Origin of the sequence: Hymenobacter perfusus (assembly GCF_003944765.1) — a bacterium.
Lineage (GTDB): Bacteria > Bacteroidota > Bacteroidia > Cytophagales > Hymenobacteraceae > Hymenobacter > Hymenobacter perfusus.
On record NZ_RWIU01000002.1, the window covers coordinates 455,905 to 571,247 of the forward strand.

At 60.9% G+C, this 115,343-nt stretch carries 100 protein-coding genes (3 of these 100 cut by a window edge); 44 read left to right on the top strand and 56 right to left on the bottom strand.

Features of this window, described 5'->3' with window-relative positions; genetic code table 11:
* Together EI293_RS08070 and gyrB are read left to right on the top strand one after the other, a co-directional pair.
* Window positions 1–502, top strand: partial view of a VPS10 domain-containing protein gene (locus EI293_RS08070; protein ID WP_125436625.1) — the 3' end only. Its footprint begins 833 nt before the window's first position; only the last 502 of its 1,335 coding nucleotides appear in the window; the start codon falls outside the window, past its left edge; it ends in the stop codon at window positions 500–502.
* Between the two features lie 158 nt (window positions 503–660).
* Window positions 661–2,643: a DNA topoisomerase (ATP-hydrolyzing) subunit B gene (gyrB, locus tag EI293_RS08075; RefSeq protein WP_125436626.1), complete on the top strand. Its 1,983-nt coding sequence runs from the start codon at window positions 661–663 to the stop codon at window positions 2,641–2,643.
* 415 nt (window positions 2,644–3,058) lie between these two features.
* On the opposite strand, the gene EI293_RS08080 is transcribed toward gyrB, so the two are convergent.
* The 3 genes from EI293_RS08080 to EI293_RS08090 all read right to left on the bottom strand — a co-directional run bounded on the left by EI293_RS08080 (window position 3,059) and on the right by EI293_RS08090 (window position 5,864).
* A complete protein-coding gene (locus tag EI293_RS08080) occupies window positions 3,059–3,964 on the bottom strand; it encodes a helix-turn-helix transcriptional regulator (protein ID WP_125436627.1) in 906 nt (301 codons plus the stop codon).
* Window positions 3,964–5,001: a restriction endonuclease gene (locus tag EI293_RS08085; protein WP_125436628.1), complete on the bottom strand. Its 1,038-nt coding sequence runs from the start codon at window positions 4,999–5,001 to the stop codon at window positions 3,964–3,966. Before EI293_RS08085 ends, EI293_RS08080 begins: the two co-directional genes overlap by 1 nt.
* Before the next feature lie 107 nt (window positions 5,002–5,108).
* A complete protein-coding gene (locus EI293_RS08090) occupies window positions 5,109–5,864 on the bottom strand; it encodes a DNA translocase FtsK (RefSeq protein ID WP_125436629.1) in 756 nt (251 codons plus the stop codon).
* 210 nt (window positions 5,865–6,074) lie between these two features.
* Between EI293_RS08090 and ppk1 the strand changes: the two genes are divergently transcribed.
* Window positions 6,075–8,369, top strand: coding sequence for a polyphosphate kinase 1 (ppk1, locus tag EI293_RS08095; RefSeq protein WP_125436630.1), 2,295 nt, complete (start codon window positions 6,075–6,077; stop codon window positions 8,367–8,369).
* Window positions 8,370–8,478: 109 nt separating this feature from the next.
* Here ppk1 and EI293_RS08100 read toward each other — a convergent pair whose 3' ends face one another.
* From EI293_RS08100 to topA, 6 genes are all read right to left on the bottom strand, one after another.
* Window positions 8,479–9,483, bottom strand: a complete 1,005-nt coding sequence (locus tag EI293_RS08100; protein WP_211339529.1) for a Ppx/GppA phosphatase family protein — start codon at window positions 9,481–9,483, stop codon at window positions 8,479–8,481.
* A 125-nt stretch (window positions 9,484–9,608) separates the two neighbouring features.
* Complete coding sequence (locus tag EI293_RS08105; protein ID WP_125436631.1) at window positions 9,609–13,331, bottom strand: hypothetical protein; 3,723 nt, start codon at window positions 13,329–13,331, stop codon at window positions 9,609–9,611.
* A gap of 73 nt (window positions 13,332–13,404) precedes the next feature.
* Window positions 13,405–13,956: a metal-dependent hydrolase gene (locus tag EI293_RS08110; RefSeq protein WP_125436632.1), complete on the bottom strand. Its 552-nt coding sequence runs from the start codon at window positions 13,954–13,956 to the stop codon at window positions 13,405–13,407.
* A gap of 135 nt (window positions 13,957–14,091) precedes the next feature.
* Entirely contained in the window at window positions 14,092–14,796 is a 705-nt protein-coding gene (locus EI293_RS08115; RefSeq protein ID WP_125436633.1) for an SIR2 family NAD-dependent protein deacylase, read from the bottom strand.
* A gap of 38 nt (window positions 14,797–14,834) precedes the next feature.
* On the bottom strand, window positions 14,835–15,743 hold the full coding sequence (locus EI293_RS08120) for a DUF4846 domain-containing protein (protein ID WP_125436634.1): 909 nt from the start codon (window positions 15,741–15,743) through the stop codon (window positions 14,835–14,837).
* A 152-nt stretch (window positions 15,744–15,895) separates the two neighbouring features.
* Window positions 15,896–18,394, bottom strand: coding sequence for a type I DNA topoisomerase (gene topA, locus EI293_RS08125; protein WP_125436635.1), 2,499 nt, complete (start codon window positions 18,392–18,394; stop codon window positions 15,896–15,898).
* A 331-nt stretch (window positions 18,395–18,725) separates the two neighbouring features.
* Between topA and EI293_RS08130 the strand changes: the two genes are divergently transcribed.
* From EI293_RS08130 to EI293_RS08165, 8 genes are all read left to right on the top strand, one after another.
* Window positions 18,726–23,078, top strand: coding sequence for a HAMP domain-containing protein (locus tag EI293_RS08130; protein ID WP_170170302.1), 4,353 nt, complete (start codon window positions 18,726–18,728; stop codon window positions 23,076–23,078).
* Window positions 23,079–23,143: 65 nt separating this feature from the next.
* Window positions 23,144–23,671 (top strand): chemotaxis protein CheW, encoded by a 528-nt coding sequence (locus tag EI293_RS08135; protein ID WP_125436636.1) that lies wholly within the window; start codon window positions 23,144–23,146, stop codon window positions 23,669–23,671.
* Window positions 23,672–23,722: 51 nt separating this feature from the next.
* Window positions 23,723–24,106 carry a response regulator gene (locus tag EI293_RS08140; RefSeq protein ID WP_125436637.1) on the top strand — a complete coding sequence of 128 codons (384 nt, stop codon included), beginning with the start codon at window positions 23,723–23,725 and terminating at the stop codon, window positions 24,104–24,106.
* 59 nt (window positions 24,107–24,165) lie between these two features.
* Window positions 24,166–25,254: a chemotaxis protein CheB gene (locus tag EI293_RS08145; RefSeq protein ID WP_125436638.1), complete on the top strand. Its 1,089-nt coding sequence runs from the start codon at window positions 24,166–24,168 to the stop codon at window positions 25,252–25,254.
* Complete coding sequence (locus tag EI293_RS08150) at window positions 25,251–26,882, top strand: chemotaxis protein CheA (protein WP_125436639.1); 1,632 nt, start codon at window positions 25,251–25,253, stop codon at window positions 26,880–26,882. Before EI293_RS08145 ends, EI293_RS08150 begins: the two co-directional genes overlap by 4 nt.
* A gap of 60 nt (window positions 26,883–26,942) precedes the next feature.
* Window positions 26,943–27,581 carry a chemotaxis protein CheC gene (locus EI293_RS08155; RefSeq protein ID WP_246010579.1) on the top strand — a complete coding sequence of 213 codons (639 nt, stop codon included), beginning with the start codon at window positions 26,943–26,945 and terminating at the stop codon, window positions 27,579–27,581.
* 152 nt (window positions 27,582–27,733) lie between these two features.
* A complete protein-coding gene (gene speB / locus EI293_RS08160) occupies window positions 27,734–28,825 on the top strand; it encodes an agmatinase (RefSeq protein WP_125436640.1) in 1,092 nt (363 codons plus the stop codon).
* A gap of 156 nt (window positions 28,826–28,981) precedes the next feature.
* Entirely contained in the window at window positions 28,982–29,317 is a 336-nt protein-coding gene (locus EI293_RS08165) for a phage holin family protein (protein WP_125436641.1), read from the top strand.
* A 76-nt stretch (window positions 29,318–29,393) separates the two neighbouring features.
* Here the strand turns inward: EI293_RS08165 and EI293_RS08170 are convergent, their stop codons facing one another.
* Window positions 29,394–30,098, bottom strand: a complete 705-nt coding sequence (locus EI293_RS08170) for a DUF4349 domain-containing protein (protein ID WP_125436642.1) — start codon at window positions 30,096–30,098, stop codon at window positions 29,394–29,396.
* Between the two features lie 168 nt (window positions 30,099–30,266).
* On the opposite strand from EI293_RS08170, the gene EI293_RS08175 reads away from it, so the two are divergent.
* The gene (locus tag EI293_RS08175) at window positions 30,267–30,809 is read left to right on the top strand and encodes a GAF domain-containing protein (RefSeq protein ID WP_125436643.1); all 543 of its coding nucleotides are present in this window, start codon (window positions 30,267–30,269) and stop codon (window positions 30,807–30,809) included.
* Here the strand turns inward: EI293_RS08175 and EI293_RS08180 are convergent.
* From EI293_RS08180 to EI293_RS22625, 5 genes are all read right to left on the bottom strand, one after another.
* The gene (locus EI293_RS08180) at window positions 30,806–31,555 is read right to left on the bottom strand and encodes a DUF4349 domain-containing protein (RefSeq protein ID WP_170170303.1); all 750 of its coding nucleotides are present in this window, start codon (window positions 31,553–31,555) and stop codon (window positions 30,806–30,808) included. The two genes, EI293_RS08175 and EI293_RS08180, sit on opposite strands and share 4 nt — an antisense overlap.
* Before the next feature lie 270 nt (window positions 31,556–31,825).
* Window positions 31,826–33,130 (bottom strand): UDP-N-acetylglucosamine 1-carboxyvinyltransferase, encoded by a 1,305-nt coding sequence (gene murA / locus EI293_RS08185; RefSeq protein ID WP_125436645.1) that lies wholly within the window; start codon window positions 33,128–33,130, stop codon window positions 31,826–31,828.
* Window positions 33,131–33,250: 120 nt separating this feature from the next.
* Window positions 33,251–33,988 (bottom strand): DUF4290 domain-containing protein, encoded by a 738-nt coding sequence (locus EI293_RS08190; protein WP_125436646.1) that lies wholly within the window; start codon window positions 33,986–33,988, stop codon window positions 33,251–33,253.
* 209 nt (window positions 33,989–34,197) lie between these two features.
* Window positions 34,198–36,459 (bottom strand): ATP-dependent helicase, encoded by a 2,262-nt coding sequence (locus tag EI293_RS08195; RefSeq protein WP_125436647.1) that lies wholly within the window; start codon window positions 36,457–36,459, stop codon window positions 34,198–34,200.
* 6 nt (window positions 36,460–36,465) lie between these two features.
* Window positions 36,466–37,065, bottom strand: coding sequence for a DUF6438 domain-containing protein (locus EI293_RS22625; protein WP_394343396.1), 600 nt, complete (start codon window positions 37,063–37,065; stop codon window positions 36,466–36,468).
* An 84-nt stretch (window positions 37,066–37,149) separates the two neighbouring features.
* Here EI293_RS22625 and EI293_RS08200 point away from each other — a divergent pair, with 84 nt between their 5' ends.
* Window positions 37,150–38,301, top strand: coding sequence for a glycosyltransferase family 4 protein (locus tag EI293_RS08200; protein WP_170170304.1), 1,152 nt, complete (start codon window positions 37,150–37,152; stop codon window positions 38,299–38,301).
* Window positions 38,302–38,421: 120 nt separating this feature from the next.
* Complete coding sequence (locus tag EI293_RS08205) at window positions 38,422–39,000, top strand: DUF3109 family protein (protein ID WP_125436649.1); 579 nt, start codon at window positions 38,422–38,424, stop codon at window positions 38,998–39,000.
* Window positions 39,001–39,253: 253 nt separating this feature from the next.
* Here EI293_RS08205 and EI293_RS08210 read toward each other — a convergent pair whose 3' ends face one another.
* From EI293_RS08210 to EI293_RS08260, 11 genes are all read right to left on the bottom strand, one after another.
* Window positions 39,254–41,065: an alpha-amylase gene (locus EI293_RS08210; protein ID WP_125436650.1), complete on the bottom strand. Its 1,812-nt coding sequence runs from the start codon at window positions 41,063–41,065 to the stop codon at window positions 39,254–39,256.
* A gap of 318 nt (window positions 41,066–41,383) precedes the next feature.
* Complete coding sequence (gene accC, locus EI293_RS08215; protein ID WP_125436651.1) at window positions 41,384–42,730, bottom strand: acetyl-CoA carboxylase biotin carboxylase subunit; 1,347 nt, start codon at window positions 42,728–42,730, stop codon at window positions 41,384–41,386.
* A gap of 109 nt (window positions 42,731–42,839) precedes the next feature.
* Window positions 42,840–43,331, bottom strand: a complete 492-nt coding sequence (accB, locus tag EI293_RS08220; RefSeq protein ID WP_125437145.1) for an acetyl-CoA carboxylase biotin carboxyl carrier protein — start codon at window positions 43,329–43,331, stop codon at window positions 42,840–42,842.
* Window positions 43,332–43,359: 28 nt separating this feature from the next.
* Window positions 43,360–43,923 carry an elongation factor P gene (efp, locus tag EI293_RS08225; protein WP_125436652.1) on the bottom strand — a complete coding sequence of 188 codons (564 nt, stop codon included), beginning with the start codon at window positions 43,921–43,923 and terminating at the stop codon, window positions 43,360–43,362.
* A gap of 209 nt (window positions 43,924–44,132) precedes the next feature.
* Entirely contained in the window at window positions 44,133–45,146 is a 1,014-nt protein-coding gene (locus tag EI293_RS08230) for a beta-ketoacyl-ACP synthase III (RefSeq protein WP_125436653.1), read from the bottom strand.
* 69 nt (window positions 45,147–45,215) lie between these two features.
* The gene (gene plsX / locus EI293_RS08235) at window positions 45,216–46,157 is read right to left on the bottom strand and encodes a phosphate acyltransferase PlsX (protein ID WP_125436654.1); all 942 of its coding nucleotides are present in this window, start codon (window positions 46,155–46,157) and stop codon (window positions 45,216–45,218) included.
* A 140-nt stretch (window positions 46,158–46,297) separates the two neighbouring features.
* Entirely contained in the window at window positions 46,298–46,522 is a 225-nt protein-coding gene (rpmF, locus tag EI293_RS08240; RefSeq protein ID WP_125436655.1) for a 50S ribosomal protein L32, read from the bottom strand.
* Between the two features lie 57 nt (window positions 46,523–46,579).
* On the bottom strand, window positions 46,580–47,113 hold the full coding sequence (locus EI293_RS08245) for a YceD family protein (protein WP_125436656.1): 534 nt from the start codon (window positions 47,111–47,113) through the stop codon (window positions 46,580–46,582).
* A gap of 77 nt (window positions 47,114–47,190) precedes the next feature.
* Complete coding sequence (locus EI293_RS08250) at window positions 47,191–47,559, bottom strand: helix-turn-helix domain-containing protein (RefSeq protein ID WP_125436657.1); 369 nt, start codon at window positions 47,557–47,559, stop codon at window positions 47,191–47,193.
* A gap of 301 nt (window positions 47,560–47,860) precedes the next feature.
* Entirely contained in the window at window positions 47,861–48,913 is a 1,053-nt protein-coding gene (gene pdxA / locus EI293_RS08255) for a 4-hydroxythreonine-4-phosphate dehydrogenase PdxA (protein WP_125436658.1), read from the bottom strand.
* A gap of 182 nt (window positions 48,914–49,095) precedes the next feature.
* Entirely contained in the window at window positions 49,096–50,544 is a 1,449-nt protein-coding gene (locus tag EI293_RS08260; RefSeq protein ID WP_125436659.1) for a leucyl aminopeptidase family protein, read from the bottom strand.
* 247 nt (window positions 50,545–50,791) lie between these two features.
* Here EI293_RS08260 and rsmA point away from each other — a divergent pair, with 247 nt between their 5' ends.
* The 4 genes from rsmA to EI293_RS22565 all read left to right on the top strand — a co-directional run bounded on the left by rsmA (window position 50,792) and on the right by EI293_RS22565 (window position 54,257).
* Window positions 50,792–51,580 (top strand): 16S rRNA (adenine(1518)-N(6)/adenine(1519)-N(6))-dimethyltransferase RsmA, encoded by a 789-nt coding sequence (gene rsmA / locus EI293_RS08265; protein ID WP_125436660.1) that lies wholly within the window; start codon window positions 50,792–50,794, stop codon window positions 51,578–51,580.
* A 72-nt stretch (window positions 51,581–51,652) separates the two neighbouring features.
* Window positions 51,653–52,591 carry an NAD(P)-dependent oxidoreductase gene (locus EI293_RS08270; protein ID WP_125436661.1) on the top strand — a complete coding sequence of 313 codons (939 nt, stop codon included), beginning with the start codon at window positions 51,653–51,655 and terminating at the stop codon, window positions 52,589–52,591.
* 132 nt (window positions 52,592–52,723) lie between these two features.
* Window positions 52,724–53,197: a transcription elongation factor GreA gene (gene greA / locus EI293_RS08275; protein ID WP_044002423.1), complete on the top strand. Its 474-nt coding sequence runs from the start codon at window positions 52,724–52,726 to the stop codon at window positions 53,195–53,197.
* A gap of 157 nt (window positions 53,198–53,354) precedes the next feature.
* Window positions 53,355–54,257, top strand: coding sequence for a nuclease A inhibitor family protein (locus tag EI293_RS22565; protein ID WP_170170305.1), 903 nt, complete (start codon window positions 53,355–53,357; stop codon window positions 54,255–54,257).
* A gap of 171 nt (window positions 54,258–54,428) precedes the next feature.
* On the opposite strand, the gene EI293_RS08285 is transcribed toward EI293_RS22565, so the two are convergent.
* From EI293_RS08285 to EI293_RS08305, 5 genes are all read right to left on the bottom strand, one after another.
* Entirely contained in the window at window positions 54,429–55,514 is a 1,086-nt protein-coding gene (locus EI293_RS08285) for an AI-2E family transporter (protein WP_125436662.1), read from the bottom strand.
* Between the two features lie 131 nt (window positions 55,515–55,645).
* Window positions 55,646–56,809: an MFS transporter gene (locus EI293_RS08290; protein WP_125436663.1), complete on the bottom strand. Its 1,164-nt coding sequence runs from the start codon at window positions 56,807–56,809 to the stop codon at window positions 55,646–55,648.
* Between the two features lie 260 nt (window positions 56,810–57,069).
* Complete coding sequence (locus EI293_RS08295) at window positions 57,070–58,536, bottom strand: DNA/RNA non-specific endonuclease (RefSeq protein WP_170170306.1); 1,467 nt, start codon at window positions 58,534–58,536, stop codon at window positions 57,070–57,072.
* Between the two features lie 150 nt (window positions 58,537–58,686).
* Complete coding sequence (locus tag EI293_RS08300; protein ID WP_125436665.1) at window positions 58,687–59,229, bottom strand: hypothetical protein; 543 nt, start codon at window positions 59,227–59,229, stop codon at window positions 58,687–58,689.
* A 110-nt stretch (window positions 59,230–59,339) separates the two neighbouring features.
* Window positions 59,340–60,521: a lactonase family protein gene (locus tag EI293_RS08305; RefSeq protein ID WP_125436666.1), complete on the bottom strand. Its 1,182-nt coding sequence runs from the start codon at window positions 60,519–60,521 to the stop codon at window positions 59,340–59,342.
* 235 nt (window positions 60,522–60,756) lie between these two features.
* Here EI293_RS08305 and EI293_RS08310 point away from each other — a divergent pair, with 235 nt between their 5' ends.
* The 3 genes from EI293_RS08310 (at window position 60,757) to EI293_RS08320 (ending at window position 63,845) form a co-directional block, all read left to right on the top strand.
* The gene (locus EI293_RS08310; RefSeq protein WP_125436667.1) at window positions 60,757–62,529 is read left to right on the top strand and encodes a DUF885 domain-containing protein; all 1,773 of its coding nucleotides are present in this window, start codon (window positions 60,757–60,759) and stop codon (window positions 62,527–62,529) included.
* A 66-nt stretch (window positions 62,530–62,595) separates the two neighbouring features.
* Window positions 62,596–63,006 (top strand): thioredoxin family protein, encoded by a 411-nt coding sequence (locus EI293_RS08315; RefSeq protein ID WP_125436668.1) that lies wholly within the window; start codon window positions 62,596–62,598, stop codon window positions 63,004–63,006.
* 77 nt (window positions 63,007–63,083) lie between these two features.
* A complete protein-coding gene (locus EI293_RS08320; RefSeq protein ID WP_170170307.1) occupies window positions 63,084–63,845 on the top strand; it encodes a YdcF family protein in 762 nt (253 codons plus the stop codon).
* A gap of 73 nt (window positions 63,846–63,918) precedes the next feature.
* Here the strand turns inward: EI293_RS08320 and EI293_RS08325 are convergent, their stop codons facing one another.
* Window positions 63,919–64,704, bottom strand: a complete 786-nt coding sequence (locus tag EI293_RS08325; protein ID WP_125436670.1) for an oxygenase MpaB family protein — start codon at window positions 64,702–64,704, stop codon at window positions 63,919–63,921.
* Window positions 64,705–64,887: 183 nt separating this feature from the next.
* A complete protein-coding gene (locus EI293_RS08330) occupies window positions 64,888–66,288 on the bottom strand; it encodes an NAD-dependent succinate-semialdehyde dehydrogenase (RefSeq protein WP_125436671.1) in 1,401 nt (466 codons plus the stop codon).
* Between the two features lie 237 nt (window positions 66,289–66,525).
* Here EI293_RS08330 and EI293_RS08335 point away from each other — a divergent pair, with 237 nt between their 5' ends.
* The 6 genes from EI293_RS08335 to EI293_RS08360 all read left to right on the top strand — a co-directional run bounded on the left by EI293_RS08335 (window position 66,526) and on the right by EI293_RS08360 (window position 71,092).
* Entirely contained in the window at window positions 66,526–67,083 is a 558-nt protein-coding gene (locus tag EI293_RS08335) for an RNA polymerase sigma factor (RefSeq protein WP_246010580.1), read from the top strand.
* Between the two features lie 2 nt (window positions 67,084–67,085).
* Complete coding sequence (locus tag EI293_RS08340) at window positions 67,086–67,985, top strand: anti-sigma factor (protein ID WP_125436673.1); 900 nt, start codon at window positions 67,086–67,088, stop codon at window positions 67,983–67,985.
* Between the two features lie 121 nt (window positions 67,986–68,106).
* Window positions 68,107–68,655 carry a heme NO-binding domain-containing protein gene (locus EI293_RS08345; protein WP_170170308.1) on the top strand — a complete coding sequence of 183 codons (549 nt, stop codon included), beginning with the start codon at window positions 68,107–68,109 and terminating at the stop codon, window positions 68,653–68,655.
* Between the two features lie 93 nt (window positions 68,656–68,748).
* A complete protein-coding gene (locus EI293_RS08350) occupies window positions 68,749–69,261 on the top strand; it encodes a rhodanese-like domain-containing protein (protein ID WP_170170309.1) in 513 nt (170 codons plus the stop codon).
* Window positions 69,262–69,454: 193 nt separating this feature from the next.
* The gene (locus EI293_RS08355; protein ID WP_125436676.1) at window positions 69,455–70,063 is read left to right on the top strand and encodes a TIGR04282 family arsenosugar biosynthesis glycosyltransferase; all 609 of its coding nucleotides are present in this window, start codon (window positions 69,455–69,457) and stop codon (window positions 70,061–70,063) included.
* 48 nt (window positions 70,064–70,111) lie between these two features.
* Window positions 70,112–71,092 carry a hypothetical protein gene (locus EI293_RS08360; RefSeq protein WP_125436677.1) on the top strand — a complete coding sequence of 327 codons (981 nt, stop codon included), beginning with the start codon at window positions 70,112–70,114 and terminating at the stop codon, window positions 71,090–71,092.
* On the opposite strand, the gene EI293_RS08365 is transcribed toward EI293_RS08360, so the two are convergent.
* The 3 genes from EI293_RS08365 to EI293_RS08375 form a co-directional block, all read right to left on the bottom strand.
* Window positions 71,064–72,437 carry a glycosyltransferase 87 family protein gene (locus EI293_RS08365; RefSeq protein WP_125436678.1) on the bottom strand — a complete coding sequence of 458 codons (1,374 nt, stop codon included), beginning with the start codon at window positions 72,435–72,437 and terminating at the stop codon, window positions 71,064–71,066. The genes EI293_RS08360 and EI293_RS08365 overlap by 29 nt on opposite strands.
* A 128-nt stretch (window positions 72,438–72,565) precedes the next feature.
* Window positions 72,566–74,056: a glycosyltransferase gene (locus EI293_RS08370; protein WP_125436679.1), complete on the bottom strand. Its 1,491-nt coding sequence runs from the start codon at window positions 74,054–74,056 to the stop codon at window positions 72,566–72,568.
* A 136-nt stretch (window positions 74,057–74,192) separates the two neighbouring features.
* Window positions 74,193–74,906, bottom strand: coding sequence for a glycosyltransferase family 2 protein (locus EI293_RS08375; protein WP_125436680.1), 714 nt, complete (start codon window positions 74,904–74,906; stop codon window positions 74,193–74,195).
* A gap of 189 nt (window positions 74,907–75,095) precedes the next feature.
* Here EI293_RS08375 and EI293_RS08380 point away from each other — a divergent pair, with 189 nt between their 5' ends.
* Window positions 75,096–75,809, top strand: a complete 714-nt coding sequence (locus EI293_RS08380; protein ID WP_125436681.1) for a GAF domain-containing protein — start codon at window positions 75,096–75,098, stop codon at window positions 75,807–75,809.
* A 29-nt stretch (window positions 75,810–75,838) separates the two neighbouring features.
* Entirely contained in the window at window positions 75,839–76,408 is a 570-nt protein-coding gene (locus EI293_RS08385) for a hypothetical protein (protein ID WP_125436682.1), read from the top strand.
* A 42-nt stretch (window positions 76,409–76,450) separates the two neighbouring features.
* On the opposite strand, the gene EI293_RS08390 is transcribed toward EI293_RS08385, so the two are convergent.
* The 4 genes from EI293_RS08390 to EI293_RS08405 form a co-directional block, all read right to left on the bottom strand.
* Window positions 76,451–77,617, bottom strand: a complete 1,167-nt coding sequence (locus EI293_RS08390) for a formylglycine-generating enzyme family protein (RefSeq protein ID WP_125436683.1) — start codon at window positions 77,615–77,617, stop codon at window positions 76,451–76,453.
* A gap of 17 nt (window positions 77,618–77,634) precedes the next feature.
* Entirely contained in the window at window positions 77,635–79,050 is a 1,416-nt protein-coding gene (locus EI293_RS08395) for a 4Fe-4S binding protein (RefSeq protein WP_246010581.1), read from the bottom strand.
* 254 nt (window positions 79,051–79,304) lie between these two features.
* Window positions 79,305–79,529 (bottom strand): hypothetical protein, encoded by a 225-nt coding sequence (locus EI293_RS08400; RefSeq protein ID WP_125436684.1) that lies wholly within the window; start codon window positions 79,527–79,529, stop codon window positions 79,305–79,307.
* Between the two features lie 37 nt (window positions 79,530–79,566).
* Window positions 79,567–80,892, bottom strand: a complete 1,326-nt coding sequence (locus EI293_RS08405; RefSeq protein ID WP_125436685.1) for an NAD(P)/FAD-dependent oxidoreductase — start codon at window positions 80,890–80,892, stop codon at window positions 79,567–79,569.
* 139 nt (window positions 80,893–81,031) lie between these two features.
* Here EI293_RS08405 and EI293_RS08410 point away from each other — a divergent pair, with 139 nt between their 5' ends.
* Together EI293_RS08410 and EI293_RS08415 are read left to right on the top strand one after the other, a co-directional pair.
* The gene (locus EI293_RS08410; RefSeq protein ID WP_125436686.1) at window positions 81,032–81,421 is read left to right on the top strand and encodes a hypothetical protein; all 390 of its coding nucleotides are present in this window, start codon (window positions 81,032–81,034) and stop codon (window positions 81,419–81,421) included.
* A 275-nt stretch (window positions 81,422–81,696) separates the two neighbouring features.
* The gene (locus tag EI293_RS08415; protein WP_125436687.1) at window positions 81,697–82,398 is read left to right on the top strand and encodes a carboxypeptidase-like regulatory domain-containing protein; all 702 of its coding nucleotides are present in this window, start codon (window positions 81,697–81,699) and stop codon (window positions 82,396–82,398) included.
* Window positions 82,399–82,501: 103 nt separating this feature from the next.
* Here the strand turns inward: EI293_RS08415 and EI293_RS08420 are convergent, their stop codons facing one another.
* On the bottom strand, window positions 82,502–83,971 hold the full coding sequence (locus EI293_RS08420; RefSeq protein WP_125436688.1) for an APC family permease: 1,470 nt from the start codon (window positions 83,969–83,971) through the stop codon (window positions 82,502–82,504).
* 128 nt (window positions 83,972–84,099) lie between these two features.
* Here EI293_RS08420 and EI293_RS08425 point away from each other — a divergent pair, with 128 nt between their 5' ends.
* Entirely contained in the window at window positions 84,100–86,826 is a 2,727-nt protein-coding gene (locus tag EI293_RS08425; protein ID WP_125436689.1) for a hypothetical protein, read from the top strand.
* A 194-nt stretch (window positions 86,827–87,020) separates the two neighbouring features.
* Here EI293_RS08425 and corA read toward each other — a convergent pair whose 3' ends face one another.
* Window positions 87,021–88,229, bottom strand: coding sequence for a magnesium/cobalt transporter CorA (gene corA / locus EI293_RS08430; RefSeq protein WP_125436690.1), 1,209 nt, complete (start codon window positions 88,227–88,229; stop codon window positions 87,021–87,023).
* Between the two features lie 193 nt (window positions 88,230–88,422).
* On the opposite strand from corA, the gene EI293_RS08435 reads away from it, so the two are divergent.
* The 3 genes from EI293_RS08435 (at window position 88,423) to EI293_RS08445 (ending at window position 91,832) form a co-directional block, all read left to right on the top strand.
* Window positions 88,423–89,400, top strand: a complete 978-nt coding sequence (locus EI293_RS08435) for a hypothetical protein (protein WP_125436691.1) — start codon at window positions 88,423–88,425, stop codon at window positions 89,398–89,400.
* A 157-nt stretch (window positions 89,401–89,557) separates the two neighbouring features.
* Window positions 89,558–90,838: an MATE family efflux transporter gene (locus EI293_RS22075; protein ID WP_170170310.1), complete on the top strand. Its 1,281-nt coding sequence runs from the start codon at window positions 89,558–89,560 to the stop codon at window positions 90,836–90,838.
* A gap of 73 nt (window positions 90,839–90,911) precedes the next feature.
* Window positions 90,912–91,832 carry a glycosyltransferase gene (locus EI293_RS08445; RefSeq protein ID WP_125436692.1) on the top strand — a complete coding sequence of 307 codons (921 nt, stop codon included), beginning with the start codon at window positions 90,912–90,914 and terminating at the stop codon, window positions 91,830–91,832.
* A 54-nt stretch (window positions 91,833–91,886) separates the two neighbouring features.
* On the opposite strand, the gene EI293_RS08450 is transcribed toward EI293_RS08445, so the two are convergent.
* Window positions 91,887–93,557, bottom strand: coding sequence for an ArnT family glycosyltransferase (locus EI293_RS08450; protein WP_170170311.1), 1,671 nt, complete (start codon window positions 93,555–93,557; stop codon window positions 91,887–91,889).
* Window positions 93,558–93,685: 128 nt separating this feature from the next.
* Between EI293_RS08450 and EI293_RS08455 the strand changes: the two genes are divergently transcribed.
* Together EI293_RS08455 and EI293_RS08460 are read left to right on the top strand one after the other, a co-directional pair.
* Window positions 93,686–95,341 (top strand): hypothetical protein, encoded by a 1,656-nt coding sequence (locus EI293_RS08455; RefSeq protein ID WP_125436694.1) that lies wholly within the window; start codon window positions 93,686–93,688, stop codon window positions 95,339–95,341.
* Between the two features lie 106 nt (window positions 95,342–95,447).
* Window positions 95,448–96,428 (top strand): acyl-ACP desaturase, encoded by a 981-nt coding sequence (locus tag EI293_RS08460; RefSeq protein ID WP_125436695.1) that lies wholly within the window; start codon window positions 95,448–95,450, stop codon window positions 96,426–96,428.
* Between the two features lie 173 nt (window positions 96,429–96,601).
* Here the strand turns inward: EI293_RS08460 and EI293_RS08465 are convergent, their stop codons facing one another.
* Window positions 96,602–97,213 carry a hypothetical protein gene (locus EI293_RS08465; RefSeq protein ID WP_125436696.1) on the bottom strand — a complete coding sequence of 204 codons (612 nt, stop codon included), beginning with the start codon at window positions 97,211–97,213 and terminating at the stop codon, window positions 96,602–96,604.
* Window positions 97,214–97,441: 228 nt separating this feature from the next.
* A complete protein-coding gene (locus EI293_RS08470; protein ID WP_125436697.1) occupies window positions 97,442–97,723 on the bottom strand; it encodes a DUF427 domain-containing protein in 282 nt (93 codons plus the stop codon).
* 134 nt (window positions 97,724–97,857) lie between these two features.
* Between EI293_RS08470 and EI293_RS08475 the strand changes: the two genes are divergently transcribed.
* Window positions 97,858–98,964 (top strand): vWA domain-containing protein, encoded by a 1,107-nt coding sequence (locus tag EI293_RS08475; RefSeq protein WP_125436698.1) that lies wholly within the window; start codon window positions 97,858–97,860, stop codon window positions 98,962–98,964.
* Between the two features lie 153 nt (window positions 98,965–99,117).
* On the top strand, window positions 99,118–100,674 hold the full coding sequence (locus EI293_RS08480; RefSeq protein WP_125436699.1) for a sigma 54-interacting transcriptional regulator: 1,557 nt from the start codon (window positions 99,118–99,120) through the stop codon (window positions 100,672–100,674).
* 88 nt (window positions 100,675–100,762) lie between these two features.
* On the opposite strand, the gene EI293_RS08485 is transcribed toward EI293_RS08480, so the two are convergent.
* On the bottom strand, window positions 100,763–101,224 hold the full coding sequence (locus EI293_RS08485; protein WP_125437149.1) for a peptidylprolyl isomerase: 462 nt from the start codon (window positions 101,222–101,224) through the stop codon (window positions 100,763–100,765).
* Between the two features lie 238 nt (window positions 101,225–101,462).
* On the opposite strand from EI293_RS08485, the gene EI293_RS08490 reads away from it, so the two are divergent.
* Window positions 101,463–102,107, top strand: a complete 645-nt coding sequence (locus EI293_RS08490; protein WP_125436700.1) for a fasciclin domain-containing protein — start codon at window positions 101,463–101,465, stop codon at window positions 102,105–102,107.
* A 104-nt stretch (window positions 102,108–102,211) separates the two neighbouring features.
* Here EI293_RS08490 and EI293_RS08495 read toward each other — a convergent pair whose 3' ends face one another.
* The 7 genes from EI293_RS08495 to EI293_RS08525 form a co-directional block, all read right to left on the bottom strand.
* Window positions 102,212–103,096: an NAD(P)-dependent oxidoreductase gene (locus EI293_RS08495; protein WP_125436701.1), complete on the bottom strand. Its 885-nt coding sequence runs from the start codon at window positions 103,094–103,096 to the stop codon at window positions 102,212–102,214.
* Window positions 103,097–103,234: 138 nt separating this feature from the next.
* Window positions 103,235–104,158: a ribosome small subunit-dependent GTPase A gene (rsgA, locus tag EI293_RS08500; protein ID WP_044002374.1), complete on the bottom strand. Its 924-nt coding sequence runs from the start codon at window positions 104,156–104,158 to the stop codon at window positions 103,235–103,237.
* Window positions 104,159–104,269: 111 nt separating this feature from the next.
* A complete protein-coding gene (locus EI293_RS08505; protein WP_125436702.1) occupies window positions 104,270–105,517 on the bottom strand; it encodes a 3-deoxy-D-manno-octulosonic acid transferase in 1,248 nt (415 codons plus the stop codon).
* Between the two features lie 10 nt (window positions 105,518–105,527).
* A complete protein-coding gene (locus EI293_RS08510) occupies window positions 105,528–106,019 on the bottom strand; it encodes a GNAT family N-acetyltransferase (RefSeq protein ID WP_125436703.1) in 492 nt (163 codons plus the stop codon).
* 86 nt (window positions 106,020–106,105) lie between these two features.
* Window positions 106,106–106,744: a peroxiredoxin gene (locus EI293_RS08515; RefSeq protein WP_125436704.1), complete on the bottom strand. Its 639-nt coding sequence runs from the start codon at window positions 106,742–106,744 to the stop codon at window positions 106,106–106,108.
* A gap of 70 nt (window positions 106,745–106,814) precedes the next feature.
* Complete coding sequence (locus tag EI293_RS08520; RefSeq protein ID WP_125436705.1) at window positions 106,815–107,360, bottom strand: Fur family transcriptional regulator; 546 nt, start codon at window positions 107,358–107,360, stop codon at window positions 106,815–106,817.
* Between the two features lie 82 nt (window positions 107,361–107,442).
* Window positions 107,443–108,726 (bottom strand): aspartate kinase, encoded by a 1,284-nt coding sequence (locus tag EI293_RS08525; protein WP_125436706.1) that lies wholly within the window; start codon window positions 108,724–108,726, stop codon window positions 107,443–107,445.
* Window positions 108,727–108,875: 149 nt separating this feature from the next.
* Here EI293_RS08525 and fbp point away from each other — a divergent pair, with 149 nt between their 5' ends.
* Window positions 108,876–109,904 carry a class 1 fructose-bisphosphatase gene (gene fbp, locus EI293_RS08530; protein ID WP_125436707.1) on the top strand — a complete coding sequence of 343 codons (1,029 nt, stop codon included), beginning with the start codon at window positions 108,876–108,878 and terminating at the stop codon, window positions 109,902–109,904.
* A 106-nt stretch (window positions 109,905–110,010) separates the two neighbouring features.
* Here fbp and EI293_RS08535 read toward each other — a convergent pair whose 3' ends face one another.
* From EI293_RS08535 to yihA, 3 genes are all read right to left on the bottom strand, one after another.
* Window positions 110,011–110,613, bottom strand: a complete 603-nt coding sequence (locus EI293_RS08535) for a DUF5606 family protein (protein WP_125436708.1) — start codon at window positions 110,611–110,613, stop codon at window positions 110,011–110,013.
* 31 nt (window positions 110,614–110,644) lie between these two features.
* Window positions 110,645–111,115: an energy transducer TonB gene (locus EI293_RS08540; RefSeq protein WP_125436709.1), complete on the bottom strand. Its 471-nt coding sequence runs from the start codon at window positions 111,113–111,115 to the stop codon at window positions 110,645–110,647.
* Between the two features lie 75 nt (window positions 111,116–111,190).
* Window positions 111,191–111,808: a ribosome biogenesis GTP-binding protein YihA/YsxC gene (gene yihA / locus EI293_RS08545; protein ID WP_125436710.1), complete on the bottom strand. Its 618-nt coding sequence runs from the start codon at window positions 111,806–111,808 to the stop codon at window positions 111,191–111,193.
* Window positions 111,809–112,255: 447 nt separating this feature from the next.
* Between yihA and EI293_RS08550 the strand changes: the two genes are divergently transcribed.
* Window positions 112,256–114,523, top strand: coding sequence for an OmpA family protein (locus EI293_RS08550; RefSeq protein ID WP_246010582.1), 2,268 nt, complete (start codon window positions 112,256–112,258; stop codon window positions 114,521–114,523).
* 129 nt (window positions 114,524–114,652) lie between these two features.
* Window positions 114,653–115,343 carry the 5' portion of a bifunctional demethylmenaquinone methyltransferase/2-methoxy-6-polyprenyl-1,4-benzoquinol methylase UbiE gene (ubiE, locus tag EI293_RS08555; protein WP_125436711.1) on the top strand. Its footprint extends 38 nt past the window's final position, so 691 of the gene's 729 nt are visible here — the first part of the coding sequence; it begins with the start codon at window positions 114,653–114,655; its stop codon lies beyond the right edge, outside the window.
* Window positions 115,330–115,343 carry the start of a type IX secretion/gliding motility protein PorT/SprT gene (gene porT, locus EI293_RS08560; RefSeq protein ID WP_125436712.1) on the top strand. The gene runs 841 nt beyond the window's last position, so 14 of the gene's 855 nt are visible here — the first part of the coding sequence; its start codon is at window positions 115,330–115,332; the stop codon falls past the right edge of the window. Before ubiE ends, porT begins: the two co-directional genes overlap by 52 nt.

Sequence of the window (115,343 nt, forward strand, 5' to 3'; positions counted from 1 at the left end):
TAACGTGCCCGGGACCGGCAACTACCTGTCCGTAGGAATTAACCTGGGCAATGGCGACTCCGGCTCCTCGTACAGCCGCGACAATGGCCAGACCTGGACCAGCATCGAAACCACTATCAATCATCTGTTTGTGGACGCTGCCAGCCCAACGGCCGTCTGGAGTGGTGCTGTGAATGCCAGTACCGGGGCTGGAGCCGGAGTAAATAAACTCACCAGCACCGTACTGCCTACCCGCACCGCCACGATGGTGCTGGGGGCTAGTGTGACTCCCAACCCCAGCATCGACGGCTTATTCCGGGTACAATGGCTCCCGGCCACGCACGCCGGAACTGTTAAGCTTACCGTTTCGGATGCGCTGGGCCGGCAGGTACAGCATCGTACCCTGGAGGCCAGCCGCGCTACCGAAATCACGTTGGATCTGAGCCAGCAGAAAGCCGGGCTGTACCAAGTGAAACTGGAGTCGGCGGCGGGCGTGAGCCAGTTACGGGCGCAGGTGCTGTAACCGGCTGCTTAAGCTCCTGAAAGGCCGTTGTTTCGGGTGCGGAGCAACGGCTTTTTTATGCCGGTGCAGAAGCCCCGAATCGGCCTTGCGGCTGGCAAAAACCGGATTTTTTCGGTATCTTTGTCGATACCTAATTCAGGTTGAATTAACTGCCTCACATGAGTGAAACACAAGAGATAATCGGAACCTCGGACTACTCCGCGGATAGCATTCAGGTGCTCGAAGGGCTCGAAGCGGTGCGCAAGCGGCCCTCCATGTACATCGGCGACACCGGCGCGAAAGGGTTGCACCACCTGGTGTGGGAGGTAGTCGATAACTCCATTGATGAAGCCCTGGCCGGTCAGTGCGACCGGATTGAAGTAACCATCCACCCCGGCAACGCCGTATCGGTGCAGGATAACGGCCGCGGTATTCCCGTCGGCATCAACCAGAAGTTCGGCAAATCGGCCCTGGAAATTGCCCTGACCGTGCTCCACGCCGGCGGTAAATTCGATAAGAACAGTTACAAGACCTCCGGCGGTCTGCATGGCGTGGGCGTCAGCTGCGTGAATGCGCTCAGCACCCACACCCACGTCACGGTAAAGCGCGACGGCCACATCTACGAGCAGGAGTACGTCATTGGCGTGCCCCAGTACGATGTGCGCAAGGTGGGCGACACCACGGAGCGCGGCACCCTGGTGCGGTTCCAGCCCGACGCGACTATCTTCGACGAAACGCTCATCTACTCCTATGAGCGCATTGCCACGCGCCTGCGGGAGCTGTCCTACCTCAACCGGGGCATCCGCATCATCCTCACCGACCTGCGCACGCCCGAAGACGGCGGTGAGCCCCAGCAGAGCGAGTTCTACTCGCAGGGCGGGGTGGCCGAGTATGTGCAGTACCTCGATAACAGCCGCACCGTGCTCATGCACAAGCCGGTGTACGTGGCCACGGAGCGCGGCATTCCGGTGGAAGTGGCCTTCCAGTACAACGACTCGTTCCAGGAGCACATTTACTCCTACGTCAACAACATCAATACCCACGAGGGCGGCACGCACGTCTCGGGTTTCCGGGCCGCCATTACCCGCGTGTTGAAGTCCTACGCCGAGAAATCGGGCGAAGTGGCCAAAGCCAAGGTGGAAATCCAGGGTGACGATTTCCGGGAAGGTCTCACGGCCGTTATTTCGGTGAAAGTGGCCGAGCCCAAGTTTGAGGGTCAGACCAAAGGCAAGCTGGGCAACTCCGAGGTAAACGGTGCGGTGAATACCGTGGTAGGCGAAATCCTGAACCAGTACTTGGAGGAAAACCCCAAGGAAGCCCGCGTCATTATCGACAAGGTGATTCTGGCCGCCAAGGCCCGTATTGCCGCCAAAAAGGCCCGCGAGATGGTGCAGCGCAAAACCGTGCTCGGCTCCAACTCCCTGCCCGGCAAGCTGGCCGACTGCTCCGAATCGGACCCCGAAATCTGCGAAATCTACCTCGTGGAAGGGGACTCGGCCGGTGGCACCGCCAAGCAGGGCCGCAACCGCGCCTTTCAGGCCATTCTGCCGTTGCGGGGTAAAATCCTGAACGTGGAGAAGGCCCAGGAGCACCGCATCTTGGAAAACGAAGAAATCCGGAACATGATTACGGCTTTGGGCGTGACCTTTGGGATGCCTGCCGACCCGGAAACGGGCGCGGAAGCCGATGCCCGGGCCCTCAACATTGCCAAGCTGCGCTACCACAAGGTCATCATCATGACCGACGCCGACATCGACGGCTCGCACATCCGCACGCTGATTCTGACGTTCTTCTTCCGCTACATGCGCGAGCTGGTGGACCGGGGCTACATTTACATTGCTCTGCCGCCGCTCTACCTCGTGAAGCGGGGCAAGGAGGAGCGCTACTGCTGGACCGAAGAGGAGCGCGCGCAAGCCCAGGAAGACCTCGGCCGCGGCAAGCCCGAAACGGTAAACGTGCAGCGCTACAAAGGCTTAGGCGAGATGAACGCCGAGCAGCTCTGGAGCACCACTATGCAGCCCACTACCCGTTCCCTAAAGCAGGTAACCGTTGACTCGGCCGCCGAAGCCGACCACCTGTTCTCCATGCTCATGGGCGACGAAGTAGCCCCCCGCCGCGACTTCATCGAGAAAAACGCCAAATACGCCAAGCTGGACGTCTGAACCGCAGATTATGCGGATTTAAGGATTGCACGGATTTTGGTGACGATTCTTCAAACAAAAAGCGCCGTCCTGGCCAGGACGGCGCTTTTTGTTTGAACGAAGTAGAGACGCGTATTCGCGTCTCATCGTTGCTGATATTGAACGGTTGCCACAGAACGGCGCGGCTGCTTCAACGTGCCGGAACGCCCCGGTCCGGCGGCTGAAAGCCGTCGGGCCGGTTGTCGTCAGCTGATGTTGCGCCGCTTCGGGGTTATGGTAGTGAATCCACAGGCAGTGTGCATGGGATGTAGAGACGTGACCCTTTGCGTCTCGTCGTCCGCGCTGTTCTACCGATTGTCGTTCAACGAGGAGACACGAAGGGTCGCGTCTGTACAGCGTTCAGGCAACCGCTGTACAGACGCTGTTAACCCAATCCTCATGCTCCTGCCGCCGCCTGATGCGCTTGTTGCAGCCATTCGCGCAGGCTGGTGGGGGCCAGAACTTCCACTTCGGGGCCGTAGCTGAGGAGTTCCATACGCAGGTCGTGGGTGTCGTACACGGTCAGGCTGAGGCGGATTCCCTCCTCGGTGGCCGACACCAGCTGCTGGGACGCGTGCAGCGGATAGCTCAGCGCGTAGCGGCCCTGCACCAACTCAAAACTCAGCAGAATCGGCTGCGGCGGCTCGTCGTCGGTGGGCCGCGTAATGCCGAAGCAGTTGGTAAAATAGGCGGCCGCATCGAAGTCGGCGGGCGGAGTGAACAGGCGCGGGGTGGGCGTGAGGTGCTGCACCCGATCCAGGCCGAAACAGGCGAGCCGGCCGCTGCCTTCCATCACGCCCAGCACGTACCACCGCCCCCGAAACTCGCGCAGTAGCAGCGGCCCGATGGTACGCCGCTGCGGTTCGGCTTCCCAGTGCTTCTGATAGTCCAGCTCCACCACCCACCCCGCCTGGGCCGCCCGCAGCAACGGCCGCAGATACTCCAGCCCCAGCGGCCGGCGCGGCTCCGGCTGCACGAATGCCGCGCCGGCCGCCGGCAGCCGCAGAAACTCCTGCAGCTCGAAGGCTTCCAGCAGCTGGTTCTGGCTGTTGGTGAGCGGCTCCGCGTGGTCGAGGTAGTAGCCCCGGCCGCGCCGGTTGCGGATGGTTACGCCGAAGTTCTCGGCAATGGATGGCCGGTCCCGCTCAGACGTGCGCCGCGAGTAGCCGTCCTGCAAATCGCCCACCGTGGTCTGCTCCAGCAGGTACCGTTGCAGTTCCGCAAACGGCACTAACTGCCCGCTCGCCCGTTGTAGCCGCTGCACAAGATGAAACTGCCGCAGCAGGTGCGCGTGGATGGGCATTATTTGTTAAATGTATTATCTAAACCGCTAATGCCAGCTTCCAATAGCATTTCTACAAATTGTTTGCCGTTAATAAGCCGTACATCATTCTCTTTTGAGTAAACAACACATTCCTTAGAATATGTGTCAGCTGTTGAAATAACCCAGCACAATTTAGAGTATTCATCTACCGCACTACTACGACTTTCTTTGTAAGCAGTTATTTGTTCGGAAGCCCAGACAGAAGTTTCACCACCATGCAGTTTCGCCTGAACATAAATAATGGTCTTAATAGCTTCAAAGGTAGCTACGACATCTGCATCTCCTTCCTTCCCTGCCTCGTTTTTAGCAGGAATAAATACATCAGAAGCTCCCACTCGTTCAAAATACCACTTGATTAGCTTCTCTAGCTTATCTGGGTTTAAATTTTGTCTAATTGTATCTAGAACGATAGGTACTGTTTGCTCTGTAATTTGCGCATGTAAATTAATAGGCCTGTTATCTGAAAATGCAGATATTGCTCTTTCAATACTTGACTTTATATCCGTAATCCATGCATTGGTAGTTCTGATCTTCATCCTTGCTGTTAAGGCACGATCAGCAAATTTTTCACGCGAAATTCCTAATTCGATTGGCTTTACATTCCAGAAAAAACCTAAATCAATAGCTTCTTCAGAATCAATTTTATGTAACAAAGTGTCAGGCCCTAAAACAATCGGATTTTCTTGCCAATCTTTCAAATTCTCATTGCGAACTTGAGCAATAGGTTGAGGCTGACCTTCCAGTTCATAGACTGAGAAAGTATCCCACATAGGGACTACTACCAAATCGTCTGCTTTCATCTCATGTATGAAACGCCAGATATTGTGTCGGTTACGAGGCCGCACACCCCAATGCTCATCACACGCCTCATCTACGATGTTCCAACCATTATGTAACACATTATCTATGAACTCTTGACTAGAAAAGTCAGAAAATCCTATAGATAACATATTGCGACTAAGTAGCGGATGAGCAATTTCCGCATGCCACGAGATACGGTGTAACCAGATGTTCATAGGTTTTTTTGAATGTATGTGAAAAGAAAATGCAGTCTAACGAAGTAGAGAGGTTTCTACAAAGAAAAGCCTGGGAGAAAAAAGTGGCTGTCTAAGTAAACGAGCAATTAGTTGATTACCACCCCATATCCGCCATCCTCCCGTCGCCGGATAACACCCGCCTTCACCAATTCCTCCAGCAGCCGGCTAGTGCGGTTGTAGCCCAGGCCCAACTGGCGTTGCAGCAAGCTACTGCTGACCGTCTGGTGGGCCGTAATCAGACGCACGGCGGCGGGAAAGATTTCCTCCGGCCGGAGTGCCGGGCAGGGTAGCCGTTGCGGCAGGAGCGGTAGGGGCAGGAGCGGCGGGCCGTAGCTGAGCAGCAGGTGCAGCCGGAGCTGCGCGGGTAAGTTGGGCCGTAATCCGTGACCAAACACCACCTCCGTGCGGGAGTCGCCTGCGGTTTGCTGAATGTGCTCGGTAATGGCCGTCAGCTCATCCATTTCCAGCTCGGCCGTCGGGTGGCTTTCGATGATGAGTAGTACGTGCCGTGCCGGGGTGGTGGGCGCAGGCCCCAGCAGCCATTGTCCGGCGTCAGCCAGCGCGGCCTGGGCCAGCCGCAACGCCGGGCCGTTGCCGGAGGCCTGGGCCCGGCCCAGGCGCAGGCTGGAGTACGGCAGTAGCGCCGCGCGGAAATCGTCGATGTCTAGGTTCACATCGGCGGTTACCGCCAGCACCCGGCAGCAGTCGGTGAGCCGGGCGAGTAGCGCGGGGCGGGTTTGGCGGTGAGCGGCCGGAGGACGGAAGCCGGCGCGCTGTTCCCATTCAGCTAACAGGGCGGTGGCCAGCTGGGCGGGCGAGGTGGGCGGGTCAGGCGAGGTCATGCGGTGGCGGGTTAAGGAGTGGAACGGCGCAAACCTCGCTCCTCAATGCGCCAATCCACGTCGTTTTCGACGGCTCCGGTATTTTCTTTTCCGGTTGGGTTCTACCTGAACCGCCGCTAGCCGTTAACTTGCCACACGGCAAGACGCTCCACGTAAATCGTTCACGAAATCCGTGTAATCCGCGAGAAATCCGCGTCAATCCGTGATCCTATGAAACTCTTCAAATCGGCCGACCTCATTCGGAAAAGCAAATACATCAGCCGCGACCTGAGCTGGCTGCGCTTCAATTACCGCGTGCTCGACCAAGCCCGGGACGCCAGCCGCTCGCTCTTCGACCGGCTCCGGTTCATGGCCATTACCAGCAGCAACCTCGACGAGTTCTTCATGATTCGGGTGGGCTCGCTCTATAATTACCTCGATTACGGTAAGGAGCGCATCGACTACTCGGGGCTGCGCGAAATGCCGTTCCGGCGCAAGCTGCTTGATTTTGCCCACCGGTTCGTCAACGACCAGTCGTTGACCTACCTCAACGACCTGAAGCCACTGTTTGAGAAAAACGGCTTCAACGTGCTCAAAATGAGCGAGCTGACTGAGCTGGAGCTGAAGAAGGCCGACGGCTACTTCAAAAATACAGTGTTCCCGCTGCTCACCCCGATGGTGTACGACAGCTACCACGGCTTCCCGCTGATGATGAACCAGATGCTCATCTTCGGGGTGGTCACGCGGGCCGGGGGGGGGTTGGATGCCGAGGCGGAGCGCGGCCAGGAGCGCCTCACCTTCGTGCAGATTCCCCAGAATCTGTCGCGCTTCTTCGAGCTTACCCGCAAGGATAAGGTCATGTTCGTGCCCATCGAGGAGATTGTGCGGGTGAACCTGCCCAAGCTGTTCCGCAACGTCGAAATCGTGTCGGCCGACATGTTCCGCATCACCCGCAACGGCGACTTCACGCTGGAGGAGTCGGACGACATCGACGTGGATTTTATCAAGGAAATTCAGCTGGGCCTGAAGACGCGTAAGAAGGGCCGCGTGGTGCGTCTGGAAGTGGAGCCCAACGCCTCGGCTTTGCTGATGCAGGTGCTGAAGGATCGGTGGAATATTGATAACGGCAACGTGTTCGTTATCAACTCGATAATTGACCTGAAAGGCCTGCTCCAGATTCTCAAACACCCCAACTTCCGGGGCAAGGGGGCCAAGCAGCCGGCCCCGGTGGCGCCGCTCAGCCTGCCGGAAGGGGCCGAGGATAATCTCTTCGAGTACCTCAAGCACCACGATGTGCTGCTGCACCACCCGTACAACAACATTGACCCGATGGTGCGGCTGCTGGAACAGGCCGCCGAGGACCCGCACGTGCTGGGTATCAAGCAGACGATTTACCGCCTGGCCGAGGACTCGCGCGTGACGGCGGCACTGCTGAAAGCGGCGGAGAACGGCAAGCACGTTTCGGTGCTGTTTGAGGTGAAGGCGCGCTTTGATGAGGAGCGCAACATTCGGGAGGGTGCCAAACTGGAAAAGGCCGGCTGCTTCGTCATTTATGGGGTGAGCAAGTACAAGACGCACACCAAGATGATGATGATCATCCGCAAGGAAGGCGAAAAGGTGACGCGCTACGTGCATATCGGCTCGGGCAACTACAACGAGCAGACCTCGCGCATCTACACCGACGTGAGCATGCTCACCACCAACGACGTGTACGGCCACGACGTATCGGAATTTTTCAACGTGATTACCGGCCACTCGCAGCCCGACGACTACGAGTACCTGATTACGGCCCCCAAAGACATGCGTCAGCAGCTGATTTCCCTGATTCGGGAGGAGGTGCGCAATGCCAAGAAGGGCCTGCCCAGCGGTATCGTAATGAAGATGAACTCCCTGGAAGACAAGGAGATGATTGACGAGTTCTATAAGGCCAGCAAGGCCGGCGTGCCCATCCGCTTCATCGTGCGGGGCATCTGCTGCCTGCGGCCGGGCCGGGTGGGGCTGAGCGAGAACATCGAGGTGCGCAGCATCGTGGGCGACTACCTGGAACACTCCCGCCTGTTCTACTTCCACCAGGCCGGCAACCCCAAAATGTACGCCGGCTCCGCCGACCTGATGGTACGCAGCTTCGATAGGCGCATTGAGGCACTGTTCCTGATTGTGAATCCGCAGCTCAAGCGCGAGGCCATCAACATCCTCTACTTCAACCTGCGCGACAACCAGAACACGTACGTTATGCGCGAGGATGGGGCCTATGTGCAGCGGCACCCGGCCGCCGAGGAGCCGGCTTTCAACGTGCACAAGGAGTTCTACCGCAAAAACTTCACGCTGGTGGGCGAAACGGCCCTCTACGATGAGTGGCTATCCTGCGCCGCCATCCGCGAGGGCGCTTCCACCGACGTCATTGAAGCCGCTCCCTCCGTACCGGTTGATGACCAGCCCAACGCCCACGAGGCGGAACCCGACTTGGAAAGCACGATAATCGACGCCATCGAGCACAATCCCGAAACGGAAGCGGATCTGGCGTAGTCAACAGATTCAGAACGTGTACCCCGAAGCTGTGCTTCGGCTTGCGTAGGAAAGTGTTCAGCCTTTCACGTGAGCCGAAGCACAGCTTCGGGGTACAACTTCTTACAGGCTATTCCACTTCCGTGGGGCGGCTTTGCACTGTGGGTTTGGGGCAGCCGGGTTTGTGGTCGTCGGCGGCGCGGAACTCATCGAAGTGGTCTTCGAACAGCGCCTGCAACATGCCATCCTTGAGGCCCACATCGGGCACGAGCATCTGGTGCACATTGGCCCATTCCATGGCCGAGAGGTAGATGTGGCCGGCGGGCACGATAACATCGGCGCGGTCGGGGTTGAGCAGGGCCACGTTCACGCGCTGCTCCATCGTCATGCCCGTGAGTTGGTCGAGGATGGTGGCGATGCGCTTGCGGGTCACAGCTTTGTCGGCAGCCTTGTCGGGCGCCGTCTGGGCCATGCTGTAGAGCTTGTTGATGTTGCCACCGGTACCAATTGCGCGGGAAACGTGGTAGCGGCGGGCGTTTTCGCTCACCCATTCCTCCATGCGCTGCCAGGTTTCGCGCATGGCCTCGGTGCTCATGCCGGCTTCTTCCTGCTGCATGCGCCGGATGCTGCCCACCTCAAACGACTGCGAAGCCACCTTGCGGCGGTTGTGGTAGATGTTGAACTCGGTGCTGCCGCCACCCACATCAATGTGCAGGTAGTGCTTCTTGTCTTCGAGCAGGTTCTCAATCACCCGGTTGATGTAGGCGGCCTCGTCCTGCCCGTCAATCACCTGCACCGTCAGACCCAGTTCCTGCTGAATGCGGGCGGCCACCGCCGGGCCGTTCTGGGCTGTGCGCATGGCTGAGGTGGCGCAGATGAGAAAGTGGTTCGGGGCCACGTCGTGCACCTCCATCAACAGCTTCAGGGCGTGTAGAAACTTGATGAATTTGGCCTGTTTTTTCTCCGAAATCTGCCCGGTAGCAAACACGTCCTCACCCAGCCGCAATGGGTAGCGCACGTACTCCACCCGCTTAAGCCGGTACCGGTCACCATAGTGCAGCACCGCCGAAATCTGGCAGCGCACCGCGTTGGATCCAATGTCGATGGCGGCCAGTTTCAGAAGCGGATATTCCATGCAGCAAGTTGTGAGACGAGAGTAAACAGCGCAAATATAGCCTTTCAGGTCAGCTAGGGCGCAAAAAACGCAAAACGGCGGGCTGCTTCCGAAAAAGCGGCCCGCCGTAAGCAGTTGATGACGGCTTAATTATCAATCCGGAAGCCCAGGCCGAACTGAATCAGCCCGTTTTCCACCGATTTCTGGTAGGAAACCGACAGGGCCAGCTGGTCGGATACGGGGGCAATGTAGAAGCCGGCCCCGTAGCCCTCGTGCCAGCCCCCGGGTGAGGAGCCCTTGTAGTACACCCGGCCCCGGTCGTAGAAGCCGAACACGCCATAGGAGAAGGGTAGGAAGGAAGTTTGTACGCGGCCCAGCGCCAGGCGCAGCTCGGTGTTCAGGTACAGGCTGGCGTCGCCGGTGAAGCGGGTGCGGTAGTAGCCGCGCAGGCCCTCACGCAGGCCCAGGTTGGCGAATTTGTAGAAGGGAATGTCGTCGTCGTTGCCGTAGTTCTTGGCCCCGCCGCCCTTCACTACCAACGTGACCGGAATGCCCAGGCGGGCCGTGCCGTAGTACTCGGCGAAGCCCTGGGTAAGGCCGAAGTTGCCCTTGTTGCCGTTGAGCTGATGATACGTATCGTGCTGAGCCCGCAGGCGTACCCCGCGCCGGGCAAAGCTCTGCCGGTCCCGCAGATCCACGTCGAGCAGCGCATTCAGGCCGATGAGGCGCTGGAAGTCGGTGTTGGGCACCTGGCCTTCGGGCACCGGAATGCCGCCGCTTTCCAGCTGCCCCAGGTAGCTGGCGCGGGCGTAGCTGGAGGTGTACTGCTCGTAGCTGGGCCCAATGCGGAACAGGCTGCGCTGCCAGAACACCCGCTCCGTGAAGCCGGCCAGCGTGAAGCCCTTGTATCGGGCCTTGTAGAACTTGTCGTCGTAGCGGTCCTGGTCAAGGTCGGTGTTGTTACCCAGGCCGAAGAAGTTGTAGAAGGGGAAGAAGTTGCCGTACTCGGTGCGGGCGCCCACGTCCCACTTGCCAAACGCGTAGCGGTGCCGCGAAGCCAGCGACACCTGGAAGTTGCCGCCGCTGGAGCCGCGCACGTCAAACGAGTACAGGTTCTTGAAGCCCGGCTTGCGGAAACCCTGGCGTACGAAATCCACGCCTGCACCCACTCCAATGCCGTCGTTGGCATTCACGATGACGGTGGCGCGGGGCTTGTAGGAGTTGAATTCGAACTGCTCCCGGTCGTAGAGGTTCACGTCGGGGCGTGTGGAGGTGCGGTTGTCCGACTCCGAACCCAGCTTCAGGTTGGTATCGGGCACGTCGTACACCTTGGTAAGGGTGCGCAGGCCGCTCACGCGGGAGTCGTCGGAAATCCGGTCTTTCCCGTCGCCGCCGATGATGCGCACCAGCACGCTGTTTTTTGCCGTGCCGGTTACCGTGAATACGTCCTTGCCATCGAGGCCATAAAGGCTCACCTCCTCAGTTTCCTTGGGCGAGAAGGTGCGGTCGAACAGGGCCGGGCCATTGGGCTCGTCGCCTTCCTTGGCCTTGTCAAACAGCTGCACCCGCACGCGGCCGTCGGCCTGGCGGTCTACCCGGAATACCTCAGCTTTGTTGGAACCCACCACGTCCACGCGTTTGGCCAGCAGCAGGTAATATTCATCCAATGCCGCTGGCAGCTCCTTGATGCGGGCTTTCAGCTTGCGGTTCAGCTCGTCGGTTGACAGGTTTTTCAGTTCCGGGGGCAGTGTGCCGGTGGCCTCGTCGATGGCAGTGGGTGTGAGGCGCTCCTGCAGGTAGCGGGCAATGTCCTGCCACTGCTCCCGGTTCAGGCTTTGCAGCAGAAACCTATCCAAGTGACGGGCGGGCCAGTTCAGGCTTTTCATGTCGCCGAACTCGGCCTGGAATCCTTCAATGCTGGGCACGGCCCATTCCCGGTTAGCCAGGTAGGTGAGGGCCCCGTTCCAGAGGGTGAACGACTGGTCCCGGTCGCGCGGAATGGGTTTGTACACGGTTTTCTTGCCGTCTTTGAAGCCCGCCCACTTCCAGTTGTCCTCGTGCTTGCCGAAGTCGGCCACCAGCATATCAAACGCCCGCGCCCGGCCCAGGGCCACGGCGTCGATGCGGTTGTCGTTGTCCTTGTAGAGCTGGCGGAAGAAGCTGAAGGAGCGGCGTACTTCATCGGCCCCGCCGAAGCCGGGTAGGTTGGGTTTGGGGTCCACGGGCCGGTCTTCCAGCGTGCCGAACAAACCGGCAAACTGCTCCCGGTAGGGGCCGAGCTGGTTGTTATCGGGCAGCACGAACAGGCGGGGGCGGGCGTGCAGAATGTCGGTTTTATCCAACAACGAGCCCGTTACCAGCGCCGAGTAGGGGTGAGCCGTGGGCGTGATGTCGCGCAGCACGTTGGCGGCAAACGACTGGCGCAGCTCGGGCGGCAGAATCCGGGTTACGTCCTTATCCACCGAGCGGAAAACGTATTCCGAGGAGTCGGCGGCAATGAGTTTGAGGGAAGTGGTCTGGCGGCCGCCACCGGGTCCGAAGGGGCGCAGGCCGCCTTTTTCGGTAGCTAAATTAAGGGTGCGCACCTGTACCGGCTGCGTCCAGGAAGTGCGGTAGAGCTTGCCCAGCCAGAACCGGGAGCCACCGGTGCCCGCGTACTGCTTGCCGGCGGCCAGCGCTTGGGTGGCTTCAAACGGCACATCGGCCTTCACTTCCGCCACGCCTTTGGGGGCCGACGGACACTCGGGAATAAACGAGTTAACCGGCACGCCCGCCTGCTCCGGCCCGCAGGCCGAGCGGAACAAAGTGGCCGCGTAAGCCTCCCGGGCTGAGGTGCCGCTATCGAATGTGTAAAACGCCGTTTTTACGGTGCCGTCGGCGTAGTAGTCCAGGCGGGAAAAGCCCTCTTCGGCTTCATTGAATTGCGACTTGGCGTTGACCCCCACGTGCTGTTTCTGAGCGAAGGAGCCCGAAACCAAGTGGTAGCTACCCTGCTGCTCGGTGAGCTGGAGGCTGAAGTCGTGGGCAGCAGCATACACGGCCCCGGGATGGTCGCGCAGGGTGTTTAGCATTTCCTTCTGGAACTGCTGGTAGGCGGGGTTGGCCAGGTCGCGGGGGGAGCCCACGTTCTGGCGGTAGGCCGCGTACACGGTGCCGGCCACGGGCGGCAGCAGGTGGCGGCTCAGGGGCATGTGCCCGCCGTACACGCCGTTGCTGATGACCGGCTGATGGCCCACCAGCAGCACGTTGCGGCCCTTGGTTTCATCCAGTACATCCTGCAGCTGCTCCCGAAACTCCTCCACCGTCATGGTTTTGCAGTCGGTATCGGGCGCTTCCGGGCGGTCGAAGGGGTGCGTCCACCAAGGCGAGTTGATGGCCACTAAGCGTACCAGCGGAGCCACATCTACCACTTCGGGGCCGGGGCAGCCACCAGTGGGCAGGAAGGCATTCTGGCCGGGGAGTTTGTCTTCGATGTACTTTTCGAGGCGGCGCACCCGCTTCAACCCGTCGGGGCCGGAGTTGGCCCAGTCCTTATCACCGGGCAGGAAGTAGATTTTGCCGTTGGGCAGGCCTTTTACCAAGGCAATTAACGCATCGGCGCGGGCCGTCTGGCCGGCCTGGCTGGAATCTTTGGCCGAGCCCAGACCTTCATTGCTTACGATGTCGCCGAGGTGAACCACGGTAAACGGGCCGGTTTGCTGCTCCAGGGTGCGGCGCAGGGCCTGGAGGTGGCCGGCAGGCAGTTCGGCGGTGGCCGTATTACCCAGCAAAAAAACCGTGTGTGCCGGCGCGGCCGACTGGGCAAAAACCGGGACTGAAGCTGCCAGGCCCAGACCAGCCAGCAGCATGCGCGAGTAACGAAATGACATAGAAGGGGAGTGTAGAAGCCTCTTCTACGGAAAAGCGGCGGTTCAGATTTAATGTTACCTTAATTTCCCAGGCTTACCGAAGCTCCGCAGTACGCCGACCTGCCAGGAGGCGCTGGACTAGCAGCAGAATGGCACAGGGCAGCAGCACCCATTGTATCTCGCTGCGCAGTACCCGGGCGGCCCATTCGCCCACAAATTTCTTCACCCCAATGGGCGACACCGCAATGGGCCGCAGCCCGAAGAAGTACCGCTCCGTATCGAACGGGCTGAAAAATGCCACGCCCTCGCCGCCGGTGGTCATGGCATCGAGCACGCCGTGAGAGGCCGTGGCCAGCAGCAACAGTAGCCACAGCCGGCCTAGGGGCGGCGCGCCCGCCGGCCGTCGCCAGGCCGTGAGCAGCGTCAGGCCCGATGCTACCACGGCCGCCGCCAGCAAAGAGTGCGACAGGCCCCGATGCCCCCACAAACTGGCGTACGGCACGTGAAACTTGAAGCCGATAACGTCGGCATCGGGCAGAAAGGCGCAGGCAGCGGCCAGCAGCCAGTAAGGCCAGTAGCGCCGCTCTGGGAGCAGCAGCTTCCCCAGCGTAGCGCCCAACGCGCAATGTCCAACTATGGAAGCCAAGGCGGAAAATTGAGTTTGGTGAAGGGTTGTAGAGACGCGATACTTCGCGTCTGGGCGTAAGCAGAGGTTGTGATACTGCCAAAAAAAGGATGTGCAGTGGCGCCGTTCTAGGGGTAGATACGAAGTGTCGCGTCTCTACATTTCGTCAGATGACTGCGCCCGCAGCTCGGCGGCTACTTGCGCTACGCCAATAGTGGCGGGCTCGGTGACGAAATGCTGATTGGGGCGGGAGCTGACGGGCGGGCGGCTAGGGTCGATGATGTAGATGGGGGTGCCGCGCCGCACGTAATCCACGAGGCCGGCGGCTGGGTACACCTGCAGAGACGTGCCCACCACCAGAAACACGTCGGCGGTGGCGGCCTCGTGGGCGGCCAGCTCCATGAGTGGCACGGCCTCGCCAAACCACACAATGTTGGGACGCAGCTGGTGGCCCTTCTCGCAGAGCTGGCCCAGCTCAATCCGGTCCGACTCCAGCGGGTACACCAGTTCCTCGTGGCGGGAGCTGCGGCTCTCAAGCAGTTGCCCGTGCAGGTGAATCACGCGCGAAGAACCGGCCCGCTCGTGCAGGTCGTCCACGTTCTGCGTCACGATGACCACCTCGAAATCTCGCTCCAACTCGGCCAGTGCCAAGTGGCCGGCGTTGGGCCGGGCGGCCCGGGCAGCTCCCCGCCGCTGGTTGTAAAACTCTAGTACCAGGGCCGGGTTGGCGGCCCAGCCCTCGGGCGTGGCCACGTCCTCAATGCGGTGATTTTCCCACAGTCCGTCTGAGGCCCGGAAGGTAGCCAGCCCGCTTTCCGCCGAAATTCCGGCCCCGGTCAGGGCCACCAGTTTCTTTTTCATGCAAGTATGGAGTTGGAAGAATCCTGCGAGACTCGAAACTACTCAAACCGGCCCAGCTCATCACGCCGGAACGTCCATTCCGGGGTGTTTACCTGGGCGGCCTGCGGGTCGAGCAGAAACCAAGCCCCGAGGCCCGTATCATCCCACCCGTTGGTGAGAACGTGCATCTGCTGGGCGGGCATATAGCTCTGGGCCAGCAGCGCCAGCCGGCGGCCGGAGCCAGGCTGCACCGCTACATCGAGCACCAGCACCGCGTGGCCCGGCGAGCCACCCCGGATGAGCACGTCGCCGGGCTGCACCTGGGCCAGGGGCATAGGTATCAGCTCTTTGCTGAGCGACAACGTGCCGGCATAGGTGAAAATCTGGTCGAGGTAGCGGCGGAAGACGGCGTGCGTGGGGGCTTCGGCCGGGCGCGGGGCCGGCTGCACCGCATTACCGGTCACCTTAAAGCCCATGCCCGAATACCAGTCCTGAAACCGGATGTCGTCGCCGCTGGTGAGGTGGAAATGCACCTGATTGGGCTGCTGGCTGAACTGATACTCAGCCCGCAGCCGGATAACGGCATCGGCGCACTGCTGCAGGTCGCGGGAGCCCACATCAAGGTCGAACACAGCGGCATGCACGTCCTGCCGTTCCTTGGGCCGGCCGTTGTAGAGCTGCACGGGCGTACCTGCCGGCAGCAGAGGCAGGTGGCGCAGCCAGTGCCCGAACGAGCCCTGCTGCACGGCCACGCGCTGGTAGCCCCGGGGCGCAGCAAACCGGGCTGCTACCGTCTGGCGAGGGTTGTAGCGGCCGGCCGGCAGCCATTTATAGTCCGTGGCACGGCCGGGCATTTCGGCCTGAGCCGGAGCGGTAGGTGGGGGCGTAGTGGACGCTTCAGCGGAGTCGGCGGGGGAGGGCGAGCAGCTGAGCAGCCCGGCCGCCAAAGCCAGAACGGCGTGTTTCATAAGTGGAATAAGCAAACCGGATAGAGCCGCAATAACGGGTTTTTTAGGTGCTGTATTTCATGCGGCCGGTACAAAAAAAGCCTCCCCGGGAAGGAGAGGCTTTCTTGGTTATTGCGAACCGAAATCCGGCTCAAAAATTCAATCCGGCGCGTTTACTTGGCCTTTGGGGCCGCCTTAGGCGTGGCCTTTTTGGCGGCCGTGGTACCGGTTGCTTTCTTGGCCGCCGGTTTCTTAGCAGCGGCTTTCTTGGCGGCTGGTTTTTTGGCCGGCGTATCGGCTTTTTCCGTCTTCTCGGCGGGGGCGGCTTTCTTGGCGAAGCGGCCACCCTTGGCTGGTTTGTCGGGCGTGGCTTCGGCCAGCTCCAGGCAGCGTTCCAGCGTGAGGTCGGCGGGTTCCTCGCCCTTCGGAATCTTCACGTTCTTCTTACCCGCCACGATGTATGGTCCGAAACGGCCGTTAAGAACCTGAATATCGGGGTTTTCGGCAAACGACTTGATGAGGCGCTCCGCGTCGGTTTTGCGCTTGGTTTCAATCAGGTCCACGCCTTCCTGGGCCGTGATGGTGTGCGGGTCCTGCTCCTTGGTGAGGGAGTAGAACTTGCTGTCGTGGCGGATGTAGGGGCCGAACCGACCCAGCGCGGCCGTCATGTCTTTGTCCTCGAACGAGCCCACGATGCGCGGCAGCTTGAATAGCTCCAGGGCTTCTTCCAGGGTGATGTTCTCGATGAACTGGCCCTTGCGGAGGCTAGCGTACACAGCTTTTTCGCCCTCAGGCGCGCCTTCCAGCGGCTCAATCTGCACGTACGGCCCGAAGCGGCCCAGGCGGGCCGTCAGCTTCTGGCCGGTTTCAGGATGCAGCCCGATTTCGCGGTTGCTGCCCAGCGTGTTGCGCTCAATGTTCTGGCCCCGCTCCACAGTTTCGTGGAAGGTGCCATAGAAGCCGGCCAACATATCGGTCCATACTTCCTGGCCGTCGGCAATCCGGTCAAACTCGTCCTCCACCTTGGCCGTGAACTGGTAGTCCACGATTACCGGGAAGTGCTCCACCAGAAAGTCGTTGACCACCATGGCCGTATCGGTGGGAAACAGCTTGGCTTTATCGGCCCCGTAGGTTTCGGTTTTGACCTCGGTTTTCACCGCGTCGCCATCGAGCGTGAGTACGTGAAACTTACGTTCCTTGCCTTCGCGGGAGTCTTTTTCCACGTAGCCGCGCTTCTGAATGGTGCTGATGGTGGGGGCGTAGGTGGAAGGCCGGCCAATGCCCATTTCCTCCAGCTTTTTCACCAAGGAAGCTTCCGTGTAGCGGGCGGCCGGCGAGGCAAACCGCTCCGTGGCGCGCAGCACCTGCAAGGGCAGCTCCTGGCCCACATTCAGAGGCGGCAGCCCCCGCGAAAACGATGATTCGGCGGCTTCATCCTGTTCCTCCTCGTCCTTGCTTTCAGCATAGGCTTTCAGGAAACCCTCGAAGGTGATGACCTCGCCGGTTGCCGTGAGCGTAACGCCGGGCTGGGTACTGATGCCGATGGTAGCTACCGTGCGCTCAATCACCGCGTCGGCCATCTGGGAGCCCATGGCCCGCTTCCGGATCAGGTCGTAAAGGCGCTGCTCCTGGGAGTCAGAACCGGCTTTGAGCAAGGCGAAGTCCGTGGGGCGGATGGCTTCGTGGGCCTCCTGGGCCGAAGCCGACTTGGTTTTGTATACCCGCGTCTGAGCGTATTCAGGGCCGTAGGCACGGCTGATTTCCTCCTGCGCTGCCGCCAGCGCGTCCTGCGAGAGGTTCACCGAGTCGGTCCGCATGTAGGAGATTTTACCGGCCTCGTACAGCTTCTGGGCCACGCTCATCGTCTGGGCCACCGAGAAGCCCAGCTTGCGCGAGGCCTCTTGCTGCAACGTGGAAGTGGTAAACGGCGGCGCGGGGCTGCGCTTGCCGGGTTTTTTCTCCAGGTTCTCGATGCGGTAGGTTGCCCCTACGCACCGAGCCAGGAAAGCCTCGGCTTCCTCGCGGGTCTTGTAGCGGGTGGGCAATTCGGCCTCCAGCACCGCGCCCCGGCCGGCATCGAAGCGGGCCACTACGCGGTAGGCAGAAGACGTTTTATGCTGGTTGATTTCCCGTTCGCGCTCCACCACCAGGCGTACGGCTACGCTCTGCACGCGGCCCGCCGAAAGGCCGGCCTTCACCTTTTTCCACAGCACCGGGCTCAGCTCAAAGCCCACCAGCCGGTCGAGTACGCGGCGGGCCTGCTGGGCATTCACCAGGTTCAGGTCGATTTCCCGGGGGTTCTCAATGGCCGTGAGGATGGCGTTCTTGGTGATTTCGCGGAACACGATGCGGCGCGTTTTGTCGCCGCCGGTTAGGTTCAGGGTTTCGGCCAGGTGCCAGCTGATGGCCTCGCCCTCCCGGTCATCGTCACTCGCCAGCCATACCACTTCCGCTTCCTTGGCCAGCTTTTTCAACTGGCTGATCAGCTCGCGCTTATCGGCCGAAACGACGTAGGTGGGCTTAAACCCATTGGCGACGTCAATGGCGTTGTTGTCCTTGGGCAGGTCGCGCACGTGGCCGAACGACGACTTCACCACAAAGTCCTTACCCAGGTAGCCTTCGATGGTTTTGGCCTTGGCCGGGGATTCGACGATGACTAGATTTTTGACCATAGGGGTGGGATACACTGAGCTTGTTTCGATAGGAAACGGGCGGGGCAGTGCAAAAGTTGAATTTTGCCGCAAAGATGCTGGAATAATCCGGCCTTGTTGCGGCCGGCCCCAAATATCCAGGGCCGACTCCTTATATATACGAGTGGTTGGCCAACGCGGCGTAGCGGCAAGCCGTTCAGTTTCCGGAAGTTATTTGCAGTGTTCAAGTTTTTGGGCCCGATAGTGGCAAAGCGGGCTTATCTGCTACCTTTGTCTGTTCCGGAACCCTATCCCTGGAGGTTCCGTTTGTGCACCGCCTTCTCCTCCGCAGGCCCCGCCCCAAACCCCGTGTATGGCTTCAGCTAAGACGCCCAAAACCACCCTCCCGGCCTCGGCCGCTTCCGTTACTTCTGAGGTAGCCTCGGCTACGCCCGCAACGGTTGCCCCCAAAGGCAGTGCCACCCGGTCCAGCGGTAACCACACCCGCAAGAGTGGTACTACCACCAATGGCCGCTACGATACGCAGGACCCCGACTACATCAACGACCAGCTGAACCGGGTGCTCTATGCCCTCGACGCTTTCAAAAAAGGCGACGTATCGGTGCGGCTGACCAAACAGAACGACGACATCTTTGCCGAAATAGCCGAGGCCTACAACTCCATGGTGGAGATGATTGGCGGGGTAGGCGGCGAGGTGTCGCGCATCTCGAAGGTAGCCGGGGTGGAGGGCAACCTCAAAGCCCGCGCCTCCGGGGAAAACGCCGCCGGCTTCTGGCGCGACATGATCAACAACATCAACGGGCTGGTGGATAGCATTGCCGTGCCGGTGTTGGAGGTAGGCAAGGTGCTCAAGAACATTAGCAAAGGCAATCTGGACGAAACCTTCCAGATTCCGGTGTCGGGCGACTTCAAGGTGATGGCCGAAACCATCAACAAGACCATCGACAACCTCAACCTGTTTGCCGGCGAAGTAACCCGCGTGGCCCAGGAAGTAGGCACCGAAGGCAAACTGGGCGGCCAGGCATCCGTGCCCAACGTGGGCGGCATCTGGAAAGACCTGACCGACAACGTGAACTACATGGCCTCGAACCTGACGAGTCAGGTACGGGACATTGCCAACGTGGCCACCGCCGTAGCCAAAGGCGACCTGACCCAGAAAATCACCGTCGATGTGAAAGGGGAGCTGCTGCAACTCAAGCAGAACCTGAACCAGATGGTGGACTCACTCAACCTGTTCGCCGGCGAGGTAACCCGCGTGGCCCAGGAAGTGGGTACCGAAGGCAAGCTGGGCGGCCAGGCCTCCGTGCCCAACGTGGGCGGCGTGTGGAAACAGCTGACCGACAACGTAAATACGATGGCCTCGAACCTGACGCTTCAGGTACGGGACATTGCCAACGTAGCCACCGCCGTAGCTAAAGGCGACCTGACGCAGAAAATCACCGTCGATGTAAAAGGGGAGCTGCTGCAACTCAAGCAGAACCTGAACCAGATGGTGGACTCGCTCAACCTGTTCGCCGGCGAGGTAACCCGCGTGGCCCAGGAAGTAGGTACCGAAGGCCGCCTCGGCGGCCAGGCCATCGTGCCCAACGTGGCCGGGGTGTGGAAAGAGCTGACGGACAACGTAAACTACATGGCCTCGAACCTGACTTTGCAGGTACGGGACATTGCCAACGTAGCCACCGCCGTAGCTAAGGGCGACTTGAGCCAGAAGATTACCGTCGATGTGAAAGGGGAGCTGCTACAGTTGAAGCAGAACCTGAACCAGATGGTGGACTCGCTCAACCTGTTCGCTGGCGAGGTAACCCGCGTGGCACTGGAAGTGGGTACCGAAGGCAAGCTGGGCGGCCAAGCTTCCGTACCGAACGTGGCCGGCGTGTGGAAAGACCTCACCGACAACGTGAACTACATGGCCTCGAACCTGACCTCTCAGGTACGGGACATTGCCAACGTAGCCACCGCCGTAGCCCGCGGCGACCTGAGCCAGAAGATGACCGTGGATGTGAAGGGCGAAATCCTGGAGCTAAAGAACATCCTCAATCAGATGGTGGACTCGCTCAACATCTTCGGTGACGAAGTAACCCGCGTAGCCCGCGAGGTAGGTACCGAAGGCCGCCTCGGCGGTCAGGCCTCGGTGCCCCGCGTTGGCGGTACCTGGAAAGAGTTGACGGATAACGTAAACACGATGGCCTCGAACCTGACTTCTCAGGTACGGGACATTGCCAACGTGGCTACCGCCGTAGCCAAAGGCGACCTGACTCAGAAGATGACGGTGGATGTAAAAGGCGAGATTCTCGACCTGAAAAACATCCTCAATCAGATGGTGGACTCGCTCAATATCTTCGCCGGCGAAGTAACCCGTGTGGCCCGCGAAGTGGGTACGGAAGGTATCCTCGGCGGTCAGGCCAACGTGCCCAGCGTGTCGGGTACCTGGAAAGACCTCACAGATAACGTAAACACGATGGCCTCGAACCTGACTTCTCAGGTGCGGGACATTGCCAACGTGGCTACCGCCGTAGCCCGCGGCGACCTAAGCCAGAAGGTAACGGTAAACGTGCGCGGCGAGCTGCTGCAGCTGAAGGAAAACCTCAACCAGATGGTGGACTCGCTGAACACGTTCGGCGACGAAGTAACCCGCGTAGCCCGCGAAGTAGGCACGGAAGGCCGCCTCGGCGGTCAGGCCGTGGTACCCAACGTGCGCGGCACCTGGAAGGACCTCACCGACAACGTAAACTTCATGGCCGCCTCGCTCACCAGCCAGGTGCGCGACATTGCCAACGTAACCTCCGCTGTAGCCCGCGGCGACCTGAGCCAGAAAGTATCCGTTGATGTCAAAGGCGAGCTGCTCGACCTCAAGGACAACATCAACCAGATGGTGGACTCGCTCAACGTATTTGCCGGCGAAGTAACCCGCGTAGCGCAGGAAGTAGGTACCGAAGGCCGCCTCGGCGGCCAGGCCAACGTGCCCAACGTTTCGGGTGTGTGGAAGGACCTCACCGACAACGTAAACACGATGGCCGCCAACCTCACCACGCAGGTGCGGGGCATTGTGAAAGTAGTAACCGCCGTTTCGCAGGGTGACCTGACCCAGAAGCTGACCCTCGACGCCAAAGGCGAGGTGGCTGAACTTGCCGAAACCATCAACCGCATGGTGGACGACCTGAACCGCCTCGCGGTGGAAGTTAGCCGCGTAGCTAAAGTGGCCGGGGTGGAAGGCAAGCTGACCGAGCGCGCCACGGTAACCGACGTGTCGGGCTCGTGGAAGGAGCTGGTGGATACGCTTAACGCCCTCATCGAATCCATCGCCTCGCCGGTGCTGGAGGTGAGCCGCGTGGTACGAGCCATTTCGGAAGGCGACCTGCAACAGCAGGTGGAAATCGAAACCACCGGCGACATTCGCGCCATGGCCGATGCCCTCAACATTGCCGTGGATAACCTCAACGAGCTGCTGGGCGAAATCAACGAGTCGTCGCAGATTGTGGGCGAGTCGTCGGAGGAAATGGTGGTGAAAGGGCAGGAGATGAGCCGGGTAACCGTCGACGTGGCCCTGGCCATGCAGCAGATGGCCGAAGGCGCGCAGAACCAGGCCCTCAAAACCGACCAGGCCTTCAAGCTGATTGAAGAAATCATGCAGGCCACCAAGGAAACAGCCGGGAAGGCCGATGTCGGCATCAAGGCGGCTATCCTGGGTGAGCAGACTTCCCAGCTCGGTCTGAAAACCGTGGCCGAGGTGGTGAAAAACATGGAGGAAATCAGCAACGCCGCCGCCCAGACCTCCAAAACCATCGAAGTGCTCAGCACGCGGTCCGGGGAAATCAGCAAGTCGCTGGGTGTGATTACCGACATTGCCTCCCAGACCAATCTGCTGGCTCTGAACGCCGCCATCGAAGCCGCCCGGGCCGGGGAAGCTGGCCGGGGTTTCGCGGTAGTAGCCGAGGAAATCCGTAAGCTGGCTGAGGGCTCCCGCAAGTCGGCCAGCGAAATTGCCACGCTGGTAGAGGACGTGCGGAAGGATACCACCTCCGCTGCCTCCGCTATCAGCACCATGGAAGGCCGGGTACTGAAAGGCAAGAATGCCACCTTCGAGGCCAGCTCGGCCTTCAAGAACATTGCCACTAGCTCGGGCGAAACCCTGCGCACCTCTCGCGACATTCTCACGGCTACTGAGGTCCAGAAAACTTCTATCGGCGACGTGGTGAAGTACGTGGAAGAAGTGGTAGCCATTGCCGAGCAGACGGCCTCGGGTACGCAGCAGGTAGCCAGCACCGCCAAGCAGCTCTCCTCCAGCATGCAGGAGCTGACCACCAGCAGTCAGAAGCTTACCGACATTGCCGACGACCTGCAGTTGGGCCTCTCGGCCTTCCAGCTGATGGAAGACCTAGAGCCCGAACCCGAGCCGGAACCGGAGCCAATCCGTCGGCGGCCCCTGACCCGCCGCGCCAGCGCCCAGCCGGCAGTGGTCCCTGCCGCTCCGGTCCGCGCTGCCCGCCGCTCATCGGCCGCGCCGGTAGTGGCCGATGAGCCCGCCGCGCCAAACCGTCGGGCCAGTGCCCGCCGCGCCGCCGTGTTGACCGCCACCGAAGCACCAGCCAACGCAACGGCCACCCGGAAAGCGGGTGCTCGTCGCGCGGCAAAGGTGGAAGTGGCTGTGGCTCCGGCTGAAACGCCGGCTCCCAAGGCGCGGGCCCCGAAGCGCAAAGCCAAATAAGTTTTCACTTTCCCTGATCCACTGCGTGGCCCCCGGCCGCGCAGTGGGTTGCTATTCCCTCAGGCATGCCTGAATCTGAAAAAAGTGCCAAACAGGACCCCATTATTCAGCTGATTGTATTTCGGCTGGGTGAGGAGGAGTACGGTATCCGCATCGAGCAGGTGAAGGAGGTGACCATCACCCCGGAAATTGCCCGCATGCCCAAAACGCCGCCCTTTGTGAAAGGCATTGCCAACCTGCGCGGTGACATTATTGCGGTAATTGATTTGGAGGAGCGGTTCCGGTTGCGGTCCGCCGGCCAGGAAATGCCGGCCGTTTCGTACACCATGGCCATTGAGGCCAAGGAGTACACCATCGGCATCATGGTGCGCGAGGTGCCCCAGCCGCTATCTATTGCGCAGTCCATCATCGAAAAAGCCCCGGAGTTCATCCAGGACATCAACATTCACGACAAATACATTGAGGGCATTGCCAAAATCGACAGCCGCATTATTGTAGTGCTCGATATGCTCAAGCTGCTCACCCCGTCCGAAATCATGCAGCTACAGCCGAAAGGGGAATCTTCCCCCGCCGGTAGCCGTACACAAGCATAGCCTGACTGGACCGTTCAGCTTATTTCCCTCATTCCGCTTTTTACCCTTCTCATGAAAAACCGCATCCTCATCGTCGACGACTCCTTTTACATGCGTACGATGCTCAAGAATATGCTCACCGACGCCGGCTATGAGGTGGTAGGCGAGGCAGCCAACGGTCAGCAGGCCCTGGAAATGGCCGCTGCCACCCGCCCCGATTTGATTACCCTCGATGTGATTCTGCCCGATAACACGGGCTTGGATGTGCTCAAAGGAATCCGCCTGGATCAGCCCGACGTGAAGGTGGTGATGTGCTCGGCCGTGGGCCAGGAAGTAATTGTAAATGAGGCCCTGGAAAGTGGTGCCACAGCCTATATCGTGAAGCCCTTCTCGGAAGAAAAGGTGCTGGAAATTGTGGGTAGCGCCCTGCAGGAAGCTGCTTCCGATCAGGCCTAACTTGACTTTCCAGGGTCCGGTCTGAGCCGGACTCTCTGCTTCCGTGTAGCCGTTTTATCGTGTCTGCTTCCACACCTTCTTTTACTGTTCTGCTTGGCAACCTGCCCACTTCGGTGCGGGCCGGGTTAGTTCGGCTGCTCCTGCCCGGTTCCGATATGGAGTTGGTAGGACCGGCCGCGTCTACTGCTGAGCTACCCACGCTGGCCCGGCGTCTGCGGCCCGCAGTGGTGATGGTGGCGGAAGACCAGTTGCTAGGGTTGGAGCAACTGCGGCGGCATTATCCGGTGCCGGTACTGCTCTATAGCTCGCAGGCTCCATTACCCGGCATGTTGCGGGAAGCAGCGCGGCTGGGCGTATACGATTACGTTATGCCGGCCCCGATAACCGGGCTGGAACTGGCTGAGTGGCATCGGGTACTTAAGCGCAAACTCCGGGCCTCACAGCCTAAGCCAGTAGTTCCGGACGCCTCTGTGCCGCTCATGACTGAGCGAATTCATACGATGCCGCTGCCCCCGCGTGGCATTGTGGTAATTGGCGGGTCCACGGGAGGCGCCCCTGCCGTAGAGGAAGTACTCCGTAATCTGCCCGCTGGTTTCCCTTGGGCCATTCTGATAGCAGTACATTTACCGGTACATTTTACCGAGTCGTTGGTAGAACGGCTGCGGCGCGCTACGGTGCTGCCGGTAATGGCTGCCACCAGCGGAACCCGACTGGAGGCTGGACAAATAGTGGTTGCTCCCGGCGGCCATAACCTGATAGTTCGGCCTATTACTGACAGCCCTTGGCTTGGTTGGCAAACTGATTTCGTAAGCGAGGCTGGCCTGGACGTGCCTTCTGTAGATATTCTTATGCAGTCGGCAGCTCGTTTAGCGGGTCGTAATGTGTTGGGAGTGGTGCTCACTGGCCTGGGGCAGGATGGCACGGCCGGGGCCCGTAGTATTCGGCAGCAGGGGGGCACGGTAGTCGTGCAGGATGAGGCATCTTCCGCCGTTTTTGGCATGCCCAAAGCTGTCATTCAGGCGGGGTTGGCCAATGATGTGTTGCCGTTGCCAGCGGTGGCCGACTACATTATACGTCATGCGCAGCCCCTCATGGTGGGACTAGCCGGGCGGTATTCTTCCCGTATTCAACCCGTACCGGCCCGATGAAATCACGCGAGCAGGAATACCGGGAGATTTTCATGTCTGAGGCGTTGGAATACTACGACGCCATGAGCCGGCATATCAGTGAGCTGGAGCGCAGTCCCACCGATGAGTCGGCCCTTAATGAGCTGTTCCGGCTCATGCACAACCTCAAGTCCAATGCCCGGGCCATGGGTTACACTCCCATCGGGGAGGTGGCCCACCACATGGAAACCATCTTCGGGCTGATTCGGGACAAGGAAAAAGCCTTCACCGGCTCAGTAGTACCAGTGCTCTTCAAGGGAATTGATACCATTGGGGAGATGGTGCGGGCGGTGGGAGCCAATGAGGATTTGCCCGACGTGGTCCACCTGACGGCTAACCTCGACCGCCTAGTGCAGGGGGAAGAGCCGATTCTGGAGCCGGAAACTACTGACGACGAAGACGCTACCCGTAAGCTGGAGCTGTCGGATCTGGTGTATATCCAGGTGAAAAAGCTCGACCACCTGATGAATCTGGTGGGGGAGTTGATTATCGACCGGGACCGGGTGCTCACGCTAAGCCAGGAAATCGGCAATCCGGCCCTGATAGCCGCCGCCGCTCACCTCTCGCGTATTGCCGATGAACTGCAGTACAGCGTGATGGATGCCCGTCTGGTAGGCGTCGGGTCCCTGTTCAGTAAGTTCCCCCGCGTGGTGCGCGACGTGGCCATGGCCGAGAAAAAGGACGTGGAGCTGACCATGACCGGGGAAGACATCCAGATTGACCGGAATATCCTGCAGATTATCACCGATGCCCTGCTGCATCTGGTGCGTAACGCCATCGGCCACGGCCTCGAAACGCCCGCCGAGCGGGTAGCTGCCGGTAAGCCGGCTCAGGGGCATCTGCTGCTCTCCGCCCAGACGGAGCGCGACGATGTGCTGGTGCAGGTGCGCGACGACGGCCGGGGCATCAATGTGGAAAGCGTGCGGCGCAAGGCCGTGGAGCGCGGGCTGGTAGCCGCCAACGTGGCCGCCACCCTCGATGATAATGCAGTGCGGGCCTTCCTCTTCGAGCCGGGTTTCTCCATGGCCAAGGAAGTAACCGAAATTTCGGGCCGGGGTGTGGGGCTGGATGTTGTGAAGCTGGCTATCGACTCACTGGGCGGCCAACTGCGCGTTGATTCGGTCCTGGGCCAGGGAACCACGTTTACGCTGGTGCTCCCCACATCCATTGCCGTGAAGGGCGCGCTGCTGTTCCAGCTGGACCAGCGTAACTACGCCATTCCCCTCATGCATACCGATTCGGTGGTGTCGCTGCTACCGGAAAACTTCAACGTGGTGGGCGGCATGCTGCTCACCCGGATTCAGGACGAAAATGTGCCGGTGGTGTCGCTGCGCCGGCTGCTGCACAACGGCGACGGTCCGCTGCCGCCCGCTGTCAGAACCGACCTCGAAGGCCGGCAGGACATCATCATCGTCAACTACAACAACCGCCGGTTGGGCCTCATTGTCGACCGGTTTTTACGCCAGCAGGATATCGTGGTGAAACCCATGAGTAAACCGCTGGATACCATTGACTTGTTTGGCGGCGTGACGCTGTTGGGCAGCGGGCAGGTATGCCTGGTGCTGGATGTGCCCGCGTTAACTCGACTGTTTTTAGCCAAACGACCATAACTCTCGTATTGCAGACCCCCGGCGGCCGGTTACGGCTGGCTGCCATTTCAATTGATTCCTATGGATTTGCACATGACGGAACTGGAGCGGGATATCATCCGCGAAATCCTGAATATCGGGCTGGCTCGTGCCGCCGATTCATTCGCGGTTATCGCCCAGGAGCGCGTAATGCTGGAAGTGCCCAACCTCGATATCGTATCGGGTAAAAGCATTCTGGACAAGGTAACCGAGCTGCAGACCAACCATGTCGTTATCCAGTCCGACATCCGGGGCGACTTCAACGGTACTACGCTCATGTTCTTTTCCGGCCAGCACGTCCAGCGACTCTCGCGGGTGTGCTTGCGCATGAGCACTTCCGACTCCGTCAATATCGATGAGATGCAGGAGTCGTTGCTGCTGGAAATCAGCAACATCATCACCGGGGCTCTGGTCACGCAGCTGGCCAACATTCTGAAGGCTCACATTTATGGTGCGCCGCCCGCGCATCCGCGCGGCGATATGGCTGCCGCCTTGCGAAGCCTGTTGCTCGACCGGCCGATGGTGCAGCCACTTATCTTCTCGGTGGTCACGCAATTTTCTGATAAAGACAACTCAGTGGAGCTGCCGCTGATGATTTTCTTTGACCGGGATACGTTTGAGAAGATTCTGGAAATTATCCGCACTTACGACTTCATGGGCGGCCAGCAGCCAAATCTGTAAGATAGCGGCCGTGTGCCGCGTCAGTTTGACGGTGCCCGTGGCCCCTGCGGTCGGGAACAACGACCACTTTGGGTGGCGTTGCTCCCGGCGCGGGGGCCGCGGCCGTATACCGAATTCTCTACTCTCTTTTTTACTCTCAAATTTCTTCTACTATGGCTGATTCTGCTTCTGCGCTGGAGCGCAAGCTTGCCAGTTTTGACCCGAATGCTTTGGGCGACACGGCCGGCGGCCTTTTTGGGCTGCCCTTTACGCCCGAGGAGGCCCAGGTAGTGGTAGTGCCTGTTCCATGGGAGGTAACCGTATCCTACCGCGCCGGTACCGCCGCCGGCCCCGAAGCCATCCGCACGGCCTCTTTGCAGGTAGACCTCTACGACCCTGACCTGCCCGACGCCTGGCGCATGGGCCTGGCCATGGAGGAATCCGACGAAAAGATTGCCACCGAGAGTCACGCGCTGCGGCCGCTGGCCGAAGAGTACATCGGCTGGCTGGAAGACGGGGAGCCGGAGGAAACCCATGCCTCTTTCGTGGATGTGCCTACCCGCATCGGCCAGCGCGGCCAGGCGCTGCTGGAGTGGCTGAAGGCCAAAACCGGCGCGCTGCTGGACGCCGGCAAGGGCGTGGTGGTGCTGGGCGGCGACCATAGCACGCCGCTGGGCTACCTGCACGCGCTGGCTGAGCGCCATGACGAGTTCGGGATTCTGCAGTTTGATGCCCACTGCGACCTGCGCCCGGCCTACGAGGGGTTTGAGTTTTCGCACGCCTCCATAATGTACAATGCCCTCAAGCTGCCCCAAGTAAAGAAGCTGGTGCAGGTGGGTATCCGCGACTATTGCCAGCAGGAGGCCGAGTACGCGGCCCAGAGCAACGGCCGCGTGATTATGTTCACCGACCGGTTTCTGCAGAACGAAATGCTGGGCGGCAAGTCGTGGAAGAAGGAGTGCAAGAAGATTGTGGCCCAACTGCCTGCTAAGGTGTACCTGAGCTTCGATATCGACGGCCTCGACCCCAAACTGTGCCCCGGCACCGGCACGCCCGTACCCGGCGGCCTGGAGTTCGAGCAGGCCCTGTACCTGATCCGGATGGTCGTGCGCTCAGGCCGCACCATCATCGGCTGCGACCTGAATGAAGTAGCCCCCGGCGACACCGAGTGGAACGCCATTGTGGGCGCCCGCCTGCTCTACCATATGGCCAACTGGATGGGCGTGTCGCAGGGCCGCCTGCAAGCCCGGGCAGTGGAGAAATAAGCTTCGCGTCAGCCAAAGGCACAGAATAGCCGCCGGGTAGGCCTGAACAAATACGGTTCAGCTTACCCGGCGGCTGTTACTTTTTCGCGCCGACTACGTACAGCATCAAACTCCCTGAATTCTGTACTTTTCTCACCTAATCCCCTCCTGATTCGCATGGGCTTTATCCTCAAATTTCTGCTGTCGGCCATCATCACGTATGTGCTGGCCAAATTTCTGCCCGGCTCGCAGATTGGCGGTTTCGGCGACGCCATTATTCTGGTCGTGGTCTTAGCTATCCTAAACGCGGTAGTAAAGCCGATTCTCAAAATTGTGGGCTTCCCGATTACCGTTCTTACGCTGGGCCTGTTCCTGTTCGTGATTAACGCCCTGATTGTGATGCTGGCCAGCTACCTGCTATCAGGCTTTGAAATCGACGGCTTCTTCTCCGCCCTGATTTTCAGCATTGTGCTGTCGTTAGTGACGTCGGTAGTCGATATGATTGTCGACTAACTTCAGGCTACAACTACTAGGTACAAGGCCCCCGCATCAACCGATGCGGGGGCCTTGTGCGTACTACGGCAGGGCCTTACGCCGCCAGTCGCCGCCAATGGCGGTAGAGCAGCCAGGCGGCAATCAGCAAGGAAAGGGGCCACAGGTACGTAAGCGCCACGAAAAATTCGCCCAGCAGATTCCAGCCGAAGCGCAGGCCGGCCACCAAACGCGGTACCATGGGCGGCTGCGGGGCCATTTCGGCAGGTATGGGCTGGTAGTAGAACAGGCTGAGCGTGCCCATCGTGGCCTCCTCGGCCAGCAGTTTATCCTGGGCCGATAGTACGGAAGCCGCCGTATCCTGGGTGCGTACCTGCCACTGCTCACTAGCCAGGTCGCGGGAGGTGATATCCTTGCTTTCCACGTAGCCCAGGCGGCCCAGCGCGTAGGTCAGCGGCACAAACCGCGCCGATGGTACCCGGATACTCAGGTGTTGGGTGTGGCGGCCGTCTTGCGTGGCTTCGTGGGCTTCGGCCAGGTAGGCACCGTGGGCGTAGAGCAGGGTATCAAGGCGGCTGGTGGTGGCCTCGAAATCGGTTACCTGCATGTGCATTTCGCCCTGGTAAATCATGGGACGGTGCGTTTGCCAGAGCCGGCCCAGCGGGACGTTGGTATGCGCGGCGGCCGGGGGGACTACCAGCTCCTGCACGGCCGCTTCAGCCGCTACTTCTTTCTGTTGTTGCTGGGCGCAGCTACCCAGCAATACTCCCGCTAACGGGAGTAGTTGCCATAGTTTTTTCATCGGATACGTGGGGGAAATGACGGGATGAAAAAGCTGCGCAGCTTCTGCCGGTTCATACGCCCCACAGCAAAACGTAACCCGCTGTTCGATCAACTACGCCGTCTTGGGCGCGTACAAGCAGCGCGGCCGGCTGTTGCCGAGGCGCGTTTTTTAGTCGAAAAAATACCCATGTTCAACTCCTTGCTACCCGCCGTGCAAACGGCTCTGGTCCACACCCCCGAGCCGGCAGCCGCCTTCCAAGCCACCCTGCAATTGGTGGGTGAATACCTGCACGCCGACCGGTGCTTTTTGTACGTGCGCGACCCGGCCGCCGGGCGGGGCCGCATTGCCTTCTGCTGGCGGCGTACCGCCGCTATTCCCGACCCGCGCCACGACTGGCAGGACGATACCACCGACCTGCCCCAACAGGATCCGCTGTTTCGGGCGGCGCTGGCGGCCCGGCCCTCAGTGTACGTGGAGGACGTAGAAACCGCGCCGCCTACGGTGCTCAACCGCGCCTTCGAGCAAGAAACCTTTGGTCACAGCGCCCTGATTCACGCGCACATCACCGAAAACGGCCGGCTCTGGGGGATTCTGCAGCCCTGCCTGTTCGGGCAGCCCCGGACCTGGACGCCCGCCGAGCACACGGCCGTGGAAAGCGTGTTGTCGCTGCTGCTGCCAGTTATTCAGCAGTACATGGGCACCGTATCCACCCAAGCCGGGGGCGTTTAGTGCTGCCGTGCCCGGGCCCGGCGCCGACGCCACCACCGGCGCAGCAGTGCGGCGGCGGCCAGCAGCAGCAAGGCCAGCGGCCAGGCTGCTACCAAACCCAGCAGCACATCAATACACCACTGCCAGCCGCTGTAGAACGACTCCACCAGCCGGCTCCCGAACGACAGCACCGGCTGGTCGGGAGTGGGGCGGGTGAGGGGCTGGTAGTACACGAGGGTGATGGTGGAGAAGCCGACTTCATCGTTGAGGGCGCGCAAGCGGCTTTCGGTGGCCTCAATGTCCTCCCGGATCTTGCCCATGCTTTCCTCGATTTCGAGAATGTCGGATACTTTGCTGGCCTTGCCCAGCAACGCCAGGTAGCGCTGCTCCAGGGCACGCTTGGAGCGCAGCCGCGCCGAAACGTCGGCGTGCTGGGCCGTCACGTCATCGGTGGTCAGCTCCTGGCTTTCTACCGTACCCAGGCGACCCAGGCCCCGCAGCAGTCCCTGAAACCGGCCGGGCGCCACCCTGATTTTCATGCGGTGCCGCCATTCCTCGTCGGCACGGTTTTCAGAAACTTCCTCCACATATGCCCCGGCGGCCCGCGTGAGGCTATCCATGCGTGCGTTGGTGGCGGGCACGTCGGCTACTTTCATCCGCACCTCGGCATGGTACACCAGCTTGCGGCTGGCCGCCGGCTGGGCCGTGACCAAGGCTGCCGTACCGCCCAGCTCATCGGATGACTCCATTGGGGGAGCTTCCAGCATCTGAACCGCCAGTAATTTCTCGGAAGCCTCAGGGACACTGGAAGGTTCAGACTGACTGCAGGCCAGCAGTCCGGCAAGGCCGAGCAGGGGAAAAAACGGGGCGATTCGCATACATGCGCACGATAAGGATAACCCGATACACCTCACCCAACTGCACTTTTTCTTAACGCTACTGCAGGCTCCGGCAGTATAGCCTACCGACTATAAAACCAACGACCCGACCGCCGCTGAGGGCAACCGGGTCGTTGGTTTTACCGGGAGGCAGCCGTTTTATAGCCGGCGAATCTGGGCGCCGAGGGCGGTCAGGCGCCTGTCGATGTGCTGGTAGCCCCGGTCAATCTGCTCCACGTTTTCAATTACGCTGCGGCCTTCAGCGGAAAGCGCGGCAATGAGCAAAGCCACGCCGGCCCGGATATCGGGTGAGGTCATGGTAATGCCGTGCAGGCGCTTCTGCTGGTCGAGGCCGATAACGGTGGCGCGGTGCGGGTCGCAGAGAATCACCTGCGCGCCCATGTCGATGAGCTTGTCCACGAAAAACAGGCGCGACTCGAACATCTTCTGGTGAATCAGCACTGTGCCTTTGGCCTGGGTGGCCACTACCAGTACAATGCTGAGCAGGTCGGGCGTGAAGCCGGGCCAGGTGTGGTCCGAAACCGTCAGGATGGAGCCGTCGAGATAAGTGGCAATTTCGTAGTGGTCCTGAGCCGGAATGTGGATATCGTCACCTCGAAACTCCAGCTGGATGCCCAGCTTGCGGAACGTGTCGGGGATGATGCCCAGCTCCGGAATCTGGCAGTCCTTAATGGTGATTTCCGAGCCCGTCATGGCCGCCAGCCCAATGAAGGAGCCGATTTCAATCATGTCGGGCAGCATGCGGTGGTCGGTGCCGCCGAGGCGCTCCACGCCTTCAATGGTGAGCAGGTTGGAGCCGATGCCGTTGATGTTCGCGCCCATGCGCACCAGCATCTTGCACAACTGCTGCAGATACGGCTCGCAGGCAGCGTTGTAGATGGTGGTGGTGCCCTTGGCCAGAGATGCCGCCATCAGAATGTTGGCCGTGCCCGTTACCGAGGCTTCGTCCAGCATCATGTACGCGCCGGTCAGGCCGTTTTCGGCTTTGATGCGGTAGAAGTCGAGGCCTTCCAGCGTGAGCTTGCCGCCGAGCTTCTCCAGCCCCAGGAAGTGCGTGTCCATCGGCCGCCGGCCGATTTTGTCGCCGCCGGGCTTGGGCAACTGGCACCGGCCGAAGCGGGCCAGCATCGGGCCCAGAATCATCACGGAACCGCGCAGCGCGCCGGCTTGGGCTATGAACTCGGGCGTATCAAGGTAGTCCAGGTTCACGGCGTCGGCCTGGAAGCGGTAGGTGTCGGAGGCGAGCTTGCCCACCTTCACGCCCATGTCGCGCAGCAGCTCAATGAGCTTGTTGACGTCGCGGATGTCGGGGATGTTGGAAATCGTGACGGGCTCCTCGGTGAGCAATACGGCGCACAGAATCTGGAGCGCTTCGTTTTTAGCGCCCTGGGGCACAATTTCACCTTTCAGCGGCTTACCGCCAATCACTTCAAAAGAGGCCATGCTTGGAGAGAGGTGAGAAGGCGAAACACAAGAAGTGAGACAATGTTCAGACGGCTTCGTAGGGCGCTAAAACATTGTCTCACCTCTTATATCTCACATCTCAGGTCTGATAAAAAATACTTACTGCGGGGGTTGTTGGGGTTCCTGACGGCCTTTTTTGCCGCCGCCGCGCCGCTGCTTGTCGCGGCGGTTGTTGTTACCGCCGCGCCGCTCGGAACGGTCCGAACGGTCGGAGGAGCGTTCCTGGCGGGGCTGGGGTACGATGAACGGCGTGGGCCGGCCGCCGGTGCTGGTAGCGGGCTGAGTGGCAAACTCAAACAGGTTCTGGGCATCCACCTGAGCCGGGTCGAGGGTGAGCTGGCCGCCGGAAAGCTCCTTCAGGTGCTTGAGAATGGTGACGTCCTTGGCGTTTTCCTTGTTGTGGGAACGGTACAGGAACTTCATAGTGCGCCCAATGACGATGGTCGCCTGCTCCCGCTCGGTGGCATCTTCCAGGCGCAGCGCCTGCTCAATGAGTAGCTCCACGGAACGGCCGTAGGCGCGCAGCTTGGGGCCTTTGCTGGGGTACACCACCCGCTGCGGCGCGGTTCGGCTGGCGGGCGAAATCAGCGCGAATGGCGCGTCAATATCCAGCTCGCCGTCGGCCATTTCGTAGAGGTGGTTCCAGACTTTCTCCTGGGAGTTGGGCTGGTCGCGCAGGCTGGGCTGCAGGCGGAAGATGAGCTGCACAATCTGCTGGGCGCGGCGGGTTCGCTCGTCGCGGTCCTCGATGGCGGCCAGCTGCTGCACCAGCTGAAACGTGCTCTGGCCGTATTCGCGCTGTAGCAGCTCGTGTTTATGAAGGGAAGGTAAGATCATTGAAATGGTATTCGAAGGGTCAAATATACGCCAAACCTTGCCCCGTTGGCATTCTGTTTTGCACAGAAGCCGGCCGGGCAAGGTTGGCAAAAGAGGCAGCCAGGGGCTACGCTCTTCTAAAGTAACGGAAATGAGCAGAAGCCGGACAGAACCGGGGCCTTTCGGGCCCGGCCGGCGGCCGCCCTGGAAGGCCACGCTACCCCGCTGGGTTAATGGATGCGCAGCTTGGCGAAGCTCAGGAGCAGAGTTTTCTCGCCCACTTCCTCAAACTGAATAATGGCCTTGATAGAGCCGGCCTGGTCTTCGAGCTTGCTCACGGTGCCGAACCCGAACTTGGGGTGCTCCACCCGCTGGCCGGTTTGCAGGTTGCTGGTATCGGAGGGCTTGAAGTCGGCGGGGGCTACGTATTTGGTGGCTACGGTTTTGCGCGGGGTGGGCGGAATCAGGTTCGAGCGGCGCTCAAACACGTGCCCGAACGGCGACTCGCCCGGTCCGGCGCGGTCGGGCCCGGGGCCGGCCGAGTACTTGAAGTCCACAAACTTCGGGTCGATTTCGTCGAGGAAGCGGCTTTTCTCGCAGCTGCGCAGGTTACCCCACTGGTAGCGGGAGGTGGCGTAGCTCAGGGTCAGCTTCTTTTCGGCGCGGGTGATGGCCACGTAAAACAGCCGGCGTTCCTCCTCCAGGTCGGCCCGGGAAGTAATCATCATCTGGCTCGGAAACAGATTTTCCTCCATGCCCACGATGTAGACGTTGCGGAACTCCAGGCCTTTGGCCGAGTGAATCGTCATCATCGTCACCTGCTCGCCCTCGGCCTGGGCGTCCTTGGTATCAGCGTCCGTCACCAGGGCAATGTCCTGCAGAAACGCGCCGAGGCTCTTTTCCTCCCGCTCGGGGTCTTCCACGAAGGCCTTCACGCCGTTCAGCAGTTCCTGGATGTTCTCGTAGCGGCTCAGGCCCTCGATGCTCTTGTCGGCGTAGAGCTCCTCAATCATGCCCGAGTTCTTGGCAATGAACTTGGCAGCTTCGAAGGCATCGTCTTTGGCCGCCACGGCGGTGTAGGCCTTGATTTTCTCGGCGAAGTCCACAATGGGGTTGGCCGTGCGGGTGGGCAGAAACTTATCGGCGTTACTGACCACTTCCCAGATGGTGTGGTTGGTTTCCTCGGCCGAGGAAATCAGCTTGGCCAAAGTAGTGTCGCCGATGCCGCGCTTGGGGTAGTTGATGACGCGGCGCAACGCCTGCTCGTCGTTGGGGTTCACCGTGAGGCGCAGGTAGGCCACCAGGTCCTTGATTTCCTTGCGCTGGTAGAAGCTCAGGCCGCCCACAATCTTGTACTTGATGTTGAGCTTGCGCAGGGATTCCTCCATGGCCCGGCTCTGGGCGTTGGTGCGGTACAGGATGGCAAAGTCGTCGTACGACAGATGCTGGTTCATCTTGTCCTCGTAGATGCTCTGGGCCACCAGCTTGCCTTCCTCGTTGTCGGAGGCAGCCTTCAGCACCTCAATCAGCGGGCCTTCCTCGTTGTCCGAGAAAACGTCTTTACGCAGCTGAGCCTGGTTGTTTTTGATAACCGAGTTGGCCGCCCACACGATGTTCTTGGTGGAGCGGTAATTCTGCTCCAGCTTGAACACCTGCAGCTCGGGGTAGTCCTTCTCGAAGTTGAGAATGTTCTGAATATCGGCGCCCCGGAAGGCGTAGATGCTCTGCGCGTCGTCGCCGACCACGCAGATGTTGCGCTCCTTGGCGGCCAGCTTGCGGGCAATCAGATACTGCGAGTAGTTGGTGTCCTGGTACTCGTCCACCATCACGTACCGGAACATGTTCTGGTACTTGTTCAGTACGTCGGGGTGGTCCTTGAACAGTACGTTGGTCTGGTAGAGCAAATCGTCGAAGTCCATAGCCCCGGCCTTGAAGCAGCGGTTGGCGTACTGCTGGTAAATCGCGCCCAGCTTGGGCCGTAGCGAGGCCTCGTCGTCCTGGCGGATAACGGGGTCGTTGAGATACTGCTGCACCGAAATCAGCTTGTTCTTGGCCGAGGAAATCCGCCCCAGCACCATGTTGGGCTTGTAGAGCTTGTCGTCGATTTCCAGCTCCTTGAGAATTTGCCCGATCAGGGTTTTGGAATCCTGGGTGTCGTAGATGGTGAAGGAGCGGGGGTAGCCGATTTTATCGGCCTCGGAGCGCAGAATGCGGGCGAAAATGCTGTGGAAAGTGCCCATCCACAGGTTTTTGGCCTCGGGGCCGACTACCTTCTCAATCCGGGCGCGCATCTCTTTTGCGGCCTTGTTGGTGAAGGTGAGGGCCAGGATATTGAAGGGGTTGACGCCCTGCTCCAGCAGGTTGGCAATGCGGTAAGTGAGCACCCGGGTTTTGCCCGAGCCCGCGCCGGCGATAATCATGCAGGGGCCTTCAATTTGCATCACGGCGGCCGCCTGCGAGGGGTTCAGTAACGAGTGATAATCGAGTCCCATGCGTAATCAGTCAGAATCGGAAACTAAGCTTTTTGGCTTATTAGCAAAGGTACGGCTTTGGGGTGGGGGAAGGAAATTACGCCGATAGTTTGCAGGTGGCGGAGGAAAAGGACGTTGCACGAAAGTGTCAAAGCTGATACTGTCAGGCGCAGGATGTAGGGCCAGTACCGAATCCTTCCGTACCACCCAAGTGTATATTTTCAATAATGGTTCTGGTAAAGCGCCGTCGGAGCCCAAGAAGTGCTTTTTTCCATCGGAAGTATATAGGATGAACTGGACCTGGGGAGCATCGTCTATCTGGGCGTAAGTGTCAGGTAAGGAATCCAGATGGAGCTGATTGATCTGGTTTACTGCTGCCAGCCAAAGCTGCTCCGTTACCTTGCCCCGGTAATTGCCCCGGTGCCGGGCAAATTCCCCTCCGTAGTAGGCACAGAACAAGGAACTGTCCATATCGAGGGCAAACTCAGGGCAACTCCCGTAGCAGCTACTGCCGGCCACGACTATGCGGTAGAGCCCGTACCGATTAGGAGCCGGTGCGGGACGTGGCTGACAGGTCGAGCACAAAACGCCGACAACAGTAAGTAGGAGCTGCAAACGAATAAGCATAAGTCAAAATAAATGGTAACAATGGCTGTGGGGCGGGTGGTGAAGATAGGAGTTCGCGCATCATACGCCCCGTATCTTCGCGCCATGAACCCTGCCATTCCGCCCGCCGCCGTGTTTCCGCTGTCCATTTTGTGCCTGTCGGATAGCTGGGGCGGGCTGGAGTTGAACACGGCCCGGTTTGCCGGCTGGATGCAGCAGCGGGGCTGGCCGGTGCAGGTGATAACCCGCGCCGGCTCCCCCCTGGCCGTCCGCGCCGCCGAGCTGGGCCTGCCCGTAGTGCCCTTCCACAACCCTTGGAAAGCCCTGGACGTGCCCGCCGCCCGCCGGCTGGCCAGGGTGTGGGCGCAGTTCGGTACCCGGGCCGTCATCATCACCCGCAACGCCGATTTGGGCGTGGCCGTGCTGAGCAAGCGGCTGTTCAGCCCCGGTATGCCGCTGGTGTATCAGCAGCATATGCAGCTGGGGCTAGCCAAGCGCGGGCTGGTGCATACGCTGCGCTACAACGCCCTGGCCGCCTGGCTCTCACCCTTGCCCGGCCTGGCCCGGCAGGTGCTGGAGAAAACCCGGCTGGCCCCCGCCAAGCTGCACGTAGTGCCGTTGGGTGTGGAGTTGGAGAAGTTCACGGATGCGCAGCTGACCACCACCGAAGCCCGCCGCCAGCTACATCTGAAGCTGCCCGCCGGGGCCGTGCTGCTGGGCCTTATCGGGCGGTTTGATGATGGCAAGGGCCAGGATTTTGTGGTGGAGGCCCTGGCCCGGCTGCGGCCCCGGTTCCCGCAGCTGCACCTGCTGCTGGTCGGGGAGCCCACCCGCAACGAAGGCACCGCTTACTACGACACGCTGCTGACCCGCATCCGGGAGCTAGGCCTTTCGGATGCCGTACACCTGCGCGGCTTCACGCCCCAGCCCGAAGTGGCCTACCGCGCCCTCGACGTCTCGGTAACGGCCTCCGTGAACGAAACCTACGGCATGGTGACCATTGAGGCGCTGGCGGCGGGCCGGCCGGTGGTGGGCGCGGCAGCCGGCGGTACCCGGGAGCTGCTGGACGATAACCGCACCGGCCTGCTGTTCGAGCTGCGAAATATTGATTCGTTTGCGGCCTGCATTGAGCGGCTGCTCACGGAGCCCGGCCTGGCCGGGCGGCTGGGCGCTGCCGGGCAGGCCGAGGCGTTGGATACGTACGCCCACACCCGGCAGTGCGAGCTGACGGAACAGGTGCTGCGGGCCGTGGGGTAATTCGGTATCTTTGCGGCTAGATTTCCCGCAGTGGTTCGCAGTGGAAGGCGCAGTGGTTCGCAGTGAACGACCACCGCGAACCACTGCGCCTTCCACTGCGAACCACTGCGCGACAACTCCATGATTCAGATCCAGCACACCATCATTTCCGACGATATTCGGGACAATTTCTTCGTTTGTAACCTCGAAGCCTGCAAAGGTGCCTGCTGCGTGGAAGGCGACCTGGGCGCGCCGCTGGAGGACGAGGAGCTGCAGATTCTGCAGAACGAGTACGAGGCCATCAAGCCCTTCCTCACTGAGGCCGGCCGCGAGGCCATCGAGCAGCAGGGCCTCTACATCAAGGACTGGGAGGGCGACTACAGCACCACCACCATCAACGACCGGGAGTGCGCCTATGCCCTCTACGACGAGCGGGGGATCCTCAAGTGCGGCATCGAACAGGCCTACCTGGCCGGCGCCACTTCGTTCAAAAAGCCCATTAGCTGCCACCTGTACCCCATCCGCATCACCAAGTACGACGGCTTCGAGGCCCTGAACTACGACCGGTGGACCATCTGCTCGCCCGCCTGCTCCTTCGGGGCCAGCCTGGGCGTGCGCATCTATCAGTTCCTGAAAGAACCCCTCATCCGCAAGTACGGCGAGGCGTGGTACGGCGAGCTGGTAACGGAAATCGAGCAGGGCGGGGAAGCAGTAAAGTAGGCTTCGCGCTGAAGGGTACTTGCCAAAAAAATCATAAAAAAGGGTCGGCCAAGTGGCCGACCCTTTTTCGAAAATAGAAGCTGTTTAGGAAGTTAGAGGAGTTAAAAAAGACCGTCATGCTGAGCTTGTCGAAGCATCTCGCGTGTTGACATCAGATTAGTATCTCAACATCAGCACGCGAGATGCTTCGGCAAGCTCAGCATGACGGTCTACTACTTCCTAAACAGCTTCATAGAACATCAGGAAGAGTTGCTTACTGCCAGGTTTCGGTGCGGGTCTGGCTGGAGCCGCTGGGCGTGAAGGTGCGGTTGGCGCCGCCTTCGTAGAGCACGTTGCCGGCTGCATCCTTGCGGATGTACTTATACTGCACGCTGGTGCCGCTGGTCAGGTTAATGGTGCCTTTCCACACGGGGTAGGTAGCGCCGCTGAGCTTAATGGCGTTGGCCGTATTCCAGGCACCCAGTTGGGCGGTGCTGCCCAGTACGTACACATCCTGCCCCGATACGGTGCCGCTGTACGTGACGTTGAACGATACGGCCGTGGTACCGCCGGTGGGGGGAGGCGTGGTGCCGCCGGTGCTGCCGGGTACCCACACCGCGTAGCTGCGGGCGTTTACCGGGAATACGCCGGTGCCATTGGCGTCGGTGGTCACGGTGCCGCCGGTGTTGCCGGTTTTGTCGGTCAGCGTGGCGCTCTTGAAGGGCGTGGTGATGGTTTTGGTGCGGGCCGAGCCGCCGTCGTTGAGCAGCATCAGCAGGCCTTTGTGGGTGGCGTCGCCGGCCCGGGAGTAGGCGTACACGTCGGCGTCGTTGACGCTGGTGTATTCGGCGGCGGCCCCGTAGGCGTTGGCCTGGCGGATGCCGTTCAGCGTCTTGATCTGGTTGCCGAGGCCATAGTTGTAGTAATCCTTGTAGAATACACAGGGGTAGCCGTTGGCACGGGTCAGGATGTAGGCGTAGGCCAGCATCTTGAAGTTGGTAACGGGTGAGTACAGCGCGCCGGGGTGGTCGGTGTCGTGGTTATCCACAAAGCTCACCGACAGCGTCGGGTTCGACTCGGTGAAACCGGCAAACTGCAGGCCGCGCATATCCCAGCTGCCGTTGCCGTTGCTCATGTCCTGGAAGGTGTAGTGCAGCGGCACGTCAAACAGGCTGGTGCGGCCCCCGGTAGCGGCGGCGTAGTTCTTCAGGTCCTGCAGGTTACGGAACCAAGCCTCGCTCACGGCAAAGCGGCCGTTGGTTTTCACCGCGTCCAGCCACTGGTTTACGTAGGGCGTGTAAATGTGCTTGGTGGCATCGAGGCGGTAGCCGTCGAGGCTCATCTTGGTGGTAATCCAGTTGCCCCAGTTGATGGTTTCGGTCTGGTTGGACGCGTTGTTGTTGTACTGGATTTCCGAGCCCAGCAGGTTGTCGTAGGCGTCGTTGTTGGCGTAGGGCTGGAAGTCCCAGCTTTTCCACTGGTACCAGCCATTGTTGGGCGCCTGCTGCGTGCCGGTGAAGTTGTTGAAGCCCCACTTGTAGCTGCTATACGTATTGCCGCGGCCGGGGAAGTTGAACTTAGTGTACACCAGGTTGCCATTCACGTTTTCCTGCGCATCGGCCCAGGCCATGTGGTTCATTACCATGTCCTCGTACACCTGCAGGCCCTGGCCCTTCATGGCCCCGATAGCAGTCTGCAGCTGCCCGATGGTGCCGTAACGCGTGGCTACGGAGCCTTTCTGGTTGAATTCGCCCAAATCGTAGCGGTCATACACGCCGTAGCCGACGTCGCTTTGGCTGCCACCTTTGTAGGCTGGGGGCAGCCAGAGGGCCGTAATGCCAGCGGCCTTCAGCTCAGCTGCCTTGGAGCCCAGCACCTGCCACCAGGTGCCCTGCGCGTTGCTGATTGGCACATCCCAGTAAAACGCCTGCATCATCACGCCATTGGTCACCACGGCATTCTGGCCAGATGAAGTGGCCTGGGGCACGGCCGTGGCCGTGGGCTGCAGTTCCTCTTTGCTGCACGAAGACAACAGGGAACCAGCCGCCAGCAGCCCCGAGAGGGCTACGGTCAGTTTTGCTTTCATAAAAGTGGGTGTTTTGGTTAGTGGGATTAGAACACTGCAAGTATACAGGGCACCAGTCGAAATCTGCCTATTCGAAACACGAGTAGCAGCATAATTTAGTGAGTAATCACTAACCTCCGTTAATCTCTTTTTTAAGCAATATCCGGTTCTGTATTGATCAATGCAGTGCAATTAAAAATTGTTTCGATTGTAATAATGGGCTGTTTGCCGGTTTTGGTGCTGCATTGATGTGCAGCTTCCGTGCAAAATTTTGGCCTCACAAACCAAAAAAGGCCTGATCCTCGCGGAACAGGCCTTTGGTTTGGCGGAAAGTATGGTTTACAGCTCCGAGAAATCGAAGCTCGTTTCCAGGAACTTCGTGGTGAAGTCGCCGGCCTTGAACTGCTCGTTATCCATCAGCTTGAGGTGGAACGGGATGGTCGTTTTCACGCCTTCCACCACAAACTCGCTCAGAGCGCGCTTCATTTTCACGATGCACTCTTCCCGAGTCTGGGCCACAGTGATGAGCTTGGCAATCATCGAGTCGTAGTTCGACGGAATCTGGTAGCCGGCATACACGTGCGTATCCACGCGCACGCCGTGGCCGCCCGGGATGTGCAGCACCGTGATTTTGCCCGGTGACGGACGGAAGTCCTTCGTGGGGTCCTCGGCGTTGATGCGGCACTCCATGGCGTGCATTTTGGGCGAGTAGTTGTTGCCCGAAATCGGAATGCCCGCGGCCACCTTAATCTGCTCCTTGATCAGGTCGTAGTTGATAACTTCTTCTGTTACGGGGTGCTCCACCTGAATGCGGGTGTTCATCTCCATGAAGTAGAAGTTCCGGTCCTTGTCTACCAGGAACTCAATGGTACCCACGCCCTCGTAGCCGATGGCCGAAGCGCCGGCAATAGCCGCCGCACCCATCCGCTCGCGCAGATCATCGGTCATAAACGGCGAAGGCGCTTCCTCCACCAGTTTCTGGTGGCGGCGCTGGATGCTGCAGTCGCGCTCCGAGAGGTGGCACACGTGGCCGAACTGGTCGCCGCACACCTGAATTTCGATGTGGCGGGGTTCCACCACAAATTTTTCCAGGTACATGCCGTCGTTGCCGAAGGCGGCTTTCGATTCGGTGCGGGCGTCGTTCCAAGCTTTCTCGAACTCGTCTTCGGCATTGATGATGCGCATGCCGCGCCCGCCGCCGCCGGCCGTAGCCTTCAGAATAACGGGGTACTTGATTTTGGCGGCAATCTTCTTGCCCTGCTCCACCGAATCAAGCAGGCCCACGGAACCCGGAATGCAAGGCACGCCGGCGGCAATCATGGTAGCCTTGGCCGAGGCCTTATCACCCATGCGGTTAATCATATCGGGCGAAGCGCCGATGAACTTGATGCCGTTTTCCTGGCACACGCGCGAGAATTCGGCGTTTTCGCTCAGAAACCCGTAGCCCGGATGAATGGCGTCGGCGTTGGTAATTTCGGCGGCGGCAATCAGCGTTGGGATACTCAGGTAGCTCTGCGACGAAGCGGGCGGCCCAATGCACACGGCCTCATCGGCGAAGCGTACGTGCAGGCTTTCCTTATCGGCCGTCGAGTACACGGCCACCGTCTTGATGCCCATTTCCTTGCAGGTCCGAATCACGCGCAGCGCAATTTCGCCCCGGTTGGCAATCAGTATTTTCTTGAACACAGCTCTCAGGGTTAGATGTGAGAAAGGAGAGCTTAGAACTCAGACTCGCGGCGGCGTTGGGCCGACTCACGGATTCTAAGTTCTAAGCTCTCAATTCTAAGCTCTAAAATTACATTGGCTCAATCAGGAACAGCGGCTGGTCGTACTCCACGGGGGAGGCATTTTCGACCAGGGCTTTCACCACGCGGCCCGATTGCTCGGCCTCGATTTCGTTGAACAGCTTCATGGCCTCGATGATGCAGATTACCTGGCCTTTCTCCACCAAGTCACCCACCTGCACAAACACCGGCGAATCGGGGCTGTTGCTGCGGTAGAACGTGCCAATCATCGGCGACTTCAGGGCCACGTGGCTGGCACTGGCAGCCTCAGCGGCTGGCGCGGCCGGAGCCGTTGCCGGAGTAGCCGGGGCTGAAGCGGCGGCCGGGGCCGCAGCCGCTACGGGAGCCGGAGCCGCCGCTGGCATGGCCACACCAGCCGAAACCACTTTCGTGGAAGGCTCGCGCTGCACCGAAATTTTAAACTCGTCGGTTTCGATGTTGACTTTGTTCAGACCCGACTTGGCAATGAAGTCGATGAGGTCCTGGAGTTCTTTGGCTTTCATGGCGGTGGGAGAGGACTTGGTGGGCTGCTTATTTGACTCTTTCGACATAGGAGTAGTCGCTGGTCTTGATGCGGATTTTGGTGTCGGTATCAATGAACAGCGGCACCTGAATGCGGGCCCCCGTTTCCACGATGGCCGGCTTGAGGGTGTTAGTGGCGGTGTCGCCTTTCAGGCCGGGCTCGGTGTAGGTGACCACCAGCTCCACGGTAGTCGGCAGTTCGGCCGTGAGGGGCAGCTCGGTTTCGGCGTGGAACAGGATGGTGGCCACCTGGCCTTCCTTCATAATATCGGCAAACGGTACCATGGCCTTGGGCAGCACCACCTGCTCGAAGGTTTCGTTGTCCATGAACGTGTAGCCGTAGTCGTCCTTGTACAAATACTGGTGCGGGCGCTGCTCCACGCGGGCCGTTTCCACTTTCACCCCGGCGTTGAAGGTGTTATCGATAACACGGCCGGTTTTGATGTTGCGGAGCTTGGTACGCACGAAAGCCGGGCCTTTGCCGGGTTTTACGTGTTGGAATTCGGTGATGACGTGCAGGTCGCCGTTGTAGTTCAGAACGAGCCCGTTGCGGAAATCAGCAGTAGTGGCCATGAGGAATGGGGGTAGTGGAATTAAAAATTGGGAATTAAAAATTAAAAATGGTGGCTGGTCAAGTTGGTTCGCTACCGGTAGACCAACCGATTCTTAATTCTTCATTTTTAATTTTTAATTGAAAAAAAACGTGCCGTCCCGGGAAACTGGCGGGGCGGCACGTCGGGAGTGCAAGTATAGGAGGTTTTCCGTATTCGCGCCGCGTGAGGTTACGCCGTGCGCGGGTCGGGTTTGGGGTCATAGGCCCATTTCAGGTACAGCGCGCCCCAGGTAAAGCCGCCACCAAAGGCGGCAATGATGAGGTTATCCCCTTTGCGCAGCTGCTGCTCGTAGTCGGAGAGGCACAGCGGAATGGTGCCGTTGGTAGTGTTACCGTACTTGTGAATGTTGAGCATCACCTTCTCGGGGCCGATGCCGACGCGGTGGGCCGTGGCATCAATGATGCGCTTATTAGCCTGATGGGGCACCAGCCAGTCGATGGTCTCGGCCGAAAGACCGTTGCGCTCCGCCACCTGGGCGGCCACGTCAGCCATATTTTTCACGGCAAACTTGAATACGGCGGCCCCTTCCTGGTACACGTAATGCTCGCGGTGGGCTACAGTATCGGCGGAGGGCGGCCGGCGCGAACCGCCGGCTTTCTGGTGCAGATACTGCTCGCCATTGCCATCGGAGTGCAACTCCTGATCCAGCAGACCCAGGCCATCGGTGTTGGGTTCCAGCAACACGGCCCCGGCCCCATCTCCGAAGATGATGCAGGTGGCGCGGTCGGTGTAGTCGATGATGCTCGACATTTTATCGGCCCCCACCACCACTACTTTTTTGTAGGTGCCGGTGGCAATGAACTGCGAGCCAGTGGCCAGCGCGTACATAAAGCCCGAGCAGGCCGCCTGCATATCGAAGCTGAAAGCCTTGGTAGCACCTACGGCTGCCGAAATAATGTTGGCCGTGGCCGGGAAAACCAGGTCGGGGGTAGTGGTGGCGCAAATCAGCAGGTCGATATCGGCAGCTTGGTTGCCGGTTTTGGCCAGCAACTGCTCTACGGCTTTAATACCCATCACCGAAGTGCCCTGGTTTTCGCCCTTGAGAATGTGTCGCTCCTTAATTCCCGTACGGCTTAAAATCCACTCATCGGTGGTATCCACCAGGGTTTCCAACTCCCGGTTGGTCAGCACGTAATCGGGCACGTAGGAACCGACTCCGGTAATGGCAGCGGTAATCTTCATCAGCGAATTGGGGAACAGCAGATGCGGCAAAGGAAAAGTCCGGCTCGGCGGCCGGACTTACAGTCGCTCCTAGGACTTAAAGGTGTTTTTTATCTGATCAGCAATGCCGGAGTGGGCCATTTGGTAGCCTTGCAGCAGCATGTTGCAGATGGCCTGAGGCGTGCTTACCCCGTGGCCGATGATGGCATTGTCGTTGATGCCAAGGATGGGCGAGCCCCCAACAGCTTCGTAGTTGAATTTGTCGAGGAACGGGTCGTGAATATCTTTCTCGGCAATAATATCATACACCGATTCGGCCATTTTCAGGACCACGTTACCCGTAAAGCCGTCGCACACAATCACGTCGGCTTTGTCATTGAACAGGTCGCGGCCCTCGATATTGCCGATGAAGTGAATATGAGGGTTCACTTTCAGCAGCTGGTACGCGGCCTGGGTAATGGCTGTGCCTTTGCCTTCTTCCTCGCCCAGGTTCATAAGGCCCACCTTAGGCGTTTCAATACCCAGCACGTACTTGGCGTACAATGAGCCCAGTTCACCGAACTGCTCCAGCATTTCGGGCTTGCATTCCGCATTGGCCCCCACATCCAGCATGATACCCATACCGCCGTGCAGTTTGGGGACAAAGTTGGCAATGGCAGGGCGCATCACACCGGGAACCGCCTTCACGCTGAACATGGCACCCACCAGCATCGCGCCGGTATTACCGGCCGAGCAGAAAGCTTCCACTTCACCGGTAGCCAGCAGCTTGTAGCCAACAGCAATACTGGAATCCTGCTTCTGCTGGTAGGCTTTGGCCGGGTGCTCGCCCATCTCAATGATCTGGGAAGCGGAAACCAGGGTAAGGTCGGCGGCGGCGGCACCGTGCTGGTCCAGCAGGGGGCGCACGGCCGCTTCCTGGCCGATGAGCACTATCTGGGCCTTACCGGCCAGCGCCTGAGCGGCCAGAACGGCCCCATCGACGGCGGCTTGAGGAGCAAAATCGCCCCCCATTGCGTCCAGGGCTATCTTCATGAACGGGGAATCAAAGAGGTCCGGGAGAGAAACCTCGGGCCGCAGTTCACCGCCCGGGGCGGGCTCCCGATGTCGGAAACCAACCGCCGGGCGGTAATAGTGGTTGCGGAGCCGCGAGGCAATAAGCAGCTAACGTACGACTACTCTTCGTCGTTGTCAGTAGGAGCCGGAGCGGCTACGGGCGCGTAATCTTTGATAGCTACTTTACCGTTCAGGTACAGGTCGCCGTCTACTACGTAGGCTTTGTGACGCAGGTGCAGCTCGCCGGTAGTGGCGCAAAGCGTCACGGCTTTAGGAGTCAGCTTGTAGTGGCTACGACGCTTGTCGCGGGTAGCGGAGGAGGTCCGGCGCTTAGGATGTGCCATGGTCGGGGAAAAGTTAAAAAGTAAAAGTTAAGAGAGAAAAATCAGGCCCGATTCAGCCTAATTGAGGTTTTTGAGCGCATTCCAGCGCGGGTCGGTATCGTCGTCGTCCGCATCATCCTCGCCTTCCTTGCGGGTGGTGAAGATGAGCGTGGCATCGGCATCGGGGTTCTCGTCGGGTTCGTTCTGGAAGCGCGGGTGCAGCTTTTTCATGGGCAGGGCCAGTCCGATGTAGTCGAACAGGTGCTGGGCCAGCGGGAGCGTCTGGGTATCGGGTGTGATTTGCAGCACGTTGTCGTCCAGCTCCTGTGCCTGCTCCCCGAAACGCACCAGCAGTTGCTCCTGGGCGTCGATTTCCTGGTCGTAGTCGTCGAGGCTCCGGTCGCAGACCTGACGCACAGTACCCTGGAGGTCGAAATCCACGGTAATCAGCCGTTCGGTTTTGGTCAGGGTGATATCGGCGTGGATGTTACCGTCGGGAATCAGCTCTTGGTCGAATTGCTCGAAGAAGGAGCGGTCCAGATCAAACGCGAAATGGTGCGTTTTATCGGCCAGTCGGGCAATGTTGATGTCGTATGGCGAATCCTTCTTCACGGTGAGTTTTTAGCAGGGGGCAAAAGTAACAAGTTTTGCCCGTTTTGTAAAAGCAGCAGCCCAGTATGGCGCTTTGGTCAGGCGTTCTTCAGGATAAAATCCGAGGGAATACCCAGGCGCTCGTACAGGCGCTTGGCCAGATCGAGCGTAACGCGCCGCTTGCCGCTCAGAATCTGGGAGAGGCGGCCGGCGGGCACTTCCAGCAGCTCGGCCAGCTCCTTTTGCTTGAGCCGCATCTGCTGGCGCTTCAACTCAATCATTTCGGCCAGGGAGGTCGGCAGATTGGGAATCGGCAGCAGGCCCAGCTTGCTTTCGTACACGTCAAGAGCCGTAATCAGCTCCCGAAACTCCGTTTCCAGGGCCACGTTGCCCTCTACGCCCGCAGCTACCAGCGCATCGAGGCGGCGCAGGGCGGTGCGATAGTCGGTAGGAGTGGTCAAGGTCATGAAAGCGTCGAAAAACAAAACGGAGCCGAACCGGCTCCGCTGATTACGGCTGCAAACTTACGGCGCAATTTTAAAACCGCAAAGTAAATTTCGTTTTTGGAAAGAAAGTTTCTGTTTGGTGCGACAGATATTTAACGATTAGCCTTGTTTCTTCGAGGTAAGAGGAGTCTGGTATACAGCGTTTGAGCTGATGAAGCTGTGTAAAAAGTCGTCAGACCGTCATGCTGAGCTAGGCGAAGCGGTAGAGATGCTTCAACAGGCTCAGCATGACGGTCAAGGAACCTCGACGGAATTTTACCGCCTAGTCGTTGCGGGCACTGCGGGGAGCGGGACCAGGAATCAGGGGCTTTATTTCGGCTTCCGACTTGCGGTAGCGCACCAGCTCGCAGGCCATGTACAGGGCCTCGCGGAAAGACGTTTCGTCGGCCTGGAACTTACCGGCCAGGCCGTAGGCCGTGCCATGGTCGGGGGAAGTACGGATGACGGGCAAACCGGCCGTGAAGTTCACGCCCCGCTCGAAGGCCAGGATTTTGAAGGGAATCAGACCCTGGTCGTGGTAGAGCGAGAGGGTGGCGTCAAACTGCTTGAACTGGCGGGTGCCGAAGTAGCCATCGGCCGGAAACGGGCCGTAGGCCAAGTGGCCTTCTTCCTGAAACCGGCGCAGCACGGGCGTTACCACGTCGGCCTCCTCGGTGCCGAGCAGGCCGTTCTCGCCGGCGTGGGGATTGAGGCCAAGCACGGCCACGCGCGGCTTCTCGATGCCGAAATCGTGCTTCAATGAGTGCAGCAAAATGCGCAGCTTGGCCGTGAGCAGCTCCTTGGTTACGCGGCCCGGCACGTCCTTGAGTGGAATGTGGCCCGTGACGGTGGCCACGCGCAGGTCATCGGCGGCCAGCAGCATCAGGCTTTCCCTGGCTTCGAAAAAGCTGGTCAGAAACTCGGTGTGACCGGGAAAGCGGAAGTCGTCGGCCTGGGTGTTCTCCTTGCTGATGGGGGCCGTCACGAGGGCGTCGAGCAGGCCGGCTTTCAGGTCGCGGGCGGCGGCCTGCAGGCTCAGGCGGGCCGCCGTGCCGCTGGCCGGGCTGGGCTGGCCGGGGGTGAGGTGGTAGTCCTCATCCCAGCACGTGACGGCGTTGTGCTTGCCGGGGGCAATATCGGCCGCCTCGCGCACCTGCCGGAACGTGAGCGGCTCGTGGCTGGCGTCGTGCGGGAAGTCGCCGAAAAGCACAGCCGCCGTGCCGTAGACCACCGGCGTGCAGAACTTGAGCAGGCGCTGGTCGAGGAAGGTTTTATAGATGATTTCCGGACCGATGCCGGCTAGGTCGCCGACGGAAATACCAATGCGTGGAAGCATGTATTGAGAATGAGTAAATGAGCGAGTAAGTGAATGGGGCTGTCATCCTGAGCGAAGCGAAGGACCTTCTCCCGTTAGAGTGGTTCTGGCGTCGTTTCCCGCAGAGGACGCAGAGGCTACCGCAGAGTCGTTCAGAGGGGCAGAAGGTCCTTCGGCTCCGCCTCAGGATGACAAGTGGACAATTACAGCCCTTTCAAAAACTCATACGTGGAGCGGATGGCGGTGCCGGTGCCACCTTTGCCGCGGTAAGAATCGGGGGCGGTGAGGAAGGCGGGGCCGGCAATATCGAAGTGAATCCAGGGGTAGCCCTCGGTGAAGCGCTCCAGGAACTTGCCGGCCGAAATGGCGCCGGCTTCGGCCTTGCCCAGGTTGCTGATGTCGGCAATGGGGCTCTTGATGTGGTCGGCGTACTCATCCCAGAGCGGAAACTCTACCAGTCGCTCGTGGGTAGCGTTGCCAGCTTTTTTGAGGGCCAGCATAGTTTCCTCGTCGGCGGTACCCATGTACACGGTGCCCTCAATACCGATGGCCCGCACGGCCGAGCCGGTGAGCGTGGCGTAATCGAGCACCAGTTGGGGCTCGTATTTTTTGGCAAAGGCCAGCGCGTCGGCCAGAATGAGGCGGCCTTCGGCGTCGGTATTCATCACCTCCACCGTGAGGCCGCTGTACATGGTGATGACGTCGCCGGGGGCCAGGGCGGGGCCACCGGGGCGGTTGTCGGTGGCGGGCACCAGGCCGATGACGTGCAGGGGTACGTTGTTTTTGGCCAAGGCCGTGAGTACGCCCACCACCACGGCCGAGCCGGCCATGTCGCACTTCATCAGGTCCATGCTGTTGGGCGTGGGCTTGAGGCTGAGGCCGCCGGTATCATACACTACACCCTTGCCCACCAGCACAATAGGCTTGGCATTGGTGGCACCTTCCGGCTTGTACTCCATAATAGTGAAGGTGGGCGGCTCGGGGCTGCCCTGGTTCACGGCCAGCAGGCCGCCCATGCGCAGGGCCTCAATCCGCACCAGATCCAGTACTTCCACCGAGAAACCAGCGGCTTCGCCGGCCTGCTCGAACTGCTGGGCCAGCTGGGTAGCGTTGAGGTGGGAGTAGGGCATGTTCACCAGGTCGCGGGCCAGGTACACGCCTTGCAGCACGCCATCCAGCTCCTGTACCTGCTCGGCGGAGAGGTCGGGGCCGACCAGCGTGAGCTGCTGAAGCGTGGCCGGTTTCTTCGATTTCTCGTCGGTTTTGTAGCCCTCGAACTGGTAGGCCGTGAGGGCCAGCCCTTCTGCCAGGGCCAGGGCCCCGCCGGGGGCGGTGAGGTTACAGATATATAGTTCGGCCACCTCATCGGCCTTGAGCTGGGCGTGCAGCTTGTGGCCGGCTTTGCGCAGGGCTTCCGTGCTGAGGTCGGCCGTTTTCTTGTCCTCGGCCACCACGTAGTAGTGGTGGTGGGTGTACTGGTTCACGCTGATGAGCTTGTCATCGGCCTGCAGGCGGGTGGCCACGTACTGACGGGCGGCTTCGGGCAGGTCAGCGGCGGCGGTTACGGGCAGCTCCCGGGTGCCGGCCGGCAGAATGAACACGGTGTCGGCAATGGCGGGAAAATCGGCGGAGTAGGCGAGGGCTAAGGGCATGAGTGGAAGCAGGTAAGGAGGAAGCCGGCACCGCGCTTCGGCCCGGGACAGGAAGAAACGGCTGGCACTGGCGTATCTTTGGGCCGTGAAGGTAACAGGTAGTAAGTAGTTGGTAGCAGGCAGTTGGAGGAAAGGTAGCTCCAGCTTAGTTCAAGCAACAGAAATATTGACTTGAGCCAGCCTGTTTCCTGGTACTGTTTGCACGCTGCTATCCTATTACCATCTACCCCCTACCTACTTCCTCCTCATGGATTCCGTTAAAGCCAAAAAGCACCTCGGGCAGCACTTCCTCAACGACCCCAACATTGCCCGCAACATTGTGGAGGCCCTGCGCCTGCCCGATGGCGTGAAGGAGGTGCTGGAAATTGGCCCCGGTATGGGCGTACTCACCCAAACACTGCTGCAACACCCCGAATACCGCACTTCGGTAGTGGAAATCGACCGGGACTCGGTGGCGTACCTGGGCAAGCACTACCCGGCGCTGGCAGACCGGATTTACTCCCAGGATTTCCTGAAAATGGACCTGGCCAAGCTCTACGACGGGCAGCCGCTGACCATCATCGGCAACTTTCCCTACAACATCAGCTCCCAGATTTACTTCCAGGTGCTGGCTCACCGTCAGCAGGTGCGCGAGTGCGTGGGCATGATTCAGAAGGAAGTGGCCGACCGCCTCGCCGAAGGCCCCGGCTCCAAAACCTACGGCATTCTGAGCGTGCTGCTCCAGGCGTTTTATACTATCGAGTACCTGTTCACGGTGCCGCCGCACGTGTTCAGCCCGCCGCCCAAGGTACAGTCGGCCGTTATCCGTCTCACCCGCAACAGCACGGAAAGCCTGGCCTGCGACGAGAAGCTATTCTTCAAAGTGGTGAAACAGGCCTTCTCCACCCGCCGCAAAACCCTGCGCAACGCGCTGAAGCCGTTGGGTATGCCCCCCGAAGCCACCACTGACCCCATCTTCGACAAGCGTGCCGAGCAGCTCAGCGTCGCCGATTTCGTGGGGCTGACGCAGCATGTAGCGGAGCATAAGGTGGATTAATACACAGTGTTGCGTAGTGCTGTTGGCAAGGCATCACGACGGTAGTTTTTACTTCTCAATTTCTAATTGAAAATGTCCCTCTGCCTCGTCATCGACGAAATGCACCCCAGCCTCCCTGAGTACCTGGAGCCGCTGGGTGTTACGCTGCACTACCGGCCCGAGCTGAAGGCCGCCGACGTGCCCGCCGCGCTGGCCGCGCACCCCTACGACGGGCTGCTGGTGCGCTCTAAGCTGCGCGTGACGCGGGAGCTGCTGGCCCACGGCCCGCACCTGCGCTACGTGGGCCGGGCCGGGGCCGGCGTCGATAACATTGACGAAGCCGCCCTGGCTGAAGCCAACGTAACGCTGCTCAACGCCCCCGAGGGCAACCGCGACGCGGTGGGCGAGTACGCCGTGGGGCTGCTGCTGGCGCTGCTACGCAATATTACCCGCGCCGACCAGGAGGTGCGCCAGGGCCAGTGGCGGCGCGAGGCGAACCGGGGTGAGGAAATCGGGGGCAAAACCATCGGGCTGCTGGGCTACGGGCACATGGGCCGCGCCTTCGCTAAGCGCCTCCAGGCCTTCGACTGCACCGTACTGGCTCACGACCACGACCCGCGCGTGGAGCCCAACCACCACGCCACGCTGGTAACGCTGGCCGAGCTGCAGGCGCGGGCTGAGGTGCTGAGCCTGCACATTCCGTACTCGGCGGCCAACCACCACTTTGTGAACGAGGAGCTGCTGGCCGGGTTCCGGAACCCGTTGTGGCTGCTGAATACGGCCCGGGGCGAGGTGCTCGACCACGCCGCCGTGGTGCAGCGCCTGCAAACCGGCCAGCTGCGCGGCGCAGCGTTGGATGTGCTCGAAAACGAGAAGCTCATCACCCTAAGCCCCGAACAGCAAACCCGCTACGACTACCTGCGCACGGCCCCGAACGTGGTTCTCTCGCCCCACGTGGGCGGCTGGAGCTTCCAGAGCTACGAGCGCATCAACCGGGTGCTGGCCGAGAAGCTACGGGTGTTTCTGGGGTAGCTCCGGGGGAATGACGAGGGGCTTTCTGGCCGTTTTCCCCAACGTTTCGTATATTTGCCTAAACCTGTTCCGGGGAGAACGGCCAGCCGCGCTGGCCGTTCTCCTTGTTTTTTGAGCTTACAGCACCCCACCATGTCTACCATCAACTACTATACTCCCGAAGGTCTTCAGAAGCTGAAGGATGAGCTCCAGGACCTCAAAATCCGTGGCCGCGCCAAAGCCGCCGACGACCTGCGCGAAGCCCGCGACAAAGGCGACCTGAGCGAAAACGCGGAGTACGATGCCGCCAAGGAAGCCCAGGGGCTGTTGGAGTTGAAAATCTCCAAGCTGGAGGAAGTAGTCGGCAACGCCCGCCTGCTCGATGAGACGAACCTGGACCTGACCAAGGTGCTCATCATGAGCAAGGTGAAGCTCAAGAACCTGAAGAACAACATGGTGCTCGACTACACGCTGGTTGCCGAGGAAGAGGCCAACCTGGCCGCCGGTAAAATCTCCGTGAAGTCGCCCATCGGCAAAGGCCTGCTTGGCAAATCAGCCGGCGACACGGCTGAAATTACTGTGCCGGCTGGCAAACTGCAGTTTGAAATCCTGGAAATCAGCCGCTAGCGGTGAGTTTGTGAAATTGTGAGTTGGTGAATTTCATCAACTACTTGAAAGGGCGGAGCCACTGGCTTCGCTCTTTTGCGTTTTGCCCCGTACTTTGGCTGACCCTGCCCGTGGTCTTTCACCACTTCACCACTTCACAATTTCACCACTACACCGTATGCCTTCCATTTTCTCCCGCATCGTGTCCGGCGAGCTGCCCGCTTTTAAGGTGGCCGAAGACGAGCATCACCTGGCCTTTCTGGATATTACGCCGCTGGTGGAAGGCCACACGCTGGTTATTCCCAAGCGCGAAGTCGATTACATTTTTGATATGCCGCCGGCCGAGCTGGCCGCCCTGCACTTGTTTGCTCAGCGCGTGGCCCGGGGCGTGAAAGCCGCCGTGCCCTGCAAGCGGGTAGGAGTGGCCGTTATCGGGCTGGAAGTGCCCCACGCGCATATTCACCTCATTCCGATGAACAACGTGTCGGATATGAACTTCGCCAACCCCAAGATTAAGGTACCCGAGCAGCGCCAGAACCAGCTGGCCGCCGCCATTGGGGCGCAGGTGCCGGCCGTGGTGAGCGGCACCGCCGCCGCCCCCACCGACCCGCGCGACACCAAAGGCGGCCGCGAAACCATGGAGGAATCGGAGCCCCAGGCCAAAACAACCAAACCTGCCGCCGCTGCCAACGACCCGGCCCTGGCCCAACTGCGCGAGTTGACCAAGGGTCTCGTGTACATGAGCGAGGGCGACGCACCGCTGGAGCCCGTAAGCTTCCCGGCTCCCGCCGGCGGCCTCACCGATGCGGCCCTGGCCCAGCTGGCCGGCCTGCCCGCCGATACTCAGGTGGAAAAGCAGGAGCTGACCTACTTCCTGCGCAACCACACCGCCGACAACGGTGTGCTGGGCAACCCCGAACTGGCCAACCGTTTCAAGGCCCTGCAAATGTACCTGAAACAGGAGCTTAGCGGCACGCAGGTGTACCGCTTCGGCACGGGCCCGCAAGTGCTGGTGCTGGTGTTGGGCGAGGGAGAAGGCGGCAAGCTCCATGGCTTCAAAACCGTGCTGACGGAAACCTAAGCCGGTAGTCTACTGCTTGATAAACGATAACGCCCGGTCTGTTAGACAGATCGGGCGTTGTCGTTTTCCAGCCCGGCGGCTAGGAGCCGTCGGTCCGATCATCCTTCCCGAAACGGCTTCGGATAGCAGGTGAGCCATTACTCGGCAACGGTTCAAGCTGCGGCTGGCTGGTTAGCCGGCTGGTAATGGCTCCTCAGTTTCAGCAGGTAGCAGCGGGTGGCCCAGGCGGGTGCGGCGGCGGATGCGGTTTTCGCGCTCAAATACGGTGATGAGCACGATGAAGTAGGAGAGCAGCAGCGGCCCCAGCACCAGCCCCAGAATCCCGAAGATTTCGACGCCCAGCACCACGCCCGCCAGCGTGATGAGCGGGTGAATATTGCCCATGCGCCGGGCCAGGAAAATGCGTAGCAGGTTATCAATGTTCATGATGACGATGCCGCCCACCAGCAGAATGCCCATGCCCTGGCCGGTGTGGCCCTGGGTGAGCTTGAGAATGGCGGCCGGCCCCCATACCAGCGGCGTGCCCAGCACCGGAATAAACGCCGTGAAAAACGCCACCGTACCCCAGAACAACGCATCGGGGACCCCAAAAATCCAGAGGGTGAGGCCCGTGAGCGAGGCCTGCACGAAGGCAATGAGGGCCTGCCCGAGCACATTGGCATTCACTGTGTTGCGCAGCGAGTCGCCCAGCTCACGCAGGGTGCCGGCCCGGAACGGGAGGTAGCGGCGCAGGCCCCGCAAAAAGCCTTCCTCCTGGGTGAACATAAAATACAGCGTAAACAGCATCAACCCGATAATTACCGTGAAGTGCAGCAGCCCGCTGGCCAGGGAGGGAATCCGGCCGCTGAGCCAGCTCACACTCTGCTGCACCAGCCCGCGCACGCCCTGCTCGGTGGTGAACTGGTAGCCGGTTTTCTGCTCGATTTTGTGCAGCACGGCCATAATCTGGCTGGTATCCTGGGCGTAGGCCCGGATGCGGCTGACCAGCATGAGGCTAAGGGCCGTGAAGGGCAGGATAATCACCACGAAGGAAAACGTGAGCAGGCCGCCCGTGACTACCTGCCGGTTCCAGCCCCGCCGGTGTACCAGCGCCTGAAACCAGGGCCGCAGCACCACATACAGAATGCCGGCCCCCAGGAATGCCGTAAGGTAGCTGCCCAACCCCACCAGAATCAGCACGGCCAGCCCCACCAGGCACAGAATCAGCAGCACGTACTGCTGGCGCGGGGTGTAGATGTTCTCGGAGGAAGCAGGCATGGGAGCGGGGAATACGCGTGGTAAGAGCACCTAAAGAACGTCATTCCGGGCTTGCCGAGGAACCTTACGTGCGGATGTTATGATGCTATTCCAGCAGCGGTACGCAGGATGCTCCGCTCTGCATAACGTACTTATTCTTCCTTCACGCGGCGGGCCAGCAGCGCCACAACCAGGCCCATTACGGCAATCAGGGAGAAGGACACGCGCAGACTAGTGGCGCCGGCTACCAGTCCGATAACCGGCGGGCCCAGCAGGAAACCGGCAAAACCAACCGTGGAAACCGCCGCCAGCGCCACGCCGGCCGACATCGTTTTGGACCTCCCGGCCGCCCCGTACACCAGCGGCACCACCGACGATACGCCCAAGCCCACCAGCATAAACCCAATGGTAGCCGTCAGGAAGCTTGGGAAAGCCACCGCCAGCAGCAGGCCAGCCGCTTCCAGCAAGCCGCTGAGGACCAGCGTACGGGTGCGCCCGAAGCGGTCCGTGAACCAGTCGGCAATAAAGCGGCCGGCGGCCATGGTACTCATAAAGGCGGCAAAGCCCACGCCTACCTGCGCGGCCGGCGCCTCCACTACTTTGCGGAAATACACGCCGCTCCAATCGAACATGGTGCCCTCGCAGAGCAAAGAGCAGAACGCCAGCACTCCCAGCAGCAGCAAGGATTTATCGGGCAGCACGAAGATGGGGGCGTCGGCTTCGCGGGGCGCGTCCTGGGGCAGCAGGAACGGCCGGGCCACCAGCAGCCCCAGCAGCACCACGCCGGATATCAGCAGAAAGTGCGGAAGGAGCGCCACGTGGTGAGCAATCATAAACGCGCCAATGGCGGAGCCGGCAAACCCCGCTAGGCTCCAGACGCCGTGAAACTTAGCCATAATGGAGCGGCCGTACATGCCCTCAACGCCCACGGCCTGGGTGTTCACGCTGATGTTGGCCATGTTACTGGCTACCCCAAACAGCACCAGCGCCGCCAGCAGTTGGGGCACTGAGGCGGCCAGCCCCAGCAGCGGCAAGCCCAGCGCGTACAGCATCACGCCCAGCACGGCCATCAACCGGCTCCCGAAGCGGGCCACCAGCCAGCCCGTGAGCGGCAGTGAGGTTACCAGTCCGAGCGGCACGGCCAGCAGTACGCCCCCCAGCTCGGTATCGGAAAGGCCCAGTTGCTGCTGCACCGTGGGAATGCGGGCGGCCCAGGTAGAAAAGCACAGGCCTTGCAGCAGAAAGGTGCTGCCCACCGCCAGCCGGTAGGTATGCCGGGGGCGTAGCGCCGATGAGGAAACGGATTGAGTAAGCATGCAAGAAGTGGCCGGAAGCCCAAAAAAACGCCCATTCCACCCCCAGGGAAGGGCAGAATGGGCGGGGATGTCTCAAGGAAAAAACGACGGTGCGGTGGGGCGCATCAAGGCAAAGGTACGCGCCCGCCAGCGGAATAGTTCATCAACCTATGTAGGAACGGGTATTGGCGCTTGGTCGCGGATAGCACTTGCTGCCCACCGGCTAACTTTCAACGGGGGGCGTTCAACGGGGAGACGCGAATACGCGTCTCTACAGGGTGTTACCGCGTTGGGGCGGTATCTACCTGGGCCTCCAGACTGTCCTGGGCGGCGAGGGAAATTTTGCTAAGCAAATCCAGGCCGGTAGCGGCTTCAATGGCGTCGATGCTGACGCGGTAGCGGCTCCAGTCGGGGCTCACGGACTGGTCGTTGGGGGTGTCTATTGCCAGCAGGCGGGCCTGGCCGGCGGCAATGCGCTGCACGTCGTTGCTGCCTTCGGGTAGAATCACGAGCACCTTCCAGACGCGGGACGGCACCGTTACGTGGCCGTTATCAATGGTGGTTTTGAAGCCGTTGGTGCCGGTACCGCCCTTGCCGTAGCTGCCCATGATGACGTACACCTCCTGGCCGCGCTGCACCTGGCCGCGGGTCCATTCCTCCAGGCTGCTCCAGGTGCGCTGGTTGTTGTTGCCGGCCTGCGGGAGCATGTTGGTCATCAGGAAAGTGGCCGAGTTGTCGTCCAGTTCGCGGGTGCGGTCGGCCGAGGGGCAGTTGTGGCCCTTGTCGAAGCCCGAGCCCGCGTAGGAGTTGCGCGTCACCTGGTAAAACTCCCGGGGCAAAGCCGGGTCGGGCCGGAAGTCATCCTGGCGCGGGGCCGAGCCGATGTCGGTGCGGGTGAGGTGCCAGCTCACCCAGGTGGGCGTGCCGCGCTGAGCGTTGTAGCCGATGGTGAACTGGGGCTTCACCAGCAGGTAGTTGGTGGAGCTGCTCAGGCTGGCCGTGGCGCCGCTGGGGTTACCCAGGCCCATATTGTCGTTATCGGTGGAAACGGACGGGGCCTGAGCCGGCTGAACGCGCGGGGAAGCAGGAGCTGAAACCGGAGGCGTAGCGGGAGCTGACGTGGTGTTGCCGCCCGCCACGGCCGTGCCCGCGCCGGATTCCAACACCACATCATCAATGTTCAGCCGGCCGGAACCACCGTCGGTCTTGCGGATTTCCAGCCGCAGCGGGCCGGGCGTGGTGCCCTGGAAGGTGGTGGTGAGCAGGCGCGCGCCTTTGGCCTGCACCGGTGCCCCGATGCGGCGGAACGTGCGGCCGCCATCCACGCTGCCCCACAACTCCCAGGTGCTGGCCGTGTCCTGCCCGTAGGCGGCCGAGCTGATGCGGATGGTGCGCACGCCGCTGGGTGCATCGAAGTTCATGCGCAGGCGGCCCCGGGTGCGCAGGCGGGCGGCGTGCTCCCCGCGCTTGTGGTCTTGGTCGGAGGAGCCGATGAGGGCCTCGGTGAAGTGCCAGGAGCCGGACTGCAGCTGCTCGTCGGCCTCGGTGTAGGCGCCCTTGGTGCCCTGCTCAAACGTTTCGGGGAAGCGGCCGGGAGCCTGCGCTACGGAAGCGGCCGGCTCCACGGCAATGGCGGGCGGGGCGTCGGCGGCCGCCGGACGACTGGTTTCGGGCGGGGTAGAAGAACACCCGGCCGAAGACAGGCTGAGCAGAATACCGGAAAGCAGGAGCGGGGAGAAGCGACGCATGGCAGGAAAGCAGTTTATCCGGCGAATGTAGCGCGAAGCGGTGGTTTCGCATTGGGTGGCCGGTTTCCGGCGGCTGCGGTTTGGGAAGCGCAGAACTGTCCGTAAGGGCATCATTCCGAAAAGAACGTCATGACGTTCTGGTGGGGGACTTTACTTGCGTTTGATTTTGAGCTTGGTGGTGCCGACGGGAGCTTTGGCCTGCTGCATCTGGGCGGTCAGCGGCAGGCTGCTCATAGCCAGAATCACCTGGTCGTTGGGCAGAGAGGCGCAGGAAAGGGCCACTAGGCTGCCCTGCCACTTGTGGCTGAACCCATCGGGGCGGCCGGGACCGTAGAGGCCCTCGAACATGGGCAGCACCTGGCCGGTGTGCTCGGGACCCTTCACAATGATGGTGACGGTAGCGAACTGGTCTTTGAAGAACTTATAATGGATGCGGGCGGCCGAGAACCGGCCCACGCGCAGGTCCTCGCCTTCCCGCTCGTAAATCTTCTCGTCGCCCTTGTCCTGCAGCAGCTTGAGGTGCAGGCTTTCGGTGAGCGGAGAGCCGAAGCGCAGGCCCCGGAACCCGTTGCTTTCATCGAGGCGGCGCACGGAAGCCGGTTGTTGGGCCTGGAGCGTGAGTGTCAAGCTCAGCAACAACATAACTACACCCACCCGGGCCAGCCGTAAATCAGTAGAAAAATAGAAGCGCATATGCAGAAGAAGCCGGCTATCTGCCCGCTGTCGGGGAAACGCCGAAGCCGGCAAAAACGTGTCCGGAAAATGTGTGGTCGGGGCGGTTTTATTGCGGCGGCCGTTTGGGGTTAGCGGAGAAAATCGGGGTACACCTGCAGGCAGACGGGGGCCGATAGCGCCACGCTGGTGCCGGTGGGCGTGAGGCGGCCGGTGCGGGCATCGGCAAAGTACGTCACCACGGTATCAGACTGCTGGTGGGCCACCAGCACCACCCGGCCGCTGGGGTCGAAGGTGAAGCTGCGGGGCGTTTTGCCGGGCAGGGCCACGTGCTCCACCAGTGCGAGGCGGCCGGTGCCCTCATCCAGGGCAAACACCACCAGGCTATTGTGGCCCCGGTTGGAGCCCACCACAAACCGCCCGTTCGGCGACACGTGCACATCGGCGCAGGCATTCCAGCCGGTAAAGTCGGCGGGCAGACAGGGCACCGTCTGGATTTCGCGCAGCGTACCCTGGTGCGCATCGTAAGCCAAGGAAGTAAGCGTAGAATCCAGCTCGTTGATGAGGAAGGCCAGGGGCCGGCTGGGGTGGAAGGTAAGAATGCGCGGCCCCGCGCCGGGTTTGGCCTGGAAAGCGGGCGTGGCTGTGCGTTGCAGGCGGCCCTGCTCCAGCGTGTAGCCGTACACGGTATCGGTGCCCAGATCCACGGCGAAAAAGTGCTTGCCACCCGGGCCGGCCACGATGCAGTGGGCGCGGGCGTTGCTCTGGTTTTTGTGCGGCCCCCGGCCGGTGTGCTGATCCTGGGAGGAGGCAGTTTGCAGGGTGCCATCGGGGTTCAGGGGCAGGGCCGCCACCGTGCCGCTGCCGTAGTTGGCCACCAGTGCGTACCGGCCCTGCGGATCGAGGCTGATAAAGCACGGAATGGTTCCCGCTGATGCCTGCTGATTCAGCAGGGTAAGGCCCCCGCTCTGCTGGTTGATGGCAAACGCACTGACCCCGCCATTGGGGGTGTCCTGGTAGTTATCCACCTCGTTTACGGCGTACAGAAAGCGGTGGCGGGCATCCAGCGTCAGGTAGGAGGGGGCCGCCCCGCCCCGGGCTCCGGCTACCCGCGTGAGGGCCCCGGTAGCCGCATCCAGCCGGTACAGCCAGATGTTGTCCTGCTCGGCGGGGCCGTAGGTGCCGATATACACCAGCCAGGAGCCCGCATCCGAGGCCCCGGCGCGTACGCAGGCCGGCAGCAACAGGGTACCCGCCGCTCCTACGGCAAGCGTGTGCAGGAAACGGCGGCGACTGAGGGTGACGGTAGACATTGGGACGGAAAAAAACAGGTGGGAAAAGCCGCCCGAAGCGCCCGCGCCGGAACCCGACGCGTGGTGGTGGCATCCGGTGGCTGGCTCCTGCTTTGCCGCAGCGGCGGGGTAGCAGATGGGGCTGGAAAGGTTGACAGGCAGCCAAGGTAGCCGTTTGCTTTCTTATAAATGCCGCAACGCCGGCCACTAATCCGCGTCCATTCGGCACTACCTTGCGTTTCAAACTCGTCCGTATATGCCCCACCGCTACGTTTCCCGTTTTCTGCCCCTAGCCGGCCTGCTGGCCCTGGCCGCCTGCAACTCCGGCAGCCAACCCACTTCCGGCACCCCCGCCACGGCCGATGCCGACTTCGACCGGTACAAGTCACGCTTCATTGACTCTTTGTGGTACTACAACCCCGAGTGGGCCAGCGGCGCCGGCTACCACCGCTACGACTCGCTGCTGGTGGTGCCCAACGCCGGCCGCCGACAGATGGAAGCGGCGGCTTTGGCCCGGCGGCGCAAAGAGATGGAAACCTACCCGCTCGAAAACCTGTCGGTGAACAACCAGACCGATTTCCGGCTGATGCAGAACTATCTGCAGTCGGCGCGCTTTTACGCCGATACGCTGCGCGACTGGCAGTGGAACCCGGCCAACTACAACATCGGGGGCTCGGTGGCCGAAATCCTGAACGGCCGCTACTGGCCCCTCGACCGGCGGCTGCGCGCCATCAGTGGCAAGCTGATTCGGGTGGTGGATTACTACGAGGCGGCCAAAACCAACCTGGAACGGCCCACCCGCGAGCATACCGACCTGGCCATCCGCCAGAACCAGGGCGGACTGGAGGTGTTCGGGCAGGCGTTGCAGGATTCGGTGGCGAAATCCGGCCTCACGGCCCAGGAAAAGCAGGATCTGCTGGCCCGGTTGGCTACTACCCGCCTGGCCATGGAAGGCTACGTGCGCTTCTTGCAGCAGCAGGTGCTGCCGGCCGGGCAGTTCCGGTCGTTTCGCATCGGCAAGCCGCTGTTTGACCGCAAGTTTGCGCTGGATATCCAGTCCACCTACTCCGCCGATGAGGTGTACCGCAAGGCCCTGCAGCACAAGCAGGAACTGCTGCGCGACATGAAAAAGCGGGCGACACGCCTCTACCCGAAATACTTCCCCGGCCAGACCCGCCCTGCCGACTCGCTGGCCGTGGTGCAGCAGGTGATTGGTCGCCTTTCGCAGCAGCACGCCACGCCCGAGGGTTTCGTGCAGGCAGTGAAGGACCAGATGCCTACGCTGGTAAAGTGGGTGGATGACCATAAGCTGCTCACCCAGGACCCAAGCAAGCCGCTGGTAGTGCGCGAAACGCCGTTGTACATGCGCGGCAGCGGGGCCGGAGCCAGCATTTCGGCCCCCGGGCCCTACGACAAGGCCGCCAACACCTACTACAATGTGGAGCCGCTCACCGGCCAGCCCGCCGCCCGCGCCGAGAGCTACCTGCGCGAGTACAACACCTACACTCTGCAGATTCTGAACATTCACGAGGCCATTCCGGGCCACTATACGCAGCTGGTGTACGCCAATCGCAGCCCCTCTCTCATCAAATCCATCTTCGGCAACGGGGCCATGATTGAGGGCTGGGCCGTGTACACCGAGCGCATGATGCTGGAAAGTGACTATGGCGGCAACACCGACGAAATCTGGCTGATGTGGGATAAGTGGAACATGCGCGTGACCCTCAACGCCATCCTCGACCACGAGGTGCAGGCCGGCAGCATCACGGAAGCCGAAACGGTGGCCACGCTCCGCCGCGACGGGTTTCAGGAGGAGGCCGAGGCCCGCAACAAGTGGCTGCGCGCCACTCTGAGCCAGGTGCAGCTGAGTAGCTACTTCACCGGCTCCACCGAAATCTATGACCTGCGTGAGGAGCTGAAACGGCAGCAGGGAGCTAAATTCGACCTCAAAACCTTTCACGAGCAGTTCCTTGGTTTCGGTAGTGCTCCGGTGAAGTACATCCGCCAGATGATGCTGGAAAAAAACTAAGCCGGTTTTTTTCCCGTTTTAGGAAAATAAATTCGTCTCGGGAAGGAATTTCCCGGGACGAAATTTTTGTCTGCGGAGGACATTTCGCCGGCTCCGGTTCCGCACCGCTTCTACCAATCAGCTTACCGCATGAAAGTCATTGACACTAACGATGAGGGGTTACGCACGCTCATCCACGATTATCCCCGGGTGCTGGCCAAATTCACTTCCTCCAACTGCCCGGTTTGTGACCTGCTGGCCCCGCCCTTTGAGCAATTTGCGCTGGATACCACCTACCAGACCACTGCCTTCCTGCGGCTGGATGCCAGTGAAAACCCGGTAGCCCGCAAAATGATGGATACCAAAGTGGCCCCGTTTTTTGTGTCGTACTGCCGAGGACAATTGGTAGAATGTGATACGCTGCGCACGGAAGAGGAAGTCCTGCAAATGCTGCAACAGCTTCAGTCCTGCACCGATACTGTGGCCGCACCGGTATAAAGAGGCGGGCAAGTGACGTTTGGTGGCCGCGAAGTGAGGGCCGGAAATCCTGCCGTAGCTTCGCGGCTATGTTCTTTATGCTCTCCAAGGTTCTGGATTTTCTGTTGTCGCCTACTATCTGGCTGGTGGGCCTGCTGCTGGCTGGGGTACTGATCCGGAACGCCCGGTGGCGGCCTCGGTTGTTGTGGGCGGCGGCGGCCGGGTTGCTGCTGTTCACCAATCCGGCTCTTATCAACGAGGCTATGCTGGCCTGGGAGAAGCCGCCCATCACGCTACGGCAGCTGGGCTACCACGACGCGGGCATTCTGCTCACGGGCATCACCGAGGGCCGCAAATCACCGCACGACCGGGTATACGTGCAACAAGGAGCCGACCGGCTGCTGCACACGCTCTGGCTTTACCGGGCCGGCCGCATCCGTCGTATCATTATCACCGGCGGCTCAGGAGCACTGAATGGCCCGGTAGCGCAGACGGAAGCCAAGGAGCTGGAAGTGCTGCTGCGCTTGGCCGGGGTACCCCGGCAGGATATCTTGCTGGAAACCCGCAGCCGCAATACCCGCGAAAACGCATTGTTCACCAAAGAGCTGCTGGCCCAACATCCGGAAATCAAGTCAACGGTACTGATAACCTCCGCTTTTCACCAGCGCCGGGCCATTGGCTGCTTTGCGAAGGTGGGGTTGCACCCAACCCCTTTTCCGGCCGGCTACTACTCCTCCGACCGAAAACCCAGCCTCGCGTACTGGGTGCTGCCCGGCGACCAGCCCCTGAGCCTGTGGAGCATTCTGCTGCACGAAGTAGCCGGATACATGGTGTACAAAGTACTCGGCTACGTGAGTTAACAGCCGCCGGGAAAGTGCCGGATGCTGACATCAGGCGAAAAACACTGTCCGTAGCTGCTGCTGGCCGGCCCGGCTAGGCCGCCTGGGAAAGCGTGGCCGCAGGCACCACGTCCAGAGCGGCAATCTGAGCGCGGTAGGCTGGCGGGAGCAGGCTGGTTTTCAGCCACCGGAAAAGTGCCGCGTGCTGCGCGTAGCGGTACAGCGGTACCACGGCCCGGAGCCAGGCATGCTGCCCCAGCCGTAGTTGCTGCCTGACCACCGTAGGCACTACCAGCCGCTGCCCCTGCAACAGCAGCTGGTAGCGCAGCGGCCCCAGGTGTCGGCGGTACTGCCGGTACAAATCAGTTGTAAAGTGGCTGTGCAGAAGGTCCTGCTGCAGATGAAGCTGGCGGTCCGGGAGCCAGGCGGCATAGGTAGCGGGCAGCTCCGGAACGCCCATACGCTGGCCCACCCGGCAAAACACGTCGAATACCTCCGCTTTTTCAGGCTCCGTGAGCTGCCGCTCCAGCAATTCAAACGCCCGGATGGAATAGTCGATAAGCATGTAGAGCACGTCGCGGTAGGCCCAGGCCGGAATGGCCTGGCCGCGCTTGGCCTCCACGGCGGCGTGAATGGCGGCAATGGTGTCAATAGCCTGCTCGGCCCCGGCCCGGTCGGCAAATACAATCCGGCGGGCGTACTCCACCGTCGAAAATAGGCGGGCCAGCGGGTCGGCGGGCAGACGACCGGTGAAGTAGAGCCAGTCCACGGCCTTGTTCACGGCAAACTCGGCGGCGGCTCCGGCAAAAATGAACAGCACCGTATCGGCCTTGCCCCAGATGCGGCGCACTACCGAATCCTGCGCTACGAAATATTCCATGCACGGGTAATTATTAAACTTCTGTTCCTGATACTGTCCTCGCGGAATTAGAATGTAATAGTAAAGCAAATTACTTTGAATTGCAAAGTTGATATTTGGTCCTTGTAAGAATTCAACGAAACAGCCCGGTCATCTGAGTCCTCTCTCAGGCTGCCGGGCTGTTGTACAAAGTGTTATCAGGTTCTACTCTACTTTCTTGCTCGCTTGCGGTTTTTCGTCCTTCGCCACCCAGATGGATTTCTGGTTGACAAACTCCCGGATGCCCAAGTGGGAAAGCTCCCGCCCATAGCCTGATTTCTTGATGCCCCCGAACGGCATTTCCGGCGCCGACTTCACCAAGCTATTCACGAACACCGCGCCGGCCTCCACGCGGCGGGCCAGTTCCTGGCCGCGCCGGGCGTCGGCGGTCCAGATGGAGCCGCCCAGCCCGAAGCGGGAGTCGTTGGCGAGGCGGATGGCATCGTCGGCGTCCCGGGCTTCCAGGATGATGGCCACGGGACCGAAGAACTCCTCAGAGTAGGCGCGCTGGCCGGGTTTTACGTGGCTGAGCATCATGGGGCGGAACAGAGCGGTGCCGGGCTTGCTCTGGCCGCCGTATAGCTCCACCTTCGCGCCCTGCCGCACCGAATCTTCCACCTGCTGGGTCAGCTCGTCGGCCAGGTCGGGGCGGGCCAGGGGGCCGTATTGGGTGCTTTCGTCGAGCGGGTCGCCGGGGCGAAACGCCAGCAGGTGGGTTTTCATCTTCGAGATGAATTCCTTGAGCACCGGCTTTTCAATAATGAAACGTTTGGCGGCAATGCAGCTCTGGCCGGCGTTAATCATACGGGCCTGGGCGGCAGTTTTGGCGGCCACTTCCAGGTCGGCATCGGCCAGCACGATAAAGGCATCGGAGCCGCCCAGCTCCAGCACGGTTTTTTTGATCTGGCGGCCGGCCGTGGCCGCCACTGCCGCCCCGGCCGGCTCCGAGCCGGTAAGCGTCACGGCCCGCACCCGGTCGTCCTCGATGAGCTTTTCCACCAAATCGGAGCCGATGAGCAGGGTGCGGAACGTGGCGGGCGGGAAGCCGGCATCGTGGAAAATCTGCTCCAGCGCCAGCGCGCACTGCGGCACGTTGGAGGCGTGCTTGAGCAGACCCACGTTGCCGGCCATCAGGGCCGGGGCGGCAAAGCGCACCACCTGCCAGAACGGGAAGTTCCAGGGCATCACGGCCAGCACTACGCCAATGGGCTCGTGGGCAATGAAGCTGCGCTGGGCATCCGTCTTGATTTCCTCATCGGCCAGAAACTGCTCGGCGTGCTCGGCGTAGTAGTCGCAGCACAAAGCACACTTCACGGCCTCGGCGCGGCCGTCGGCAATGGGTTTGCCCATTTCCACGGCCATCAGGCGGGCCAGCTCGTCCTGCCGCTCGCGCAGCAGCTCGGCGGCGCGGTGCATCAGGCGGGCGCGGTGGGCGAAATCCGTGGTGCGCCACTCGGCAAATGCCCGGTGGGCCTGGGTGAGAATCCGCTCAGTTTTGGCCCAGCTGAAGGCGCGGAAACGCCGCTCGACGCGGCCGGTGTAGGGGTTGAAGGATTCGATGGGCATAGCAGCAGGAAAGGAAAAGGAATGACGGGTGGGAGAGAGGACGTAAAACAAGCTCAACGGCAGTCTGGTTGTAGCGGCATTGCAACTTCGCTGCCCGGCCGGCCGTAGCAACGTGGTTGCGCGCCGGTACTGTACTTTACGGGACCGTTGTGCTGAAATCTAGGTTTATCGTGTACTTTCGTTTCATCCGCAGGGTTTGGCCGCTTGTGCCGTCCCTGTTTCCCTTAGCTGCTGCCCGTGTCCGCTTCTACTCCTGAGTCAGCTGCCCTCGAAACCGAAGTTCTACTCGTGCAGCGTCTGCGCGACCGGGACGAAGGGGCCATGACCATCTTCTACAACAAATACTCCTCGGCCCTTTACGGCGTTATCCTGCGCATCGTGAAGAAGGAAGAAACCGCCGAGGACGTACTCCAGGAAGCCATGGTGAAAATCTGGCACTCATTCCCGTCTTATGACGCCGAAAAAGGGCGTTTGTTTACCTGGGTGATGAATGTGTGCCGAAATTTAGCCATCGACAAAATCCGCTCCCGCCAGTACCGCGTAGGTAGTCGTACGCAGCCAATAGAGGAAAGTGCAGCGCTGCGCCAGGCCGCCGAACCATCATTCCGGCCTGAGCACATTGGTCTGCAGGAAATCACGAACAAGCTGAATCCGGACCAGCGACAAATCGTGGACCTGCTTTATTTCGGCGGATTTACGCAAAGCGAAGTGGCAGAAGAACTGAATCTCCCCCTCGGGACGGTGAAAACCCGTGCCCGGGCGGCCATCAAAGTACTTTCTAAACTGATTCGGTAATCGTGAACATACAGGACTACATCGAATCTGGCATCCTCGAAGAATACGCTCTGGGCGTACTCAGTGAGGCCGAACGCGCCGAAGTGGAGCGTATCGCGCGGGAACACCCGGACGTAGCCCGGGAGTTGAAACAGGTGATTGGCGGACTGGACGTCTATGCCGAAGCCCACGCCGTAACGCCCCCCGACGGGATGCGCGAACGGGTGCTGGCGGGCTGGCAGCAGGCCATCCGGGCTACGGCCGAGCAGGAAAAAACCATTCAGACGGCCGATGCTCCGGTAGCCTCGCCCCGAATGGTCGTGTCTCCCGTGTCGGAGCCCGTAGCCGCTCCGGCTCAGCAGGAGGCGGTGGTCCGGCAGCTGCCCGCCGCCGAAGCTCCCGGCCGCATCCGCCTGATGATTGCCGCCTCGGTGGCTCTATTGATGCTGAGTGCGCTGGGCAACTATCTGTTGTACAGTCGACTGAAGGAAACGGAAGCCAACCTACAGGTAGCCCAGACGGAACAGTCGCGCTACGCGGCTACCCAGAAAGCGGCCCTCAACGAGCGGGACCAGCAGTTGTCGGTACTGCGCAACGAGGCCTTCCGCCCCGTAGAGCTGAAAGGCACCCCGAAAGCCCCCGAGGCTTTGGCCCGCGTGTACTACAACACCCAGACCAAAGCGGTATTCGTGGACGTCCGCAACCTGCCCGCGCTGCCCGAAGGCAAGCAGTACCAGCTGTGGGCCCTCGATAACGGCAAACCGGTGGATGCCGGCGTACTGGCCTCGGCTACCGCAGCCGGCGACAGTATCCAGCAGATGAAGGACATTGCCAGTGCCCAGGCCTTCGCCGTAACGGTGGAAGATGCCGGGGGAGCTGCCTCGCCCACGCTGAGCACCATGACGGTAGTCGGCAACATCTAGGAGCAAGTTGGAGTTAAAGCCGGGGAGCAGGTTGCGCAAGCAGCCTGCTCCCTGTCGTATCCGGCCGGGTGATTCGGGCAAATCCGGCTATCTTCCGGCCTTACCAATCAGCTTTTTCCTCGTGCACGGTACCATCTTCACGCTGCTTAAACGCTACGTCCAAACCCAGTACGACCACAGCACCTGGATCCGGCTGCTGGAAGCCTCGGGCCTTACGGCCAGTCACTTCGACCACAAAAACGTGTACCCCGACGAGCACATGTACCGGCTGGTAGGGGAGGCGGCCGCCATGACCGGCCTCTCGGCCGATGAGCTGCACGAGCGGTTCGGCGAGTACTTGGTGCCCGACCTGATGTACATGTACCAGCGGCTGCTGCAACCCGGCTGGACCACGCTGGACATGCTGGAGCACACCGAAAACACCATGCACCGCCAGGTGCGCCAGGAGCACGCCGAGAATGCGCCCCCCGTGCTGAACGTGACGCGTATCTCGCCCGACGAGCTGTTTATCGACTATGTGTCGAAACGACGGATGGGGGCGCTGGCCGTGGGTATAGTGCGCGGCGTAGCTAATTACTACGACGAATCCGACCAGATTCTGGTGGAGCCTACTACCTCCGAAAACGGCGAGCATGTCCGGATTCGGGTGCGCCGTACCCGGCCGGCGTAGGGGCTGGCTCAGGCGGCGCTTTTGTTTCTCTGAATTTTTGTAACTGCCTTGTTTATGCTGCGGTGTCTGTTTTCCCGGCGGATTAGTTTGGTCATGGCCTTTTTTCTGGCCGTGGCCCTGACCGCCTGCGGGCAGCAGCCGGCCCCGGCTTCTTCAGATATGAGTGCCTACGACCACATGTTGAAGCTGCTCTACAAGCAGACGGTGCCCGTGGTGCAGCCTGCCGCCCTCACCGCGCTGCTGCAACAATCGGCCAGTGGACCGGTGCTGCTGCTGGATACCCGCACCCCGGCCGAGTACCGCGTGAGCCACCTGCCGGGAGCCCGGTTCGTGGATTTCGACCATTACCGCGAAACCAACCTGAGCGGCGTGGCCCGCACCCGGCCGGTGGTGGTGTACTGCACGGTAGGCGCGCGGAGCGAGCAGGTGGGAGCGTGGCTGAGGGAGCAGGGCTTCCAGGACGTGCGCAACCTCTACGGCGGCATCTTCCAGTGGGTAAACGAAGGCTACGGCGTGGTAAACGCCCAGGGCACCACCGCCAACGTCCATCCATACTCCGTGCTTTGGCGGCCCTGGCTAAAAAAAGGCACCCCGGCGTATGAGTAAGGTGTCAGTTGTTGGGTATTAGTTTTTCGTTTCTGGTGAGTTGTCGAGGTTGCTTAGAAAGTTGCCAGGACGTCATGCTTTATCTGTCGTCCGCCTGTCGAAGCGTGACGGTTTTTTCTGACTGCCCAAACAGCTTCGTCAGCAGCCAATCCGACCAATAACCAACAACGAAAAACCAAAACCAAAAACGACTTTGCAACATCTCATCATCTTTGCCCGGCACCCGGAGTTGGGGCGCGTGAAAACCCGACTGGCGGCCGATATCGGTGCGGAAGCGGCCCTGGCAATTTACCGGCAGCTGCTGGCGCACACCCGGGCGGTGGTGGCTCCGCTGGCGGTACACAAAACCGTGTGGCTGGCCGAAACGGCCCACGCCCCGGAGCAGGCCGCTGACTGGCCCGGCTACGAGCAGCTACCCCAGCCCCCCGGCGACCTGGGCCAGAAAATGCAGATGGCCTTTGACCACGACTTGGCCCGGGGAGCCACGAAAGTGGTCATCATCGGGACGGATTGCCCGGGGCTGACGACTGAACACCTCACGGAAGCCTTTGCCGCGCTAGACACCCACGATGTGGTGCTGGGGCCGGCCGCCGATGGCGGGTATTATCTACTGGGCCTGAAGCAGCTGCACGCCGAGCTTTTCCGGAATAAGCCCTGGAGCACGGCCACCGTGCGAACCGAAACCGAAGCCGACGCGGCCCGCCTGCACCTGCACCTGCACCGCCTGCCGGAGCTGACCGATATTGATACCGGGGCCGACCTGCGCGCCTGGCAGTTGGCTTCCGGCCAAACATTAGGCTAGGGTTTGCGCGTATGGTAGCGCACCTTTGTGCCTCTGTTCCCCTTGTGTATGCGTTGTGTTGTTGCGTTTTGGGCCGTGCTGGGCTTGGCCAGTGCCTGCTCCTCCAAATCTGACCGGAAGCCGGAGCGGGCTGCCGACCAGATTCCGCTGGGTAACCCGCTTACCCGGCGGGGTGGTCCGTTTCAGCAGCAGTGGGCCATGAACCCGTTGTGGGAGGATGGCAAGGCCGAGGTAGCCACCTACGAGGCCGAGCGGGTGCTGTACGGGGAGCCGCGCCGCTTCGAGTACACGCTTATCACGGTGAAGGAGGAGTTTAACCGCCAGTACAACGTCAAGACCGACGATTACCAGCGCAAGGACGTGTTTCCGGTGATGAAGGTGAACCAGTTCTGCCGCATCCCGACCCCCAACTACCCCTACCACTTCCTGACGTCTTTGTTCTTCCGGCGCGACCAGCCCGTGGAGCTGCACAAGCTCACCACTTCGTCGCAGGAGTGGTGCGGTACTACGTTCAAGGCCATTACCGATGACGGCCTGCAGTACCAGCAAACCTACAACTCGTACTGGGACGGGCAGGGCGAAGGCCGCCGGACGCTCCGCCACGACGTGCTGTTTGAGGATGCGCTTCCCTACACGCTGCGCAGTATGCGGTTTGAAACGCTGCCGACGGTAGCGGCCCGCATCTACGAGTTGCAGCAGACCAGCAAAGCCCCCGCCCCGCACCTCTACGAAGCCCAGATCAGGGTGGAAGATGGCCTGACAGCCGATACGCCTGAGCCGGCCTGGCGCGTGCGCGTGGCCCTCACCGACCAGAAACAGAACGTGTACTGGTTTGCCAAAACCTACCCCAACGTGCTGCTGCGCCAGACCACCTGGGACGGCCGCAACCTCTGGCTGAAGCAGGTGCGCCGCTACGCCTACTGGCCCCAGTCGGCCCCCGCCGCTACGCCAGCCGCTGCCGACTCCCATATAACTGATTCCGCCCCTGACTCCGTTGCCGCTATGCCTGACTCTGTAGCGGTGCGCTGAGGCGGCCTTGTCGCGCATCCAGGGCCAGCACCACCAGCACCACGCCGTATTCCAGGGCTACCAGCATCAGATTTTCGGTGTAGGCGCTGGTCTGATACGCCGCGTACGACAGCACCGCCATTCCGGACCACACCAGCGCGTAGCGGGCTTGGCTGAACACGCTCAGGGCCACCAGCGGCGTCAGGTACCAGGGGTGCACGGTGGTAGCCAGCAGGAAGTACAGCGTGAGCAGTAGCAGCAGGGCGTGGGGCAGGGTGGCCCAGGTTGGGCGCCGTTCCGTGAGGGCCAGTATGCTGGCCCCGAGGGCTACCGTGAGGGCCAGGGCCGGGCCGAGGCGGGCAATCTGGTTGTAGCCGGTGTACCACTGCCCGGCCGCCCGCAGCAGGTAGTAGAAGCTGGCGTTGAACTCGAACGTACGGAAGTACAGGTCCAGGCTCCGCCCGATGTTGCGCAGCAGTTCCAGGCTCAGGAACGGCCCGAACAGCAGCAGTAGGACCCCAGCCAAGCCGAGCCCGAACCGCACCAGCGGCCCGAGGGGCCACAGCTGTAAACGACGCAGCAGCAGCGGCAGCACCAGCAGCGGCAGCAGCTTGGTGGCTACGGCCAGCGCCAAGGCCCCGCCCGCCGCCAATGTTCGGCCGCGCGTAAGCAGCCAGAGCATCAGTAGTAGAAAGCTGACAACCAGAGCCTCGAAGTGCAGGTTGCCGGTCAGCTCCAACACCACCAGCGGGTTGAGCAGGTACCACAGTGCCCGGTGCGCCGGCTGCCCGAACCGGCGCAGCAGCAACACCAGCAGTCCGGCCGTGGCCGCTTCGGCCAGTAGAATGGCCAGCCGCAGCCCTACCACAAACCCCCGCGCCGAATCCGGAAACAGCCCTGCCGCCGCTCCAAACACCAGCTGACACACTGGCGGGTACACCGAGTAATAATGGGGCGAGTTCAGGGCCGGATACTCCGCGCGCAGCTGTGCCCGGGTGGCGGCCGACAGCTTACGGCCCGCGCCGCTTGGCGGCGTGGCAGCCGCAGAATCAGGCGTCAGGAGTTCAGCGGGGCGGTATTGGTAGGGATTAATGCCGTGAGTAAGTAGCAGGCCGTCCCAGCGGAAGCGGTGATAATCGTCGGAGAAGGCCGGCAGTGCCGGCAGCCACAGCAGCCGCAGTAGCAGGGCCACGCCCAGCCCCAGCCGGAGCGACAAACCGGTTTTCAGCAGCACCACGTACAGCCCGAACGCCAACCCGAATAGCCCCAGCAACAGCCCGAAACTGGTACGCGGGGTGGCATATGCCAAGGCCGCGTAAGCCCCGGCACTTCCCAGAATGGTGCTGACTTGAAGGGCCGTTTTCACGATAGAGCGAAGCTAAGTATTGAGACCTGCGTACTGAGTATTGAAAAATCTATCAGTAGTTTGATAGTCAGATGCTTGATGATTGTCTTACTACTCATCACGTATATCTCAGTACTTAGGCAGCAAGCTTACTCGGCGTGGCGCAACGAGTAGAAAAATACCAATCCGTAGCCCGTAGCCAACAGCAGGTGCGTGGGCAGCAGGCCGTACTCGTGCAGATACAGGCCGGCCCCGATGCCGAACAGGAAATATGCGGCCAGCAGCCCTTCCAGCCAGGTCAGGCCGCTCAGCAGGCGGCTGGTGCGGTACCGGCGGCCCCGCCACGCACCCGGCCCCTGAAGCAGGCCCAGCTTAGGGGTGCGGATGAAAGCCGTGGACCGTCCGATCAGGCCCAGCAGCACGGCCCGCGAGTTGTGCAGACTCAGGCCCATCGAAAAGGCCAGAAACAGCAGCAACTGCCCTGCAAAGCCCGGTCCGGGCGGCTGGCGGTGCTGCCGGGCCTGCTGCCAGGCCGTGCGGAAGTAGAATGTGAGGGGCACCAGCGCCAGCAGGAAAAAGGCCGCCAGCCAGAACACCGGTCGTAATTCCTCGGCTCCCACGGCCCGCACAAATACCAGCGGCACGCTCAGCACGGCCATCACCAGAATAGCCACGAACACGCAACTGTTGAGCAGGTGAAAGGTGGCGTGCAAACGAGTGCTCAGGGGCTGGCTGGAACGCCACACCCGGCCCAGGTGCTTGCGGGCGGTTTCGGCCGCGCCCTTGGTCCAGCGGAACTGCTGCGACTTCAGCGCGTCCATGGTGGCGGGCAGCTCAGCGGGGGCGGCCACCTGGGGCAGGTAGCGGAACTGCCAGCCCCGCAGCTGGGCCCGGTAGCTCAGGTCGAGGTCCTCGGTGAGGGTGTCGGCGCTCCAGCTGCCGGCGTCCTCAATGCAGGCCCGCCGCCAGATACCGCCGGTGCCGTTGAAGTTGAGGAAGTGTCCGCCCTGCTGCCGGCCCACCTGCTCCACGTAAAAATGCGCGTTCAGCCCAAACGCCTGGAGCGTAGTCAGCAAAGAAAATTCCTCATTGAGGTGGCCCCAGCGCGTCTGTACCACGCCGGTGCGGGAGCCATTCGGCTCATCCCGAAAAAAATGTGGCACCGTACGCTCCAGAAAATCCGGCTCCGGCACAAAATCGGCGTCGAAAATAGCCACCAGCTCCCCGTCCGTGAGCGTGAGGCCGTGGGCCAGCGCCCCGGCCTTGAAGCCCGTGCGCTCCGGCCGCCGTACGTGGTCGATGCGCAGGCCCTGGGCCTGATAATAGGCCACACGGGCTGCCACCAGGGCCACGGTTTCGTCGGTGGAGTCGTCGAGAATTTGCAGGTGCAGGCGGTGCGTGGGGTAGCGCAACGCGGTACAGGCGTCGATGAGGCGTTCCACCACGTACTGCTCGTTGTAGAGCGGGAGCTGCACCGTGAGGCGGGGCCACTGCGGCGGCGCGGGCGGGGCGTCCTCAGCCAGCCGGGCGTAGGCCCGCCGGGCCAGCCGCGTCAGGTGCCACTGCGTGAGGCTGAAGCCCAGCAGTAGCAGCAGACACAGGCCGTAGAGCCCCACCAACACAACTTGCAGAAGAAACATGAATCGGGTACTTGGATTGTGGGGGTTGGTACTGCTTGGGTTGCTGGCTGAAACAACTGGTTGTCAGTTTGTTCGCTGCTTTGGGGTGGCTGGCGCCCAATCACCAGACCAGGCACTAAGTACCACTTATCACTTACTAGAGGTAGCGGAAAATCGTCCAGAGAATTTTGTAGCCTGCGCCCAGCGTGCCCTTCACCGTGCCCGATACCTTGCTGACACCAATGCGGCGGCGGTAGCGCACAGGCACTTCCACGGAGCGCAGGCCCAGCTTGGCGGCTTTCAGCTGCATTTCCACCGTCCAGCCGTAGGTGGTATCCTGCATCCCGATACGCAACAATGCCTCCCGCCGGATTGCGCGGAACGGGCCCAGATCGGTGAAGCGGGCGCCGTAGAGGCGACGAAGTAAGGTGGTGGCCAGCCAGTTGCCGAAAATCTGCTGGGGGAGCATGGAGCCGGCCTCGCGCTGGCCCAAGGCCCGGGACCCAATCACCAGATCGGCCTCCTGGCGCAGCAGTGGGGCCACCAGGGCCGTCATATCCTCGGGGTAGTCGGAATAGTCACCATCCAGAAATACAATGATATCGGGCTGCTCGGCCAGAGGCCGGCCGTAGCAGTGGGCCATGCCGGCCAGGCAGGCGTGGCCGTAGCCGGGGCGGGTTTCGCGCAGCACGGTGGCCCCGGCGGTGCGGGCTACCGCGCCGGTCTGGTCGCGGGAGTTGTTATCCACCACAATGACCTCGCGCACCAGGCCGGCCGGAATTTCGGCCAGAACCCGGGCAATTGACTGCTCCTCGTTGTAGGCAGGAATGATAACGTCGATGACGGAGGGGTGCGGGGCAGAGGCGGGCATGAGTGGCAGTTAAGACTGCAAAGATGCACACCCGGTAGCTACCATCCGGTGCGGCCCCTGCGCAGCGGCCGGGCGGCAAAGCCCGCTGCCGGCTAGGGTAGGGAGGGGTAATTACGTAGCTTTGCGTAAATCAGCGGCTTGGCTTCGTCAGGCCGCTGATTTTTTACCCTACCTGCTGTTCCCGGTCGTATGGATCATTTACCCGACTCGCTGATTCCGGCCGACGATATTTCCCGTCTGCGCAGCCTGCATCACTATCAGGTGCTGAATACCACGCCCGAGCCGGTGTTTGATGAGTACGTGGCCCTGGCGGCTCAGCTTTTTCAGCTGCCTATCTCGCTGCTGTCATTGGTAGATGAGCAGGAAGTGTTTTTCAAGGCCAACATCGGGCTGCCCGGTTTGGAGCGCGTGGCCCGGCCTGACAGCCTGTGCTCGGCGGCCATTCTGCAGGGAGAGGTGCTGAGTTATGCGGATCTGGCCACTGAAGGCTGCAATCTGGTCAACCCCTACGTGGCCCAGGCGGCGGGTTTGCGCTTTTATGCCGGCGCGGCCCTGCACATGCCCGATGGCAGTAACATTGGCTCCTTGTGCGTGATGGGCCGGGAGCCGCGCAGCATCGAGCCCGACGAACGAGTTCTGCTCACCACGCTGGCCCGGCTCCTTAGCCTGACCATTGAACTGCGCCGCCACTACCTCGGGGCCGGTCGGCAGCCGGAATGGCTGGCGGCGCAGCAGGAGCTGCAGGCCCTGCTGACCGATGAAGCCGCCATGGCGCGCTACCTCACCAGCCAGCCGGATACGCCTTCTGCCAACGAGGCGGCGCCGGTCCGGCAGCGGCTGCTTACGTTGCGCCGGGTGCTGGAGGAGCGCCTGGCCGAATTTGCTCCCCCGGCGGCCGGTTAGCCGCCCCGATTTCCCTTTTTCTCTCGCCGATGTCAGGTTTATTCCAGGAAATATTTGAGCGGGCCCGCCAGGAAAAGCGCCTGCTGGGCGTGCGCACCAGTCAGAGCGACCCGGGCCGGTTCTCGGTGGGTTACGTGGTGAGCTTCTCGGAGGAAGTGGTGGTGCTGCGCATCATCAACCGCGACGGGATGCCCACGGCCATTCAGTCGTTCAACATGTCGGAGGTGTTCCAGGTCGATTTCGACGACCAGTACATCCGCCACGTCGAGTTCAAGGCCGATAACCTGGACAAGGTGTACGCCGGCCTCAAGTCGCCGCAGTTTCTGGAGCAGGAGTATGTGACGGTGCCGCTGCTGCTGGAGCGGGCCCACCAGCTGGGCCAGCTCGTGAACGTGTACACCCATCTGGGCATGGATTACTACGGCTACATCCGCCGGCTCACGCCCGAGCAGGTGCTCATGGAGTGCTACACCGAGTACGGCGCGCCCGACGGGCTGGTGGTGTACCGGGTGGAAGACGTGCGCAACTTCATCTGGAGCAACGAGGACACCCGGGTGCTGGAGCTGCGCCTGAAGCCGCGCGGCCCGGCGGGCGCGTAGCCGGGGCCGTTTCGGCCGCCTCTGGCGGCGGGAATGGCTAGGCTACTTCCGGTTCGGGTACGATACCTCGCACACGCACCGGAACCCGATGTGCGGGGCCGGCCCGCCGTAGGTGCCGCGCGCCTTCACGGTGCAGGCCTCCAGTGGATCGAGGTAGCTGCCGCCCTTGGTAACGCCGCGCTCCTGCACCATTTCGGCGGCGTTGCCGGCTAACTGATACAGGCCAAAGGGAGTTGGAGCCAGACCGTACACATAGTCAGGAGTGCTCAACGTCATGAAACCTGGTGTCGTCCAGCGGTAACGTATGGTCGGCAACGGCTTTTGCGTACGGTTGAATTCGGTGATTTGCTCCTTGACTTGCCCTTCTGATTGTGCGCTGCCAGCGCGCCGCTTGAGGTAGGCGGCGGCGGCTGGATTTATCCGTGCCGGCTGCTGTAAACAGGGCATGGAGTGTATCTGGTTTGTGCCAGCGTTGGCCATGTACTCCCACTCTGCCTCCGTAGGAAGTCGATAGGTAACGCGCGTAAAATCAGATTGCACCGTATCAAGTGGTAAGCCGGTACGACCTGGCTGCCCTTGCTGATAGAGCGTTGTAACGCGCTGGCTACGCCAGCGGCAATATGCTTGTGCCTGCTCATAACTGATTCCGGTTACCGGGTAGAGAAAGTAAAATGGATCAGTGAAATAATCTGGTTGTGGTAACATGTTTCGTTGAGGCCACATCCGGGCAGCCTGGGCGGAATCACCGTCAAATTCCAGATAACGAATAAACTGCTGCCACTCCAGGTTAGATACTTCCGCTTCGTCAGGGCGGTAATCAACACCTGGTAGTAGCAGGTTGCCCGGGAACTGTAGCGTCTGTTTGGTGGCCTTCTGGGCTTGCGCTACCAATTGCCCCAGTGGCGTTTCAGGCGCTACCACGCACTCATTCATGGTCAGGACCTCATTGTCCTTGAAGCCTCGGTAAATAGGATAGGCCGGATCTTCAATATTGATGGATACCAGCCCCGGCTTTTGCCAATGGACAGCAGGCTGTGTATCGGCGGGCCACGTAATGCCGGTTCCTATGATAGGCTGCCCGGTATAGGCGCTATACCTGCCTGGTAACGTGCTGCTAGGCTTGACGCTTGCACAGGCATGCAGAAAAAAGACTCCAGAAGCCAGTGAGGCAAGTAATGAAGTGGGTGTAAGTCGTGGCAGTAAGGTCATGATTGCAAGCTAAACGCTTACCCCAAAATCCGCAAAGAATCGGCGGAAATGAGCTGCGACGCCTGGTAGCGGCCTTCGCGCGGGCCGTTTTCGAGGTTGAGCACGCCGCGCGGGCAGGCGGTGCTGCACAGGCCGCAGCCCACGCAGGAAGCCCGCACAATCGGCTCGCCGCGCTGGGCGTACTGCTTCACGTCGATGCCCATTTCGCAGACGTTGGAGCAGTTGCCGCAGGAAATGCACTGGGCGCCGTTGGTGCTGATGCGGAAGCGGGAAAAGTGCTTTTGCAGCAAACCCAGGTAGGCGGCCATGGGACACCCGAAGCGGCACCACACCCGGCTGCCCATCAGCGGGTAGAAGCCCACGCCAATAACGCCGGAGAAAATAGAGCCGATGAAAAAGCCGTACACTTTGCTCAGCCCATCCACCGGGCTCAGGCCACTTACCAGCGGCAGGCCCGACTGCTGCGGCGTGGTGAACCAACCCGGCAACACGCCCGCCGCGCCCAGCCACAGCAGCGCCGTGACCAGTACAATAAAGCCCAGAATGGGGTAAATCAGGCGGACTTCCCAGCGCCAGGCGGCGCGGCTTTTGTGGGAGAGGTGGCGGTACGGGTCGCCGGCGGTTTCGGCCAGGCCGCCGCATCCGCACACCCAGGAGCAGTACCACCGCTTCCCGAAGAAGTAGGTGAGCACCGGCGTGGCCACGAACGACATCACCGCACCCCAGAACACCATGAACACGCCCAGGGCCGGGCCGCCATCCTTCAGCAGGTAGCTCACGGTGCCCGGAAACAGGTAGTCGTACTTGAGGGGCCAGAAGTAGCTGAAGTAGTACTCGGGCCGCTGAAAAGCCAGCAGCAGCCCCGGCAGCAGAAAGGCAAATCCCAGTTGAAAGAACATGACCGAAGCCGTGCGGATGCGCTGGTAGGGCGAGTGACGGTACTTCCACAAGGCCCGCCCGCCCATCAGCAGCACGGCCAGGGTGTAGAAGGTGCCGTAGAGAAACCACTGGTCGGCGGGCCGGCGGCGTAGGGCCTGGCTGACGGGGTCGAGGGCGTGGACGAGCTGGTTGAGCGGGCCGAAATTGCCCTGGCCATTATCGGAGCTGAACCAGTAGAGCACCACGTAGAAGCCGGTGAGGACCACGGCCGTAAGCCAGGCCAGGGCCCCACGGGCGGTACTGCCGCGCAGCCACTGGTCGTTGAGGCGCACGCCGGCAGGGCCGCGCCCGAAGGTGTACCAGCTCCAGCCCAGCGTGCCCGCACTCACGAGTCCCAGGGCCGCGAAAAAGCACAGCCGGGCCCGGGCTGCGTCTCCGTCGAAAGCCACGGGCAGCAGCAGCAGTAACCCCAGACCCACTACGGCCAGCAGCAGCTTTTCAGGTACCGAAACCGGCGAAACAGGAGCAGTTGTCATGGCGGTAGGGGAAGTCAAAAGACAAGGAGGAAAAAAGGGAAAGGCGGAGGCGTTGAATTGAGTAGAACGATGTAGAGACGCAACACTTTGCGTCTCCCCGCGTGCTGTTCAACGAGGAGACGCAAAGTGTTGCGTCTCTACATCGTTCTGCGGCTCGCCGATGGAACCAGGCGGCATTTCAGCCGGAAGTCAGCACGCGGGATTGGCTATGCCTTCCTTCGGTTTCTCGCAGGCTCGGAATAACGTTCTGTTAATCAACAACAACTAAAAACTCAATGATGATGATGGTCGTCGGAGGGCTTGCCGAAGTAGTTGAGCAGGGTGCCGCCAATGTACAGCGCCAGCCAGCACAGGTACAAGTAGTTGTAGCCTTCGGGCTGCGCGTTGCCCAGTAGCCGGATGATGAGCTGCGCGCCGCCGCTCATGACGGCCCCTACCACGGCAATAAACTGGAAGCTGTTGAGGGCGTTGGGATGATATAGTTTGGAGAAATCCATCGGGAGCAAAGAGAAAAAACGAAAAAAGCAGCGGCCGTTACCGCCCGAACAACCCTTTACGGCGGCGTAGCGCCACCGGATGCTGCGGAAACTGCTGGTTGAAGGCCGCCACCATAGCGGCCTCGTGCTGACGGAAAAACTCAGGGTCGAAGTTAGCAGCTCCCAGCTCGGCCAGCACCTGCGGGGCAGGCGTACCGGCCTGCAACCAGGCGTGCCAGGTTTCGTGGCGGTGACGCAGGCCCAGCACGTTCACGCCCGTCACGGCCAGCGTATCGCGCCGGAAATTCAGGCGCAGCAGGTGGCGGCCGTTGGGGTGCTGCCAGCAGAAGCTGTGTTCCGCGGGCTCGGGGCGGGCGGGCACGCGGCCGTAGGTCTGGTATTCGAGGTCGAAGAACTTGGCCGAGTTAAACCACACGCCGCGCCGGTAGGGGCGGGGCTGTCCGCAGAGCGTGTAGGCCACGGTTTCGCCCTGCTGCCGGCCGGTGTACCAGAGCTGTTCCACGGCCACCTCGCCGGGGGCCGGCGCGCGGTGCTGGGCACAGTCGCCGGCGGCGTACACATCGGGGGCGCTGGTTTGCAGCAGCTCATCTACCAGAATACCCCGCGCCACCTCCAGACCGGCGGTTCGGGCCAGGTCGGCGTTGGGTTCGACGCCGATAGCCAGCCCCACCCACTGGGCGGGCAGCTCCTCGCCGGTACTGGTGCGCACGGCCCGCACCCGGCCCTGGGTATCGGGCAGCAGCGCGGCCAGTTCGGTGCCGTAGCGCACCGTGATGTGGTGGACCACCAATTGTCGTTGCACCAGAGCCGCCTCTTCGGGCGGCAGCACCGAGCCCCAGTAGTGCGCGTCGCGGATGAGCATGGTCACGGCCACGCCCTTGGAGGCAAGCATCTCGGCCAGCTCGATGCCAATCAGCCCGCCGCCTACTACTACCGCCTGCCCGATGCCGTGGGTGTCGCGGGTCATCTGCTCCAGGTCGGGCAGCGTCACGAAGCCCTGCACGCCGGCCAACTCCCGGCCCGGCCACTCGCCCGGGCGGCTGCGCGAGCCGGTAGCCAGCAGCAGCTTATCGTAGGAAAGCACGGCGCCGGTGCTCAGCGTGAGGGTGCTGGCCTGCGCATCAAAGGCGGTAGCAGTGGCCTGGATCAGCTCCAGACGGTTTTCCTGCCAGAACCAGTCGTCGTAGGGCTTGATGTCCTGGGGGCGCAGGTGGCCCAGGTACACGTACATGAGGGCCGGGCGCGAAATGTGGTACGGGCTTTCGTCGGCTACCAGCGTGATGCGGGCTTCGGGCCGGAGCCGCCGGGCCGTGAGGGCGCACGTAACGCCGGTAATGCCATTGCCGATGATGACCAGATGCATGCGGGGAAGGCGCGGAAAAGTGGTGGACGCCCGGGCAAAGCTACGCCACCCGCGCACATGTGGTTTGAACCAGCACTTAACCCCGCGGCCCGCCCGCGCGTACAGCCCTCTACATTCCTCACTCAAATTTCCCCGCCCCATGGCTACCGATAACGAAAAGTCGAATAAGGACATCATTCATAACGACGAGCAGGCCATTCCCGAGAACGAGCAGCTGCAGAAAGAGAAGGAGTTCAAGCAGAGCATGAGCAACGACAAGGCCGCCAGTGACCCCTCGGCCCAGCGCAATACCGGCGCGGGCGGCTACACCCAGCGCGCCGACCAGAAAGACCAGCTTGAAAACCTGCACATTGGCGGGGCTGAGGGCGTCCCCCAGGGCGGCAACGACCACGAAAATGCCGGTGAGCAGGCCAGCGGGCCGGGCTTCGAGGTGGAAGGCAGCTACGACATGGGGAACCCCATCCGGAGCCAGGAGCAGGAGTTCGGCGAGAAAGAGCCGAGCGGCCCTGCCAAGCCCGCCCACGACTAGGGTTTGCTTTATGTTGTCCCGCAGTCCGGGGCTCGTTTCCAGTTTGGGAACGAGCCCCGGTTTTTTTACGATAATTCCATTCAATGGACCGAAATGGTGCTAATCGTAGCGGTAAATAAATCCGAAAATTGGAATACCCGATTAGGTTACGCTTCTGTTAAACCTATATCTTTAGGGGCCGATGGTGTCTGAGAAGAAAGAAATTCCTCGGTAGCTCTCTGCTCAACCCCTCGCCCCAGCCCCGAAAAATCCCCACTTTTTTTACCTAACCGTTTATGGATGCTAACACCACTACTCCCGCTGAAAATGAAGATCTGACCCCGGAGGTGCAGGACGAAGAAGAGGATTTTTCGTCGGGCAACCGCCGGCTGGCCATTATTGTGGGGGCCATTGTGGCCATTGTAGTGCTGGGCTACGTGCTGCTGCCCGCCCAGGCGACCCGCCGGCTGGCCGCTGTCATGCCGGTAATGGAACTCGGTGAGGCCACCGTTACCGGAGCCCGCGCCACTGAGGAGGCCAAGCCCGCCGAGGAAGCCACCGCCGAAGAAGAAGCCACCAAGTCCGCCACGTCGGCAACCAAGACCGTGGCCGCTGCCCGCCCCACCGCTGCTGCCACCACAACGGCCACCATTGATGCCCCGGCAACTACTGTGGCCGAGGAGCCGGTAGCTATTGAGCCTGTGCCCGCCGCCGCCGCTCCGGCCCCCGAAGCCGCCCCCGCTACCGTGACCATGAGTGGCCGTATCCTCGACGAAAACGGCCGCCCGATGGCCGGTGCCACCGTGATGGTGCGCGGCTCGAAAAAGGTAACCGGTACCGATGCCAATGGCAACTACACCCTGGAAGTACCCGCCGGCGACAACACGCTGGTATATGGCTACGGCGGCTACGAGGACCAGGAAGTACGCACCCGTAGCACTCAGCCCCAGAACGTAACGCTACTGCCCCGGGAAGGAGCCACGCGCCGCCGGCGCTAGGCAATTAGCCGCCCCGTCGTCGGCCTTCTTGACGCTTAAGTAAATGAAAAAAGCCCCGTCAGCTAACTGAAGGGGCTCTTTTTTGTGCAGTAGCAGCTGCGTTTTACTCCGATTTGGTGCCGGCAAAGCGGCGGCCGAACAGGAAGTACACCGGGATGCCTAGCGCCACCAAGCCCAGGCCCCGCTGGGAAAACTCCGCCGTGTCGGGGGCCACCAGCAGGATAATGCAGAAAGCCGAGGCCAGTGTTACGTAGATGGCTGGCAGCACCGGGTAGCCCCAGGCCCGGTAGGGGCGCGGCGCCTCGGGCCGCGTGCGGCGCAGCACAAAAATGCCGATGATGGTGATGACGTAGAACAGAATCACCGAAAACATCACGTAGTTAAGCAGTTGCCCGTAGGAGCCACTCAGGCAGAGTAGGCAGGCCCACAGGCATTGCGCCCACAGCGCCCGGCTGGGCACGCCGGCCGCGTTCAGGCGGGCCAGCCCCGGGAAGAACACCCCATCCTGGGCCATGGCGAAGTAGGCCCGCGCCCCGCTCAGAATAATGCCATTATTGGCGCCGAAGGTGCTGAGCATAATGAGCACGGCCATCACGTACGCACCTTTCTGGCCCAAAACCGACTCGGCCACGGCCGTGGCTACCCGGTCGTCGGTGGCGTATTGGATGCCGCGGCCGGCTACCGTGGTAGCTTCCGGGGAGCCGTGCAGGGGCAGCACCAGCAGGTACACTATGTTGATGAGGATGTACAGGCCCGTCACGATGGCCGTGCCCATGGCCATGCTGCGCACCAGCGTGCGTTCGGGGTTCACAATTTCCTCGCCCGCAAACCCAATATTATTCCAGGAATCGGAGGAAAACAGGGAGCCCGTCATGGCCATGCCAATAGCTACTACCAGTCCGGACAAGCTCAGGGGCACGGGCGCAAACGAGGCACCGGGGGCCGGGAAGCGCGTAGCCGTCCATACATCCTGGAAGTTGGCCGAAATGGCGTCGTGGTTGATGCCTAGGGCCACCCCGAACAGGATGAGCAAAGCCAGGGCCACCAGCTTGGTGCTACCCAGCACGTTCTGAATGAGCTTGCCGGTGCGCACACCCTGCGCGTTTAGGGCCGTAATGCCGATAATCAGGAGGATGGCCAGCAGCTGCACGCTGCTGAACTCCAGGCCGGCAACCTGAAATAGCACGTTTTTCACACTGAACCACGGCAGCAGTACGCCGGTGAACTTGGCAAACGCCACCGCCACGGCCGCAATTACGCCGGTCTGGATGACGGTGAACAACGACCAGCCGTAGAGGAAGGCCACCAGCTTGTTGTACGACTCGCGCAGGTACACGTACTGGCCGCCCACTTTCGGGAACATGGAGGCCAGCTCGCCGTAGCTGATGGCCCCGGCCATGGTAATAACGCCCGTGAGCAGCCACACCACCAGCAGCCAGCCGCTGGAGCCCACCTGCCGGGCAATATCGGCCGACACAATGAAGATGCCGGAGCCAATCATACTGCCAGTCACAATCATGACGGCATCAAACAGCGTAATGGCCCGCTGAAAATGGCCTTGTTTTTCGGACATAGGGGGAGAGTAGAAAGTGTTTCGGGGCGGAAGATAGAAAACTGCCTTCCAAACCCCAGCTCCGGCCCCATGCCGCACTCCGCCCCGAATGCCTATTTTTGCCGTTCCCCACCTCCCGGGTTTCCCGCATGTCGAACCGACTACTGGTTTTTTTAACGGCTCTGCTACTGTTCACGGCGTTGGGCTCCTACGTGTACTACCGCCGCACCGTGGCCCGCGTACCCGTGGACCCCTGGGCCCTGGTGCCCGACGATGCCGTGCTGGTGGCCGTCACCCGCGACCATCCCACGCTGGTGCGCCACCTCAAGGAAACCCAGCTCTGGGACAACCTCAAGGCCGTGCGCTACTTTCAGCAGGTAGAAAACCAGCTGACCCTGGCCGACAGCCTTACCGGCGGCCGGAGCGTGGTGCTGAAGTTTCTGGGCCGGAAGCGGGTGTTTACCTCCCTGCACGTCACGGGGCCAGGCCGTTTTGATGTGCTGTTTCAGGTGCCCATCGGGAGCGTGCGCGAGTACCGCCAGATCCGGGGGCTGCTCGAAGGCCTGGGCCGCGACCCGCGGTTTCAGGTAACTCACCGTACCTATGAGGACCAGCAGCTTACGGAGGTGCGCAGCCAAGGCAGCCCGGACGGCATCACGCTGCTCAACTACCGCAACCACCTGCTGCTGAGCGCCAGTCCGGCCCTGGTGGAAGCCGTGGTCCGCCGCCTGCAGCACCCCGAAGCCCCCACTGTGGCGGCCGAGTTTCAGAGCACCGATTACTTCCAGCTGCGCGACGTGGATGCCACCCTGCTGCTCAACCAGCGGCGGCTGCCGCAGCTGCTGGGCGTGTTTTTTCGGCAGGAACTGACCCCCGAAATTGCCGCCGTAGCCAGTCTGGCCCGAAACGAAATGACGGAAATGAAGCTGGCCGGCAACAAGGTCATCTTCAACGGCTTCGCCAACCCCGAAACGGCCCGCGACGGTCTGCACCAGCGCCTGGTGGGCCAGCCCGCGCAGCGTCTGCGCATGGCCGAGGTGCTGCCGCTGCGGGCCGCGCTGGTGGTGCACATCGGGCTGGGGCCGGTAGCAGTTTTGCGCGGCCCCCGGCCCCCGGCCCCCGATTCCTTGGCGGCCGTCACCGGCCCGCTACTCGACAGCCTCACGGCTCAACTCAGCCAGGAAGTAGCGTTGTGCTACCTGAGCACGCCTTCGGCCCGGGCTAGGCCGGGCAAGCTGGCGCTGGCATACACGCCCAACCCCGGCAAAGTGAGCAGCCTGCTGGGCCAGCTGCGCCGGGCCGCCGGGGCCAGTCCGGGCTTCACGCGGGTGGGCCCCTACCAGATTTACCAGACCGGCGTGGCCGAGCTGCCGCAGCTGCTGCTGGGGCCGGCCTTCCGAGGGTTTGCCCGGCCGCTGGTGGCGCAGGTGGGCAACTACGTGGCCTTTGCCGATGATGAGACGGCCCTGTTTCAGTGGCTGACCGATGTGACGGCCGGGGAGGTCTGGAGCCGCTCACCCACGCAGGTGGCGTTCTTGCAGGAGGCCCAGCCGCTGGCCCGGCTACGGGTGCTGCTGGACACGCGCAACTGCTGGAACCTGCTGCTGCGGGGCTTGCAGGAGGAGCGGCGGGCGGGCCTGCTGCGCAACGAAACACTGTTTAAGCGCTTTCCGCAGGTGAGTATGCAGTGGGTGCCCGCCGCCAACGAGCAGGAAGCGGGCGCGCAGTATTTCACCCAGTTTGTACTGCGGCACCCCATTGTGGGCCCCGCCGAGGCGCGCCCCCAGAACCAGAACGGCACGGGCAGCGTGCTGGCTTTTAAAATACCGCTGAGCAGCTCGCCCGAAATAGTGCTGGTGAGCGGGGCCAAGCTGCCCGGCGTGCTGGTGCAGGATACTGCCCACGTACTGCACTACATCACCCCCGACAACGTGGTGGCCTGGTCCGATTCGTTGCCGGGGCCGCTGGTGGGGCCTACGTACCGGCTGCCGGGGGCTACTGGTTTTCTGTTGGCTACGCCGGGGCAACTATTTCAGTTTAACAGCCGGGGTCAGGTGCAGCCCAACTTCCCGCTCAACCTGCCCGATACAGTGCGGGCTACTTCCCTGAGCGTTTCGCCAGCGGGAGGCAGTGCTGCCCGTCGGCTGCTGGTGGCCGGGGCCAGCGGTAATCTTTTCCTGTACGATACGCAGGGCCGCACCTTCCCGGGGTGGCAGCCCAAGCAGCTGGAGTTCCGACTGGCCGGCCCGCCCCAGTACCTCACCGTGGACGGCCGCGACGTAGTGGTGGTGCTGCTGGAAAACGGCTACGTGTATGCCCTTGATCAGGCCGGTAATCCGTATCCGGGCTTCCCCATCAGCGTGGGGGCGCGGCTGGCAGGCAGCGGCCTAGCCGAAACCGGCCCGACCCTGAGCCGCACCCGCGTGACGGTAGTCACCCAGCACGGCGAGCTGGTGAGCTTCAACTTGAGCGGCGACGTGGTAAGCCGCCGCCGGGTGGCCACCTGGAGCCGCACCAGCCGCTTCCGCCTCATCCCCGATCAGCAGCAGCGCAGCTTCGTGGTGGCCCGGGAGGACGGTAACCGGTTCACCCTATTCGATGCTAATAGCCGCCAGCTGCTCAGCCAGACGTTCGTGACCACCGCGCCCCGCGCCGTGCAGTACTTCAACTTCGGGCCCGGCCGGCAGGTATACGCCGTCACGGAAACCGGCCCCGGTAAGGCCTACCTCTACGATTCCCGCGCCCGTCTTATCGGCGGTCAGCCCTTTAGCAGTACCGTGGCGCAGGTATCCCTTTCCTATGACCCCGCTACCGGCCTCTACCACCTGTTCCGCGTCGTCGGCTCCGAACTCCGCCGCACGGATGTCAAATTGTGAGTTTGTGAGTGTCATTGCGAGGCGGAGCCGAAGCAATCCGTCCTTCACAAAGCTCCTAACGCTGACCTATTCCAAAGCCCCTGACGCCAGTCCGGATGTCAGGGGCCTTTCTGTATGACTAGGCTTTGCGCACTGAAAAGGACAGATTGCTTCGGCTCCGCCTCGCAATGACACTTACTCACTAAATCACCACTTCACCTATTCGTCAGCCAGCCCTTGCGGTAGAAATAGGTGAGCTGGCCGATGACGATGAGCAGCAGCAGCCCCAGCAGCACCGGGTAGCCCCAGGGGCTGTACAGTTCCGGCATGTTGAGGTAGTTGATGCGGCCGTCGGGGGCTTCGCGCTGGAAGTTCATGCCGTAGAGGCCCACCACGAAGCTTAGCGGAATGAAAATACTGCTGATAATGGTCAGCACCTTCATCACCTCATTGGCGCGGTTGCTCTGGTCCGACATGTACAGCTCCACCAGGCTGCTCACGGTTTCGCGGTAGCTCTCAGCCAGGTCCAGGGCCTGAATGGCGTGGTCGTAGCAGTCCTTGAAGAACACCTTGATTTCCTCGGGCACCGTTTCATCGGGCATGCGCAGGAGTTCCGCAATCTTCTCCCGCTCGGGGTATACCAACCGCCGAAAGCGCACAATATCCTTCTTGATGTGCAGGATGCGGTTGAGCACCCGCCGGTCGGGGCGGCCCTGGAAAATGCGCTCCTCTAGGGTTTCCAGGTAGTCGCCGATGGCGGCCATGGTGGGGTAGTAGTGGTCGAGCACCACATCGGTGAGGGCGTAGGCCAGGTACAGCGGCGTGCGGCGGCGGATGTTGCTGCGGCCCGTGCGCAGGCGCAGGCGCACGGCTTCCAGGCAGTCGTCGTAGTCATCCTGAAAGGTGAGCACGTAGTTGGAGCCGGTGAAGATGCTTAGCTGGTCGTCGTCGATGTCCAGCAGGCGCGTGAATTCCGTCATGCGCGACACCAGAAACAGGCCGTCTTCGGTTTCCTCCACCTTGGCCCGCTGGTAGTCGCCCAGCACGTCCTCCATCTGCAACGGGTGAATCCGGAAGTCCTCCTGAATGCGCTGCATCAGGGGCAGGTCGTCGTAGCCGCGCACGTCAATCCAGTGCTTCTGCTCGGGGTGCTTTTGGAAGTAGGCCAGCAACTCGTCGTACTGGTGGAATTCGTGCTCCTTGTAAAAATTCTCGTCGTAAGAAATCAGGAACAGACGTGGCGGCAGGGCATCTTCCCGCACGATGAGCGTGCCGGGGCGCTGGCCCACCATTTGCTCGCGGGCCTGACGCGTGGCGTCCCGGTCGGCTACGGCGCGGGTGTGCAGGTGGTCATCTTCTTCGTTGGGAAGCGGCGCAGCGGTTGGCGGCGGCGGGAGGGGAATGGCAGGCGGTGGGGTCGACATGCAAAAGGCAGGAGGCAACGGAATGAAGCAGTTTACGGGATTTCGCCGAAAAAGCTGGGTACTGTCCGGCAAATAAGGCTGCCTGCCACGCTGTGCCGGTAGCGGCGCGTACTGAATAGGGCGGGAAATACTCGTACTTTCGCCGGCCGTTTTTACTCTGCCTTTGCTACCCTTAGTCCCCGTTTCTGCTGCTGTGCTGCCCCTACCTGCTTTCGAGGCCCGGTACGGCGTGCGGCTGCTGACGGGCCCGGCCCCGGCCGCGGTGTTGCCCCTGGCGTACGCGCCCTCGCTCTACCTTACCCCCGCGCATCTGGCTCTGCAATACGGCCCCGGCGAGCGGCTGCACTTCTTTTTGGAAGAGGCCGAATCGGGGCGTACGGTTGCGCAGCTGACGGTGTTTCTGAGTGCGGATGCTACTACCGCCCGCAGTCCCTGGCAGGCACCTTTCGGCGGCGTACAAATGGCCCCGGAGCTATCCAAAGCGGTGCTGACGGAGTTTCTGCGGGTAGCTGAAGCCGAGTTGCGAGGTCGGGGAATACGGCGGTTTACGGTGCGGGCTCCCGCCTTTGTCTACGAGCCGGCGGCCAGTGCCCGCCTGACCGAAGTGCTTACCCGGCTTGGCTATCAGGTGCCGCTGGCAGAGCTCAACAACCATCTGCCCCTGGATCAGGAGTATACCGCCCGGCTGCATCCTTCGGAGCGGCGGCGGCTGCTGAAATGCGAGCGGCACGGGTTGCGCTTCGAGCAGGAGCCGCCGCTGCTGCTGCCGCTGGCGTACGAGTTTCTGCGCCGCTGCCGCGAGGAGAAGGGCCAGGAGCTGTCGATGACGCTGGAGCAGCTCCAGCTGCTCTTTCGGGCGTTGCCGCGCCAGGTGTTCCTGTTCTCGGTGCGTGACGCGGCGGGGGAATGGGCAGCCCTGACCATTGCCATTCAGGTGCGGGCCGATGTGCTGTATAACTTCTACCCGGCCAGTCCGTTGGCCTATAACTCTTTGAGCCCGGTGGTTTTGCTGAATGCCGGGCTGCATGCGTTTGGCCGGGCCAGCGGGATGCGTCTGCTCGATTTGGGCACCTCCACGCTGCCGGAGGGCCTGAACCATTCATTGCTGCGGTTTAAGCGCCACTTGGGCGGTGTGCCCAGCCTCAAGCTGACGTTTGAAAAGGCGTTGTAGCCGCTCTGCGGGCAATGCGGAGCCGTGTATTCCAGGCTCGTGGTTGAACGCCACCGGCCACCCCGGTACCCGTTGTAGTACCTGGAAGTCGTAACTCAAAAGATATTCTGCCGATCAGGTAACTCCCGGCCGGCCGCTGACTGCTTACCCTCGCTTTATGACCCTGCCCGATTCCCAGCCCGAACCCCGCGCCGCCGTACTAGGCCGGTTTCTGCGTGGCTCCCTGGGTTCTGCGGTAGCCGTGGCGGCGCGTACGGCGGGGGCGTTGCTGCTCAACAAGCTGCTGGCCGTGTACGGCGGCCCGGGCGGACTTACGCTACTGGCGCATTTTCAGAACCTGATGGCCCTGTTCACCACGCTGCCCAATGATGGGGTGCATGTGGGAGTGGTCAAATACCTGGCCCCGCTGCGGGCCGGTTCGGGCCGCTACCGGGCGTGGCTGGGGGCGGGGCTGCTGCTGAACGCGCTGGCGCTGGCCCTGAGCGTGGCGCTGGTGCTGCTGGTGCCCGGCCCGCTGGTAGGCGTATTTCAGATGGGGCCGGGCTGGAGCCTGCTGTTCGGGCTGGGGCTGTTGCTGCTCATCGGGCACGCGTTTGTGGTGACGGTGCTGCTGGCGGCCGGCCGGCTGGGAGCCTACGTGGGCCTGACGGTGCTGCTGAGTGCTTTGGGGCCGTTGGCCGTGGCAGCCGTGCTGGGAGCCGGTGGCCCGGTACCGTATGCGCTGCTGGCCTACCTGGGGGCGCAGGGCCTCACCCTGGGGCCGGCCACGTGGGTAGCAGCCCGGTCCGGACTACTGCCCCGACTGCGCGGCCGCATCAGCCGCCCGGCTCTGCGCGGACTAGGCCGATTTCTGCTGATGGCCCTGAGTGTGCTGCTGTTTTCCAAAGTAGTGGATTTCAGTCTGCGCGAATTGCTGATCCGGCAGTTTGGGCTGGCCGCCACCGATTTATGGCAGGCCGTGGCCAAGCTCTCCGACAACTATACCATGGTGTTTTCGGCGGTAATGAGCAGCGTGTATTACCCGCGCCTGGCTGCTCTGAATACCCGCCCCGCCGCGCGCGGCCAGTTTGTGCGTACGGTGCTGCTGCTGCTGGCCCCGGGGCTGGCCCTGGCCCTGGGGCTGCTGTGGCTGCTGCGCGGCTGGCTGCTGCCGCTGCTGTTCGAGCCCCGCTTTGCCGCCGCCGACTTCCTGCTGGGCCCCCAGCTACTGGCCGACTGGGCTAAATTTCTGACCTGGACGTTGCTGTTTCTACTGACGTCGCAGGCGCGGGTGGGGCGCTACGTGGCCGTGCAGGCTGCGTCGGCGGTGGTGCTGGCCGGCTTGCTGGCGGTGTTACTACCGCGCTACGGGCTGCTGGGCGCCCCGCTGGCCCAGGCCGCCCGCTACGGGCTGCTGCTAGGGTGGTGTCTGTGGTTCTTTCGACGGGAAATCCGGTGAGAGGCTGGCCGTATCAGCCGGCCCCAGGCCCGCCAGCACACCCAGGGAAGGGCCTTTCGTATCTTGCTGCCGCATGCCTACCGCTTCCCAGCCCCTCGTTACCATTGTGGCTTTGTGCTACAACCACGCCCGGTTTCTGGAAACCGCCCTCGACTCCATTCTGGCCCAGACTTACCCGCACCTGGAGGTGTTCCTGGTAGACGATGCCAGCACCGATGGCAGTGCCGATATCCTGCGCCGCTACGCGGCCGCCCACCCCGGCTGGCACCTGCGTCTGCTTCCTGCAAACGTGGGCAACTGCCGCGCCTTCAACTCGGCACTACGGGAGGCCCGGGGCGAGTTTATCATTGATTTCGCTACCGATGACGTTCTGCTGCCCGAGCGGGTACAGCAGCAAGTATCGGCGTTTGCCGCCGCCGGCCCCCGCTGCGGCATGGTGTATTCAGATGCGGAGCTGATTGACGAGGCGGGCCGGTTCGTGCGCCGTCATTTTCGCCGCGATGCGCAAGGCCAGTTGCACCCCCGGCCGGCCAGTGGGGCGGTATTTGCTGAGGTGCTGGCCCGCTACTTTATCAGCACGCCCACTATGCTGATGCGCCGGTCCACCCTCGCGCAGCTCGGCGGCTACGATGAAACCCTGGCCTATGAAGATTTCGACTTCTGGGTGCGCGCCAGCCGCGACTGGGACTTCTACTTCCTCGATACCGTAACCACTCAAAAACGGCTGCACCCGCAGTCAATGTCGAGCAAAGGCTACCGCCCCCACGACCCGTATCTGCTTTCCACCATCAAGGTTTGCCGCAAGGCCCAGGCCCTGTGCCGCACCCCCGCCGAGCGGGCTGCGCTGGCCATCCGGGTCCGGTGGGAGCTGCGTCAGGCCGCACGCCACCGCAACTTCCCCGAGGCCCGGGAGCTGTACCAGCTGCTACGGGAGCTACGCGCCGTAAAGCCACTGGACTGGCTGCTGGGCCAGGCCGCAAAGTGGAAAGGCTAACCGAAATAATTCTGACCCATCAAACAGAAGTTTCCGGAGTGACGTTGCTACTTCTCACTTCTCACTTAATTCCACCTCGTATAGCTCCACGCGCCCGTCCTGGGCCACCAGCCGGCGCCTGGGGTACCAGCTCAGTACTGAATCAGGGGAATAGCGGATGAGTTTGCGGGTTAGTTCGTCGTTGCTGAGGGTAGCGCGGTTGAGCAGCAGCCAGGCGTGCTGCCCGGGAGCAAGTTGCACCGAGTCGCGGGCCCAGTAGCGGCGGTAGCGTAGGCCGGGGGGCACCTGGAAGCCGTAGGTGAAATCGTAGTTGCCAATCAGGTAGTCATCCACCAGCACCGTGCCCCGTGCTGGAGTCTTGAGGTGCGTCCGCATCAGCCGGTCCTGCGCAAAATGCTCCGAAACCGATGGCTTCCGCATAAAATACATCGGCCGGATAGCCAGCGTCAGGGCCAGTACCAGCACGGTGCCGGCCGCTAGGGCCGGGGTACCCGGTGCCAGCCGGGCCGGCCAGCGGCGCAGGTTGCCGCCGACGCCCAGTACCAGTACCAGCAGCCCCGGTCCCGCGTACACTACGGAAAGCGCGCTCCGCAGCCAGGCTGCCATCAGTAAGAGGGCCAATCCGGCTACTACCGCCGGCCCGCCGGCCCGCCCGACCAGCCGTTTCAGCCCGAAACCGGCGGCCAGGGCCAGTGGGGGTAGGAGCGGAGTAGTCATGCGGGGCAGCAGCGTGATGGGGTTGTACTGGCTCAGCGAGGTGCTGCCCACCCAGTATAACAGCAGCGTAATACCCGCTAAAACCAGCCAAAACCGGCGGTCCGACGCTTCCTGGCGGTTTCCTGTCGGCCCGGAAGAACGCCCAACCGCTGCCCCGGCCAGCACCAGCATCAGCCCCATTCCCGCGCCCACGAAAAAGCTGAGCGGCTGCCAGGTAACGCGCGCCAGCAGCGCGGCCCGGTTGCCGGCGAGGAAATTCCCGTCTTTCAGATATTCGTTGGTATGCTCAATCAAATGAAGGCGATAGAGCGCATCATGGGTAACGTATTGGTAGAAGCTCAGGTAGGCCGCCAGCAGCAGCGCGCCCGTACTTAAAGCCGCTACCCAGAACCGGCCGTGCTGCCGTTTTACAGTATCAAGTCCCAGTACGCCCACGTAAAAAGGCAGGTAGTAAGCAATGGTTTCCTTGCTGAGCAATGCTGCGAAGCTCAGCAAGGCAAACCCTGCGCCCCACCAGCCGGCCCGGCGGCCCGGCTCCCGGCCCCGCAGCAGCGCGGCGGCTCCGGCCAAGCACCAGAACATCAGGATGTTGTCGGGGTAGAGGTAGTTGGTGAGGTTGAGGGTGAAGTAATGCAAGCCCAGCAGCAGCATGGATGCGCTGGCTACCACCGGCTCCCGCTGCCGGTACAACCGCCAGATCAACCCCGCACAACCCAATGTAGCCAGCAGCGGCCACAGCGTAGCACTGAGGATACTGACGCCGAACAGCGCGAAAAAAACCGCTACCGGCCCAAAAATGAGGTAACGCTCCTTCAGCGGGTCGTGCAGCAGGCCCTGGGGGTCGGGGGCCAGGTGGAATGTGCCTGCCAGCAGCTGGTGCGCGTAGCGGGCATAGTAATAGTCGTCGAGGGCATAGAGGCCTTCGTGGGTCAGGAGGAAATAGGCCACGGTCAGGAGCACTACACACAGCAGCGTCCAGTCGGGCAAGCGGGTCAGCGTACGATTCACCCCGGCAAGATCAAGTGAAATAGTGAAACGGGGAAATAGTGGGTTTACGCGCCGGATGGCGCAACTTGCGCAACCTGCACCGTGCAGCAGGCAACCTGCTGCTTATTTGTCCCGCTATTCCTCCCGTTGTGTCGCGCCGTATTCTGCTTGTGCTGCTGCCGCTTGTGCTCCTGTTGCTGGGCGGCGCGCTGCTGGGCTGCTACTTCGAAACCAACGACGACCTGACCATCGTGGCCCTGCTGCGCGGCGAAACGGCTGCCGCCCCGGTCACCGACCTGCTACTATATTTCCATGGATTCGCCTGGCTCTGGAGCCGGCTGTACGCCGCCGAGCCGCTGGTTGCCTGGTATGGCCTTACGCTGTATGGGCTGTTGTATGCGGCCACGGTGCTGGTGTTTACGGTGCTGTACAGGCTGCTGCGTCCGCACGCTGGCCGGGGGCTGGTACTGGCGGTACTAGTGCTGTTCTGGGGCGTGGCGTGGGTGGAACACGGCCTCTGGTTCAATTACGTGCGGGTACCGCTGCTGCTGGCCGGGGCCGGGGTGCTGTTTGCCGCCCAGCGCGCCCCCGCCCGATGGGCATTGGCGGTGGGCGTGCTGGCTTTTGGGCTGAGCTGGCTGATCCGGCCCAGCGCGGCCGTGCTGGGCACGCTGGCTGTGGTGCCGGGGGCGTGGTGGCTGGCGCAACGGCGCAGTCTGCCGGTATTGGTTGGGGCCGCCATCTGGGCTGTGCTGGGCGCTTTGTGGCTGAACCTCACCTGGAGCCCCGCTGCCGCCACCTTCCGCCGGCTCGATGTGCTCAAATCCAACCTCAACGACTTCCAGCTAACCGCCCCGCCCGCTCAGCCGCTCACGCCACCGGATAGCCTGGGGTTAGCGGCCGTTCAGCACTGGATGTTTGCGGATTCCACCTTAGTGAACGAAGCGCTTTTTGCCCGCGCCGCACCGTTCCGACTGGAGTACTTCGTGCAGGAAACGACCCTGGTCAAACTGCTGACCTTGCTCCGGCAACTCCCCCGCGACTATTTCCCCCTGCTGCTGCTGCTGGCTGTTACCTGGGCCCTGGTGGGCCGCCGGCCGGGCAGCCGCTGGTTCTGGCTGGGGCAGCTCGGGTATGCGGGGCTGCTGCTGGCCCTGGGCACGGTGCTGAAGCTGCCGCCCCGGCTGGCCCTGCCGCTCCTGGATTTCTGGGTCCTCAGCAATCTGGTTTTTGTGTTTCGCCTGCACCCGTTACCCCGCCGGGCGGGGGCTGTGCTGCTGGTGGCGTTGCTGGTGACGGCTGGGCCGTACGGCTACAAAACCTGGCACCGCAGCCAAGTGCTGGCCGAGGAGCAGGAACGTAACTTTCAGCGTCGGGAGCAGCTGTTTCAATTATTAAAAGGCACGCGAGTAGTTGTGTCCGATCTATGGGAAGAAACCTATAAGTCGCAGAGTCCTTTCACGGAGGGGCATCCGCCCCAGATCTATGCCTTCCGAATAATTGGGTCCCAAAACCGCAAATTTATGTCCCTGTTGGGCTGGCAAACCCTACACCCCTCGCAGCCCGCACTCCGCCGGCACCTCACCGGTTCGCGCGACTTCACCGAGGCGCTGCGGCGGTTGGGCACCCGGCCGGATGTGGTTTGGCTGCTCTCGCCCGAAGGGGCCGCAATGCTCAACCGGCATTGGCAGCTGCGCCGGCAGCCCGGGCAGCCGGTCACGCGCCTAGAGCGAGTGCCACCAAATCGCCGAACCCGGAAAAATACTATGCATGCATACCAGTTTCGTGTAAAATTCCCGCAATAGCCGGCAAAAGCCAAAATTTTATTATCTACGAAGGACTTATTCCGGATCCGATGGAGTAGGGTAGATATACCTTTGAGGTTGATAGTACTCCCTTTTCCCTATTGCCATGATTACCGCCAACATGACCTCCCGTGGGGAAGTGCTCCAGCATATGGAAGGCTTCCTGAAAGAAAACCTCGGTACCTTCCTGAAAAGCGTGGAAACCAGCTGGCAGCCGTCCGACTACCTGCCCGATTCCCGCCTCGATACGTTTTTTGACGAGGTGAAGCTGTTGCGTGAGCGGGCCAAGGAGCTGAGCTACGACTTACTGGCCGTGCTCATCGGCGACACGATTACCGAAGAAGCCCTGCCCAACTACGAGGCGTGGTTCCACCAGCTCGATGACCTCAACCGGGACCCCGACAACGGCTGGGCCCAGTGGATCCGGGGCTGGACGGCGGAGGAAAACCGCCACGGCGACCTGCTCAACCGCTACCTCTACCTCTCGGGCCGCGTGAACATGCGCGAGTTTGAGGTGAGCACCCAGTACCTCATTGCCGACGGCTTCGACCTAGGCACCGCCCACGATCCGTACCGGGCCTTCGTGTACACCAGCTACCAGGAAACGGCTACCAACCTCTCGCACCGCCGGGTGGGCCAGCTGGCCCGCAAAGTCGGCGATGATGGCCTCTCCAAAATCTGCGGCATGATTGCCGGCGACGAAAACCGCCACGCCCGCGTCTATAAGACCTTCGTGGAGAAGATTTTTGAGGTTGACCCCTCGGAAATGATGCTGGCCTTCGAAGACATGATGCGCAAGAAAATCGTCATGCCCGCCCACTACATGCGCGAAATGGGCGTGGAGATGGGCAAAACCTTCGGCCACTTCACCGATGCGGCCCAGCGCCTGGGCGTGTACACCAGCCACGACTACACCGACATTCTCGATACGCTGATTACCGACTGGAAAATCGACCAGATTACCGGCCTTACCGGCGCCGCCGAAAACGCCCGGGAATACATCATGGCCCTGCCCAACCGCCTGCGCCGCGTAGCCGACCGCATGTCCGTTCCCAAGCTGGAGTACAAGTTCAAGTGGATCGAGTAAGTGTTAGGACTTAGTTGCTAGTGCCTGGTGCCTGGTGAGTAAGAACGGACAAACAGAAAAAAAGAGGCCCCGCCGTAACCCGGTGGGGCCTCTTTCATATACTTCTAAGCTCTAAGCTCTAAGCTCTAAGCTCTAAGCTCTAAGCTCTAAGCTCTAAGCTCTAAGCTCTAAGCCTAGCGCTGGGCACCCATCACCAGTTTGCCGTTTGCATCGAGCGTGTACTCTATGGTGCGGTTGCCGGCAGTCTGGGTTGAATCGAGGGGGGTAACGGGGAAGGAGCGCACCAGCTTGTTGCCACTGATCTGGTACATATCCTGGCCGGTGTAGCCCATACCGGCGTTGCCAGCGGGCGTGCCGGGGAAGCTGATTGGCGCGTAGCCCCGCTCAGCAAACTCGTAGGCATACAGGCCGCCGTTGGCTTTCTTGTTGTCGGTCATGATGTACAACTCAGGCTTGCCGTTGCCGTTCAGGTCGCCGGAGGCCACGTTGGTCACGGCACCGGCTACTTCCAGGCGCAGTGGGTCAATGGTCTGGGCCGAGCCACGGTAGGAGCGGATGCTCACGATGCGGGGCTCCTGCGAGCCAAAGGTTTTTACCGTAAAACGGTATTCGCCCTGGGTTACTTCGCGGTTGAAGCTTACGTCGCTCTCATCCACCGTGGGAGAGGAGGGAACTGTGTCCGAAGACGTTTCGCTGGCAACCTGACGGGTAGAATCGCAGGCCGACAGCGTGGCGGCAGCAACGCCGGTAGCCAGAAGCAGACGAGAAAAGGAGGCGGTACGCATAGAAAAAGAGAATTAGGGAAGATGCGGCATAAGCCCCGGCACTCGCCGGAACCTGAGTTTCATCGGGAGAGAGTTTGGCCGTTGTAAACGCAATGTAATTAGATTGAGTTGTATTTTTTCTATTATATATTGATTAAGTTATTAATCGTCAGATATATACTGACTTGCGAATGAATTAACGAGAAACTCTGCGTATCGGATTGTTTCCGGCTGTTCTGCCACCTGACACTAGGCCACCACCTGTACGCCTTTCCAGAACGCTACGCGGCCCTGAATCTGCTGAGCGGCTTCCTTTGGCTCCGGGTAAAACCAGGCGGCATCTTTATTGAGCTCCCCCTCTACGCGCAACGAATAGTAGCTGGCCCGGCCTTTCCAAGGGCAGGTAGTATGCGCGATACTATCCTCAAAAAACTCTCGCTTGATGGAATCGGCCGGGAAATAGTGGTTGTTTTCAACGACCACGGTTTCGTCGCTTTCGGCAATGACGGTGTTGTTCCAGATGGCTTTCATGGGATATTGGATTTTAGTTGTCGGTTGCCGGGTGGTAGTTCGCAGGATACTATGCGGTCCTGCGAACTACCACCCGGCAACCGACAACTAAAATCCGGCTTCTGTTGTTCTAAAAGCTCACTCCCCCAATTTATATGTCCGCAGGCTTTCGTTTTCGGGATTTCGTGCCCGAGGAGTCGACTGAGAAAGGCTTCGACTCCCTTTTTAAGATATTCATGCAGCTGGTCACCATCACCAGCGGCGACGTGGGCGAGGCGCTTTCCTGGCTGAATGAGCTGGATAAGCAGTACGGCCTCACCGAGGATGGCTACGGCATGGGCGACTTCATCGAGGACCTCAAGAAGAAGGGCTACATCGATGAGGACGAGCAGAAAAAAGGCGAGTTCACCATCACGGCCAAGAGCGAGCAGAAAATCCGCAAGTCGGCGCTGGAGGAAATCTTCGGCAAGCTTAAGAAATCAGGGCCGGGCAACCACCGCACGCCCCACATCGGCCAGGGTGACGAGCAGAGCACCGATATGCGGGAGTTCCGCTTCGGCGACTCGCTCGATCAGATTTCTATGACCGAGAGCATCCGCAACGCCCAGCTCAACCACGGCATGGACGGCGACGAGTTTATGCTGACCGAGGGCGACCTGGAAGTGCGCGAAAACGAGCACAAAAGCCAGACTAGCACCGTGCTCATGATTGACATCTCGCACTCGATGATTCTGTACGGCGAGGACCGCATCACGCCGGCCAAGAAGGTGGCTATGGCCCTAGCCGAGCTGGTGAAGCAGAAGTACCCCAAGGACTTCCTTGACGTCATCGTGTTTGGCAACGACGCCTGGCAGATTGAGGTGAAGGAGCTGCCCTACCTGCAGGTGGGCCCCTACCACACTAACACCGTGGCCGGCCTGGAACTGGCCCTGGACCTGTTGCGCAAGCGCAAAACGCCCAACAAGCAGATCTTCATGATCACCGACGGCAAGCCTACCTGCCTGAAGGAAGCCGGCGGCTACTACAAGAACTCGTTCGGGCTCGACCGCAAAGTGGTCAACAAAACCCTGAACCTGGCCGCCTCGGCCCGCCGCCTGAAAGTGCCCATTACCACCTTCATGATTGCCGACGACCCGTACCTGCGCCGCTTCGTGGAGGAATTCACGGAGGTGAACCAGGGCAAGGCGTACTACTCGTCGCTCAAAGGCCTCGGCCACATGATTTTCGAGGACTACAAGCGCAACCGCCGCAAAAACGTGTAACGGCTAAACGGCCGCTGCCGTCTGTCATCCTGAGCTTGCGAAGGACCTTATTACATCAGCACGACGACCGAATGGTTTCGTTCTAGCGTGATAAGGTCCTTCGCAAGCTCAGGATGACAAATCAAATCCATTCGCACATCCTATTCTCCCTTCATGCCTTCTTACGATTCTCTCTCCGCCGACCAGCTCCAGCAAATCACCACGCTCGGCGCCCTGAAAAAATCCGGCTACCAGCCGCGCTCCGTGAAACAGGAGCTGCGCGACAACCTGATCAAGAAACTCCAAAGCAAAGAGGACGTGTTTCCCGGCATCTTCGGCTACGAGGAAACCGTGATTCCCGAGCTGCAGCGCGCCATTCTGGCCGGCCACCACATCAACCTGCTGGGTCTGCGCGGCCAGGCCAAAACCCGCATTGCGCGCCTGCTCATCGGTTTGCTCGATGAATGGGTGCCGGTAGTGGCCGGCTCCGAGCTTAACGACGACCCGCTGCAGCCGCTGTCGGTGTTTGCCAAGAACCTGATTGCCGAGCACGGCGACAACACGCCCGTGACCTGGATGGGCCGCCAGGACCGCTACACCGAGAAGCTGGCTACGCCCGACGTATCCGTAGCCGACCTCATCGGCGACGCCGACCCCATCAAAGCGGCCACGTTGCGGCTGCCGTACTCGGATGAGCGGGTGATTCACTTCGGCCTGATTCCAAGGGCGCACCGGGGCATTTTCGTGATTAACGAACTGCCCGATTTGCAGGCCCGCATTCAGGTGTCGCTGTTCAACATTCTGCAGGAAGGCGACATCCAGATCCGGGGCTTCAAGGTGCGGCTGCCGCTGGATCTGCAGTTTGTGTTCACGGCCAACCCCGAGGACTACACCAACCGCGGCTCCATCGTGACGCCCCTCAAGGACCGCATCGACGCCCAGATCATCACGCACTACCCGAAATCCATCGAAATCGGCAAGCGCATCACCAAGCAGGAAGCCCGTATCAAGGACGAGCAGCGCGGGATGGTGACCACCAACGAAGTGATTCATGACCTGGTGGAGCAGGTGGCCGTGGAGGCCCGCGCCTCGGAGTTCGTGGATGCCAAGTCGGGCGTGTCGGCCCGCCTAACCATCTCGGCTTTCGAGCAGGTGGTGGCCGGGGCCGAGCGCCGCGCCCTCATCAACGGCGAAGCCACTACCTACGTGCGCCTCGGCGACTTCATCTCGGCGGTTCCGGCCGTGACGGGTAAGGTGGAGCTAGTGTACGAAGGCGAGCAGGAGGGAGCCGGCATCGTGGCCGAAAAGCTGATGGGCAAAGCCATCCGCACGCTGTTCCTGAACTACTTCCCCGACCCCGACAAGGCCAAGAAGCTCAAAGGCCGCCCCTCGCCCTACAAAACGGTGCAGGAGTGGTTCGGCTCAGGCCACACCGTGGACCTGCTCCACGATGCCAGCACGAAAGACTACCGCGCCGTGCTCGACCAAGTGCCCGGCCTGCGCGACATCGTGACGGAGCTACACCCCTCCGAAACGCCCGAGCACACTTACTTCCTGATGGAGTTTCTGCTCCACGGCCTGAGCGAGTACAGCCTGATTTCGCGCAACCGCCTCACCGCCGGCGCCCAGTTCAAGGACCTGCTCAGCAGCATGTTCACCATGCCCAGCTTCGGTGAGGATGACGACGAGGACGACGAAGATGAGAAGCCCCAGCGCGGCCGCCGTCGGTAGTTAGTAACGCAAATCGTAAAGTTCGCACCACTAAAAAAGCCCCGCGTACCGAAAGGTGCGCGGGGCTTTTTTAGTAGTAAGCGGGCAATTACGCCTGCTCGCTTACCACGATTTTCTGAATCTCGTCGTTGGCTTTGATCTGCTCGATGATGTCGAGGCCTTCTACCACTTTGCCGAATACCGTGTGGTTGCGGTCGAGGTGGGCCGTGTTCTGGCGGTCGTGCACGATGAAGAACTGGCTGCCGCCGGTGTTGCGGCCGGCGTGGGCCATGCTCAGGGCGCCGCGCTCGTGGTATTGATGCTCGCCGTTCAGCTCGCAGTCGATTTTGTAGCCGGGACCGCCGGTGCCGGGCGTGCCGGAGGCACCGTCGCGGGAGTTAGGGCAGCCGCCCTGAATCACGAAGTTGGGAATGACGCGGTGAAACTTCAGGCCGTCGTAGAAGCCCTTCTGAGCGAGGTCGGTGAAGTTCTTCACGGTTTTAGGAGCGTCCTGTTCGTAGAACTCCACTTTCATAACACCTTTGTTGGTGTGGATTTCGGCAGTTTTCATGTGCTTGCTGATGGGGTGGTACAGGCCCTTGTACGCCAAAGGCCGGGCGGCGGGTGCCGCCGGGGCAAAGGTAATAAGTCGGGGCCGGTCGCGCCCGACTGCCCCCGACATCCACTGAGGTGTAACATTCGGGGCAGTGGTAAACATCCAACGCCTCAGGGAGTTCGTAAGCGTACTTATCGGCATCTTGCCGGATAAACATCTTTTCCTCCTCTCCCCAAACCCTAATTTTTCCTGTATGCACAAGCATCTGCGCTCCGCTACGCTGACCCTGTTCTCGGTAACTACGTTAGGCTTCGGCCTCAGCAGCTGCGGCGACAACAAAACGGCTGAAACGGCCACTACCACCGAGTCGATGGCGACGACCGTTGACTCTACCACTATGATGTCGGACTCCGCCCGCATGGGCAAGACCGAAGGCGTAATGGTAGACGGCGTGGCCATGACCCCCGATAAAACCATCGTGCAGAATGCCGTAATGGCTTCCAGCGTCAGCACGCTGGTGAAAGCCGTGCAGGCCGCCGGCCTCGACGGTACTCTGAGCGGCCCCGGTCCGTTCACCGTTTTTGCTCCTACCAACGCCGCTTTCGATAAACTGCCCAACGGCGCACTGGCCGGCCTGCTCAAGCCAGAAAGCAAGGACAAACTGGCCGGTGTGCTCACCTACCACGTTATCCAGGGCCGCCTGGTAGCTCAGGATCTGAAAGACGGGCAGGAGTTGACCACCGTGAACGGTGAGAAGCTGAAAGTATCGGTGAAGGACGGCGTGGTAATGATTGGCAACGGTAAAGATGCCCCCGCCACCGTGCAGATTGCCGACGTGATTTCCAGCAACGGCGTTACCCACGTTATCGACGGCGTGATTCTGCCCCTGGCAAAGTAGGCTGTCAGCTTTTCGACGAACCCACAAAGGCTCGTCGGATACCAGCAAAAAGGACCCGGCCGTTTCGGTCGGGTCCTTTTTTGTGCCTGCCGGACCGGGGCGGTTTACAGCCCGGCGCCGTCGGTGATGCGCTCGGCAAAGCCGGCCCAGTCGCCCTTTTCGCCTTTGGCTACGGTGGTTGAGAGGTGGTCGTGGAGGATGTTGGCAAAGGGCATGGGCACCAAATGGGTGCGGGACTCATCCAGTACCAGACGCATATCCTTGCGAATGATGGCCGGAGCTGCGCCCACGGGCTGGTAGTGGCGCTCGGCCACCAGCTTGCCGTAGCCTTTATAAATGGGCGTATTGAAGAGGGTGGAGGTGAAGAACTCGTACACCTGCTGCCGGTCGAGGCCACTTTTCTGGGCCAGGGTAAAGGCCTCGGCCATGGCCTCAATGGCGGCTCCCAGCATAAAATTGCCGCAGAGCTTGACCGTGCTGGCGGCACCCGGGTCGTCGCCGAAATCATACACGCCCTGGCCCAGCGCGTTGAGCAACGGCCTAAGCTTACGGCGGGCACTGTCTTCTCCGGAAGCCGCTAGCCAGAGTTTGGCGGCAGCGGCCACATCGGGCTTCCCAAACACGGGAGTGGCTATCAGGGTGCTACCGTGTCGGGTGTGGGCTTCGGCGAGGCGGCGGTTGGTATCGGGAGCCACGGTGCTGCAGGAGGCGTGCACGGCCCCGGCGGGCAAAGCTGGTAGCAGGCCATCAGGGCCGAGGCACAGTTCCTCCAGGGCCGCATCATCGGTGACCATGGTAAAGACGAAAGCCGCGCCGGCTACGGCCTCGGCTGGTGTGGCGGCTACGGTAGCGCCCAGCTTTTTGAGGCCGGCGGCTTTGCTGGCGGTGCGGTTGTATACGGTGAGGCGGTGGCCGGCTTTTAGCAGGTTTTCGGCCATGGCCTCGCCCATATTTCCCAGGCCGAGGAAGGCTACGTTATGCTGTGTCAAAGGGGAAGTTGTGAAGGGTGAGGTTGTGAACGTTCTTGGATTCGGATTCTACGCAAACCAACTCAGCTATGGCCAGCGTGTTCACAACTTTGCCCGTTACCACTTCACAATTTCACCTTTCACCTTTCACAACTTCACCTACTTCCGGTTGTCCTCGGCTTGCTGCATGCTCACGTAGCTGTCGTAGCGGGGGAGGGCAATGCGGCCCTTGTCCACGGCTTCGCGTACGGCGCAGCCGGGCTCGTGCAGGTGCTGGCAGTTGTGATAGCGGCACTGGTTGAGCAAGGCGCGCATCTCGGGAAAGTAGTGGGCCAGCTCGCCGGGCTTCATATCCACCAGGCCCAGCTCCTTGATGCCGGGCGTGTCAATTAAGTAGGTGCCGGGACGTACTTCCAGCATTTCGGCGAATGTGGTGGTGTGCACACCCTTATCGGAATACTCACTGATTTCGGCCGTTTTCAGGTCGAGGTCGGGCACCAGAGCGTTGATGAGCGTGCTCTTGCCCACGCCCGAATGGCCCGACAGCAACGACACCTTACCATCCAGCAGCGCATCGATGTCGGCCACGCCTTCGCCGGTGTGGGCCGAGCAGCGCAGGCCCGGGTAGCCCACGCGGGCGTACATTTTCAGAATCTGATCCTGATAATCGGCCAGGTCCTCGTCGTAGAGGTCAGTTTTGTTGAAGAGCAGCGTGACGGGAATCCGGTAGGCCTCGGCCGTCACCAGAAACCGGTCAATAAACCCGAACGAGGTAGCCGGTGAGGCCAGCGTGACCACCAGTAGCCCTTGGTCGAGGTTGGCAGCCACGATGTGGGCGTGCTCAGTCTTATGCACCGAGCGGCGGATAATATAGTTGCGCCGGGGCTCGATGTGGTGAATCACGCCCGCGCCTTCGGTCTGCTCCTCCACCGTGAAATCCACCTGGTCGCCCACGGCCAGCGGGTTGCTGACTTTGAGGCCCTTGTGCTTGAACTTACCCCGCAGGCGGCAGCGGTGCAGCTGCCCGGAGGCCTCGCGCACCACATACCACGAGCCCGTAGATTTAACGATGATTCCGGTCATGGAGGTGAAATGGTGAAGTGGTGAAGTTGTGAAATGGTGAAGTGGAAAATGGTGAGTTTGACGTTCGGCGTGCGCAAGTAGCGCCGACAGAACATCACACTCACCATTTCACTATTTCACCATTTCACCAATCCAGCGCATAATCTTGCGGGTGGCCCCGCTATGGTCGTGAACGTAGTCGAGGCTGAGGTCTTGGACTTGCAGGCGGGCTTCCTCGCGGTGAAAGAGCGAGCCGAAAACTTTCAGCAGCTCTTCCGGTGAGGAAACCGGGAAGGCACAGCCCATAGCTACCAGATCCTGGGCCTCCTGAAACTTGTGATAGGTCGGGCCAAAAAACAGCGGCAACCCAAAGGCAGCGGCCTCCAGCGTGTTGTGCAAGCCCTTGCCAAACGCCCCGCCGATGTAGGCAAAGTGCCCGAAGCGGTAAAGCTGGCTAAGCAGGCCCACGTTGTCCATAAGCAGCACCCGGGCCTGCGCTACCGTGGCCGGACTGGCTTGGGAGTAGCGCACTACCTGGCCGGGCAGGGCTGCCTCCACGAGGCGCAGGTTCGTCTCGCTGATTTCATGCGGCGCCACAATGAAGCGCAACTCGTTCTGGTATTGCTGCAGCAGCGGCGTCAGCACGGGCATATCTTCGGGCCAGTTGCTACCCACAATGAGTACCGGAGCCCAGTCGTCGGTGAAGGCTTCCACCAGCGGCAGCACCCGGGCCGAGGCCTCCGCCGTGCGCACCACCGTGTCAAAGCGCGTGTCGCCGGCCACGCTGGCCTGGGCAATACCGGCTTGTTGCAGCAACTCCCGGCTGGCCTGGTTCTGCGTAAAAATGTGCGTGAACCGACTCAGAATCCGGCGGAAGAAACCGCCCCAGGGCTTAAAAAATACCTGCTCGGCCCGGAAAATAGCCGACACGCATACCGTGGGTACCTGCCGCCGCTGCAACTCGGTGAGAAAGTAGTACCAGAACTCATATTTCACGAATACGGCGAGCCGGGGCTGCACCGCCGTCAGGAAGGCCCGCGCGTTGGCTGCCGTATCGAGAGGCAGGTAAAAAACGTAGTCGGCACCCGGCCAGTTTTTACGGATTTCATAGCCCGAAGGCGAAAAGAATGTCAGCACGATTTTATGCGCCGGATACTCGGCCGCGTAGGCTTCCATCAGCGGGCGGCCCTGCTCGAACTCGCCCAGCGAAGCGCAGTGGAACCACACCAGCGGCGCGGTTTCGGCCGCCAGGGTCGCCTGAATGTGCGGTAGTAGTCCGCGCCGGCCGGCCGTCCACTGTGCCGCTTTGGGCACAAACGGCGCTACCAGCCGCAGCAGCAGCGCATACAGATGCAGGCCAATGGTATAGAGAAAGCGCAAGAGGTGGTACTTAGGACGTGGGGCTTGAGGAAAAGGAAAGGGGCCGTACCATGCGGTAATTGAGTAGCTCCACTCCGCGTACAAGCAATTGCTGCTCCTGTGCCACCGCAAAGCCATGCCGGAAGAAAAAGGGCTGGGCCGTCACGCTGGCGTCGGTGTAGATGTCTGGCAGCTTCAGGCAGGCAGCCTGGTCCAGCAGCGCGGTCAGCAACTGCCGGGCAATGCCCTGACGCTGGTAGGCGGCACTCACGAACAGAAAATCCAGATATCCATCGGGTGCCAGGGAGGCAAAACCACCCAACGTTGCGGTAGCCTTATCTTCAGCCACCAGGAAGTACTGCACCTCAATTTTGGTTTCCCAACCCGCCAGATTCTGCCAGCCGCCCCGCCAGGCCTCTAGCTGCACCGGAGTGTAGTCGGCGCAATTTACCTGCGTGATAGTATCGTAGAACAGCTGCCCGATGCGCGGAGCATCGGCAGCCGTGGCCCGGCGGAGTAGCATGCGGCAAAAGTACAGCCTTCCGCCCACTATTACAGAAAAAGGCTCCGCTGTAACCCAGCGGAGCCTTTTCCATGCACTCTAAGCTACTAGTGAGCGGCCTGTTTGCCGAGGTAGTTGGCTACGCCCTCGCGGGTGGCTGTCATGGCTTCTTTGCCTTCTTCCCAGTTGGCGGGGCATACTTCGCCTTTTACTTCGAAGTACTGCAGCGCGTCTACCATGCGCATGGCTTCGTCGATGCTGCGGCCCAGCGGACCGTCGTTTACCACCTGGTGGCGCACGATGCCGTCCTTGTCAATCAGGAACAGACCCCGATAAGCCAAAGGCGAGCCAACGAAGGTCATTTCACCGGCTTCATTGTAGTCGTAGTGGCCGCCCAGTACGTCGTAGTTCGAGGCAATGGTTTTGGTAGCATCAGCTACCAGCGGGTATTTTACGCCCTCGATGCCGCCGTTGTCGCGCGGCGTCTGCAACCAGGCAAAGTGTGAGAAATGAGTGTCGGTCGAGCAGCCGACAATGGCTACCCCTTTAGCCTCGAAATCGGCCAGACGATCCTGGAAGGCAATGATTTCGGTGGGGCACACGAACGTGAAGTCGGCCGGGTAGAAGTAGAAAATAACGTGCTTCTTGCCCAGGTACCGGTCGAGGGAGAAATCCTCCTCGAATTCGCCGTCAATAACGGCGGTAGCTTTAAAAGAAGGAGCACGTTTACCTACGAGAACTGCCATGAGTACTGAAAAATGGTGAAAAGGAACTGAAATAGTAAGGGGAGAAGCGGCCCTGCGGCAACGCGAAGCACTATTTGCCGGATTTGCTGGCCGGGCTCATCGGGGCAGTTTTGCTACCGGTGACGTGCAGCGAAAAGGAACTCGGCTGAAAATTGCCCAGGCCTTTGGTCGCAAAGAATTCCCGGATCAGCTCGTCCAGCTGCGGGTCGCAGTAGTCAATGATTTCCTGCGTATCGGTGCAGAACAAGTGGTGATGCTCGGTGCAGTCGGCATCGTAGCGGCGGGAGCTGCCTTCGGCCGAGGCCACGCGTTTGGTAAGGCCAGCGGCCACAAATGCGTCCAGGGTTTTGTACACCGTACCCAGCGAGAGGGAAGGTGTTTGCTCCGTCACGCGGCGGTGTACCTGCTCGGCCGTGGGATGGCCCGGCAGCAGCAGCAGGCTTTCCAGAATCAGCAGGCGCTGTTGGGTGGCCCGCAAACCAGCTGCCGTTAGCCGGTCACGCAGGTGGCCGGCAGCGGGAGTAGAGTGCGAATGGTCGGACGTGTGGTTCACCAGATGAGAATAATTCTCCGCAAAGATAGGGCTATAAGGCCCGGCCGGACAAAATTGTTTCATTTCGGGCCCAGGCAAGGGTAATGACAGGTACAAAGAGTCAGCCGTTTTATCGGACCGTTTTCCTGGCTGCCTACCCGGAACATTACTTTACAAACTCATTCGCCCCGCCCCGGCACACAAACTGAAACGTCTGGCGGCTGCGCTGTTCCAGTAGCAGCTCCCGGCCCTCGGTCAGCCGCTGAATGCTGGCGGCGTCGTAGTTCTTGATGGTGTACAGCTCCAGGCCCGTATTGTAGTGGATGGTAAACTGCTCCCGCAGTACGCTCAGCAGCTTTTCCAGGCGGTAGGCGGAGAAATCGGTACACACCGAGAAGCTGATGGCCGAGTTCTGCATCAGGTGAATCTTGAGGCGCACCTGCGCCAAAGCCCCGAAAATTACCTCCAGATTTTCCTCCGAAATAAACGTCAGATCCTTGGATTCAAAGGAAATCAGGCACTGCCCCGTCTTGCGGATAAAGGCGGGCACCAGCAGGCTGTGGCGGCAGTCATGAATGCGCGTGCCTTCCGCCGTGGGGTCCACAAACGACTTCACCAGCAGCGGAATACCCCGCACGGCCAGCGGCTTAATGGTTTTGGGATGAATGACCGAGGCGCCGTAGTAGGCCATTTCAATGGTTTCCTGGTAGCTGATTTCGGGGTAGCGCACCGTATCGGCGAAAAACTTGGGGTCCGCGTTCAGCAGCCCCGCCACGTCCTTCCAGATGGTTACCGACTCTGCGCCTAGACAGTAGGCCAGGATAGCAGCCGTGTAATCGGAGCCTTCCCGGCCCAGCGTGGTGGTGTGCCCGCCGGCGGTGCCGCCCAGAAACCCCTGCATCACGATGGGGCCGTGCAGCAACTGCCCGGGCAGCGTCGCCCGCAGGTTTCGTTCGGTGGTGGCCCAGTCCACGCGGCCCTCCCGCCAGGTATGGTCAGTCCGGATGAGCGGCCGGCAGTCGAGCCACTGGGCTTGGAGCGCCCGGGCCACGATGCGCGTGGCCAGCAACTCGCCGAAGCTCACCACCTGGTCATACTGCTTGTCGAAGTCGCCGGGGAGCAGGGTGGCCAACCGGTCCTGCAATTGCTCCAGTAGCTCGGCCAACGCCGGCGTACCGGCCGCTTCGTCGCTCACGCCCAGCTCGGCCGCTACGCCCAAATGAAAATCCCGTAGGAGGGCAAGCTGCGAAGTATATTCCTGCCCTGTGTGCGCCAGCTGGTAGAGGGCTTCCAGCGCATTGGTGGTTTTGCCCATGGCCGACACCACGACCAGCAACGGACCCGGCTGGCCGTGCGCCCGTACAATGCCACTGAGGTTGCGGATGGCGGCCGCGTCCTTCACCGACGCGCCGCCGAACTTGAAAATCTGAAGCTGCTGCGGTTCCTGCATGGCCCAAATGTAGGGCCATGCCTTCTATCGGCCATAAATGCCGGGAAATTGACTGATAAGGAACAATGAGCGAAATTTCGCTCGGGCGACTTCGGCAAATTGGTTAATTTTGGCCTTTCCCACCCGCATCCTTCTACCTCACTCACTTTATGACTAACCACGACAAGCTGGCTTTGCCCGTTGGCACCACCCTGGACCGCTTCATCATGCGCAAGCAGGAAGACTTTCCGTACGCCACCGGCGAACTGTCGCAGCTGCTGCGCGACATTGCGCTGGCGGCCAAAATCGTGAACCGCGAAATCAACCGCTCCGGCCTCATTGATATTGCCGGAGCGTACGGCAACCGCAACGTGCAGGGCGAGGACCAGCAGAAGCTCGACGTCATTGCCAACATCCGCTTTATCCGGGCGCTGCGTAACGGGGGGGAGGTGTGTACTATCATTTCGGAGGAAGACGATGAGATGATTCAGACCGGTAACACGCAGGGTAAATACGTGGTGGCCATCGACCCGCTCGATGGCTCCTCAAACATTGATGTAAACGTCAGCATCGGTACCATTTTCAGTATCTACCGCCGCGTATCGCCCACCGGCAACGAGGGTACCACGCAGGACTGCCTGCAAACCGGTACGCATCAGGTGGCCGCCGGCTACGTGATTTACGGTTCCAGCACCATGATGGTGTACACTACCGGCAACGGCGTAAACGGCTTCACCTACGAGCCCAGCCTAGGCGAGTTCTTCCTCTCGCACCCCAACATCCAGACGCCCAAAACCGGGGCCGTGTACTCTATTAATGAGGGCGTTTCGGAATCCTTCACGGAAGGGATGAAGGGCTTTGTGGCGTATTGCAAGGAGCAGCACTACTCGGCCCGCTACATTGGCTCGTTGGTGGCCGATTTTCACCGCAACCTGCTCAAGGGGGGCATCTATATGTATCCTACCTCCCAAAAGGCCCCGAACGGCAAGCTGCGCCTCATGTACGAATGCAACCCGCTGGCATTCATTGTAGAGCAGGCCGGTGGCAAATCCAGCAACGGCCGTCGGCGTACGCTCGAACTTGAGCCTCGCGACCTGCACGAGCGGTGCCCGCTGTTCATCGGCTCGCCCGAGCTAGTGGAAAAAGTAGAGGAATTCCTCGCTTCCGAATTTGCCCATGATGCCGTGCTGAAAGGGTAAGCAGCTGTCAGGGCAAAAATTCTATCTGACTGCTTGTCGCCTAAACCAGAAGCGGGCCACTCCAATTGGAGTGGCCCGCTTCTGGTTTAGGCGACAAGACGAAAAGCTATTCGGCTTTTTTCTTAGTCGATTTCTTGGCTGGTTTGTCTTCGCCTGCCTCGGGGTTGCCGGCGGCATTGGTTTCTTCAGCGGCCGGAATGATACCAGCGGTGCTGAGGGCTTCATCTGCGGTGGGCTCGTCCTTTTTAGCAGCCTTCTTCTTGGCTTTCGGAGCTTCTTCCGTCACCTCCTCAGGCGCTTCTTCGGCAGCAGGTGCCTGGTAGTCCAGTTTCTGGCTCACCACGCGGTACCACTGCACCAGTTTTTTGATGTCGGACATGTACACCCGCTCCCGATCATAGTCGGGCATGATGCCGGCCATAAACGCCGACAGGTCCCGGTCGTCCGATTTGTTGGTCACCGCCAGCTCTTTGCCGTGCTGCTGATAGATACGGTCGAATACTTCCGTCAGGGGCACCGTCTGATCGTAATCCTGGGTGTAGATGGAAATTTCGTGGAGCAGGGACACCTTATTGCGGGCCGAGGCCACGGAACGGGTGCCCTTCTCGTCGAGGGCTTCAATGATAACGCCGGCGCGGGTAGGTTTCACGAGGCGGTACAGACCGGGCATTCCGCTGATAGCGGCAATTTCCTTCAGGTCGTAGGGCATAAGAAGAAAGCAGTTGTTTGAAAGGGCAAAGTTACTCAGTTGCGGCGGCTTGGCCGGGAGATGGCAGCTTGAAGGTTATGGGCAAGCTGGTCAGGATGGCATAATCGGGCTTATTGAACTTGAGCAGCCGTACTACGCGCAGAGCTTCCTCACCGCAGCCGCCACCAATGTTTTTTACCAGCTTAATGCCCGACATCGTGCCGTCGGTGTTCAGGGTGAAGCTCACAATGCACTGACCCTGAATGCGGTTGCGCCGCGCCATAATGGGGTATTTCAACTCCTGGGCGATGAAAGCCATCAAAGCATCCTGGCCACCCTCATAGTACTCAGCCACCGGAATGGCCTTGGGGCGGACCGGCGCGGCTGGCGCCGCCTCAGCGGGAGCTTCCGTGATTTCAGGAGTCGGGCCGTCGGTTTTCACCTTGACTTTGGTTTTCTGGGCCAGAGCCGGAGCCGTGCAGGCCAGCAACCCGATGCCCAGTAGAAGAGCGGTTTTTTTCATGAGAGGTAAGCAGAGAAAGGACGAGGAATTACGGGGCACAGAGGCCCGGCCGGGCATGGCAATTACAGGGCCAATCTACGCATTATCGGGCGTTTCGGCGAGCTGCCGGTTTATCTCCTGAATGAAATCCAGTACCTCGTCGCGGCCGGTTTTTTCCTCCGCCGACGTCACGAAATGCCGGGGCACCTCATCCCAGGTTTCTTCCATTTTCTGAATGTAGTCCACCACATTCTGCTGCGTGCGGGTACCCGATTGTTTGTCGGCTTTAGTAAATATCATTACAAACGGAATTCCCTCGCTACCCAACTGCTCCATAAATTCGAGGTCCACCGCCTGTGGCGAATGGCGCGAATCGACCAGTACAAAAACGCACGCCAGATTTTCCCGCTTGCGTAAATAGAAATTAATCATGCGCTGCCATTTCACGCGCGAATCTTTACTGACTTTGGCGTAACCATAGCCCGGTAAATCAACCAGATACCAAGTGTTATTAATAATAAAATGATTGATTAGCTGGGTTTTACCCGGCTGCGAAGAGGTCTTGGCCAGTCCCTTGTGGTTGGTGAGCATGTTGATGAGCGACGACTTTCCCACGTTGGAGCGCCCGATGAAGGCGTACTCGGGTAGTGTGGGGGCGGGGCATTCCTCCACGCGGGAGTTGCTCATCAGAAATTTGGCGTCCTGGATATTCATGTGGTAAGCGTAAGCTGAGGGGCAAAGGTAGATATTCGGCCGCAGCTCCGGAGATTCATGATTTTTTGGAGAAAAACCTTGTAATTTAAGTAGTCGAACTATATTTGTGCGTCCGGCAATGACTGCAGGAAAGGTTTTGGATGCGAATACTTTACTTCTTTTCGTCTGCGGAGCCAATTATTCTACTGAATTGGATGCGACCAAGTCCGTATTATAAAATTTCTATCTTTGCCCGCTTATTCCCCGGTTTGGGGAATGCTTTTTGTAGTCAAAATACGAAGCTAATCGCCTTTTTTTGCGCCCAGCTTCCCCTTTTTGTCTATCCCGCCTCAACCCTGAGGCGGGTTTTCAGTATAAGAGGCAACTCTTGAAAACCCACTCGCGCAATCGGCGTTTTGGGTGTTCACTCCCCCTTTGCAACTCCTTATTTCCCTAACCCCTCCAACAATGGACAACTTAGTCAGAAGGTTATTGAAAGCCTCGTGCGCCTTCGCGCTTACGGCTGCTATGGCCCAGCCTGCCCTGGCTCAGAGCACACGAAAGCAACTCAAGGCTGCCAATAAGTATTTTTCGCAAGAGAACTACCGGGCTTCGCTGCCTCTCTACGAGCAAGTGCTGGCCAAGGAGCCGAACAACGCCCAGGCGCTGTTCCGGGCGGGCATTGCGTACATGTCGTTCGATAAGGAAAAGGCCAGCGACTACATCTACAAGGCCCAGCGCCTGAAAAAGAATGTATCGAAGGATGTGGAGTACTGGCTGGGCCGGGTAGACCACCTGAACTATAACTTTGACGAAGCCATTTCGCACTTCCAGGCCTATAACGCCACGCTGAAAAGCAAGGATACGCGCAAAAAGGAGCTTGCTCAGCTGATTCAGCACAGCAAGAACGCCAAAGTGCAGTTCAACAGCCCCAAGGATATCTTCGTGAAAAACCTGGGTCCTACCATCAACACCCAGTGGTCGGAGCACAGCCCGGTAATTTCCAACGACGACAAGGTGCTGTTGTTCACTTCCCGCTCTGATAACATGAGCAATGCCCCGGCGGTAAACCCCGACGGCAAGGTGAACGACAAAAACAAGATTGCCGCCGACGGTCAGTACTACGAGAACATCTACGAAGCCAAGCGCATCGACGACGAGAACTGGGAGAAGCCCCGCTCGTTGAGCGGTGTGCTCAACGGCAAAGGCCACGACGCCTCCATCCAGGTGTTTGACAACGACACCAAGCTGCTCATGTACCGCAACGATGAGAACGGGGACATCCTGTACTCGGAGAAGTCGGGTACGGATTGGACGGAGCCCAAGAAGCTCAACAAGAACATCAACACGTCGGGCTTCGAGTCGGACGCTTACATCACGCCCGATGGCCTAACGATTTACTTCTCGACCAGCAAGTACTCGGAAGACAATACGCTGGACATTTATACCTCAACCCGCCAGCCCGGCGGCGACTGGGGCCCAGCCAAAACGCTCGGTAACGCCGTGAATACGGTGTACGATGATGACAGCCCGTACCTGAGCAAAGACGGCAAAACGCTGTACTTCTCGTCGCGTGGCCACAACACGATGGGCGGTTACGACATTTTCAAGTCGGACTGGGATTCGGTGGGCCGCAAGTGGGGCCGTCCCGAGAACATGGGCTACCCCATCAACACGCCCGATGACGACACGTATTACCGTCTGTCACCGGATGGTTCGTACGCCTACCTGTCGTCGTACCGCATTGGGGGCTACGGTGAGAAGGACATCTACACCATCAACTACATCAAGAATGCCATCATCCGGGGCCGCGTGCTGAGCATGAAGGACAGCACCGTCATTCCGGGCGTACAGCTGGTATTCAGTGGTACCCAGGCCGATAAAACGGCCCTGAGCTACAACGACGTAACCAAACCGGTAACCGGCGACTATCAGGTAAGCGTGCTTTCGGGCCGGACCTACCAGGTAGCCGTGTCGAAAGATGGTAAGAACATCGAAACTCAAGAGTTCCCCGTTCCGATTTCGACCAACGACTCGACCACGATTACCAAGGACTTCTACGTACCGTACGTGGATACTTCGGGAACCAACTTCGCTCAGCTGAAGCCGATTTACTTCGACACCGACAAGTACAAGCTGCGGCCGGAGTCGATTACGGAGTTGAACCGCATCAGCGAAGTGCTGAAGGCCAACCCCGGCATCAACATTTCCATCGAGGGTAACTGTGACTCGCGGAACACGGATGAGTACAACATCGTACTCGGCCAGAACCGCGCCGACGTGGCCTATAACTACCTGAAGAAGTCGGGTATTGCGGAAACCCGCATGGTGACGGTAAGCTACGGTGAGCGTCGTCCGGTAGCCGCCAACGACTCGCCGGAGAACATGCAGCTCAACCGTCGCACCGATTTCCGCGTGATTCTGAAGGAAGGCGAAACGATGCCGAACATGACGGCTCCCGCGCCTACCTCGGGTGCTAACTCGACCAACTCTACGAACTCTTCCACCACCGGCACGCGCACCACGGTGCCGCTGCAGCCCGGCAAGAGCAAAGCTAAACTGCCCGACGGCACGAAGGTGAAAACCAAAGTGGACGAGGACAGCGACAAAGTGAAAGTGAAAACCAAAGGCCCGAACGACGAGAAGAGCAAGACCGTAACCAAGGACGGGACTATCGACTCGAAGGCGAAGGATGCCGACGGTAGCAAAACCAAAGTGAAGACTGACAACGACTAAGCTGCCGTCTTCAGCGTTTAAAACGGGTCGGGCCAGTAGCCCGACCCGTTTTTTTTTAACATAATGCGGGGTGGACCGTTGTATTTGGGCAATTTTGCCCGAGTTCCCCCGTTCTTCGCCCTGAGAAGTATGTCCGTAGTACCCTACAAAGACGACGCCGCCGACAAAAAGTCCCAGGTGGCCCACATGTTCAACAGCATTGCCGGCAAGTATGACTTCCTGAACCACTTTCTGAGCGTGGGCACGGACATCTACTGGCGCCGCAAGGCTGTGGACGAGCTGAAGCAGCTGCGCCCGGCCCGGGTGCTGGACATTGCTACCGGCACCGCCGACTTTGCCATCGAAACCCTGCGGGCCGCCACGCCCGACGCCCAGATTACGGGCGTGGATATTTCGGAAGGCATGCTGGAGGTGGGCCGACGCAAGCTGGAGCAGAAGGGCCTTGGTCACCGCATCCGGCTGGAACTGGGCGACTCGGAAGCCCTGCCGTTTCCGGATAACCACTTTGATGCCGTGACGGCCTCGTTTGGGGTGCGCAATTTCGAGAACCTGGAAAAGGGCCTTTCGGAAATGCATCGGGTATTACGGCCGGGCGGGAAGATGGTGGTGCTGGAGTTCAGCAAGCCCACGGCCTTCCCCATGAAGCAGGCCTATAACTTCTACTTCAAAAACATCTTGCCGGTATTCGGCAAGCTGATTTCTAAAGACCGCGCCGCTTATACGTACCTGCCCGAATCGGTGCAGGCTTTCCCGGATGGCCAGGAGTTTCTGGCGATTCTGCGTAAAGTTGGCTTTACCTCTCCCGCATGGCAACCCCTCA

Coding starts and splice junctions, on each gene's coding strand:
- speB (WP_125436640.1), top strand. CDS start 27,734: ATGGCTGATTCTGCTTCTGCGCTGGAGCGCAAGCTTGCCAGTTTTGAC.
- ppk1 (WP_125436630.1), top strand. CDS start 6,075: ATGAAACTCTTCAAATCGGCCGACCTCATTCGGAAAAGCAAATACATC.
- EI293_RS08080 (WP_125436627.1), bottom strand. CDS start 3,964: ATGCCCATCCACGCGCACCTGCTGCGGCAGTTTCATCTTGTGCAGCGG.
- EI293_RS08470 (WP_125436697.1), bottom strand. CDS start 97,723: ATGAAAGCCATCTGGAACAACACCGTCATTGCCGAAAGCGACGAAACC.
- EI293_RS08130 (WP_170170302.1), top strand. CDS start 18,726: ATGGCTTCAGCTAAGACGCCCAAAACCACCCTCCCGGCCTCGGCCGCT.
- EI293_RS08460 (WP_125436695.1), top strand. CDS start 95,448: ATGATTACCGCCAACATGACCTCCCGTGGGGAAGTGCTCCAGCATATG.
- EI293_RS22625 (WP_394343396.1), bottom strand. CDS start 37,065: ATGCTTATTCGTTTGCAGCTCCTACTTACTGTTGTCGGCGTTTTGTGC.
- EI293_RS08140 (WP_125436637.1), top strand. CDS start 23,723: ATGAAAAACCGCATCCTCATCGTCGACGACTCCTTTTACATGCGTACG.
- EI293_RS08200 (WP_170170304.1), top strand. CDS start 37,150: ATGAACCCTGCCATTCCGCCCGCCGCCGTGTTTCCGCTGTCCATTTTG.
- pdxA (WP_125436658.1), bottom strand. CDS start 48,913: ATGCTTCCACGCATTGGTATTTCCGTCGGCGACCTAGCCGGCATCGGT.
- EI293_RS08410 (WP_125436686.1), top strand. CDS start 81,032: ATGGCTACCGATAACGAAAAGTCGAATAAGGACATCATTCATAACGAC.
- gyrB (WP_125436626.1), top strand. CDS start 661: ATGAGTGAAACACAAGAGATAATCGGAACCTCGGACTACTCCGCGGAT.
- EI293_RS08360 (WP_125436677.1), top strand. CDS start 70,112: ATGCGTTGTGTTGTTGCGTTTTGGGCCGTGCTGGGCTTGGCCAGTGCC.
- EI293_RS08370 (WP_125436679.1), bottom strand. CDS start 74,056: ATGTTTCTTCTGCAAGTTGTGTTGGTGGGGCTCTACGGCCTGTGTCTG.
- EI293_RS08285 (WP_125436662.1), bottom strand. CDS start 55,514: ATGCCTGCTTCCTCCGAGAACATCTACACCCCGCGCCAGCAGTACGTG.
- EI293_RS08115 (WP_125436633.1), bottom strand. CDS start 14,796: ATGAAAAAGAAACTGGTGGCCCTGACCGGGGCCGGAATTTCGGCGGAA.
- EI293_RS08170 (WP_125436642.1), bottom strand. CDS start 30,098: ATGAAAAAACTATGGCAACTACTCCCGTTAGCGGGAGTATTGCTGGGT.
- plsX (WP_125436654.1), bottom strand. CDS start 46,157: ATGAAGATAGCCCTGGACGCAATGGGGGGCGATTTTGCTCCTCAAGCC.
- EI293_RS08210 (WP_125436650.1), bottom strand. CDS start 41,065: ATGAAAGCAAAACTGACCGTAGCCCTCTCGGGGCTGCTGGCGGCTGGT.
- EI293_RS08295 (WP_170170306.1), bottom strand. CDS start 58,536: ATGCGTCGCTTCTCCCCGCTCCTGCTTTCCGGTATTCTGCTCAGCCTG.
- EI293_RS08485 (WP_125437149.1), bottom strand. CDS start 101,224: ATGAAAACTGCCGAAATCCACACCAACAAAGGTGTTATGAAAGTGGAG.
- EI293_RS08105 (WP_125436631.1), bottom strand. CDS start 13,331: ATGTCATTTCGTTACTCGCGCATGCTGCTGGCTGGTCTGGGCCTGGCA.
- EI293_RS08510 (WP_125436703.1), bottom strand. CDS start 106,019: ATGCTACTCCGCCGGGCCACGGCTGCCGATGCTCCGCGCATCGGGCAG.
- EI293_RS08330 (WP_125436671.1), bottom strand. CDS start 66,288: ATGCCCATCGAATCCTTCAACCCCTACACCGGCCGCGTCGAGCGGCGT.
- EI293_RS08100 (WP_211339529.1), bottom strand. CDS start 9,483: ATGGAATATCCGCTTCTGAAACTGGCCGCCATCGACATTGGATCCAAC.
- EI293_RS08480 (WP_125436699.1), top strand. CDS start 99,118: ATGCCTTCTTACGATTCTCTCTCCGCCGACCAGCTCCAGCAAATCACC.
- EI293_RS08090 (WP_125436629.1), bottom strand. CDS start 5,864: ATGACCTCGCCTGACCCGCCCACCTCGCCCGCCCAGCTGGCCACCGCC.
- EI293_RS08085 (WP_125436628.1), bottom strand. CDS start 5,001: ATGAACATCTGGTTACACCGTATCTCGTGGCATGCGGAAATTGCTCAT.
- EI293_RS08190 (WP_125436646.1), bottom strand. CDS start 33,988: ATGATCTTACCTTCCCTTCATAAACACGAGCTGCTACAGCGCGAATAC.
- EI293_RS08405 (WP_125436685.1), bottom strand. CDS start 80,892: ATGCATCTGGTCATCATCGGCAATGGCATTACCGGCGTTACGTGCGCC.
- EI293_RS08155 (WP_246010579.1), top strand. CDS start 26,943: ATGGATTTGCACATGACGGAACTGGAGCGGGATATCATCCGCGAAATC.
- EI293_RS08305 (WP_125436666.1), bottom strand. CDS start 60,521: ATGTCTACCGTCACCCTCAGTCGCCGCCGTTTCCTGCACACGCTTGCC.
- EI293_RS08135 (WP_125436636.1), top strand. CDS start 23,144: ATGCCTGAATCTGAAAAAAGTGCCAAACAGGACCCCATTATTCAGCTG.
- EI293_RS08175 (WP_125436643.1), top strand. CDS start 30,267: ATGTTCAACTCCTTGCTACCCGCCGTGCAAACGGCTCTGGTCCACACC.
- EI293_RS08445 (WP_125436692.1), top strand. CDS start 90,912: ATGCCTACCGCTTCCCAGCCCCTCGTTACCATTGTGGCTTTGTGCTAC.
- EI293_RS08380 (WP_125436681.1), top strand. CDS start 75,096: ATGGATCATTTACCCGACTCGCTGATTCCGGCCGACGATATTTCCCGT.
- rsgA (WP_044002374.1), bottom strand. CDS start 104,158: ATGACCGGAATCATCGTTAAATCTACGGGCTCGTGGTATGTGGTGCGC.
- EI293_RS08375 (WP_125436680.1), bottom strand. CDS start 74,906: ATGCCCGCCTCTGCCCCGCACCCCTCCGTCATCGACGTTATCATTCCT.
- EI293_RS08290 (WP_125436663.1), bottom strand. CDS start 56,809: ATGCTTACTCAATCCGTTTCCTCATCGGCGCTACGCCCCCGGCATACC.
- EI293_RS08400 (WP_125436684.1), bottom strand. CDS start 79,529: ATGGATTTCTCCAAACTATATCATCCCAACGCCCTCAACAGCTTCCAG.
- EI293_RS08230 (WP_125436653.1), bottom strand. CDS start 45,146: ATGAAGATTACCGCTGCCATTACCGGAGTCGGTTCCTACGTGCCCGAT.
- EI293_RS08325 (WP_125436670.1), bottom strand. CDS start 64,704: ATGGAATATTTCGTAGCGCAGGATTCGGTAGTGCGCCGCATCTGGGGC.
- EI293_RS08535 (WP_125436708.1), bottom strand. CDS start 110,613: ATGCCCTACGACCTGAAGGAAATTGCCGCTATCAGCGGAATGCCCGGT.
- EI293_RS08350 (WP_170170309.1), top strand. CDS start 68,749: ATGGCCTTTTTTCTGGCCGTGGCCCTGACCGCCTGCGGGCAGCAGCCG.
- EI293_RS08320 (WP_170170307.1), top strand. CDS start 63,084: ATGCTCTCCAAGGTTCTGGATTTTCTGTTGTCGCCTACTATCTGGCTG.
- EI293_RS08390 (WP_125436683.1), bottom strand. CDS start 77,617: ATGACCTTACTGCCACGACTTACACCCACTTCATTACTTGCCTCACTG.
- EI293_RS08550 (WP_246010582.1), top strand. CDS start 112,256: ATGGACAACTTAGTCAGAAGGTTATTGAAAGCCTCGTGCGCCTTCGCG.
- EI293_RS08150 (WP_125436639.1), top strand. CDS start 25,251: ATGAAATCACGCGAGCAGGAATACCGGGAGATTTTCATGTCTGAGGCG.
- EI293_RS08520 (WP_125436705.1), bottom strand. CDS start 107,360: ATGAAACAATTTTGTCCGGCCGGGCCTTATAGCCCTATCTTTGCGGAG.
- EI293_RS08425 (WP_125436689.1), top strand. CDS start 84,100: ATGTCGAACCGACTACTGGTTTTTTTAACGGCTCTGCTACTGTTCACG.
- EI293_RS08385 (WP_125436682.1), top strand. CDS start 75,839: ATGTCAGGTTTATTCCAGGAAATATTTGAGCGGGCCCGCCAGGAAAAG.
- murA (WP_125436645.1), bottom strand. CDS start 33,130: ATGGCCTCTTTTGAAGTGATTGGCGGTAAGCCGCTGAAAGGTGAAATT.
- EI293_RS08300 (WP_125436665.1), bottom strand. CDS start 59,229: ATGCGCTTCTATTTTTCTACTGATTTACGGCTGGCCCGGGTGGGTGTA.
- EI293_RS08310 (WP_125436667.1), top strand. CDS start 60,757: ATGCCCCACCGCTACGTTTCCCGTTTTCTGCCCCTAGCCGGCCTGCTG.
- EI293_RS22075 (WP_170170310.1), top strand. CDS start 89,558: ATGACCCTGCCCGATTCCCAGCCCGAACCCCGCGCCGCCGTACTAGGC.
- EI293_RS08525 (WP_125436706.1), bottom strand. CDS start 108,726: ATGCAGGAACCGCAGCAGCTTCAGATTTTCAAGTTCGGCGGCGCGTCG.
- EI293_RS08515 (WP_125436704.1), bottom strand. CDS start 106,744: ATGGCAGTTCTCGTAGGTAAACGTGCTCCTTCTTTTAAAGCTACCGCC.
- yihA (WP_125436710.1), bottom strand. CDS start 111,808: ATGAATATCCAGGACGCCAAATTTCTGATGAGCAACTCCCGCGTGGAG.
- EI293_RS08120 (WP_125436634.1), bottom strand. CDS start 15,743: ATGAAACACGCCGTTCTGGCTTTGGCGGCCGGGCTGCTCAGCTGCTCG.
- fbp (WP_125436707.1), top strand. CDS start 108,876: ATGACTAACCACGACAAGCTGGCTTTGCCCGTTGGCACCACCCTGGAC.
- efp (WP_125436652.1), bottom strand. CDS start 43,923: ATGGCCACTACTGCTGATTTCCGCAACGGGCTCGTTCTGAACTACAAC.
- EI293_RS08260 (WP_125436659.1), bottom strand. CDS start 50,544: ATGCCCTTAGCCCTCGCCTACTCCGCCGATTTTCCCGCCATTGCCGAC.
- EI293_RS08475 (WP_125436698.1), top strand. CDS start 97,858: ATGTCCGCAGGCTTTCGTTTTCGGGATTTCGTGCCCGAGGAGTCGACT.
- EI293_RS08270 (WP_125436661.1), top strand. CDS start 51,653: ATGTCCCTCTGCCTCGTCATCGACGAAATGCACCCCAGCCTCCCTGAG.
- EI293_RS08195 (WP_125436647.1), bottom strand. CDS start 36,459: ATGGGACTCGATTATCACTCGTTACTGAACCCCTCGCAGGCGGCCGCC.
- topA (WP_125436635.1), bottom strand. CDS start 18,394: ATGGTCAAAAATCTAGTCATCGTCGAATCCCCGGCCAAGGCCAAAACC.
- EI293_RS08420 (WP_125436688.1), bottom strand. CDS start 83,971: ATGTCCGAAAAACAAGGCCATTTTCAGCGGGCCATTACGCTGTTTGAT.
- rpmF (WP_125436655.1), bottom strand. CDS start 46,522: ATGGCACATCCTAAGCGCCGGACCTCCTCCGCTACCCGCGACAAGCGT.
- corA (WP_125436690.1), bottom strand. CDS start 88,229: ATGTCGACCCCACCGCCTGCCATTCCCCTCCCGCCGCCGCCAACCGCT.
- EI293_RS08205 (WP_125436649.1), top strand. CDS start 38,422: ATGATTCAGATCCAGCACACCATCATTTCCGACGATATTCGGGACAAT.
- EI293_RS08540 (WP_125436709.1), bottom strand. CDS start 111,115: ATGAAAAAAACCGCTCTTCTACTGGGCATCGGGTTGCTGGCCTGCACG.
- EI293_RS08250 (WP_125436657.1), bottom strand. CDS start 47,559: ATGACCTTGACCACTCCTACCGACTATCGCACCGCCCTGCGCCGCCTC.
- EI293_RS08165 (WP_125436641.1), top strand. CDS start 28,982: ATGGGCTTTATCCTCAAATTTCTGCTGTCGGCCATCATCACGTATGTG.
- EI293_RS08465 (WP_125436696.1), bottom strand. CDS start 97,213: ATGCGTACCGCCTCCTTTTCTCGTCTGCTTCTGGCTACCGGCGTTGCT.
- rsmA (WP_125436660.1), top strand. CDS start 50,792: ATGGATTCCGTTAAAGCCAAAAAGCACCTCGGGCAGCACTTCCTCAAC.
- EI293_RS08415 (WP_125436687.1), top strand. CDS start 81,697: ATGGATGCTAACACCACTACTCCCGCTGAAAATGAAGATCTGACCCCG.
- EI293_RS08490 (WP_125436700.1), top strand. CDS start 101,463: ATGCACAAGCATCTGCGCTCCGCTACGCTGACCCTGTTCTCGGTAACT.
- EI293_RS22565 (WP_170170305.1), top strand. CDS start 53,355: ATGCCTTCCATTTTCTCCCGCATCGTGTCCGGCGAGCTGCCCGCTTTT.
- EI293_RS08180 (WP_170170303.1), bottom strand. CDS start 31,555: ATGCTGGAAGCTCCCCCAATGGAGTCATCCGATGAGCTGGGCGGTACG.
- accB (WP_125437145.1), bottom strand. CDS start 43,331: ATGAAAGCCAAAGAACTCCAGGACCTCATCGACTTCATTGCCAAGTCG.
- greA (WP_044002423.1), top strand. CDS start 52,724: ATGTCTACCATCAACTACTATACTCCCGAAGGTCTTCAGAAGCTGAAG.